Source organism: Rhodococcus yunnanensis NBRC 103083, assembly GCF_001895005.1.
Lineage (GTDB): Bacteria > Actinomycetota > Actinomycetes > Mycobacteriales > Mycobacteriaceae > Rhodococcoides > Rhodococcoides yunnanense.
The window spans coordinates 115,026-212,182 of sequence record NZ_BCXH01000009.1; the positions used below are offsets into that span (position 1 = coordinate 115,026).

General features: G+C 64.6%; 85 protein-coding genes and 1 pseudogene (1 of these 86 only partly in view). 34 read left to right on the forward strand and 52 right to left on the reverse strand.

Going from position 1 to position 97,157, the window contains the following annotated elements; translation table 11 throughout:
- On the forward strand, positions 1 to 67 hold the end of the coding sequence (locus tag RY1_RS16040) for a sulfite exporter TauE/SafE family protein (protein ID WP_072804912.1). 656 nt of this gene lie to the left of the window's left edge; the window shows 67 of its 723 coding nt (coding positions 657-723); the start codon falls outside the window, past its left edge; it ends in the stop codon at positions 65 to 67.
- A 41-nt stretch (positions 68 to 108) separates the two neighbouring features.
- Here the strand turns inward: RY1_RS16040 and RY1_RS16045 are convergent, their stop codons facing one another.
- Entirely contained in the window at positions 109 to 1,500 is a 1,392-nt protein-coding gene (locus RY1_RS16045) for an FGGY family carbohydrate kinase (protein WP_072804914.1), read from the reverse strand.
- A 120-nt stretch (positions 1,501 to 1,620) separates the two neighbouring features.
- Between RY1_RS16045 and RY1_RS16050 the strand changes: the two genes are divergently transcribed.
- From RY1_RS16050 to RY1_RS16060, 3 genes are all read left to right on the forward strand, one after another.
- Positions 1,621 to 2,286: a TetR family transcriptional regulator gene (locus RY1_RS16050; RefSeq protein WP_072804763.1), complete on the forward strand. Its 666-nt coding sequence runs from the start codon at positions 1,621 to 1,623 to the stop codon at positions 2,284 to 2,286.
- Positions 2,287 to 2,476: 190 nt separating this feature from the next.
- A complete protein-coding gene (locus tag RY1_RS16055) occupies positions 2,477 to 3,634 on the forward strand; it encodes an acyl-CoA dehydrogenase (protein WP_072804765.1) in 1,158 nt (385 codons plus the stop codon).
- A gap of 23 nt (positions 3,635 to 3,657) precedes the next feature.
- The gene (locus RY1_RS16060) at positions 3,658 to 4,503 is read left to right on the forward strand and encodes a 3-hydroxybutyryl-CoA dehydrogenase (protein ID WP_072804916.1); all 846 of its coding nucleotides are present in this window, start codon (positions 3,658 to 3,660) and stop codon (positions 4,501 to 4,503) included.
- A gap of 121 nt (positions 4,504 to 4,624) precedes the next feature.
- On the opposite strand, the gene fabG is transcribed toward RY1_RS16060, so the two are convergent.
- The 11 genes from fabG to RY1_RS16115 all read right to left on the reverse strand — a co-directional run bounded on the left by fabG (position 4,625) and on the right by RY1_RS16115 (position 17,276).
- On the reverse strand, positions 4,625 to 5,383 hold the full coding sequence (gene fabG / locus RY1_RS16065) for a 3-oxoacyl-ACP reductase FabG (RefSeq protein ID WP_072804918.1): 759 nt from the start codon (positions 5,381 to 5,383) through the stop codon (positions 4,625 to 4,627).
- Between the two features lie 67 nt (positions 5,384 to 5,450).
- On the reverse strand, positions 5,451 to 6,188 hold the full coding sequence (locus RY1_RS16070; RefSeq protein WP_072804920.1) for a lysophospholipid acyltransferase family protein: 738 nt from the start codon (positions 6,186 to 6,188) through the stop codon (positions 5,451 to 5,453).
- A 10-nt stretch (positions 6,189 to 6,198) separates the two neighbouring features.
- On the reverse strand, positions 6,199 to 7,590 hold the full coding sequence (locus RY1_RS16075) for a rhamnulokinase (protein ID WP_072804767.1): 1,392 nt from the start codon (positions 7,588 to 7,590) through the stop codon (positions 6,199 to 6,201).
- Positions 7,590 to 9,620: a bifunctional rhamnulose-1-phosphate aldolase/short-chain dehydrogenase gene (locus RY1_RS16080; RefSeq protein WP_072804769.1), complete on the reverse strand. Its 2,031-nt coding sequence runs from the start codon at positions 9,618 to 9,620 to the stop codon at positions 7,590 to 7,592. Before RY1_RS16080 ends, RY1_RS16075 begins: the two co-directional genes overlap by 1 nt.
- A gap of 18 nt (positions 9,621 to 9,638) precedes the next feature.
- Positions 9,639 to 11,054 (reverse strand): L-fucose/L-arabinose isomerase family protein, encoded by a 1,416-nt coding sequence (locus RY1_RS16085; protein WP_072804771.1) that lies wholly within the window; start codon positions 11,052 to 11,054, stop codon positions 9,639 to 9,641.
- On the reverse strand, positions 11,054 to 12,223 hold the full coding sequence (gene rhaI / locus RY1_RS16090) for an L-rhamnose isomerase (RefSeq protein WP_072804773.1): 1,170 nt from the start codon (positions 12,221 to 12,223) through the stop codon (positions 11,054 to 11,056). The genes RY1_RS16085 and rhaI overlap by 1 nt, the downstream gene beginning before the upstream one ends.
- On the reverse strand, positions 12,220 to 12,561 hold the full coding sequence (locus RY1_RS16095; protein ID WP_072804775.1) for an L-rhamnose mutarotase: 342 nt from the start codon (positions 12,559 to 12,561) through the stop codon (positions 12,220 to 12,222). Before RY1_RS16095 ends, rhaI begins: the two co-directional genes overlap by 4 nt.
- Before the next feature lies 1 nt (position 12,562).
- Positions 12,563 to 13,642 carry a rhamnose ABC transporter substrate-binding protein gene (gene rhaS / locus RY1_RS16100; RefSeq protein WP_072804922.1) on the reverse strand — a complete coding sequence of 360 codons (1,080 nt, stop codon included), beginning with the start codon at positions 13,640 to 13,642 and terminating at the stop codon, positions 12,563 to 12,565.
- A 28-nt stretch (positions 13,643 to 13,670) separates the two neighbouring features.
- Positions 13,671 to 14,696: an ABC transporter permease gene (locus RY1_RS16105; RefSeq protein ID WP_072804777.1), complete on the reverse strand. Its 1,026-nt coding sequence runs from the start codon at positions 14,694 to 14,696 to the stop codon at positions 13,671 to 13,673.
- Complete coding sequence (locus RY1_RS16110) at positions 14,686 to 15,741, reverse strand: ABC transporter permease (RefSeq protein WP_072804779.1); 1,056 nt, start codon at positions 15,739 to 15,741, stop codon at positions 14,686 to 14,688. Before RY1_RS16110 ends, RY1_RS16105 begins: the two co-directional genes overlap by 11 nt.
- On the reverse strand, positions 15,738 to 17,276 hold the full coding sequence (locus RY1_RS16115; protein ID WP_072804780.1) for a sugar ABC transporter ATP-binding protein: 1,539 nt from the start codon (positions 17,274 to 17,276) through the stop codon (positions 15,738 to 15,740). The genes RY1_RS16110 and RY1_RS16115 overlap by 4 nt, the downstream gene beginning before the upstream one ends.
- A 431-nt stretch (positions 17,277 to 17,707) precedes the next feature.
- On the opposite strand from RY1_RS16115, the gene RY1_RS16120 reads away from it, so the two are divergent.
- The 3 genes from RY1_RS16120 to RY1_RS16130 all read left to right on the forward strand — a co-directional run bounded on the left by RY1_RS16120 (position 17,708) and on the right by RY1_RS16130 (position 20,725).
- Positions 17,708 to 18,727, forward strand: a complete 1,020-nt coding sequence (locus RY1_RS16120; protein WP_072804782.1) for a LacI family DNA-binding transcriptional regulator — start codon at positions 17,708 to 17,710, stop codon at positions 18,725 to 18,727.
- Between the two features lie 84 nt (positions 18,728 to 18,811).
- Entirely contained in the window at positions 18,812 to 19,120 is a 309-nt protein-coding gene (locus RY1_RS16125) for a hypothetical protein (protein WP_072804923.1), read from the forward strand.
- Between the two features lie 171 nt (positions 19,121 to 19,291).
- Positions 19,292 to 20,725 carry an NAD(P)/FAD-dependent oxidoreductase gene (locus tag RY1_RS16130; RefSeq protein ID WP_072804784.1) on the forward strand — a complete coding sequence of 478 codons (1,434 nt, stop codon included), beginning with the start codon at positions 19,292 to 19,294 and terminating at the stop codon, positions 20,723 to 20,725.
- On the opposite strand, the gene RY1_RS16135 is transcribed toward RY1_RS16130, so the two are convergent.
- From RY1_RS16135 to RY1_RS16165, 7 genes are all read right to left on the reverse strand, one after another.
- Positions 20,670 to 21,374: a M50 family metallopeptidase gene (locus tag RY1_RS16135; RefSeq protein ID WP_072804785.1), complete on the reverse strand. Its 705-nt coding sequence runs from the start codon at positions 21,372 to 21,374 to the stop codon at positions 20,670 to 20,672. The genes RY1_RS16130 and RY1_RS16135 overlap by 56 nt on opposite strands.
- 78 nt (positions 21,375 to 21,452) lie before the next feature.
- On the reverse strand, positions 21,453 to 22,412 hold the full coding sequence (locus RY1_RS16140) for an acyl-ACP desaturase (RefSeq protein WP_072804787.1): 960 nt from the start codon (positions 22,410 to 22,412) through the stop codon (positions 21,453 to 21,455).
- A 120-nt stretch (positions 22,413 to 22,532) separates the two neighbouring features.
- The gene (locus RY1_RS16145; protein WP_072804789.1) at positions 22,533 to 23,426 is read right to left on the reverse strand and encodes an alpha/beta fold hydrolase; all 894 of its coding nucleotides are present in this window, start codon (positions 23,424 to 23,426) and stop codon (positions 22,533 to 22,535) included.
- Complete coding sequence (locus tag RY1_RS16150) at positions 23,423 to 24,232, reverse strand: family 1 encapsulin nanocompartment shell protein (RefSeq protein ID WP_072804791.1); 810 nt, start codon at positions 24,230 to 24,232, stop codon at positions 23,423 to 23,425. Before RY1_RS16150 ends, RY1_RS16145 begins: the two co-directional genes overlap by 4 nt.
- Entirely contained in the window at positions 24,229 to 25,290 is a 1,062-nt protein-coding gene (locus RY1_RS16155; protein ID WP_072804793.1) for a Dyp-type peroxidase, read from the reverse strand. Before RY1_RS16155 ends, RY1_RS16150 begins: the two co-directional genes overlap by 4 nt.
- On the reverse strand, positions 25,274 to 27,535 hold the full coding sequence (locus RY1_RS16160; protein WP_072804795.1) for a DUF2254 domain-containing protein: 2,262 nt from the start codon (positions 27,533 to 27,535) through the stop codon (positions 25,274 to 25,276). The genes RY1_RS16155 and RY1_RS16160 overlap by 17 nt, the downstream gene beginning before the upstream one ends.
- 58 nt (positions 27,536 to 27,593) lie before the next feature.
- Positions 27,594 to 28,046, reverse strand: a complete 453-nt coding sequence (locus RY1_RS16165) for a GtrA family protein (RefSeq protein ID WP_072804925.1) — start codon at positions 28,044 to 28,046, stop codon at positions 27,594 to 27,596.
- Between the two features lie 367 nt (positions 28,047 to 28,413).
- Between RY1_RS16165 and RY1_RS16170 the strand changes: the two genes are divergently transcribed.
- On the forward strand, positions 28,414 to 29,244 hold the full coding sequence (locus RY1_RS16170) for a mycofactocin-coupled SDR family oxidoreductase (RefSeq protein ID WP_072804797.1): 831 nt from the start codon (positions 28,414 to 28,416) through the stop codon (positions 29,242 to 29,244).
- Positions 29,245 to 29,506: 262 nt separating this feature from the next.
- On the forward strand, positions 29,507 to 29,776 hold the full coding sequence (locus RY1_RS16175; RefSeq protein ID WP_072804798.1) for a hypothetical protein: 270 nt from the start codon (positions 29,507 to 29,509) through the stop codon (positions 29,774 to 29,776).
- Positions 29,777 to 30,150: 374 nt separating this feature from the next.
- Here the strand turns inward: RY1_RS16175 and RY1_RS29415 are convergent, their stop codons facing one another.
- Together RY1_RS29415 and RY1_RS16195 are read right to left on the reverse strand one after the other, a co-directional pair.
- A complete protein-coding gene (locus RY1_RS29415; RefSeq protein ID WP_084727469.1) occupies positions 30,151 to 32,094 on the reverse strand; it encodes an HNH endonuclease signature motif containing protein in 1,944 nt (647 codons plus the stop codon).
- 435 nt (positions 32,095 to 32,529) lie between these two features.
- Positions 32,530 to 33,129, reverse strand: coding sequence for an MSMEG_1061 family FMN-dependent PPOX-type flavoprotein (locus RY1_RS16195; protein WP_072804801.1), 600 nt, complete (start codon positions 33,127 to 33,129; stop codon positions 32,530 to 32,532).
- Between the two features lie 90 nt (positions 33,130 to 33,219).
- Here RY1_RS16195 and RY1_RS16200 point away from each other — a divergent pair, with 90 nt between their 5' ends.
- Positions 33,220 to 34,179, forward strand: a complete 960-nt coding sequence (locus RY1_RS16200) for a pirin family protein (RefSeq protein ID WP_072804802.1) — start codon at positions 33,220 to 33,222, stop codon at positions 34,177 to 34,179.
- Between the two features lie 10 nt (positions 34,180 to 34,189).
- Here RY1_RS16200 and RY1_RS16205 read toward each other — a convergent pair whose 3' ends face one another.
- Entirely contained in the window at positions 34,190 to 35,596 is a 1,407-nt protein-coding gene (locus RY1_RS16205; protein ID WP_072804804.1) for a maltokinase N-terminal cap-like domain-containing protein, read from the reverse strand.
- Positions 35,597 to 35,781: 185 nt separating this feature from the next.
- Here RY1_RS16205 and RY1_RS16210 point away from each other — a divergent pair, with 185 nt between their 5' ends.
- From RY1_RS16210 to RY1_RS16220, 3 genes are all read left to right on the forward strand, one after another.
- Positions 35,782 to 36,543: a pirin family protein gene (locus RY1_RS16210; RefSeq protein ID WP_072804805.1), complete on the forward strand. Its 762-nt coding sequence runs from the start codon at positions 35,782 to 35,784 to the stop codon at positions 36,541 to 36,543.
- Between the two features lie 111 nt (positions 36,544 to 36,654).
- Positions 36,655 to 37,353 (forward strand): DUF4190 domain-containing protein, encoded by a 699-nt coding sequence (locus RY1_RS30640; protein WP_245819692.1) that lies wholly within the window; start codon positions 36,655 to 36,657, stop codon positions 37,351 to 37,353.
- Positions 37,354 to 37,426: 73 nt separating this feature from the next.
- A complete protein-coding gene (locus tag RY1_RS16220; RefSeq protein ID WP_072804807.1) occupies positions 37,427 to 38,434 on the forward strand; it encodes a peptidase associated/transthyretin-like domain-containing protein in 1,008 nt (335 codons plus the stop codon).
- Positions 38,435 to 38,441: 7 nt separating this feature from the next.
- On the opposite strand, the gene RY1_RS16225 is transcribed toward RY1_RS16220, so the two are convergent.
- The 3 genes from RY1_RS16225 to RY1_RS16235 form a co-directional block, all read right to left on the reverse strand.
- Positions 38,442 to 39,572: a GGDEF domain-containing protein gene (locus RY1_RS16225; protein ID WP_245819694.1), complete on the reverse strand. Its 1,131-nt coding sequence runs from the start codon at positions 39,570 to 39,572 to the stop codon at positions 38,442 to 38,444.
- 87 nt (positions 39,573 to 39,659) lie between these two features.
- Positions 39,660 to 41,249 (reverse strand): ABC transporter permease, encoded by a 1,590-nt coding sequence (locus RY1_RS16230; protein ID WP_072804811.1) that lies wholly within the window; start codon positions 41,247 to 41,249, stop codon positions 39,660 to 39,662.
- The gene (locus RY1_RS16235; protein WP_072804813.1) at positions 41,246 to 42,127 is read right to left on the reverse strand and encodes an ABC transporter ATP-binding protein; all 882 of its coding nucleotides are present in this window, start codon (positions 42,125 to 42,127) and stop codon (positions 41,246 to 41,248) included. The genes RY1_RS16230 and RY1_RS16235 overlap by 4 nt, the downstream gene beginning before the upstream one ends.
- A 48-nt stretch (positions 42,128 to 42,175) precedes the next feature.
- Between RY1_RS16235 and RY1_RS16240 the strand changes: the two genes are divergently transcribed.
- Together RY1_RS16240 and RY1_RS16245 are read left to right on the forward strand one after the other, a co-directional pair.
- Positions 42,176 to 44,155: a M13 family metallopeptidase gene (locus RY1_RS16240; RefSeq protein ID WP_072804814.1), complete on the forward strand. Its 1,980-nt coding sequence runs from the start codon at positions 42,176 to 42,178 to the stop codon at positions 44,153 to 44,155.
- A gap of 16 nt (positions 44,156 to 44,171) precedes the next feature.
- Positions 44,172 to 45,494 (forward strand): cytochrome P450, encoded by a 1,323-nt coding sequence (locus RY1_RS16245; protein WP_072804816.1) that lies wholly within the window; start codon positions 44,172 to 44,174, stop codon positions 45,492 to 45,494.
- Here RY1_RS16245 and RY1_RS16250 read toward each other — a convergent pair.
- From RY1_RS16250 to RY1_RS16280, 7 genes are all read right to left on the reverse strand, one after another.
- On the reverse strand, positions 45,475 to 46,548 hold the full coding sequence (locus tag RY1_RS16250) for an ABC transporter ATP-binding protein (RefSeq protein WP_072804818.1): 1,074 nt from the start codon (positions 46,546 to 46,548) through the stop codon (positions 45,475 to 45,477). The two genes, RY1_RS16245 and RY1_RS16250, sit on opposite strands and share 20 nt — an antisense overlap.
- Positions 46,548 to 47,867: an ABC transporter substrate-binding protein gene (locus tag RY1_RS16255; protein ID WP_072804820.1), complete on the reverse strand. Its 1,320-nt coding sequence runs from the start codon at positions 47,865 to 47,867 to the stop codon at positions 46,548 to 46,550. Before RY1_RS16255 ends, RY1_RS16250 begins: the two co-directional genes overlap by 1 nt.
- A 33-nt stretch (positions 47,868 to 47,900) precedes the next feature.
- The gene (locus tag RY1_RS16260) at positions 47,901 to 48,788 is read right to left on the reverse strand and encodes a carbohydrate ABC transporter permease (protein WP_072804822.1); all 888 of its coding nucleotides are present in this window, start codon (positions 48,786 to 48,788) and stop codon (positions 47,901 to 47,903) included.
- Positions 48,785 to 49,693, reverse strand: coding sequence for a carbohydrate ABC transporter permease (locus tag RY1_RS16265; RefSeq protein WP_072804824.1), 909 nt, complete (start codon positions 49,691 to 49,693; stop codon positions 48,785 to 48,787). Before RY1_RS16265 ends, RY1_RS16260 begins: the two co-directional genes overlap by 4 nt.
- A 112-nt stretch (positions 49,694 to 49,805) precedes the next feature.
- The gene (locus tag RY1_RS16270; RefSeq protein ID WP_072804929.1) at positions 49,806 to 50,717 is read right to left on the reverse strand and encodes a L,D-transpeptidase; all 912 of its coding nucleotides are present in this window, start codon (positions 50,715 to 50,717) and stop codon (positions 49,806 to 49,808) included.
- A 98-nt stretch (positions 50,718 to 50,815) separates the two neighbouring features.
- On the reverse strand, positions 50,816 to 51,424 hold the full coding sequence (locus tag RY1_RS16275) for an HdeD family acid-resistance protein (protein ID WP_072804825.1): 609 nt from the start codon (positions 51,422 to 51,424) through the stop codon (positions 50,816 to 50,818).
- 18 nt (positions 51,425 to 51,442) lie between these two features.
- Entirely contained in the window at positions 51,443 to 52,027 is a 585-nt protein-coding gene (locus RY1_RS16280; RefSeq protein ID WP_174565400.1) for a DUF6764 family protein, read from the reverse strand.
- Between the two features lie 224 nt (positions 52,028 to 52,251).
- Between RY1_RS16280 and RY1_RS16285 the strand changes: the two genes are divergently transcribed.
- The 5 genes from RY1_RS16285 (at position 52,252) to RY1_RS16305 (ending at position 56,627) form a co-directional block, all read left to right on the forward strand.
- A complete protein-coding gene (locus RY1_RS16285; RefSeq protein ID WP_072804826.1) occupies positions 52,252 to 52,956 on the forward strand; it encodes a glycosyltransferase family 2 protein in 705 nt (234 codons plus the stop codon).
- 68 nt (positions 52,957 to 53,024) lie between these two features.
- Positions 53,025 to 53,990, forward strand: coding sequence for an acyl-CoA dehydrogenase family protein (locus RY1_RS30645; RefSeq protein ID WP_072804828.1), 966 nt, complete (start codon positions 53,025 to 53,027; stop codon positions 53,988 to 53,990).
- A complete protein-coding gene (locus RY1_RS16295) occupies positions 53,984 to 54,739 on the forward strand; it encodes a PIG-L deacetylase family protein (protein ID WP_072804829.1) in 756 nt (251 codons plus the stop codon). Before RY1_RS30645 ends, RY1_RS16295 begins: the two co-directional genes overlap by 7 nt.
- Positions 54,736 to 55,356 carry a class I SAM-dependent methyltransferase gene (locus RY1_RS16300; RefSeq protein ID WP_072804831.1) on the forward strand — a complete coding sequence of 207 codons (621 nt, stop codon included), beginning with the start codon at positions 54,736 to 54,738 and terminating at the stop codon, positions 55,354 to 55,356. Before RY1_RS16295 ends, RY1_RS16300 begins: the two co-directional genes overlap by 4 nt.
- Positions 55,353 to 56,627, forward strand: coding sequence for an EAL domain-containing protein (locus tag RY1_RS16305; protein ID WP_072804833.1), 1,275 nt, complete (start codon positions 55,353 to 55,355; stop codon positions 56,625 to 56,627). Before RY1_RS16300 ends, RY1_RS16305 begins: the two co-directional genes overlap by 4 nt.
- A gap of 11 nt (positions 56,628 to 56,638) precedes the next feature.
- Here RY1_RS16305 and RY1_RS16310 read toward each other — a convergent pair whose 3' ends face one another.
- On the reverse strand, positions 56,639 to 57,379 hold the full coding sequence (locus tag RY1_RS16310) for a GAF and ANTAR domain-containing protein (protein WP_174565403.1): 741 nt from the start codon (positions 57,377 to 57,379) through the stop codon (positions 56,639 to 56,641).
- Positions 57,380 to 57,409: 30 nt separating this feature from the next.
- Positions 57,410 to 58,435, reverse strand: a complete 1,026-nt coding sequence (locus RY1_RS16315; RefSeq protein WP_072804835.1) for a zinc-binding metallopeptidase family protein — start codon at positions 58,433 to 58,435, stop codon at positions 57,410 to 57,412.
- Positions 58,436 to 58,808: 373 nt separating this feature from the next.
- Between RY1_RS16315 and nhaA the strand changes: the two genes are divergently transcribed.
- Positions 58,809 to 60,632, forward strand: coding sequence for a Na+/H+ antiporter NhaA (nhaA, locus tag RY1_RS16320; protein ID WP_371829482.1), 1,824 nt, complete (start codon positions 58,809 to 58,811; stop codon positions 60,630 to 60,632).
- Between the two features lie 47 nt (positions 60,633 to 60,679).
- On the opposite strand, the gene RY1_RS16325 is transcribed toward nhaA, so the two are convergent.
- Together RY1_RS16325 and RY1_RS16330 are read right to left on the reverse strand one after the other, a co-directional pair.
- Entirely contained in the window at positions 60,680 to 61,771 is a 1,092-nt protein-coding gene (locus tag RY1_RS16325; protein ID WP_072804838.1) for a DNA polymerase domain-containing protein, read from the reverse strand.
- 1 nt (position 61,772) lies between these two features.
- A complete protein-coding gene (locus RY1_RS16330; protein WP_072804934.1) occupies positions 61,773 to 62,831 on the reverse strand; it encodes an ATP-dependent DNA ligase in 1,059 nt (352 codons plus the stop codon).
- A 138-nt stretch (positions 62,832 to 62,969) separates the two neighbouring features.
- Here RY1_RS16330 and lppU point away from each other — a divergent pair, with 138 nt between their 5' ends.
- Genes lppU through ilvD form a run of 3 tightly spaced genes read left to right on the forward strand, consistent with a single transcriptional unit; the run spans position 62,970 to position 66,795 of the window.
- Complete coding sequence (gene lppU, locus RY1_RS16335; protein WP_072804840.1) at positions 62,970 to 63,584, forward strand: LppU family putative lipoprotein; 615 nt, start codon at positions 62,970 to 62,972, stop codon at positions 63,582 to 63,584.
- Positions 63,585 to 63,590: 6 nt separating this feature from the next.
- Complete coding sequence (locus tag RY1_RS16340; protein WP_072804841.1) at positions 63,591 to 65,039, forward strand: MFS transporter; 1,449 nt, start codon at positions 63,591 to 63,593, stop codon at positions 65,037 to 65,039.
- Between the two features lie 49 nt (positions 65,040 to 65,088).
- Positions 65,089 to 66,795: a dihydroxy-acid dehydratase gene (ilvD, locus tag RY1_RS16345; protein ID WP_072804843.1), complete on the forward strand. Its 1,707-nt coding sequence runs from the start codon at positions 65,089 to 65,091 to the stop codon at positions 66,793 to 66,795.
- Between the two features lie 133 nt (positions 66,796 to 66,928).
- Here ilvD and RY1_RS16350 read toward each other — a convergent pair whose 3' ends face one another.
- From RY1_RS16350 to RY1_RS16360, 3 genes are all read right to left on the reverse strand, one after another.
- The gene (locus RY1_RS16350; RefSeq protein WP_084727472.1) at positions 66,929 to 69,022 is read right to left on the reverse strand and encodes an MFS transporter; all 2,094 of its coding nucleotides are present in this window, start codon (positions 69,020 to 69,022) and stop codon (positions 66,929 to 66,931) included.
- Positions 69,023 to 69,269: 247 nt separating this feature from the next.
- Entirely contained in the window at positions 69,270 to 69,926 is a 657-nt protein-coding gene (locus RY1_RS16355; RefSeq protein WP_072804847.1) for a chymotrypsin family serine protease, read from the reverse strand.
- Between the two features lie 153 nt (positions 69,927 to 70,079).
- A complete protein-coding gene (locus RY1_RS16360) occupies positions 70,080 to 70,820 on the reverse strand; it encodes a DUF6319 family protein (protein ID WP_072804849.1) in 741 nt (246 codons plus the stop codon).
- Between the two features lie 175 nt (positions 70,821 to 70,995).
- On the opposite strand from RY1_RS16360, the gene RY1_RS16365 reads away from it, so the two are divergent.
- The 3 genes from RY1_RS16365 to RY1_RS16375 are packed head-to-tail and all read left to right on the forward strand — an operon-like array spanning position 70,996 to position 75,783.
- Complete coding sequence (locus RY1_RS16365) at positions 70,996 to 73,320, forward strand: glycerol-3-phosphate 1-O-acyltransferase (RefSeq protein WP_072804851.1); 2,325 nt, start codon at positions 70,996 to 70,998, stop codon at positions 73,318 to 73,320.
- Entirely contained in the window at positions 73,320 to 74,762 is a 1,443-nt protein-coding gene (locus RY1_RS16370; RefSeq protein WP_072804853.1) for an HAD-IB family hydrolase, read from the forward strand. Before RY1_RS16365 ends, RY1_RS16370 begins: the two co-directional genes overlap by 1 nt.
- Positions 74,755 to 75,783 carry an adenylate/guanylate cyclase domain-containing protein gene (locus tag RY1_RS16375; RefSeq protein WP_072804854.1) on the forward strand — a complete coding sequence of 343 codons (1,029 nt, stop codon included), beginning with the start codon at positions 74,755 to 74,757 and terminating at the stop codon, positions 75,781 to 75,783. The genes RY1_RS16370 and RY1_RS16375 overlap by 8 nt, the downstream gene beginning before the upstream one ends.
- On the opposite strand, the gene RY1_RS16380 is transcribed toward RY1_RS16375, so the two are convergent.
- The 8 genes from RY1_RS16380 to RY1_RS16415 are packed head-to-tail and all read right to left on the reverse strand — an operon-like array spanning position 75,777 to position 83,161.
- A complete protein-coding gene (locus RY1_RS16380; protein WP_072804856.1) occupies positions 75,777 to 76,841 on the reverse strand; it encodes an MSMEG_0565 family glycosyltransferase in 1,065 nt (354 codons plus the stop codon). The two genes, RY1_RS16375 and RY1_RS16380, sit on opposite strands and share 7 nt — an antisense overlap.
- Positions 76,838 to 77,689, reverse strand: a complete 852-nt coding sequence (locus RY1_RS16385; RefSeq protein ID WP_072804858.1) for a carbon-nitrogen hydrolase family protein — start codon at positions 77,687 to 77,689, stop codon at positions 76,838 to 76,840. Before RY1_RS16385 ends, RY1_RS16380 begins: the two co-directional genes overlap by 4 nt.
- A gap of 3 nt (positions 77,690 to 77,692) precedes the next feature.
- Positions 77,693 to 78,964: an MSMEG_0569 family flavin-dependent oxidoreductase gene (locus RY1_RS16390; protein WP_072804860.1), complete on the reverse strand. Its 1,272-nt coding sequence runs from the start codon at positions 78,962 to 78,964 to the stop codon at positions 77,693 to 77,695.
- Entirely contained in the window at positions 78,961 to 79,251 is a 291-nt protein-coding gene (locus tag RY1_RS16395; protein ID WP_072804861.1) for an MSMEG_0570 family nitrogen starvation response protein, read from the reverse strand. The genes RY1_RS16390 and RY1_RS16395 overlap by 4 nt, the downstream gene beginning before the upstream one ends.
- Positions 79,244 to 80,137, reverse strand: a complete 894-nt coding sequence (locus RY1_RS16400) for a carbon-nitrogen hydrolase family protein (protein WP_072804863.1) — start codon at positions 80,135 to 80,137, stop codon at positions 79,244 to 79,246. The genes RY1_RS16395 and RY1_RS16400 overlap by 8 nt, the downstream gene beginning before the upstream one ends.
- Positions 80,134 to 81,564 carry an MSMEG_0567/sll0787 family protein gene (locus RY1_RS16405; protein WP_072804935.1) on the reverse strand — a complete coding sequence of 477 codons (1,431 nt, stop codon included), beginning with the start codon at positions 81,562 to 81,564 and terminating at the stop codon, positions 80,134 to 80,136. The genes RY1_RS16400 and RY1_RS16405 overlap by 4 nt, the downstream gene beginning before the upstream one ends.
- 1 nt (position 81,565) lies before the next feature.
- On the reverse strand, positions 81,566 to 82,621 hold the full coding sequence (locus tag RY1_RS16410; protein WP_072804864.1) for an MSMEG_0568 family radical SAM protein: 1,056 nt from the start codon (positions 82,619 to 82,621) through the stop codon (positions 81,566 to 81,568).
- A 9-nt stretch (positions 82,622 to 82,630) separates the two neighbouring features.
- A complete protein-coding gene (locus RY1_RS16415; RefSeq protein ID WP_371829483.1) occupies positions 82,631 to 83,161 on the reverse strand; it encodes an MSMEG_0572/Sll0783 family nitrogen starvation response protein in 531 nt (176 codons plus the stop codon).
- Between the two features lie 251 nt (positions 83,162 to 83,412).
- Between RY1_RS16415 and RY1_RS16420 the strand changes: the two genes are divergently transcribed.
- Positions 83,413 to 83,793: a hypothetical protein gene (locus tag RY1_RS16420; protein ID WP_072804867.1), complete on the forward strand. Its 381-nt coding sequence runs from the start codon at positions 83,413 to 83,415 to the stop codon at positions 83,791 to 83,793.
- Positions 83,786 to 84,217 (forward strand): hypothetical protein, encoded by a 432-nt coding sequence (locus tag RY1_RS16425; protein WP_072804869.1) that lies wholly within the window; start codon positions 83,786 to 83,788, stop codon positions 84,215 to 84,217. Before RY1_RS16420 ends, RY1_RS16425 begins: the two co-directional genes overlap by 8 nt.
- 14 nt (positions 84,218 to 84,231) lie before the next feature.
- On the opposite strand, the gene RY1_RS16430 is transcribed toward RY1_RS16425, so the two are convergent.
- Entirely contained in the window at positions 84,232 to 84,663 is a 432-nt protein-coding gene (locus RY1_RS16430; protein ID WP_072804871.1) for a type II toxin-antitoxin system Rv0910 family toxin, read from the reverse strand.
- Positions 84,664 to 84,722: 59 nt separating this feature from the next.
- Between RY1_RS16430 and RY1_RS16435 the strand changes: the two genes are divergently transcribed.
- The 3 genes from RY1_RS16435 to RY1_RS16445 all read left to right on the forward strand — a co-directional run bounded on the left by RY1_RS16435 (position 84,723) and on the right by RY1_RS16445 (position 89,471).
- A complete protein-coding gene (locus RY1_RS16435; RefSeq protein WP_072804873.1) occupies positions 84,723 to 87,020 on the forward strand; it encodes an ATP-dependent DNA ligase in 2,298 nt (765 codons plus the stop codon).
- 125 nt (positions 87,021 to 87,145) lie between these two features.
- Positions 87,146 to 88,372, forward strand: coding sequence for a lipase family protein (locus RY1_RS16440; RefSeq protein WP_072804875.1), 1,227 nt, complete (start codon positions 87,146 to 87,148; stop codon positions 88,370 to 88,372).
- 106 nt (positions 88,373 to 88,478) lie between these two features.
- Positions 88,479 to 89,471: an iron-siderophore ABC transporter substrate-binding protein gene (locus RY1_RS16445; RefSeq protein ID WP_072804876.1), complete on the forward strand. Its 993-nt coding sequence runs from the start codon at positions 88,479 to 88,481 to the stop codon at positions 89,469 to 89,471.
- Here RY1_RS16445 and RY1_RS16450 read toward each other — a convergent pair.
- From RY1_RS16450 to RY1_RS16465, 4 genes are read right to left on the reverse strand one after another with little or no spacing between them, the layout of a single operon-like run.
- Positions 89,387 to 91,345, reverse strand: coding sequence for an ABC transporter ATP-binding protein (locus RY1_RS16450; protein WP_072804937.1), 1,959 nt, complete (start codon positions 91,343 to 91,345; stop codon positions 89,387 to 89,389). The genes RY1_RS16445 and RY1_RS16450 overlap by 85 nt on opposite strands.
- A gap of 34 nt (positions 91,346 to 91,379) precedes the next feature.
- Positions 91,380 to 93,701 (reverse strand): endopeptidase La, encoded by a 2,322-nt coding sequence (lon, locus tag RY1_RS16455; protein ID WP_072804878.1) that lies wholly within the window; start codon positions 93,699 to 93,701, stop codon positions 91,380 to 91,382.
- Between the two features lie 22 nt (positions 93,702 to 93,723).
- Entirely contained in the window at positions 93,724 to 94,527 is an 804-nt protein-coding gene (locus RY1_RS16460; protein WP_084727473.1) for a putative protein N(5)-glutamine methyltransferase, read from the reverse strand.
- Between the two features lie 8 nt (positions 94,528 to 94,535).
- The gene (locus tag RY1_RS16465) at positions 94,536 to 95,633 is read right to left on the reverse strand and encodes a TDT family transporter (RefSeq protein WP_072804881.1); all 1,098 of its coding nucleotides are present in this window, start codon (positions 95,631 to 95,633) and stop codon (positions 94,536 to 94,538) included.
- Positions 95,634 to 95,723: 90 nt separating this feature from the next.
- On the opposite strand from RY1_RS16465, the gene RY1_RS16470 reads away from it, so the two are divergent.
- Positions 95,724 to 96,563 carry a pentapeptide repeat-containing protein gene (locus RY1_RS16470; RefSeq protein WP_072804883.1) on the forward strand — a complete coding sequence of 280 codons (840 nt, stop codon included), beginning with the start codon at positions 95,724 to 95,726 and terminating at the stop codon, positions 96,561 to 96,563.
- Between the two features lie 149 nt (positions 96,564 to 96,712).
- Positions 96,713 to 97,157: pseudogene (locus RY1_RS16475) on the forward strand (hypothetical protein); the annotation flags it as partial.

Genomic DNA, 97,157 nt, shown 5'->3' on the forward strand with positions numbered 1-97,157 from the left:
GACCGCCATCACGGTGTCCACCATCGGCGCCGTCGTCCTGGTGGTGCAGCAGCTCGTCTCGCTCTAGATGCCCCTGCTCCGGATACCCCAGCTCTAGATACCCCTGCTCTAGATACCTTCCGTGAGATCACGCACCTCGGCGTACCGTTCGCGGATCGCCGGGGTGGAATCTGCCTCGTAGGTACGCATCGGCGCCGACGCCCACTGCGGTGGCTCGGCAGTCTGTGCCAATGCCCAGGCCGCCTGCCGAGCTGCCCCGTCGGCGACGTACTCCCCCGGCTCGGGAACGACGACGGGCACGCCGAGGATTGCCGGTGCCAGCTCCCTCAAGGCCGCCGACTTGGCGCCGCCGCCGATCAGCAGTACTCGCCGAGTCTCGATACCTGCCGCTCGGAGCGCGTCGATACCGTCGGCCAGCCCGCACAGAAGGCCTTCCACGGCCGCGCGGGCGAGATGCCCCGGCGTCGAATTACCCAGCCGCAGTCCATGGATCGCACCGGAGGCATCGGGTCTGTTCGGGGTGCGCTCACCTTCGAGATACGGCACGAGGACCAGCCCCTCGCTGGGAGTGGACAGCGCCAACCTCGACAGTTCGGCGTGGTCGACACCGAGCAACGACGCGGTGGCGTCGAGCACACGGGCGGCGTTGAGCGTGCACACGAGCGGCAGCTGTCGGCCGGTGGCGTCGGCGAATCCGGCGATGATGCCCGACGCGTCGGCTGCCGCGACGTCGGTGACCGCGGAGACCACACCCGACGTGCCGACCGAGACCACGACGTCGCCGACGCCTGCGGCGAGACCGAGCGCGGCAGCAGCGTTGTCCCCGGTCCCGGGCGCGATGATCGCACCCGACGCCGTCGTTCCGATGCGCTCGTACGGATCCGCGACGCGAGGAAGTCGCGGCGTGCGCCCTCGCATCCCCAGTTCGAGCAAGTCCTTGCGGTAGCTGTTCGTGCTCGCCGCGAAATAGCCGGTGCCGCTGGCGTCCCCGCGGTCGGTCGCCAGCGAACCGAGTTCTCTCGCGCCGCCGAGCTGCCAGCTGATCCAGTCATGCGGAAGGCACACTGCTGCAGTGCGATCCGCGTTGCCGGGTTCGTTGTCCGCCAGCCACCGAAGCTTGGTGACGGTGATCGACGCCAGGGGCACCACACCCACCGCATCCGCCCACGCGGCGCTCCCACCGAGGTCGTCGATCAGGTCGGTCGCTGCGCGCGCCGAGCGTGTGTCGTTCCACAGCAACGCCGGACGAATCACATCGCCCCGCTCGTCCAGGCAGATCATCCCGTGCTGTTGGGCACCGACGGACACTGCAGCGACGTCGTCGAGACCGCCGGCGTCGGCGATCGCGGTGTCGAGCGCCGATGTCCATGCCGCTGGATCGACCTCGGTGCCGTCCGGGTGCCCGGCCCGCCCACTACGCACCAGCTCACCCGAATCCGCATCGCGGACAAACACTTTGCACGATTGTGTGGACGAATCGATACCTGCAACGAGAGCCAAGAGCTTCATCCTTCCAGCGCAGCGGTTGCCTGCAGTCGACTGTACCGCCCGCCGCGGGCGCATTCTGTGTGCATCCGCGCCGGTGGAAATGACAGGTCGCACTCCGCTACCTTCGTGGACATGCGCGACACCGAGGACTCCGACGCCTTTCGCCTCGCCGTGGCGAAGGAGGCACTCGACCTGTTCTCGGTGAAGGGATACGACGCGACTTCGGTCGACGACATCGCCGACGCCGCGGGCATCTCGCGTCGTACATTCTTTCGGCAGTTCCGCGGCAAGGACGACGTCATCTTCGCCGACCACGAGATTCTGCTCGCCCAGGCCGCGGAGTTCCTCGCGGCCGAGCACCCGGATCCGTGGGTAGCGGTGTGCGACGCCGCGCAGCTCGTCTTCGACCGGTTCTCCGGCTGGAAGGAGTACGCGCGGCTTCGCTACCAGGTGGTACACGTGAATCCAGCCCTCCGCGACCGCGAAATCGTGACGGTCTTCCGGTACGAGCGCCTGTTCGTCGACTACCTCCGCGCGGCAATTCCGGAGCACTCCCACCTCGAGACCATCCAGTTCTGCGCAACGGTCACCGCAACGCACAACTACGTCCTACGACGCATGATCCGCGACGGCGTGAACACCGCACCGTCCGACTTGAAGGAAGCTCTGGCCAGGGTGCGCGCAGCGTTCGACCCGGCGTCCTCCTCGTCCTCCGACGAGGTCGTCGTCGCCGTCTTCCCACGCGGGGCGTCCCGACAAGCCATCGCCGACGCGTTGGGCGAGCATCTGTCGCCCTGATTCCCCCTGCTTGAATGAACCCTTCAAGCCATCAGATCGTATGAATGCACCATTCAAGCGATGACTGGCCGCGCCCGCTGGCACCCAGTGCCACCCTTCCTTGTCTCGATGGTGAGCTGCCTGTAACCTGGCAGGATGCGTGGCACTGAGTGCCGCACCATCTCGTCGACACTGTAGGAGAGTGGCACCCATGGCCGGAAACCCTGATTTCGATCTCTTTCGCTTACCCGAGGAGCACGACGAGCTGCGTGCAGCCATCCGCGGCCTCGCCGAGAAGGAAATCGCCCCGTACGCCAAGGAGGTCGACGAGGACTCGCGTTTCCCCCAGGAAGCACTGACCGCGCTCAACAACTCCGGGTTCAACGCCATCCACGTTCCCGAGGAGTACGACGGCCAGGGCGCCGATTCGGTCGCGACGTGCATCGTCATCGAGGAAGTCGCGCGTGTGTGCGGATCGTCCTCGCTGATCCCGGCCGTCAACAAGCTCGGCACGATGGGCCTGATCCTCAACGGCTCCGAGGAACTCAAGAAGCAGGTCCTTCCCTCGCTGGCGGGTGGCGCGATGGCGTCGTATGCACTGTCCGAGCGCGAAGCAGGGTCCGACGCCGCCAGCATGCGCACCCGCGCCGCTGCCGACGGTGACGACTGGATCCTCAACGGCTCCAAGTGTTGGATCACCAACGGCGGCAAGTCCGACTGGTACACCGTCATGGCCGTCACCGATTCCGACAAGGGCGCCAACGGCATCAGCTCGTTCATCGTGCACAAAGACGACGAGGGATTCGTCGTCGGGCCGAAGGAGAAGAAGCTCGGTATCAAGGGCTCCCCGACGGCCGAGCTGTACTTCGAGAACTGCAGGATTCCCGGCGATCGCATCATCGGCGAGCCCGGCACCGGCTTCAAGACCGCACTGCAGACGCTCGATCACACTCGCCCCACCATCGGCGCTCAGGCCGTCGGTCTCGCGCAGGGTGCACTCGACGCGGCAATCGAATACACCAAGGACCGCAAGCAATTCGGGCAGTCCATCTCGAGCTTCCAGGCTGTGCAGTTCATGCTCGCCGACATGGCGATGAAGGTCGAAGCCGCACGCCTGATGGTCTACACCTCGGCAGCGCGCGCCGAGCGCGGGGAGAAGAACCTCGGGTTCATCTCCGCGGCGGCGAAGTGCTTCGCATCCGACGTCGCGATGGAGGTCGCCACCGACGCCGTTCAGCTTTTCGGTGGCGCCGGCTACACCACCGACTTCCCCGTCGAGCGCATGATGCGCGACGCCAAGATCACGCAGATCTACGAGGGCACCAACCAGATTCAGCGCGTCGTCATGTCCCGGGCGCTGCTGAAATGAGCGGCGCTGTCGGATCGAACGCAATCGAACTCGTCGGTGTCATCGGCGGCGGTACGATGGGTGCCGGAATCGCCGAAGTAGCAGCACGCGCAGGCTCCTCCGTCATCGTGTTGGAAACCAGCCAGGCTGCTGCCGATGCTGCCGAAGCGCGGCTGGACAAATCGTTCGCCCGCGCGGTCAAGTCCGGGCGTATCGAAGCCGACGCGGCCGAAAAGGCACGCGCGGCAATCACTCTGACGCTCGACATCAACGACTTCGCCGATCGCGACCTCGTCGTCGAGGCTGCGCCGGAGATCGAATCGCTCAAGCTCGACCTGTTCGGCAAGCTCGATGCCATCGTCAAGCCCGAGGGCATTCTGGCAACCAACACGTCGTCGATTCCGGTCATCAAGATGGCCAACGCAACTGCGCGTCCCGGCAAGGTCGTCGGCGTGCACTTCTTCAACCCGGTGCCGGTACTGCCGCTGGTGGAGATCGTCGTCAGCCTCGTCACCGACGAGGACACCGTCGCCGCCGTGACGGAGTACGCCGGAAACACACTGGGCAAGAAGACCATTCGCTCGGGTGACCGCGCAGGCTTCATCGTCAACGCTCTTCTGATCCCGTACCTCGTCTCGGCGATCCGGATGTTCGAGTCCGGCTTCGCGAGCGCCGAGGACATCGACGAGGGCATGGTCAACGGCTGCGCCCACCCGATGGGGCCGCTGCGTCTGACCGACACCGTCGGGCTGGATGTGACATTGGCGGTGGCCGAGTCGCTGTACGCCGAGTTCGGCGAACCGCACTACGCACCGCCGCCGCTGCTGCGCCGCAAGGTCGAAGCCGGCCAACTCGGCCGCAAGACGGGTCAGGGTTTCTACACGTACTGACTGTGACGCACCGACCTTTGCTCACCGCTTGACTGTCACACGCTAACTATCTGTTCGTATGAATGGGCCATTCAAGCGGTGAGCGCGCACGGCCGGCGAAGCCGCACCAGGAGCGGATCAACTAGTCCTTCGGGCCACCGGCTGCATAGACGACCTGGCCCGAGATGAAGCTTGCACCCTCGCTGACGAAGAAGGAGGCGAGGTGTGCGATGTCGTCCGGGTTTCCGACGCGATTGACCGGAATCTGCGACGCGGCAGCGGCTTTGAAGTCCTCGAACGAGACGCCGACGCGTTCTGCTGTCGCCGCGGTCATCTCGGTCTCGATGAATCCGGGTGCGATGGCGTTGGCCGTGACGCCGAACTTGCCTAGCTCGATGGCGAGGGTCTTGGTGAATCCCTGCATGCCTGCCTTGGCTGCCGAGTAGTTCGCCTGCCCACGGTTGCCGAGTGCAGAGGTACTCGACAGGTTGACGATGCGTCCCCACTTGGCGTCGATCATGTGCTTCTGGATCGCCCGTGTCATCAGGAAGGATCCGCGCAGGTGAACTCCGAGCACGGAGTCCCAATCCTCCACGGTCATCTTGAACAGCAGGTTGTCGCGGGTGATGCCTGCGTTGTTGATCAGGACCGTCGGCGCACCGAACTCGGATGCGATCCGGTCGACGGCGCTCTGAACCGATGCTTCGTCGGCGACGTTCGCGCCGATGGCGACGGCCTGGCCACCTGCAGCCTGGATGGCGCCGACGGTGTCCGCACACGCGGCCTCGTCGAGGTCGACGACGGCAACCCCGAATCCGTCCTTGGCCAGGCGTTTGGCGACGGCGGCCCCGATTCCGCGGGCACTTCCGGTCACTACGGCAGTCTTGATCTGATCACTCACGTGCATCTCCTGAAGTTGCGATCGATGAGAACCTCTTCGAATGTTTCTACCAACACCGAGTGACCGCTCAGTAGGCGGCCACCGCCCCGTCGAGCGCCTTCTGCATTCCGGCGGCGACGACGCGTGAAATCTCGATGGGTTTCTCGGGTAGATCACCGATCGGATTCTCGATGTGGACACTCGCCGATTTCAGATTCTCCGAACCGGGGCCGTAGCTCAACCCGATGCAGATCAGGACCGGCTCGACACCCAACTTCCGTACACGAGCCGCGATGTGGCCGATTCCGCTGCCGACGTGCTGAACCCGAGTCGGATCCTCCAGATTGCACGTCCCCTCGGGGAACACCGCGAGGTCGTCGCCGCGGCGCATGCGCTCGGCACTCACGTCCATCATTCGGCTACCTGCCGCGCTGACCGCCCGCATCCCGTGGTTCTTGCCGCGGAAGACCGGGATGCCGCCCATCATGTCGATTCGCTTGCGCTGCTTGGGTTCCTGGAACAGCTCGTCCTTGGCCAGCACACGGGTGCGTCCGATGACAGGACGCAGCGGACTGGCCCACGCCGTCGCGGCGACGGTGTACGGATCTGTCTCGGTGAGGTGATTGATCGCGATGATCAGACGCGTGTCGTCGTAGACGAGCCTGCGCAGTTCCTCCCTCGCCCCCTCCGGGTAGCTCAGCCGAGGCTTGAAGCGCCGGGCAAGCGCGGCGTATGCAAGCCTCGCCACCTGCCGGTTCTGCTGGTGACGCAGATAGAAGTCGTAGACGGACTCGTCGTTCTCGAGAATTACCGCAGGTCGATCCATACCCACAACACTATCCGCCGACCGGGAGGTACCGCCTCAGCTCGAATGATTCCCGAACGACGCCGCGCAGCTCGGCCAGTCCGCCGTCGATCACCCCGGCGGCACGGGCCTGCACCAGAACGTTGCCCAACGCCGAACCCTCGACCGGTCCGGCGACCACCGGCAACCCGGTCGCATCGGCGGTCAGTTGGCACAGCAGCCGGTTCTGCGATCCACCGCCGACGATGTGGACGGTGTCGATCTCGATGCCTGCCAGCGCGCCTGCAGTCGCGACGGACCTGGCGTAGGCGGCCGCGAGACTGTCCATGATGGCGCGGATGGTCTCCGCAGGTGTCGACGGCACCGCGCACCCGACGCGCTCGCATTCCCGTGCGATGCGGGTCGGCATGTCGCCCGGCGGCAGGAACACCGGCAGATCGGGGTCGACGACGGCACCCAGTGCCGCCATACCGGCCGCCTCCTCCAGCAGGTCCCCCAGACGAAGTACGACGCCGTCCCGTTCCCACTGCCGCAGCGACTCCTGCACCAGCCACATGCCCATGACGTTGCGCAGCAGCCGGACGGTGCCGTCGACCCCGGCTTCGTTGGTGAAACCGCCGTCCCGAGCCTGCTCGGTGACGACCGGCTCGGTCGTCTCGACTCCCACGAGCGACCAGGTGCCGGAAACGATGTAGGCGAAGTTCGCCGACTCGGCGGGCACCGCGACGATCGCCGACGCGGTGTCGTGGGTCCCGACGGCCACGACGGTGGCGTCGGCCCCGACGATCTGGGCGACGCCGGGCGTCAACTCCCCGATTCGATCGCCTGGAGACAGGAGCGGCGGAAGCAGATCGGCCTTCAGCCCCAGTTGCCCGACGAGGTCGCTGTCCCATTCACGGGCGCGCGGATCGAGCATCCCCGACGTCGAGGCATTGGTCACCTCACCCGCGGCGACACCGGTCAGCCAGTACGCCAGCAGATCCGGCATCATCAACATCCGGTGCGCGGCCTGTATCCGATCGTCGGTCTCCTGCAGCAGTTGGTAGACGGTGTTGAACGGCAGGTGCGCAATTCCGTTGCGCAGGAACAGATCGGCGTGCTCGGTGTCGTTGCGCGCATCCCGGTAGTGGTACGGCACCCCGAGGAGCGAACCGTCGGCGGCGAGCAACCCGTAGTCCACAGCCCAGGTGTCGATTCCGATCGAGGTCAGCCTCTCGCCGTCCAGTCCGGCGACCACCGTGCGAATCCCGTCGAGAACGCCCTGGTACAGCTCGGTCACATTCCAGTGCAGCGAACGCCCCAGCCGGACCGGACGATTCTCGAAACGTGCGACCTCCTCGAGAACGACACTGCCCGCCGTGACCCTACCGAGCATCACCCGACCGCTCGACGCACCGAGGTCCACGGCGGCGAAGACGGCCATCAGCGTAGGAACGCCGCAGCGACACCCGCATCGACGGGGATGTGCAGACCCGTCGTGTGCGTGAGTTCGCCGCCCGTGAGCGCGAAGACTGCGTTGGCGACGTGCTCGGGCAGCACCTCACGCTTGAGAAGCGTTCGCTGAGCATAGTATTCGCCCAACTTCTCCTCTTCGACGCCGTAGACCGCTGCGCGCTTGGCTCCCCAGCCGCCGGCGAAGATGCCCGACCCCCGCACCACCCCGTCCGGATTGATGCCGTTGACGCGGACGCCGTACTCACCCAGCTCGGCGGCGAGCAGCCGAACCTGATGTGCCTGGTCGGCTTTCGTCGCCGAGTACGCAATGTTGTTGGGGCCGGCGAACACCGAGTTCTTCGACGAGATGTAGACGATGTCGCCGCCCATGCCCTGCGCGATCATGACGCGCGCTGCTTCACGTGAAACAAGGAACGAACCACGTGCCATGACGTCGTGCTGCAGGTCCCAATCCTTCACGGTCGTCTCCAGCAGCGGCTTCGAGATCGACAACCCGGCGTTGTTGACCACCAGGTCGACACCGCCGAATGCCAGCACTGCCGCGGCGAAACCGTCGACGATCTGCCCTTCGTCCGTCACATCGGCTGCGATGCCCACCGCCACATCGGAATTGCCGATCTCGGCGGCAGCGGCGGCAGCCTTCTCGGCGTCCAGATCGGCTACGACGACGCAGGCACCCTCGGCCGCCAGACGGGTCGCGATCGCCTTACCGATGCCCGACGCGGCCCCGGTGACCAGCGCGATGCGCGTCGCCAATGGCTTCGGCTTCGGCAACCGCGCGAGCTTGGCTTCTTCCAACGCCCAGTACTCGATGCGGAACTTCTCACGTTCGTCGATCGGGGCGTAGGTCGAGATCGCCTCGGCACCGCGCATGACGTTGATGGCGTTGATGTAGAACTCACCGGCGACCCGGGCGGTCTGCTTGTTCGCACCGAACGAGAACATGCCGACCCCGGGCACCAGGACGATGGCCGGATCCGCGCCGCGCATCGCCGGGCTGTCGGCCTCGGCGTGCTCGGCGTAGTAGCGGGCGTAATCGTCGCGGTACGCCGCGTGCAGTTCCTTCAGCCGCACCTCGATCTCGTCGATCGATGCGGTGGGTGGTAGATCGAGCACCATCGGACGAACCTTGGTGCGCAGGAAGTGATCGGGGCACGACGTGCCAAGGGCAGCGAGTCGCGGATGTTCCTCGGCAGCAACGAAATCGAGCACGGCGTCACTGTCGTCGAAATGCCCGACCTGCGGACGGTCGGTGGACGCGAGCCCGCGGATCAGCGGGAACAGTGCTGCGGCGCGGGCGCGTCGGGCAGCGGGATCCAGTGCTTCGAAACCGGCGACCACGCCGCCGAACGGATTCTCGCGCCCGTTGTCGGCGATGTACTGCTCGGCGGCCGCGATGATCTCGAGCGACCGCTGCTCGGACTCCTCGCTCGTCTCACCCCACGCCGTGATTCCGTGACCTCCGAGAATGCACCCGATGGCCTGTGGGTTCTGCGCTGCGATCGCCGCGATGTCGAGTCCGAGCTGGAATCCCGGGCGACGCCACGGCACCCACACGACACGGTCGCCGAAGCACTTTCGCGCCAGCTCCTCACCGTCCGCAGCGGTCGCGAACGCGATTCCCGAATCGGGGTGCAGGTGATCGACGTGGTTCGCCTCGACGAGTCCGTGCATCGCGGTGTCGATGGACGGCGCCGCACCACCCTTGCCGTGCAGGCAGTAGTCGAACGCCGCGACCATCTCGTCCTCGCGGTCGACGCCGGGATAGACGTTCTTCAGTGCCAGCACACGATCGAGCCGAAGGGCTGCGAGGCCGCTGGGCTTCAGCGTGCCGAGGTCGCCTCCGGAACCCTTGACCCACAACAGTTCCACATCCTCACCGGTGACCGGATCGGTCTCGGTTCCCTTCGCGGAAGTGTTGCCTCCTGCGTAGTTGGTGTTGCGCGGGTCGGAACCGAGTCGGTTGGACCGGGCGATCAGATCGTCGATGGTGCTCACGCGAAAATTCTCCTGTGGTCAGACGCTGGCGTACGCGATGCCGAGCAGCTCTGCTGCGGCCTTGATGTCCTTGGCGCGGTGTCCGGTACACAGCGCCCAGTGGTGTCCGGTGCCGGTGGCACTCCATTCGTCGGTCCACTCTCCCGGGTCGCGGCCGAAATCCACCCGCGAGGTGGTGTTGCCGATCTGCAACAGCGGTCCCGGTACGACGGTTCCCTCGGACGTGATGAAGACGAAGGACCCGTCGCGATTCTGGCCGACGGAGAACGTCGTCACCGGGCCGGACCGGACGTCGAACTCGACGCTGACGCCGTACCCACGTTTGCCGTGGTAGACGCCAAGCCCACGCAGCAACGGAGTGCCCGACGACACCTGCAGGTGCGCGGGTCCGTCGTGTCCCATCTCCACGACGCCGTCCCGGAAGTTCAATGCCTGCAGTTCGGTGAACGATCCCCCGGCGCCGAGTCGATCGGCGACGAGCATCGCCACCGCCGTTCGGACGTCGTACTCGCCTGCGAGCGGAACCCCACGAGCGGTGAGCAGCGATGCTCCGAGGATCATTCCAGCACCGAGCCTCTCGTGCAGCTCACCGCCCAGACCTCGGTGGTAGTAGGCCATGGCGTCGAGCCCGAAATCCTCGACCACCGCGTCGAGTCCCACCGACACCCGAGCTCCCCACGCCAGGTCGTTCTCGTCCACCGAGTCGTCGATCGTGAAGACGCTGCGGGCCAGCCCCAGACGTTCCTGGACCTGAGCATCCGACACGGCCTCGACCCGCACTCGGAGGTCGTCGAACTCGAGAACCTCGACGTGCGAGCCCAACTGCGCCGACAGCAGCGTCATGTCGGTCGAGATGTCCAGCATCCCGGGGTACAGGTGTCCCATCAACCCGAGCCTGGAATGCCGCAGGGCTGCGCGCGCCGACGCGGCACCCACCCACGCGTCGATCCGTGACCAGGCGTTCTCGTCGTGCAAGTAGCCGGACACGGAACGGAAGTCGATTCCGCTGCGACGGAAGACGTTGGCCACCTCGGGCAGCGGGCACTGACCGCAGTACGCGAGCCATTCCCCGGTCCCGGTGTTCGCGTGGTCCATCGCCTCGGTCGGCTGCAGGTCGATCAACAGGACCGGTGCGTCGACGCGTTGGGCGATGGGCAGAACCATCGACGAGGTCAGATACGTCGTCAGGAAGACCACGACGAGATCGCAGTCGGCGAGGCGCAGCCTCTCGGCGGCCGCAGCAGATTCGATCGCATCCGACACGAACCCTGCATCGACGACGATGCAGTCCTGCTTCTCGAAACGTTCGGTGACATACCGAGCCGACTCCTGCAACGTACTCAGGAGTCCGGGGAACTGCGGCCAGTACGCACCGAGCCCGCCCGATACCAACCCCAGCTTCGTCTTCGCCGCCTCCACCCGTTCGAGGCCCATCACGCTCCCCAGCTCGCTTGCTGTCCGCCGATGCGGTCGGCTTCGATCCGCGCCATGTAGCCCGACCGGGCGAACGCGGCCATCGGGTCACGGCCGAGACCCTTCGACTCACGCAGATCACCGAGCAACCCGCGGACGTCGGTGTTGTACCCGTCCATCAACACCGCGTGTGCGCCGAGGACGTCCCCTGCACGCTGAGCGTCCTCCAGCGCGACCGCGTCGACGAGAAGAGCCTTCGCCGTCGCTTCCTGAACGTTCATGATCGACCGAATCTGGCCCGGAATCTTCGGCTCGATGTTGTGGCACTGGTCGAGCATGAAGTTGATCCCCGAGTCCGGCAGATGCGCTCCCGCCGAGACGATCTCGAACATGATACGGAACAGCTGGAACGGATCGGCGGCACCGACGATCAGGTCGTCGTCGGCGTAGTTGCGCGAGTTGAAGTCGAACGCGCCGAGCTTCTTCTGACGAATCAACTGCGTCACGATGAACTCGATGTTGGTGCCGGGAGCATGATGGCCCGTATCGAGCACCACCTGTGCCTTGTCGCCGAGCGCCAGGCAGTGCAACAGCGAGGTTCCCCAGTCGGGGATGTCGGTGGTGTAGAAGTACGGCTCGAAGAACTTGTACTCGATCAGCAACCGGTGGTCGTCGTCGAGACCGGCGTAGATCTGCTGCAGCGACTCCGCGAGCCGATCCTGACGCGCACGGATCGAGTCCTGACCCGCGTAGTTGGTGCCGTCGGGGAGCCAGAGCTTGAGCATCTTCGACCCGGTGGCGCGCATGACGTCGATGCATTCGAGATGGTGTGCAACGGCTTTCGCGCGGATCCGCGGGTCGGCGTTGGTCAACGACCCCAGCTTGTAGTCGTCGTCCTGGAACACGTTCGAGTTGATCGCCCCGAGCGCGACGCCGTGGTCCGACGCGAATGCTGCGAGCTTACCGAAATCGTCGACGTAGTCCCACGGAATGTGCAACGACACCCGAGGCGCCGCGCCCGTCACCCGATTGACCTCGGCGGCGTCGGCGACCTTCTCGAACGGGGTTCGCGGGACACCTGGGGTACCGAAGACCTTGAACCGCGTACCGGAGTTGCCGTATGCCCAGCTCGGGACCTCGATCCCGAAGTCGGCGAGTGCCGAGATGTCCTGTGCTGCAGAGGTGGTCATGATTGATTACCTAACTGACTCTCGAGATGGAAGAGTTCGCGCAGTAGCACGAACCCCTCGTCCGGTGTTGTGTCTGCGAGGCCCGCGAAGAACGGGGACATCTCGGCTTGCCATCGAGCATTGACCTCGGTACTGCTCATCGCTCGTTGTGCCGCGTCCAGATCGGTGCTCTCGACATATCCCACGATCAGACCGTCGTCGCGGATGTGCAGCGAATAGTTGTTCCAGTCGCTGGCTTTCAGTGCCTCGAGCATCTCGGGCCACACCTCGGCGTGGCGCCGGGAGTACTCGGGAACCGACTCGGGTCGGAGCTGGAGCGTGAAGCAGTACCTGCTCATATCAGAAGTCGTACTGGTCGATGTTGGCCGCGTCGAACACCGTCGGCGGTCCGAGGACGAGCTCACCGTCGACACCGATGGTGTACTCGCCGAGCTCACCTGCGGTGAACTTCTCACCCTCGGCGCCGGTGATCTGACCCGACGCCAGTGCCGCTCCCGCATACGCGGCGAGGTAGCCGATGTCGGTGGGATCCCACAGCGCGAACTCCTTCACCGTGCCGTCCTTGACGTACTCACGCATCTGGTTGGGGGTGCCGAGACCGGTCAGGACGATCTTGTCCTTGTAGTTCGACGACGAGATGTACCGTGCCGCAGCAGAGATGCCGACGGTCGTCGGTGACACGATGGCCTTCAGATCCGGGTAGGTCTGCAGCAGGCCCTGCGTCTCCTGGAACGACTTCTGATCGTCGTCGTTGCCGTAGACGGTCGCCACGAGCTCGATGTTCGCGTACTCGGGGTTGGATACGAGCTGGCTCTTCAGCACCTCGATCCACGCGTTCTGGTTGGTGGCGTTGGGAGTTGCCGACAGGATGGCGATCTTGCCGCTGCCGCCGATCTGATCGCTCGTCATCTTCGCGAGCGACTCGCCGACGCCCTGCGTCGTCGCCTGGTTGATGAAGAGGTCGCGGCAGTCCTTCGACGCATCCGAATCGAACGTCACGACCTTGATTCCCGCGTCGCGTGCCTGATTCAGCGACGGGCACACCGCATTCGGATCGTTGGCTGCGATACCGATGACGTCTTGATTCTGCTGGATGAGGGTGTTGATGTACGACACCTGCGAGGACGCGCTTGCGTCGTTCGGGCCGACGAGCTTGTACTCGCCGCCGAACTCACCGACAGCGGTCTCGCCGCCTGCGACCTCGATGTCGGAGTACGGGTTGTTCAGCTGCTTGGGCAGGAACGCGACCTTCAGTCCGTCGGTGATGGGTGCGTCGGGGTTCGCGGTGCCGGTGACGCGGCTGCCGCTGTCGGAGGAGTCTGCGGCGGAGTCCTGCGTCGTACCACCGCAGGCAGCGAGGACGAGGGACAGAGCAGCGATGCCTGCCAGTGGCGCGACGCGCCGAGCGATCCTGGTCATGGAAGGACCTTTCATGGGGGGAGAGGGGTTACAGGGCTCGAACGGCTCTGCGACGACGGGAAGCCGTGCGAAGAGCGGTGAGAATGTTCGGAAGAAGTACTGCGACGATGAGCAGAACGCCGGTCACGACGGTGAGTGCCTCGTTGGAGATGTCTTCGAGGCGTAGCGCGTTCTGCAGTGCAGCAAGGAGAACGACGGCAGCGAGGACACCGACGAGCCTGCCCTTTCCGCCGAAGATGGATACTCCGCCGAGCAGAACTGCTGCGACGACGGACAGTTCGAGACCGGATCCGTTGTCGGCGCGTGCGCTCGAGTACCGCAGGCTCCACAGCACACCTGCGAGCGCCGCGACTGCGCCGCAGACGACGTAGAGCCAGAACTTGATTCGGTTGCCGTCGATGCCGGCGAACTTCGCGGCCGTGGAACTCGCGCCGGTGGCATAGATGTTGCGCCCCAGGGACGTCGATTGCAAGAGCACTCCGAAGATCACCGCGAGCACCACGAGCGGGATCGCGATGTTGGGAATGGAGGTTTCACCGACGGTACCCGTCACCCAGGAGGTGTACGCACGCGGAAAGTTGGACACTGCCTGGTCACCGAGCAGTACGAACGCCAGCCCGCGGAACAATGCGAGTGTGCCGATCGTGACTGCGAGAGAGGGCAATCCGAGCTTGGCTACGAGAAATCCGTTGAGCGCGCCGAGCAGTGCTCCGAGGAGCAGGCACGTCGGTACGATCATCTCGATGGTGAACCCGTTGTTCCACATCCACCCCATCGCTGCGCCGCTCAGACCGAGCGTGCTCGCCACCGACAGATCGATCTCACCGGTGACGATGATGAGGGTCATCGGCAGTGCGATCAAGAAGATCGGCGCGAGGTCGAGCACCAGGAACGTGAAGTTGGTACTGCTGCCGAAGTCCGAATTCATCACCGAGGCACCGACGAGTACGACGACGGTCAGCGCGATGATCGCAGCGTCCCAGGTTCCGAGAAATTCACGTACCCGGTTGCCGATACCGGCATCTGCGGGCGCGGCGGCGAGATCAGTCGACATGAGCACTCCTCTTTCGAAGCTGCTGTGCGGCACGAACTGCCGCGATGCGGTCCGCCGCGATGGCGATGAGAATGAGTGCGCCGACGATCGCCTGTTGCCAGAACTGGTCGATCTGCAACACCGGAAGGGCACTGTTGATGGTCGTCAGGAGCAGAGCGCCGAGCGCTGCACCCCAGATGGTTCCGACGCCGCCCACCACGGCGACACCGCCGACAACCGCTGCTGCGATCACATTGAGCTCGTAGCCGTTGCCCGCGGCGGCGTCGACGGTTCCGAAGCGCGCCGCGAACATCACGCCTGCCACTCCTGCCATCGCGCCCGAGAATGCGAAGGCACCGAGGGTTCGCTTGCCGACCGAGATGCCGGCGAGTTCGGCTGCCTGCGTGTTGGATCCGATGGCGTAGAGGTCGCGGCCACTGCGGTAGCGACCGAGGTAGACACCCGTGGCGACGATCGCGAGCACCGCGATCAGTACGAGAATCGGCACCCCGAGGATGCTGGCCGTGCCGAGATCGAGGAACGAGGCGGGCATCTCGTCGGCGGTGATCTGTTCACCGCCTGCCCAGAAGTACGCGACGCCGCGGAAGATGTACATCGTGCCGAGTGTGACGACGAGCGCAGGCACACCGCCGAAGCGGACGAGTACTGCGTTGACCAGTCCGCACACCGCTCCGACCGCGATGCCGGCGAGTATGCCGACGAAAATCGGAAGATCCGGCGAACCGTGCATCACCGATCCGGCCGCGAAGGCGGACAGCCCGAGAACCGAACCGACCGAGAGATCGATGTTCTTGGTGATCATGACGACCGTCTGCCCGACGACCAGTACCGCGACGATCGAGGCTGCGAGCAGCAGGTCCCTGATGCTCTGCGAGGACAGGAACGAGCTGTTCTTGGCCGTCGTGACCAGTACGAGAACGGCGAGCGCGGCGAGTATACCGAGCGAGCGCATCCGCAGAATCTTCTCGACGAGCGAACTGCCCTCTCGGCGAACCGGTTTCAACGGTTCTGCCGGCTTTGCGGGAACGCGCGTTGCCGCGGTCATGCGGCGGTCTCGGATCCTGCGGCGGCCTCGGATCCCATGGCGGCATACATGACCGTCTCCTCGGTGGCGTCGGCTCGGTCGATCTCGGCGACGATGCGACCTTCGCGCATCACGAGCACCCGGTCGGCCATGCCCAATACCTCGGGAAGTTCGGACGACACCATCACGATGGCGACTCCTTCGCTGGCAAGTCTGGAAATGATCTTGTGCACTTCGGATTTGGTCCCTACGTCGATTCCTCGGGTCGGCTCGTCCACGACGAGGACCGTCGGATCGGTGGCGAGCCACTTGGCGAGCACCACCTTCTGCTGGTTGCCGCCGGACAGTGTGCCGACCGGGTCGGTGATGCGGGAGAACTTGGTCTGCAGACGGGCGGTCCACTCGTAGGCCGAGCGACGCTCGCTGCCGCCGACCAGGAATCCGAAACGTGCAAGCGCTGCCGACCGGGTGAGCGTCGCGTTGCGTTCGATGGACATCTCCGGGATCAGGCCCTGCTGACGCCGATCCTCGGGGACGAGTGCAATGCCCGCGCGCATGGCCGCCTTCGGATTTCCGGGCTTCAACACCGTGCCGCGCACGCGCACTTCGCCCGCATCACGCGGGTCGACACCGAACACCGCCTGCATCACCTCCGAGCGGCCTGCGCCGACGAGCCCTGCCAACGCGACGATCTCGCCTGCGCGGACCTGGAAACTGACGTCGGTGAATACTCCCGCGCGGCTCAGGCCGTCGACCTCGAGAACGACGGCACCCGGCTCGACGTCGATCTTGGGGAACAGCGCCCCGAGTTCGCGTCCGACCATGCTCTTGACGAGGTCGTCGACCGTCAGCCCGGCGAGCTCGGAGGTGGAGATGTGTCTACCGTCGCGCATCACCGTGACCCGCTGGCACAGCGCGAAGATCTCCTCGAAGCGATGGGAGATGAACAGCACTGCTGCACCGTCGGCGCACAGGGATCGGGCGACCTTGAACAGCCGCTCGACCTCGTTGCCCGACAACGCGGCGGTCGGCTCGTCCATGACGATGACCGACGCCTCGGTCGAGAGTGCCTTCGCGATCTCGACGAGCTGCTGGTCCGCGATCGACAGTCCACTCGCGAGGCGATCCGGATCCATCGGAACGCCCAGTCGGGCGAACAACGTCTCGGCCGCCGCGTTCATCGCGCCGCGATCGATCATGCCGCAGCGCTTCCTCGGTTGCGCGCCGATGTAGATGTTCTCGGCGATCGACAGATCGGAAAAGAGCGTCGGCTCCTGGTAGATGACGGCGATGCCCTGCGCCTTGGCTTCCGCAGGCGATCCGAGTGACACCTCTGCGCCGCGCACCACGAGGGAGCCGGTGTCCGGTTTGTGTACGCCGGCCAGCATCTTGACGATCGTCGACTTGCCCGCGCCGTTCTCGCCGACGAGCGCGTGTGCCTCACCGGGGTACAGCGGGAAGGACACTCCGGCGACCGCCGCGACGACACCGAAGGATTTGGTGACGTTCCGGACCTCGAGCAAGGGGGTGGGCGTCGACGCACCGCTAACGCTCATGAATGGGACCTCCGGTCGAGAAGAACCGGATCGATTGAAACGGTTCATATTGCTTCTAGAAGCTAGGAGTGAGGCAGGCCACAAGTCAACCCCGTCGTGGCGGCGAACTCCCGGCGTTATTGAATCGTTACAACCGCGCACTCGGTATGCCCGGGGCGCCCTCCGGCCTGGCCAGCGAGTTCATGCTCGTCACCGTCCGGCATCCGGATTTTCCGTCTCACCGACCCTGCGCACCTCCGACGCAGATCTTGCACCACAGCCGATGAACCGATTCAATAACGGGAGATGGCATAATCCGCACGAGTTGATCTTCAGCAGTCGATCTGCGCAGGCACTGAGAACTGGGCATTGGGCATTGGGCGCTGAGAACTGGGCACTGAGAACTGGGCACTGAGAACTGGGCACTGAGAACCGGGAAGGGCAGAGGGCAAATGGCAGCGAGCATGCGTGAGGTCGCAGCTCTCGCAGGCGTCTCCATGGGCACGATCAGCAATGTCCTCAACCGGCCCGACATGGTCTCCGATGCCACGCGGGAACGCGTCGAGGCCGCCATCGCGCAACTGGGATTCGTCCGCAACGACGCGGCTCGGCAGCTCCGTGCCGGTCAGTCACGCATGCTCGCCGTCGTCGTACTCGACGCCCGCAACCCCTTCTTCCTCGATGTCGCCGCCGGGGCGGAATCCGTCGCCGACGCGCACGATCTGCTCATGGTGCTGGTCGGCAGCGGCGAATCGGAGGAACGCGAGAATCGTCAGCTCCGACTGTTGATGGAACAACGCGTCCAGGGCATCCTGCTCAGCCCCGTCGGCGAGAACATCCCGATGCTGGAGAAGCTGGACCGTCAGGGCACCCCCGTCGTACTGCTCGATCGCGGATCGCGTGCACCGGGTCGGTCGTCGGTTGCCGTCGACGACGTGCACGGCGGACGTCTCGCCGCCCGTCACCTCATGGATCTGGGCCACCGCAATCTCGTGTTCGTCGGCGGCCCCGAGAGCATCAGACAGGTACGCGATCGGCGCGCGGGCGCACTCGACGCGGTCGCGGAATCGGCCAGCACACGCATGTCGACCATCTGGTCTCCGTCGTTGACCATCGAAGCGGGCGCCAAGGCGGCCGGCCGGATCCTCGACATGTCCGACGAGCCACCGACCGGTGCCGTCTGCGCCAACGACCTGCTGGCCCTCGGTGTTCTGCAGGAATACATCCAACGCGGACTTCGGGTCCCCGACGACCTCGCCATCGTCGGCTACGACGACATCGACTACGCGGCAGGCGCGGCCGTTCCGCTCACCTCGATCGCCCAGCCCCGCGCCGAGCTGGGTCACGCCGCCGCCGAGCTGCTGTTCGAGCAGGTGAATGCTCCTGGAGGCACCGAGTTCAGGCAGATGACGTTCACCCCGTCCCTCGTCGTACGCGGTTCGACCGATCACGGGTGGCGCGGCGGAGTGTGAACTGCGCCACACTGGGTATTCGAGCGCGTGCCGGTGAACGCCGACACACCGACACACCGACATGACGACAAGGGGCTGGAAATCATGTCCGAGAAGAAGGCGCGTAGTTCACGATGGGTCAAGGATGCGGAGAATCGCACTGCCATCGTGCTGTTGATGGGCACGGTCGTCGCCGCGGGGCTGTTCCTCACCGCGCTCGGCGGCGGGTTCGAGGGCTGGGCAGTGATAGCGGGGGTCGCTGCCGTCGTACTTCTCGCGGGCGGCTTGCTCTCGCTCCGTGCGAGCGTGCGTGAGAAGGGCGCACCCGAGCCGGTTGTCTACCACCCGGATTCGCCCGACGTGGTTCTGGACGTGGACCGCGAGACCGGGAAGCGCTCGCCGCACAAGGACTGAAGCACGGCGACTGAAACACGGCGACTGAAGCACCGCGTACGGCCTGATGCCGGAGGCGTGTGAATGTCTTAACATTCGCACAAGAACTTGGTGTACTGTTCAATCAACATAGTGACACAGCACACACGACGGCCTCACAGCGGCTCGTCCCGAACGTGGAAGGACACACCCATGTCCCCATCCAACACACTCGCCGCGCGGGTTCACCGGCATCACGTCGTCATCATCGGCTCCGGGTTCGGTGGGCTGTTCGCAGCCAAGCAGCTGCGTAAGGCGAACGTCGACGTCACGCTGATCGCGAAGACCACACATCACCTCTTCCAGCCGCTGCTCTACCAGGTGGCCACGGGCATTCTGTCCGAGGGAGAGATCGCGCCTTCGACCCGGATGATCCTCAAGGACCAGCACAACGCGTCGGTCATCCTCGGTGAGGTCAATTCCATCGATCTCGAGAACAAGGTCGTCACCAGCCAGTTTCTCGAGCGGATCACCGAGACCGGATACGACAGCCTGATCGTCGCCGCCGGCGCCGGTCAGTCGTACTTCGGCAACGACCACTTCGCCGAGTACGCACCCGGCATGAAGACGATCGACGACGCGCTCGAGCTCCGCGGACGCATCATCGGCGCTTTCGACCAGGCCGAACTGTCCACGGACCCCGAAGAGATCGAGCGACTGCTCACCTTCGTCGTCGTCGGCGCAGGGCCCACGGGTGTCGAGATGGCAGGTCAGATCGCCGAACTCGCCACCAAGACCCTCGACGGCACCTACCGCCACATCGATTCACGCTCGGCCAAGATCATTCTGCTCGACGCCGCGCCGAAGGTCCTGCCGCCGTTCGCCGACTCCCTCGGCCAGGCTGCAGCCAAGCGTCTGACGAAGATGGGTGTCGACATCCAGCTCGGCGCGATGGTCACCGACCTCGACGCCAACGGTCTGACCGTCGAAGACCTGCCTTTGGACGGTCGAGAAGGCGGCACCGTCCGCCGGATCTCCGCGCGCACCAAAGTCTGGTCCGCGGGTGTCGCCGCGAGCCCACTGGGCAAGACCCTCGCCGCGCAGTCCGGCGCCGAGATCGACCGCGCGGGCCGCGTCCTGGTGAACCCCGACCTCACACTCCCCGGTCACCCCGAGGTGTTCGTCGTCGGCGACATGATGAGCCTGGGCAAGCTCCCCGGCGTCGCACAGGTCGCGATCCAGGGCGGACGCTATGCAGCCCGGGTCATCGAAGATGGTGTCGAAGCGGTGCGTGCAGGCAAAACCGTGCCCGAGCGCACGCCGTTCAAGTACTTCGACAAGGGATCGATGGCCACGGTGTCGCGGTTCTCCGCTGTCGCGCAGGTCGGTCCGATCAAGGTCACCGGATTCATCGCCTGGGTCATGTGGCTGCTCGTCCACCTGCTCTACATCGTCGGCTTCCGCAGCCGCCTGACCACGGTCATCTCGTGGTTGACGGCGTTCTTCTCCCGTGGCCGCGGCCAACTCGCGATCACCGAGCAGCAAGTCGATGCGCGTCGGGCGATGGTGTACTTCACCGCACCCGAGCCGGCTACTGCACCGGAACCAGAATCCGCCACGCGCCCACTGCAAGAGAGCCGACCGTAACGAGCAGGAACAGGCCAACCCAGACGATTCCCGGCAGGAACGTCAGGCGAGCCAACTGATCGGCGTCGGAGTCCCGCGCCCGTCCCGCACTGCGTGATCGCTGCAGTTCGAGGACGGGCCGCGGGCCCGCGATCAGCAGAAAGAACGTGATGAAGTACGCCGCGGCGACCTGCTGTTCCCCGGTTCCCCACCACGAGACCGTGAACAGCAATGCACCGACGACGACGAGCGACAGCAACCCGTAGAGGTTGCGAATCATCAGCAGCATCAGTGCGATCGAGACGATGCCTATCCACAACACCGCGGACGCGTGCTGCGTGCCGAGCACCAGCGCAGCGCCGAGCCCCAACAACGACGGTCCGACGTAACCGGCGAACGTCATGACGATGACGCCCAGCCCCGTCGGCTTGCCCTTCGATATCGCGACGCCCGAAGTATCCGAATGCAACCGGACACCCATCAGCTGCCGCCCGGTGATCAACGCGAAGAACAGATGCGCGCCCTCGTGTGCGATGGTCACGACGTTGCGCGCGATCCGCCACGTCTGCGGAATCAGCACGACGGCCAACGCCACCAACGCTGCAACTTGGACGATCCAGACGGGCGGATCAGGACTCACCGCAGAAATGCGGTCCCAGAATTCAGACACACCACAGTATGTCCGGCGAACCTGTGTCGGGCGTTCCTGCGTCCAGCGAACCTGCGTCCGGCGATCCAGGCAGGATAACTACGACGCCCGACGCTTCTCGGCCTTGGCCGCATCCCTGGCGAGCGAGCGGTCGCGCATTTCCTCGAACTTGGTGGCCTGCACTTCGAGGTCCTCGAGGAACGCGGCGAGCTCTTCGCGCTTGTTCTCACCTTCGCCGGTGAAATCCTCGCGCTCGAAGATCTTCCACTTCCGCAGCACCGGCCACACCACCTCTTCGAGGTGCTGACGCAGGTCGTAGATGCCGTGCTTGGCCATCAGAACACCGTTGCGACGGAAATTCGGCATGCCCGCGCCGGGCATTTCGAATTTCATGACGATGTCCGCCACTGCCTTCAACGTCTGATCCGGGGCGATGTCCATCGCCGCACCGCAGATGTTGCGGTAGAAGATCATGTGCAGGTTCTCGTCGGCGGCGATGCGCTGGAGCATGCGGTCCGCGATGGCGTCGTCGCAGACCTTGCCGGTGTTGCGATGCGATACACGCGTCGCGAGTTCCTGGAATGTCACGTACGACACCGAATGCAACAGACCGGTATGAGAACCCGCCGGTGACGCGAAACCGTTGGTCATGTGGATCATGCGTGCCCGCTCCAACGCCACGGGATCGACGCCTCGGGTGACGACGAGGTAGTCGCGCATCACGATGCCGTGACGGTTCTCCTCGGCGGTCCACCGGCCGACCCACGTGCCCCAGGCGCCGTCCTGCGAGAAGTTCTCCGCGATCTCGCGGTGATACGACGGCAGATTGTCCTCGGTGAGCAGGTTGGTGATCATCGCTGCCCGCGCGACCTCGGAGAGCTGACTCTGCTCCGGGTCGTAATCCGTACCACCCAACGCGGCGAAGTTGCGACCGGAATCCCACGGGACGTAGTCGTGTGGGTGCCACTCCTTCGCCATGGAGATATGGCGGTTCACGTTGTCTTCGGCGACCGGAACCAACTCACGCAGAAGATCCAGTTGCGAAAGTTCCCTGACCATGGACGTGCCTCCTCGAATCGACTACCTACGACAGCGTAGGTCTGTTCGACCGGTGCAACTCCTCGGCGACGGAAACTCTGTTAGAAGTAGCAAGTCATCGATGCTGCCTTTTGGGGGCCCTCACAGGTGAGCTGAGTCACCGACGTGAGCGACCGAATGATCCCAATCCGCAAGCAGCGTCAGCAGACCCGCCACGAGCGGCAGTGGCTGATCGAGCATCACATGGTGTCCGGCGAGTGGAATGTCGATGACCGGCGCACTCCGGCCGAACAACTCGTACATGTCCGACGCGACTTCGTCGGTCACCAAACCGCGCTCCGCCTGGAACAACGCCGCCCGACAGCGCACCGCCCGCAACAGATCCGGAGTCGGCCGAGCACTTCCGAAGACACGTGGATCGAACTTCCACGACCAGCCTCCCTCGTTCTCGAACAGTGACTCTCGCGCGACGCGGTCCATGATGTACGGCAGTGAATCCGCCTGATCCGGCACGGTGCGGAAACGAGACAGCGCGACCTCGAGTGTCGGATACACCTTCAGCGGGCCGAATGCTCTTCGGTCCCTGGCCTCGATCTCTTCCGGCGACAGCGACAGAAGCGGCGTGTCGATCGCAGCAACGCCCGAAACTCGCGCATCGTCCGTCGCCGACGCCATGCACACCCAGCCGCCCATGCTGTGACCGATCAGCACGGGCGGGCGCTCGAAGTTCGAATGTTCGACGACAGCAAGCACTTCCGTCGACCAGACGTCGAAGTTGTAGACCTCGCGCCGGCCCGAATCACCGTGACCACTGAGGTCGAGCGCAACCACCCGATGTCGACGAGCGAGGAACGGCGCAATGTGATCCCACCAACCCGAATGCGCCGCTCCACCGTGCACGAGCACCACACCCGGCCTGTCCGGCTCACCCCACGACTTCAGGTGCACGCTCGTCCCGAGCACCTCGATGCTCGACTCGACGGGCTTCGATGCAATCGCATCCGAATACCACTGAGGGACATCCATATCGGTCATACCGTCGACGCTGCGACCAGGGGCACGACGGCCTCACTGGTGTACGCGAGGAAGGTCAACGATTCCTGAAAGTACAGCTCCACGGTCGTCGCGTCGTGTGACAGGTAGCCGATGGACAGGTCCTGGCCGATATGCAGCTCGTAATCACCGCCGCGTGTGGTGAGCAGGAACGCCCCGTCGATCGCAGGGGCCCAGATGATCTCGCCGTCGAGCAGACGACGGAGGTGCTCACGGATCGGGTAGCCGTGGTCCGAGGTCTCGTTGATCGCAGTGAACGCATCGGCACTGAGCAACAACGAGTACGGACCGTTGACACCGGCCAGACGCAATGCAGTGATGGCCTGGCTCACAGTCTCCGGGTACTCGCGCGGATCGGCCGGTAGCTTCAGCTCCGGATTCGACGCTGCCTCACGCAGACCCGTGATCCCCGCTGCCGCATACCCTTCGAATATCGCGCGGTCCTCCGCGAACGCGATCTGCGTCGCCGCATCCTTGACCGGCTGCCAATCGGAATCGCGTGCGCCGCGCTCGACGTCGTCGACGGCCTGCCTGCTGATGGTGAACGGAACTCGCAACTCGACCACCGGCTGCGACTGACGCGCATGAGCGATCACGCCGTCGGCGATCGGCGAGATCGGCTTCTGATGCCCGGTTCCCACCGCAGCAAGCGTCAGCCCCGACGGTCCCTGCACATCGACAACCCGACGACCGGCCACGTTGCGCTTGAACGTTCGTGTCGCCTCTTCTTCGATCTCCGCCCAGGCCGCAGCCGAGATCGGCGCGAGCTCGCGATGCAGGTTACTCATAGGACAGGACTCCCTTGCGTCGATGATGGCTTCAGACTTCCGATTCCGAGTGACCCGTCGGACTCGACGACGGCGACCTCGGGAACACTCGCGACCGGCTTGTCCGGCGGATTCTCGAGAAAGTCGACGGTCGGCACGAAGAACAGTGTGCCCGTGACCGCGGTGGAAAAGTCCAGTATCCGGTCGTGATTTCCTTCCGGCTTACCGATGAACATGTTGCGCAACATCTCCTCGGTCACCGCAGGAGTGGACGAGTAGCCGATGAAGTACGTACCGAATTCCTTGGCGCCGACACGTCCGAACGGCATGTTGTTGCGCAGAATCTGCTGCTGCTCACCGTTTTCGTCCTCGATGACCGTCAGTGCGGTGTGCGAGTTCGACGGCTTGACGTCGTCGTCCATCTCGATATCGGTCAATTTGGTTCTGCCGATGACGTTTTCCTGCGATTCGGTCGCCAACGAGTTCCAGGAATCCATGTCGTGCAGATACTTCTGCACGATGACGTAACTACTGCCCTCGAACTCGGGATCGGAATCTCCCACCGACACTGCCACCGACGCCGCTGAGCCACTCGGGTTCTCGGTGCCGTCGACGAATCCCATGAGGTCACGCATCTCGAAGAACTTGAAACCCTGCACCTCGTCGACGACGACGACAGCACCTGCCAGCGCGTTCATCAGCTGCGTCGCCATTTCGAACACCAGATCCATCTGTTGCGCGCGCAGATGGAACAGCAGATCTCCCGGTGTCGCAGGCGCACTGTGCGCCGCACCGGTGAGTGGGACGAACGGATGCAGCTCGGCCGGCCGCGGGCCGTCGTACAGACGATCCCACGCATCGGAGCCGATACCGACGACGCACGTCAACTTGCCGTCGGGAATCCGGAATCCGACGGACCGCTGCAGCCCCTGGATATCGGCGAGAACCTCACGAACGGTGTCGTGCCCACCTTCCTCGATGGTGACCACCAAGAAGATCGCCGCCGAGGTCAGCGGAGAGAGCACAGGTTGCGGCGTCGTCACGGAGACAAGTTTTGCACAGCTACTTCTCCGCGTCATTGCCGGTTTCGGTGCCATCCGGTACCTGCTGCCTGGTACCGACGACGAGAGGCAGTACCCGGCCCGACGAACCTCGCTCCGATCCGAGGCCTTGGGGATCCGCGGCACTGGCCAATTCGATGTCCAGATCGCTCTTCCACTCGCGCGCAACCTGCGCGTCGAGAGCGCCTAGTCGCGCACGCAGCGGCGGGTGCTGATCCGCCGGACATGCTTCCAGCAAGGTGACGAACAACGACCGCAGGCGACGCTGCACCTGCGTCGAATTGGTGCTGAAGTGCCTGATCTCGTCGGTCGCGATCGTGACGTAATCCGCCCACGTTCGCCGGGCACCGCGAATCCGCCGCAGAGCCGATTCTGCAGGTTCGGACCGGACACGAGGGGCGATGGTCATCAACAGATCCTCGAGGTGATCGATGGCCTGCACGGCACGGCCAGGATCGTTGATGGCCGGGGACAAGGCCTTGAGCGCAATGTCGACGATGGCCTGCAGTGCCGCAGCAGGACTGACCATCGGGCTGTGGGTGTCACCGAAGACCAGGCACGCCATCAACTGATGCGGGCGAACCCTCAGCTGAGGGCCCTCGACCTGGAACAGCACCGAATCCTGTGCAACGAACTCCCCGATGGTCGGCAGTAGCTCGACCGTCACACCCCAACTGGTCACGAGGCGCTCGATTCGGGCAAGGTTCACCGCCAACAGAATCCGGCCGTCCGGGGACAGCTGCTTCAGGCGAACAGTCGTCGTGCCCGTCGGTTCGTCCGGCGGCAGTACCGACGCGGCCGCCGGCAGTGGTGCCGAAACCCCAGCGCCAGAATCCACCGCGCCAGAATCAACCGCGCCGGAGCTGTTGGGGTACATCCGCACTGTCGATGTATGTCCCTGGGCTGCGATCCACCGCAGCAGCCGAGCGGAATTGAGTATCACGCCGACGCGTGCGACCAATGCGATGAACAGGAATGCGCTGACGAACGCTAGCAGGATCGCGACCGACGTCGACAGAACCGGGGCCGTCCATTCTCCCGACAACGCGAGGTCGGATGCGATGATGACCGAGAAGACGAATGTGGACAGGAACATCCCGATCGACCATCGCATGATGCCTTCCTGCTGCAGCATCGGGACCACGCGGACCGAGATCTGGGATGCACCGAACTGCATGGCGAGGGTGATGGCGGTGAACACGAGACCGGTCAGCGTGATCATGCCGCCCGCGATGACGCTCAGTAGCGTCGCCGTCGCACCGATGTCGAGTTCCGACTCGATGGTGACTGCACCGTCGGTGTTGCCGAATTCGTCGTCGAGCGCGACGAAGACGAACGCGAGCACGATCGACAGCGACACCAGAATCATCGGCAGTCGCCACACCGGAGTCCGACGCAGTCGGCGACGCGTTCGAGACCACCGCACCGCGGCGAGCCACCGGTTGGGGAGTTTGTGCCCGGGAATCAGCGGAACCTGTTCGATGATCTCGGAGACCTCGATCGGTACACCGAACCTGCCGGACAGCGCTTCCTGGACCACGATCTTCGCGCGTACCACCGGCTCACGTAACCGCTTCTCCCGGTTGAACGCTCGGGTCTGCTTGTCGGGCTTGTCCGCGTACCGCCACCGCGCCCACGGCGACGACGGACGCCCGAGTCGGATGGCGCCGACGATCAGCAGCGGCACGAAGAACAACCCGACCAGCCCGGTCCACAGTTTTCCCTTGAGCAGCGTGATCGCAGCCAGCAACAACTGTGAGGCAAGACCGCCGAGGACGAGTGCGAGAGTCACCAACGAACGATCCTGCTGGTAAGCATCGAAATCGCCTGCGAATCCGATGGGGTGCACGCCGAGGAGATACAGCCCCGATATCGCGATCGCGACGAACACCGCATCGATCGACGAGCGGCCTTCCTCTGCCCAGTAGACGTCGCGCAGATGAAGAATCAATGCGAACTCGTCGAGCATCAGCGCACTACCGATACCGAACACGCTGGCCAGGATGCAGTTGGCCACGGGTGTGTCGTAGTTGGCGATCGCGACGAGGGCGAAACCGGAGATCAGCACCATGACCAGCCCGAACATCACATGATGAATGTGCATACCGCCGGGTGTGACGTTGCCGGGCCACCAGGACACCTCGGCCCGGATCATCCTCACACTGAATCGGATGAACAGAAACGCCAGTAGAAACGACACGAGCAGAAAGAACAGCGGCAGACGCCCGTTGTCGACGACGGTCTGAACGAACCATCTACCCATCACGGCCTCCTCGCTGAAAGAGCGAGGTCAGCCTATCGCCGAGGCGGCGGGAGGATCGTCAGAACACCCAACCACGTAGCGCGACGAACCGGAGAGCCCCCGTGGCTGCGCTCACTCCGATGACCGCGAGGATCTGCACGAAGGACGATGCCCCGGGAAACAGAACGTGCACTGCGGCGAGGGCAGCTGTGCCGAGCGCGAGGCCGACCAGTGCGAGTCCACCGGCCTCCCACTGCGCCTGGAGCCAGCCCACTCGATCCACTGCGTGGAAGGTGTGACGACGGTGAAGCTCGTTGGCCAAAACGGTGCTCGCCGCGATGCCTGCAATGTTGGCGGTGAAGGAGCCCGCTGCCGCCAGCGCGATGAACACACCCGCATAGAGGATGTTGCTGGATGCGCCGACGAAGACGAAACGTGCAAATTGAGCGGTGGCCGACTCACCGAGGAATCTGGCTTTGATCCTGGGACCACATGTATCGGTCCCTGACCGCGTCTCCACCGAGCTGCTCACGTTTGTCTCCAGTTGTTCACAGAGCGAGAGGGACCGCTCACGGATCAATACAACCGCAGATGTACGACAATCGATCCCCGACTATGACGTACGTCTCTTACGCAGAGTCGGACTTCTCGGCCTTCTCGCGTGAACGACGTCCCAAATCGAAGTTCAGTACATCTGGCTTGATCGACGCCAGGAAAAGCATCCCGACACCGAATACAACCAATACGATCGTCAGAACGACTACGACGATTCCAATGACTGCGCCGATACTTTCCATAACTGCTTACCTCCCGTGTCGCCCCTCACCGTACTGGGCGACCGGACAATCAGTCGACTCAACCCCGACCGCGAGGCGCCTTCGCGCTGTAACGTCCGGAATATGAGTGATAATACAAATCATTATAACCAGCGGTTCGCAGGCAAGGTCGCGTTCATCACCGGCGCGGCACGCGGGCAGGGCCGAGCCGAAGCGATCAGGCTCGCAGCCGAGGGCGCGGACATCATCGCCGTCGACATCTGCAAGGACTTCGAGTCGACGTCCTACGACGGCGCTACCTCCGATGATCTGAAGGAGACGGTCGCAGCGGTGGAAGCCCTCGATCGCCGCATCGTCGCCACCGAGGCCGACACTCGCGATTTCGACGGCCTCTCCGCAGCACTCGCCGACGGCGTCGCCCAGCTCGGCAGGCTCGACGTCGTGATAGCCAACGCAGGAATCTGCTCGGCGGCGATGTCCTGGGAGATCACTCCCGAGCAGTGGAAAGAAACACTCGACGTGAATCTGACCGGCACCTTCTTCACCGCGAAGGCCGCCGTCCCGATTCTGCTCGAGCAGGGCACCGGCGGATCCATCGTCTTCACCAGCTCGGTCGCCGGCCTGCGCGGGCTCCCCTTCCTCGGGCATTACGCGGCCAGCAAGCACGGCATCGTCGGCCTGTGCAAGACGATGGCCAACGAACTCGGCCAACACAACATCCGCGTCAACTCCGTCCACCCGCACGGCGTCGCCACCGGAATGCAACCGAACGACATGATGGCCCTCCTCGGCGAATACGGAGCGACCCTCGGCCCACTCTTCATGGGCGCACTTCCCGATCCGATCAGCGAGCCCGAGGACATCGCCGCAGCCGTCGCCTGGCTCGCCTCGGACGAGGCCCGTCACGTCACCGGAATCCAATTGCCGGTGGACCTCGGAACTCTCATCCGCTAACTGCTGCCGTGGGGTCCGGTGGCACATAGGGCTCGGGCAGTCGGTCCCTCGGTAGGTCGGTCCCTCGGTAGGTCGGGTCACCGGTAGGTCGGGTCACCGGTAGGTCGGGTCACCGGTAGGGGGATACCCCACGCCACGACCCCGAGGGACCAGCGTGGGAAATGGGGAGCTTTCCGGATGGTTACGCGGGTCGAATCAGGACACGATCGATACATACCGAATCGAACGCCTGAATCGACCCGCTACCGAGGAGACAACCGAGATGTCCCACAACACTTTTCGCGTAATCGCCACTGCCGCCATGGTCGGCGCCATCGGATTCAGCGGCGCCGCACTGGCATCCGCGGACACCATCGTCAAACCCGGCACCGAGAAGGGCGCCTACTGCACGGTGGTGGACGAGGACGGCGCCGTCAGCCACCTCCAGACTCCCGCTCAATGCCTGCAGGCCCAGGTTGCGACCAACATCGCAGAACGCAAAGCCGCCGCCGAGGAGGCCAGGAAAGAACGCGCCGCCGAGCGCAGAAACTAGGCTTGCTGCACCCGGGGAACCTGGAAGCTGAGGGCTTCTGCACCTTGGGGGCTGTCGCAAATGAGGCCCCTGGAAGCTACGGACTGCCATGTCCGAGGACCGTCGCAATTGACAGCTACCGCAGCTGAGACCCGCATGACCTGAGGGCTTCTGCGCCTGAGGGCTATCGCAACTGAGGGCTGTCGCGACTTAGCGCTATCGCACCTCAGGACCGTCGCAACTGAGCTCTGCCGCAACAGAGAACCGTAGTACCGCGGCCCATCCGACACCGTCTCGGCGGGCCCTCTGGGTGAGGGCATGACTGTAAGCGGCGCATGTGTTGCTCTGTGCCGCTTACAGTTCGGTGATCCTCGGTTCGATCCGCAGCTCTTGGGCTACGGCTCGGGTTCCCCGGGGCCCGGCTTCTGGGGTCCGGACCTCCCAGTGCCAGGACTCCCAGGTCCGGGCCTCCCAGGTTCGGGATCTTCGGGTTCTCGGTACAGGAATTCTTGTGGGTGGTGGTAGTGATTGACCATGCCGCGGCGAGTCGGGTCGACCGCTTCGGGTGGGTGCCACAATGTTCGCCCGGCTTGTGGATGATTCGGGCCTGCAGTGGTTGTCGCCCAATCGTTGGGGCCGTCGCCGACGAGGGGATGATGCCGGTCGCATCCGAATGTCAGCGAGTCGATATCGGTGTCGCCGCCTTTGTCCCACTCGGCGATGTGATGGACTTGGCTCCACGTCGCCGGGCGGGTGCAGGCGGGGAAGCTGCATCCGCGGTCGCGGGCGATCAGCACGATCCGTTGATCGGCCGAGGCGATCCGTTTGGACCGGCCCAGGTAGAGGGCTCGGCCGTCGTCGTCGAACACCGCCAGGAACTGGTGCGCATGCGAGGCCATCCGGATCGCATCCCGCATGCTCACCAACGATCCGGTTCCGGTGACCGCATGCCCGGACGCCGACTCCAGATCCGCGGCGGTCATGCTGATGACCGCGGTCACCGGCAGCCCCCGATGCCGGCCGAGGCTCCCCGACGCCAGCATCTGCCGCATCACCGCTTTCATCGCATCGTGATTGCGTTGCCCCTGCGTTCTGATATCACGCCCGGCGCGGCGCCTCTCGTCCTCGCTGGTCACCCGATCCCGAGCAGCAGCATCGGTCCCGGCATCGTCAGGCCCGGTATCTCCCGGCCCTGTGTTTTCCGGCCCTGTGTCTTCGGGCCCGGTATCTCCCGGCGCTGTGTTTTCCGGCCCTGTGTCTTCGGGCCCTGCGTCTTCGGGCCCTGCGTCTTCGGGCCCTGCGTCTTCGGACGCAGGGTCTTCCGGCGCAGTGTCCTCAGGCACAGTGTCCTCCGGGCCGAACAGTGTCGGATCGCTGCTATCGGAGCCGCCGGTCCCGCTCGGGCTACCGCCACCAGTCCCACCACTGCCACCGCCGCTGCGAGTCCCACCACTGCCACCGCCGCTGCCAGTCCCACCACCGCCGCCACCGCCACCGCCACCAGTCCCACCGCCGCCACCGCCACTGCTGCCGGGTTCGTCGGCGACAGGTTTCGGCTCATCCGGGTTGCACTGCCCGGGCCGGGCGAGCTTGGCCAGCAACGCCTCCAGGTAGGCACGGAATTCCGCGTCGATGACGAAGCCACCTTTGCTCAACCCGTCCTTGCCTTGCTGCCCGAGATGGAAGTAGCACTTCCGCGACAGATCCGTGTCATCGTCGAGTTCACCGTCGGGATCGAGCAACGCATGCAGCCGCGCGGCCGCGACCCGAAGCTGCTCGGGCGAAAGTTCTTTCGCGAGAGTGCCCAGCAGCGTCTCCGACTGCACCTTCGAATCGTGATCGATCGCCTCGGGCAACTCCTTGAAGAACTCCTCGACCACGCTCACATGCGCGGCATCGATCTCACCGGCACGATGCGCCTGCGCGGTGGTGGGAAACACCGGCTCCAACCGCTCCCCTGTCATCGCACGCCGCGCCGACATCTTCGCCGCGATCTTGATGCGTTTACCGGCAACACCGGGATCGATCCGCAGCAGGCACGCCAAACGAGACGGATTCGCTCGCTCCGGCAGCACCGCCAACCCGTCGCCCTCGATCAACTCCGTCAACCACGTATGCGAGGTCCCGTACATCGCCCGCGAGAGCGTCTCCATCCGCACCAACACCGCACGCCGATCCGCATCGGTCAACGCCCACGTCTCGACATCCGCGACCGCAGCCCACGCCGCCTCCATCGACTCGACCGCATCACACAGGGAAGGATCCGAAATGGGCAGCACGCCACGCGAACCCACCCCCATATCGTCGACCAGATCGGCGACACTCTCCCCCGAAAGCATGCCCCAATCCTATCCCACAAACCTCCATCTGTCGAACATCAGTTCGAATATAATTTTCAACCAAGAGGTTCACCGCATCGACGAACAGCTCGGTGCAGCGCCTCCGAGTGCACGATCTCGCTCGAACTGAAACGGCGTCCACGCCGAGTACACCTGCGGGAATACCGATTTCGACGCGATCCGGGCTGACCGATCACCGGGTGCGGCGCCGACATCGACATCGACATCGACATCGACATCATGGCACTGAAATTTCGCACTCCACGCACGGTCGTCGAGATCTCCATCGCAGTTGCAGGGCAGCAGGATTCGAGCCGAACACTGTCGATCCGCCGACACCTGCCATCTACATCGCGTCACCTAGGCGGCGCCAGTACCCATCACCACGACGACACCCATCACCACCACAACACCCATCACCACGACGACCGAGCGTCAGACGGAGACGACCTGCCGACTTGCCTTCAACTCGATGGTCATTTCGCGCGAGGTGGGCACCGATTCCTGATCGACCCATTGATCGCTGTCCCACAGTCCTGATCGCTGAAAAGCCTTGGGGCAGTGCGCGAAGATTTCGTCGATCTCGACGACGAGAGCGAGTTTCGGTCGCGCCTCGGCACCTTCGAGCAGATCCAGGACCTCCGGCGACACCGTCAGCGATGCCCGTCCGTTGACCCGTACGGTGTGCGACGCGCCCGGTACGACGAACAGCAGGCCGACGTGCGGGTTGCCGAGGACGTTGCGGAAATTGTCGACCCGCCGATTGCCCGGCCGATCCGCGATGGCGATGGTCCGGTCGTCGAGATGCAGGACGGCGCCTCGGGCGTCCCCGCGGGGACTGACGTCGCACGTTCCATCTGCACCCGACGTCGCGAGCAGCATGAATCGTGCTTCGTCGAGAAAGGCACGGACCGCGGGAGTGACGACGTTGCCGACCTTGGTGACCACCAGCTCCGACGGCTCTCCGACCAGATCCTCCAACTGCGACACCGAGGAGAGGACATGGGCAAGAGCGGCATCACGGAGCGTCGACATGCAGTCCACCCTAGTGCGGGAATACCGACGGACGGATTCTGTTACACATGGCATAGTTGAAGCGTCAACTAAGAACCGAAGGAGTCCACGATGCCCGCCGTGACTGTCGACAACATCCTTTCCCTTCCCCGAATCCCGTTGCCCGACGCGTCGGCGACCCCTCGGCCGGTCAAGACCGTCACCACGGCACCGACCGGCTACGAGGGCGAAGGATTCCCGGTTCGCCGTGCTTTCGCAGGCATCGACCTGCCTGCTCTCGACCCGTTCATCCACATGGATCAGATGGGCGAGGTGAATTACGCGCCGGGCGAGCCCAAAGGCACTCCGTGGCATCCGCACCGCGGGTTCGAGACCGTCACGTACATGATCGACGGGATCATGGAACACCAGGATTCGCACGGTGGCGGCGGCATCATCAGTGGCGGCGACACACAGTGGATGACGGCCGGAGCCGGAATCCTGCACATCGAGGCTCCGCCGGAGCATCTCGTGCAGTCGGGCGGACTGTTCCACGGTGTGCAACTGTGGGTCAACCTGCCACGCGACAACAAGTTGGCATCGCCGCGCTACCAGGACATCACCGGGAACAAGGTGGCGTTGCTGTCGAGCGACGACGGCGGGGCGCTCGTGCGCGTCATCGCAGGCGAGGTCGCCGGCCATCACGGCCCTGGCTCGACCTACACCCCGATCGCACTCGCGCACGCCACCGTCGCACCGGGAGCATCGGTGTCACTGCCGTGGAACCGGGACTTCAATGCCCTCGTGTACGTCCTCGCCGGTGCGGGAACGGTCGGCGCCGACCGCCGTCCGATCCACATGGGGCAGACGGCTCTGTTCGGCCGCGGCGACACCATCGAGTTCACGGCGTCGGATGCACCCGATTCACGCAGTGAGTCGTTGGAGGTCTTCGTGCTCGGCGGCAAGCCGATTCGTGAGCCCGTCGCCATGGCGGGGCCGTTCGTCATGAACACCAAATCCGAGGTGCTCCAGGCGTTCGAGGACTACCAGGCCGGCCGGTTCGGTGTGGCTGCGCCGCCCGTGCACGAGTAGCGGCCGGCTCTCACTCCGCGCTCACGGGCGCCAGCCGCCCCACGGCGCGCATCGGCAGATCCAGCCACGTCGGCCGGTTGCGCGCCTCGTACACCGCCTCGTAGACGGCCTTGTCCAGCTCGTATGCGCTGAGCAGGGCCGCTTCGTTGCGCGGATCCGTCCCGGACACCTCGGCGTATCCCTGACAGAAGGCCGCCGAGTTCCGCGCCGCCCACCCCGATGCGCGGGCATAGGTCTCCTCGGTGACATCCGGGTCGCCGAGCAGAAGGTGATGCGCCGCGTAATCGAACGACCGCAGCATTCCAGCGATGTCGCGTAGCGGACTGTCCATCTGCCGACGTTCTTCGAGCGGCTTGGCCGGCTCTCCTTCGAAGTCGATCAACAACCACGTCGACGGCGTCCGCAGAACCTGCCCCAGATGCAGATCGCCGTGGATGCGCTGGACCGTCGTCGTACCGGCGCTCTCCGCCCGGGCGATCAGCTCCCGCGCGGCAGGTAGATGGTCTGTCAGCGCCGGGACCACCGCTGCGGCACTCTCGACACGTTCGACGATCTCGTCGACGGCCTCCGACGCCGCAGCACGCTCTGCAGTGCCCAGTTGCCCCGCCAGATCTGCGTGCACGTGCGCGACCGCGGCACCGAGCTCGCGTGCCTCGTCGGCGAAGTCCGAATCCATGTCCTCGGGCGGGCGATCGGATGCCAACAGGTCGCGCACACTCGCCAACGCCGTGGTCCATCCCTCGGCGGAGTTCGCCGCGAAGTCCTGTGCCATGCCGAGCATCGAGAGTCGGCCGCCACTGCCGGTCTCCATCCACGCTCGCAGCGGAGCGACGTACGTACACCCCGTCTCCGCGAGGGCACGGTGAAGCTCGATGTCCGGATTGACGCCGACGGCGACCTGCCGAAACAGCTTGAGCAGCAGCGCTTCACCCAGAATCACCGACGTGTTCGACTGCTCGGCACCCAGCACTCGCCCGGCCATACCCGCGTCGACACCTGCCCCGGGGACAGTGCGGAAGTCGATCGAACCGATCGACCCTGCCGAGGCCAACGCGTCCGAATACATCGCGATGATCTCGGGATCACGCAAACCGTCGTAGACGAAGAGACTGCCGGGAAGCGGTACCTGCCACGGCAGCAGCTCCTCGACCGGTTCGGCGCGGACCCCGAGGGGCACCTGATACTGCTGGACGAGGCCACCGGCAAGTTCGACGTCGACGAGCAGGTGCACGGCATCGACTCCGTGGCGCGACCCGAGATGCACCCGACTCGCAGCACTCACTCCGAGTACAGCAGAACCCTTCGCCGCGAACCACCTCTGCTGCGGAAGCCAGGAAACCAGCGCCACCTCCAGCAGTGCCGTTTCAGGGAGTGCCGTTTCACGAGATTCGGCATTGACGTCCGCACTGTCGGTCATATCGAGTTCTCTCGCCTCCGCATGTCGCCGCGTCCGATTGACTGTATCCACCCAGCAACTCTTCTCGCTCGGTGAGCACACGTCCGTCTACCCGAAACTGTTCGTCTCACACCTCGTGGTCATTCGTCGCGCGAAAGTTATACGACCCTCTGCGTCCCGCACGGGCGCCTCGTTAGAGTGGAGCCATGCCCCCTCCCATTCCTCACGTATATATCCACCGGGCGGGCGATCGTCTGAAAACCCGTGTGGCGTGGCTCGACTCGAAGCATTCGTTCTCCTTCGGCCAGCACTACGATCCGGACAACACCCACCACGGCCTGCTGCTCGTCAACAACGACGACATCGTCGCTCCTGGGCAGGGTTTCGACTCGCATCCACATCGCGACATGGAAATAGTGACGTGGGTCATGAAGGGGTCACTGGTCCATCAGGATTCGATCGGACACTCCGGCGTCATCTATCCCGGTCTTGCGCAGCGTATGAGCGCAGGCCGAGGAATCATGCATTCGGAGAAGAACGATTCGTGGCGCATGACGGGCGAAACACACCACGAGCCGGTCCGATTCGTCCAGATGTGGGTCATGCCGGACACTCCCGGAATCGACCCGGGGTACGAGCAACTCGAGATCGACGACGAATTGCTGCGCGGCGGACTGGTTCCCGTCGCGTCGGGCATGAAAAAACATGCAGGGCAGTCCGCGATCTCCATCTCTCAGAAGTCGGCGGCCCTGCACGCGGCACGATTGCAACCCGGTCGCCCGATAACCGTTCCGGAAGCGCCCTACGTGCATGTTTTCGTGGCCGAAGGGACCGTGCAGATGGAAGGCGTCGGCGAACTCTACGAGGGCGACGCCGTCAGACTCAGTTACTCTGGTGGACAACGCATCCAGTCCTCCGAGCCCGCCGAGGTACTGATCTGGGAGATGCACGCGCGGCTGGGGCAATGACCAGCCGCGTTCCACCGCGACATCGATCATGATTCGCGATCGAGCACTACGACGTCCCCCGCTGGCCTAAGCTTCGAGCACTGGTCACCGCACGCATCGGAGGGGTCCGCCGTGTCAGACAAGCCGCCGTCAGAACAGCCGCCGGAACAGCCGTCGGATCAGCCACGCCAGAACCAACCGCCCCAGAACCCACCGCCCCAGAACCCACCGCCAGGGAACCAACCGCCCCAGGATCCGCAGGGCGGTTATCCCCCTGGTCAGACTCCTCCGGGTCAGTATCCCCCGGCTGGTCAGTACGCACAGCCCGGTGGATACCCGCCCCCCGGTCAGTACCAGAGTCCCGGTCAGTACCAAAGTCCCGGTCAATACCAAGCTCCTGGTCAGTACCAGGCCCAGAACGCCACGCCTCCGAACACCGCGCCCCAGAACACCGCGCCCCAGAACACCGCCGGGATCATTGCGCTGGTTCTGGCTATTCTGGCGTTCCTGACGAGTTGGACGATCGTCGGCGGGATCATTCTCGGGCTGCTGGCGGTGGTGTTGGGTTTCGTCGGTAGGTCGAAGTACAAGAAGGGTGCGGCCACCAACGGGACGGTCGCGCTCGTCGCGATCATTCTGGGGTTCATCGCGGCGATACTGTCGATCGTGCTGGTCGTCATCGGGATCGGGATCTTCGCCAATTCGGGTGGCAAGGATTTCACCGACTGCATCAGCAAGGCGGGCACCAACCAGCGTGAACAGCAGCGATGCGGTGAGGAATTCAAGCGTGACATCGAGGACCGGTACTCGATCACGATCGACCCGACGTGAACCGGTCCGACTCCCAGCTCGTTCACAGGTTTGTCCCAGCTTCACCGGAGGGAGCTGCAGCAGCATCGTCGGTATGAACAAAGATGTCGAACGCAGCCGCTCGCGAGTCAGCCGTAGGCGGGCGATGGCCCTGGGCGGCGGCGTGAGCCTCGCCGGGCTGGTCGCCGCCTGCACCGGCAATTCGAACTCCACCTCCAGCACCGCCGCAACAAGCACAGCCGCATCGAGTACAGCCACATCGAGTACAGCCACGGGCTCCGGCGACGCGTTCACCGCACTGTTGAACGAAGCCCCTCAATGCTTGATGACGACGGAGGAGACCCAGGGCCCGTACTGGTTCGACGTCGATTCCATCCGTAGCGACATCCGTGAAGACCGCCCGGGCACCACGTTCGAGCTCGCTCTACGCGTACAGGACCTGAACAACTGTGCTGCCGACGGCACCGCCAACGTGATCGGCAACGCCGTCGTCGAGATCTGGCACTGCGATGCAGGCGGGGTCTACTCCGGCTTCGAATCCGGCTCGACGGCCGCGGACATCGGCGGCGGCGGCGCTCCCGGCGGCATGGGCACACCTCCCGAAGGCGGCATGGGCATGCCTCCCGAAGGCGGGATGGGCACGCCTCCCGAAGGCGGTCCCGGTGGACAGGGCGGGATGGACGGAATGGGCGGGATGGACGGGATGGGCGCGTCGGGTGAGACGTCGGACGGTTCGTACAGCTCCGGTGACTCCGAATCGGCCACCACGGACGATGGAACCTACCTGCGCGGCGCGCAGACGACCGACGCCAACGGAATCGCCAAGTTCACCACTGTCTTCCCCGGCTGGTACGTCGGCCGCACCACACACATCCACCTCAAGGTGCACATCGACAAGAAGACGGTGCTCACCTCGCAGCTCTTCTTCGACGACGCCGTCAAGGCCGAGATCTATGCGACGTCCCCGTATTCGGATCACGCGGGCTGGGAGTCGAACACCCAGAACTCGAACGACAGCATCTACGACGACACCGGCCTCGTCAGCGTGCGCACGAGCACCGACGGATACATCGGGGCCGTCAACCTCGGCGTCTCGGTCTAGCCCAGAACTACTGCACCGCGGCGACGACCACCTGGTTGCCGCCGCGGTGTTTTGCCTCGTACATGGCCACGTCCGCCCGGCGGATCAGATGCGTCACCGTCGTCACGCTGTCGTTCCGGACAACACTGTCGTTCCGGATGGCACTGTCGTCCCGGATGGCACTCTCCCCCTTCGTGACACGTGCGCCGCTCGTGCCGGGGGCGGAGGCGACGCCGATGCTGACGGTGAGTGGGGAGTCGTCGTGCGAGGCGTACAGGCGTTTGCGAAGCCATTCGGCCACCGAGGCCGCCTGCTCGGCGGGCATTCGTGCCACGACGGCGAACTCCTCACCTCCCGTGCGTGCAACGAGGACGTCGTCGATCCGCAACCGGTGAGCGATCAGCCGAAGAGCGCGGTCGCCGCCCTCGTGCCCGAATCGATCGTTGATCTGTTTGAATCGATCGACGTCGATGACCATGACGCTCACCGGTGAATCGTCCACCAGGAACCGCGGCAACTCGTCGTCGAGGCCGCGCCTGTTGTGCAATCCCGTCAACGGATCGAACATCGCTCCATGTGCGTCGATACGCAGATTGAGCAACACCGACTGCAAGAACACCGGTGTCGAGAACATCACCGGCAGAAACACCACGAGCTGGGACCATGTGAGTCCGTGATCTTCCGACGGCGAATGGAGGATGAGTGCGAGCAGGGTCGTGACGGTCACCGCCGACCAGGCGAGATGCGCGACGAGCACTCTCGGACCATGGAAGACCTGCACGTAGACGCCGGTCGTCGCGAGCAGTACGCATCCGGGGAACGACACTTCGATCGACCCGTAGGACAGCAGCGCCAACGTCGTTCCGATGTCGGCGTACACCACGAACAGCAGGCTTTGCCGCTCGCTCGGCCACGGCCCTCTCAGCCAGAGCGCTCCGACCAGGAACGCCGACGTGGCGCCGACGAAGATTACGAGCGTACTCAGTTGCGATCTCGGCGGCACGAACGTCAGGTAGGCGGTGACCGCGGCCAGCCCGTAACAGAAGCAGCTGATTCCGACGCCGACACGGTAGGCCGACAGGGCGCCGTGGGATTCGAAGTAGCGAACCATCCAGCTGTACCCGGCGGGCTGGTGCCACCATCTGCGCAGAAACGTCACATCGTGCGCCTTCCACGCCATCCAACTTCGACTTCGGCCCGTTCGACGAGCAGACCGTGTGGTCGCTTTGACCGACTCTACCGCCCGTCACCCACGTAGGTCCCGCTGACGGAACATCGATGTTCCCGCTGTGAGTGCAACCAGTGCCACCGCGGTGAGCCACACCAGCGATGTCACCGAAACCTGTCCGCCTGGCAGGTGCGGCAGATGCGTGAACGGGGACAGATCGAGAACGGGCTGCGGGAGTCCGATCACCGTGCCGACCTGCCCGAGCAGTACGCACGCGGCAAGTACCGCCCACGCAGCGCTCGTCCAGCGGGGAATCGCCCCGAACAACAGGACGGTCACCCCGGCAAGCACCCACACCGCGGGTAGCTGACTCAGTGCGCCGCCGAGTACGCCCGGCAGCACCGAACCGAGATCTCCGACGCCGAGGCCGTAGGTAATTCCCGTCGCGAAGCCCACTACCAGCATCGCGACAGCCGAGCCCACGAGCGCGTACAGCAGGTGCGTCGAGAGCCAGCGAATCCGTCCGACGCTTCCGGCGAGTATCGACTCGGCGCGCAAGCTCTCCTCCTCGGTGTGCGCACGAAGAACCGCGGAGATCGCATACGCGGCAGCGCCGATTCCGAGAATGCCGATCACCGTCGCGACGAAGGACGCGGTGATCGACGACGTGCCACCGAATCTCGCGAGAGCGTCGGTGATCGCCTGACTCTCGCCCAACTGCCCGCTGACACCGTCCGCCGCACTTCCCAGCACCAGCCCGAACAACCCGAGCCCGACGGTCCACGCGATCAGCGGCCCGCGTTGCTGCCGCCACGCCAGTGAAAACACACCGCTGAGCGAGAACACACCACCGGGCGAGGCGCCTGCGGGGCCCAGCCTGTCGGCCACGAGGCCGCCGCCGAGGTCGCGTGCACCTGCAAGGGCGAAGGACACCGCGATCGTCGACGCGGCCGCGACGAGAAGCGGCGCCGCAACCCACCATCGCTCGCCGGCGAAGGGCCGGATCTGTGCCGCCCACCCGATCGGCGAGAACCAGGACAGTGTCCCCGAACCTGCATCGCCGACCGCTCGCAGTGCGAACGCCGCCGCGAGAACCGACAGCGAGTAACCACGCGCGAGGCGGGCGCTCGACCCGATCTGCGCGGCGACGGCGGCAACGCCGGCGAACACGGCCCCGGACATGCCGATCGCCAGCCCGAAGGCGACACTGCCCGCGACTGCGAAGCCTGTGGCCACCAAGGACACCGCAGCGATCACCCCGGTTGCGGACACTGCGCCGACCGCGACGAGCAGGGCCGCCGCGAGTCCCGCATGACGTCCGACGGCCGTCGACCCCATCAGTTCGGTCCGACCTGCGTCCTCCTCGGCGCGGCTGTGCCGAATGACGGTCAGAATTGCCGCAAGCGGGGTCAACGTCAGCAGCAGTCCTGCGCGCCACGTCACGAGGGCACCGAGATCACTTCCGAAGATCGGGCCCACCATCGCCAACTCGGCAGGCGCGCGCAGTGTCGCCTCGTAGAAGACCTGCCGATCTGCCGCCGTCGGATACAGGCCCTCGAAACTGACCGCGTACAGCAGAGGCACCAGCCCGACGACCAGAATCCACAACGGCGCAACGATGCGATCCCTGCGGATGCAGAGCCGCACGAGACCCCAAATTCCGGTCATGACCCGGTTCCGTAGTACCGAAGGAACAGGTCTTCGAGAGTCGGCGGTGAACTGGTCAGATTGGTGATTCCGGCGTCGGCGAGCACGTGCATCAGCGTCGGCAGATCGCCAGCTTCGACGCGGCAGCCGACCGTGTTGCCGTCGACCGACACGTTCGTCACTCCCGGCAGCGAGGTGAGGTCGGCGGGGACTCGCTGCACCTCGGCCGTGACGGTCGTGTGCGTCAGGTGCCGCATGTCGGTGAGCGAGCCGCTGTCCACGGTTCTGCCGTCACGGATGATCGTGACGCGCTCGCACAGTTTCTCGACCTCGGACAGGATGTGCGACGACAGCAGCACCGTCGCACCCCGGGCCGACGCCTCGGCGACACAGTCGTCGAACACCTTCTCCATCAGCGGATCCAACCCGGATGTCGGCTCGTCGAGAAGGAGCAATTCTGCGTTCGACGAGAATGCCGCGACGAGAGCAACCTTCTGCCGATTCCCCTTCGAGTAGGTTCGCGCCTTCTTCCGCGGATCGAGCGCGAACTTCCCGATCAGCTCGGCGCGCCTGGACGCGTCGATACTGCCGCGCATGCGGCCGAGGAGATCGATGACCTCACCCCCGGTGAGCGACGGCCAGAGTGTGACGTCGCCCGGCACGTAGGCGAGGCGACGATGCAGTGCGACCGCGTCGGTCCACGGGTCGCCGCCGAGAAGTTCGACACGGCCGGAACTCGCCTTGACCAGACCGAGCAACACCCTGATCGTGGTGGACTTGCCTGCCCCGTTCGGTCCGAGAAATCCGTGAACCTCACCCTGCTCGACGTGCAGTTCGAGGCCATCGAGTGCACGGACGTCGCCGAAATTCTTCTGCAGTGCGCTGACGTGTACGACCATGGCGGGCTCCTGAGTCGAGAAGACCAGTTCCTGGAAGAAAGTGTAAAGATGGAAACCATGACAGCAGTGAGTTCAGGACAGGTGAATTCGGGAATCGACCTCAGTTTCACGGACGAGAGCACACGAGCGCAGGACGATCTGTTCGTCCACGTCAACGGCAAGTGGCTCGAGAACTACGCAATCCCGGCGGATCGGGCGGTGGACGGCGCGTTCCGCACTCTCTACGACAGGGCCGAAGAAGATGTCCGAACGATCATCCAGGAATCGGCAGCCTCCAATCCACCTGTCGGTACCGACGCCCAGAAGATCGGTGACCTGTACTCGAGTTTCCTCGACGCCGATGCCGTCGAAGAGGCCGGGCTGACACCCATCGCGAGCGAACTCGCGGCAGTCGCGGACGCAGGCGACCTCGTCACCCTCGCCGGGGTGCTCGGGCAGTTGCAGCGCACCGGTATCGGCGGCGCGATCGGCCACTACGTCGACACCGACGCCAAGAATTCCTCCCGCTACCTGGTCCACATATCCCAATCGGGTATCGGGCTGCCGGACGAGTCGTACTACCGCGAGGACAACTACGCCGAGATCCGGGCGAGCTACCTCGAACACATCGCGAAGATGTTCGCCCTCGCCGGGCTGTCCTACGACGCGCAGCGAGTGTTCGATCTGGAGAAGAAGCTCGCCGCTGGGCACTGGGACGTCGTCGCGCGTCGTGACGCCGAGAAGAGCTACAACCTGGTCGATTTCGACACCCTGGTGCAGAACGAACCCGGGTTCAATTGGACAGCGTGGATTTCCGGCCTCGGTGGTTCGACCGAGCAGTTCGCCGAGATCGTCGTTCGCCAACCTCCGTTCCTGTCGACGTTCACCGCACTGTGGGTGTCCGAGGACATCGAGGACTGGAAGGCGTGGCTCGCGTGGCGCATCGTGCACGGCCGTGCGCCGTACCTGACCGCCGCGCTCGTCGACGAGAACTTCGCGTTCTACGGAAAGACGCTCAGTGGCACCGAGGAGAACCGCGAGCGCTGGAAGCGCGGAGTCTCGCTGGTGCAGGATCTGCTCGGCGAGGCCGTCGGCAAGCTCTACGTCGAACGCCACTTCCCGGCCGACGCCAAGGCACGGATGCAGGAACTCGTCGCCAATCTTCAAGAGGCATACCGTCGTAACATCTCCGAGCTGGAGTGGATGAGCCCGGACACCCGGACGAAGGCGCTCGAGAAGCTCGACAAGTTCACCCCCAAGATCGGCTACCCGGACCGCTGGCGCGAGTACGACGCCGTCGACATCGACGCGGGCGACCTCGTCGGAAACTACCGCCGCGGATACGTCGCGGAGTACCAGCGCGATCTCGACAAGCTCGGTGGCCCGGTCGACCGCGACGAGTGGTTCATGACGCCGCAGACCGTCAACGCCTACTACAACCCGGGAATGAACGAGATCGTCTTTCCCGCAGCCATTCTGCAGCCCCCGTTCTTCGACTCGGGCGCCGACGACGCCGCCAACTACGGCGGAATCGGAGCCGTCATCGGCCACGAGATCGGCCATGGCTTCGACGATCAGGGCGCCAAGTACGACGGCGACGGCAACATGATCGATTGGTGGACCGATTCGGATCGCACCGAATTCGGCAAACGCACCACGGCGCTCATCGAGCAGTACGACCAGTTCGAGCCGAAAGCTCTACCGGGGCACAAGGTCAACGGAAAGTTCACGATCGGCGAGAACATCGGCGATCTCGGTGGCCTGTCCATTGCCGTCGCCGCGTACACGATCGCGTTGGAAGGCAAGGACGCGCCGGTCCTCGACGGGCTGACCGGTCTGCAGCGGGTGTTCTTCGGCTGGTCACAGGTATGGCGAACCAAGGCACGTGACGAGGAAGCGATCCGCAGGCTTGCGGTCGATCCGCACTCGCCGCCGGAGTTCCGCTGCAACGGAGTGGTACGCAATCTGGACAGTTTTCACGAAGCGTTCGATGTGAAGCCCGGTGATGCGCTGTACTTGGATCCGCAGGAGCGCGTCAAGATCTGGTAGCCGGGGGGGTGTCGGTGTGAAAGCTCGAATTCGGTGGCTGGCCGCGCACGGAGTGGTGCGTTTCGGTGCGTCCCGGGCGGCACGGCGCGGCGACCCGCAGGGATTGCTGGTCGCCGATCCGGTGACGCGCGCCGACCCTCGCGCCGTATTCGAGCGCATCCGCGCCTCGGGGCCGCTGGTGAAAACGTCGATCTCCACCATCACCGTCGACCATCGGGTAGTGCACGAGCTGCTGCGGTCGGACGACCTACGGGTCACCCAGCTGGGGGCGAACCTGCCAAGGCCGCTGCGCTACATCGAGAACAAGACTCGGTCCACGGCGCTGCATCCGCTCAAGCCGCCGTCGCTGCTGTCGGTGGAGCCGCCCGAGCACACCCGCTACCGCAAGCTCGTGTCCTCGGTCTTCACCCCACGTGCGGTGGGAAAGATGCGCGAGATGGTGCAGGAGAAGGCGGACAGTCTGCTCGACGAGCTTCTCGCGCAGACTCGGGCCGGCGGCACGACCGTCGACATCGTGGACAGGTACTGCGCGCAGCTGCCCGTCGCCGTCATCAGCAGCATTCTCGGTGTCCCCGACGGCGACCGGCAGCGTGTTCTCGAGTTCGGTGAGATGGCTGCACCGAGTCTGGACATCGGACTGTCGTGGAAGCAGTTCAACCGCGTCGAGAACGGACTGCGCGGGTTCGACGCATGGCTCGCCGGCCACCTCGCGGAACTGCGCCGAAATCCCGGTGACGACCTGATGAGCCAACTCATCCAGGCGGAAGACGGCGGCGTCGGGCTCAACGACGCCGAACTCCGCGCCACGGCGGGTCTGGTGCTGGCGGCAGGATTCGAGACGACCGTCAACCTGCTCGGCAGCGGGATTCGGCTGCTGCTCGATCACCCCGATCAACTCGCGATTCTGCAGCAGGACACATCGCTGTGGCCGACGGCGGTCGACGAGATGCTGCGTCTCGAATCGCCGGTTCAGCTCACCGCGCGGCTGGCCAAGCACGACGTGACGATCGAGGGCGTGCCACTGAAAGCAGGAGAACTGGTCGTACTGGTACTTGCCGGCGCCAACCGCGACCCCGCGGTGTTCGATGACCCGTATCGCTTCGATGTCAGGCGCGCGAACGCGGGCAAGCATCTGTCGTTCTCCGGCGGACGCCACTACTGCCTCGGCGCCTCCCTCGCCAAGGCCGAAGCGGAAGTGGGTCTGAAGACCCTGTTCGACCGATTCCCTCACCTGCAGTCCGCAGGCGAGGGAATCCGCCGCGACACCCGAGTCCTGCACGGCTGGGCGTCACTTCCGGTGGATCTGGGCGAACCTGCCGCTACAGGCGCTCACCCGTAGAAGCCGAGAAGAAGAACACCTCGTCGAGCTTCGGGACGAGGTGGACAGTCTCGGCCAACCCGATCGCGAGCTTGCGGTCGACCCGCACTGCAAGCCGGCCGTTCCGAATGGTCCAGTCCGATCCCAGCGGAGGCGCCCCGTACAGGAACGACTCGGCCCCGAGCTCCTCGATGAGTTCGACTGCGACGGAAACCGATCCGACGCCGTTCCCGACGAGATCCCAACTCTCGGAGCGGACTCCGACGGTCACGCGAGCTTCCTGCGTCGGAGCGGGGATGCGAACGCCGCCGACCACTGCCGCGCCGTCCACGACCGGGGCGTCGACGAGATTCATTCCGGGAGAACCGATGAAGCCTGCGACGAACGTGTTGACCGGGTTGTCGTACAGCTCCCGCGGCGATGCGATCTGCTGCAACTTCCCGTCCTTCAGCACCGCGACACGATCACCCATCGTCATCGCTTCGACCTGGTCGTGCGTCACGTACACCGTCGTCGTACCGAGACGCTTCTGCAATCCGGCGATCTGCGCGCGGGTACTGACGCGCAACTTCGCATCCAGGTTGGACAACGGCTCGTCCATGCAGAACACCTTGGGCTGACGGACGATCGCTCGCCCCATCGCCACCCGCTGGCGTTGCCCACCGGACAGTTTGCCCGGCTTCCGGTCGAGCAGCGGCTCCAACTCGAGCATCCTGGCGGCTTCGAGAACGCGAACTGCCGTGTCCGCCTTGTTCATTCCCGCATTACGCAGCGCGAATCCCATGTTGTCCCCGACGGTCATGTTCGGGTACAGCGCATAGTTCTGGAACACCATCGCAACGTCCCTCTCGCGCGGCGCGAGCGAGGTGACGTCGACGCCATCGATGTCGATGTGTCCGCTCTCCACCGATTCGAGACCGGCGAGCATCCGCAGGCTCGTCGACTTGCCGCATCCCGACGGTCCGACGAGAACGATGAATTCACCGTCGGTGATATCGAGTTCGAGGGTGTCGACGGCCAACGACTCGGCGCCCGGGTACCGGTGCGAGACCCCCGCGTAGTGGACGGCCGCCATTATGCCGGGAGCTTCGGGGTGATCTGGCGGTCGATGATCTGCTGCAGCTGATCCTGCACACTCGCGAACGTCGTTGCGACGTCGGCGTTCTGCAGCGCGATCTGCTCGAGCCCGGTGCCGATGATCTTGTCTCCGCCGGGAACGAACACACGCGCGTTGTCCTGCGAACGTGTCTTCGACAGCTGGTCGACGGCCGTCTTGGCGTTGGGGTTGGCTTCGAGGAACGCGATCTCGCTCGGGTCCTGCTGTGCGGACTTGCGCACCGGCATGTAGCCCGTGTTCTGCGAGAAGTACGCCGTGTTGGCACCGTTGGTGAAGAAGTCGATGAACTTGAGCGCGTTGACCTTACGCTCGTCGGAGATCTTGGCCGGGATGGCCAGGCCTGCACCGCCCGTCGGGCAGCCCGGCTGTCCGTCGGTCGAGGGCAGGAACGCGGTGCCGAACTCGAACGCGGCGTTCTTGGTGATACCGGACAGGTCACCCGTCGAGGCGATGGTCGAGGCGATGATGCCTGCGCCGAAATCGTTGGCGATGTCGTTGGACACTGCCGCGTACTTCTTGGTGTGGATCATGTCGGAGAGGAATTGACCTGCAGCAATGGTCTTGTCGTTGGTGAACTTCAGATCGAAGCCGTCGGAGTAGGACCCGCCGAAGGTCCAGATCGGGCCCTCGAACGTCCAGCCGAGGTAGTCCACCGCGTTGCCCCAACCGTGTGCGAGCTTGCCGTCACCGACGACGGCCTGAATGCGCGGGCCCCACTCGTCGAATTCCTGCCAGGTGGCGGGTCCGCGATCGGGAAGCCCGGCCTGCGCCCAGACTGCCTTGTTGTAGTAGAACAGCGGCGTCGACCGCGCATACGGAAGAGCCCAGTGGTTGCCGTTCCAGTTGTAGTCGGCGAGAAGCGAATCGACGTAGTCGCTCGAATCGACACCTGCGGCCGAGAAGTGCTTGTCGAGCGGCTCGATAGCACCGGTGAGCGCGTAGTTGAACCACCACACATCCGACAGCACGACGACGTCGGGCACGTCGTTGCCCGAGAGCGAGGCGTTGAACTTCTGCGAGACCTCCTCGTAGTTCTTGCCGCCGTCGATCAGGTTGACCGTCAGGCCCGGGTTCTCGGCCTGGAAACGAGCGATGAGTTCCTTCTCGTATTCCTGCGACTTGCCGGGGTGGCTGGACCAGAAGTTGATCGTGCTCGCGTCGCCCGTTGCCTCGGTTCCGGACGAGCTCGTTCCCGGACTGCTGCACGCTGCGAGGGCAGCGCCCGCCGCGAGAGTGCCGGTGAGCGTCAGGAATCCGCGACGATTGATGTTAGCCATGAGTGTTCAGTTTCTCCTGAGGGTGAGAGCGAATCAGCCTTTGACCGCACCGGAGGTGAGGCCTTTGATCATGTGGCGTTGCAGGGCAAGGAAAACGATGAGAATCGGGAGGATGGTCAGGATCGTCGCGGCCATCACTGCTCCCCAGTTGGTGTAACCCTCGCTGTTCTGGAGCAGGGTCAGCCCGACCGGAAGCGGTGCGACCGAGGAGTCGTCGGACATCAGGAACGGCCAGAGGTATTCGTTCCACTCGTTCACGATGGTGATGATCGCGAAGGCGACCATCGTCGGCCCCGACAGCGGCAGAACCACCCGGAACAGCAGACGTATCGGCCCCGCGCCGTCCATACGCGCCGCCTCGATGATCTCGGCGGGTAGCGACAGGAAATGGTTGCGCATCAGGAACGTCCCGAATGCGACCCCGGCGAGCGGAAGGATGATGCCCTGGAACGAGTTTCGCCATCCCAGATCCGAGATCAGCGAGTAGTTCGAGATGACCGTGATCTGGTTGGGGACCATCAGCGCCGCGATGATGACGAGAAACACGATGTTCTTGCCGGGAAAGCGCAGGAACACCAGCCCGTACGCGCTGAGCACCCCGAGTACGAACTTGATCGACGACGTCGCGGCCGTGATGATCAGCGAGTTGCGCAGGTAGGTGAAGAACGGAACCTCCGTCGTCGCCTCACGGTAGTTCTCGGGGTGGAACGAGCTCGGCCACCAGGTGACGGGCTGAACGTAGATGTCGCCGCGTTCCTTGAAGGACGTGATCAGAATCCAGAACAGCGGAAGTCCGATCATGAGCAGTACCAACACCATCGCCACATAACCGAATACCGTCGACAGACTGCGCTGGCGCTGCGGATCTCTCGGGACCGGTTGCGAGCGCTTGTCGACGTCCGGCTTCAGAGTCAATGTCATCGCTGATCATCCCGATCCATGATTCGTACCTGCACGAGCGTGATGATCAGCAGGACGACGAACATGATCGTCGCCACCGTCGCGCCGTAACCGGCCCGGAAGTTGCGGAAGGTCTCCTCGTACACCTGGAAGACCATCGTGGTCGTCCCGTTGCCGAGCGGTCCGCCGCGCGTCATCACGTTGATGATGTCGAAGACCTGCAACGAGTTGAGCAGTACCGTGATCGACAGGAAGAAGGTGGTCGGACGCAGCTGCGGCAGAAGCACTTTGCGGAACGTCGTCCACTTGCTCGCGCGGTCGATCTCCGCGGCTTCCATCAACTCCTTGCGTACGCCCTGCAGGGCGGCGAGGTAGATGACGAAGGTGTAGCCGAGGTTCTTCCACAGGTAGGTCACCGTGACCATGAACAACGCCCAGCCCGGGTCCTGGTAGAAATCGGGCGAGGACACGCCGATGCGCTGCAGAAGATCCTGTATCAGCCCGAAGTTCGGGTCGAAGACGAACTGGAAGGCGATGCCGATGGCGGCGCCCGAGATCACGAACGGTGCGAACACGGCGGATCGAACGAAGTTGCGTCCGCGCAGTTTTCGGTCGAGAAGCATCGCCAGGATCAGACCGAGGACGAGGCTTCCGACGACCGCCGCGATGGTGAAGATCACGGTGTTGGAGACGATCACCCACGTGTCGTCGCGCGAGAACCACTCGCGGTAGTTCGCGAGTCCGACGAAAGTCGATGTGGGAGAGGAGAGATTCCAATCGTAGAACGAGAACTGGAAGTTCTCCACGAGCGGCCGGTAGGTGAACACGGCCAGCAGCACGAGATTGGGACCGAGAAGAATCAGGAACAGTGCGTAGTCACTCCACGGCCTGCCGAAGAATGTTCTCCGGCCTGCCGTGGGCAGCACTCGTTCCGTTGTTGTACTCACTGCGGGGACTGTGCTCACCTACCGCGAACGGTAGGTGAACTACGCCCGAACCCCGGAATGCGTTGAAGCTAAAACCTCGGATGCGAACCGCTCAACGGTTCCAATCACCCAATCCGTCGGCGCCGCTCAGTGTTCCGCCCGCAGTGTTGACGACGACGACCGGGTCACCCTTCTGGGAATTCTCGAAGAACCACTGGCCGTCCTCGGTGCTGACGTTGAGGCAGCCGTGGCTGGTGTCCTCGGAGCCCTGCGCCCACTCCGACCACGGTGCGGCGTGCACGAAGATTCCGCTGTAGGAGATACGCGTCGCGTACTCGACGTACGTGCGGTAACCGTCCTCCGAATCGACAGGGACACCGTATGTGGAGGAGTCCATGTACATGTCGCGGAACTTCTCGCCCACGATGTACGTGCCGTTCGGGGTCTCGTGACCGGGCTTGCCCATCGACGTCGGCATCGTCTTCACGACCTCACCGTTGCGGGTGATGGTGATCTGATGCGTGGCGTCGTCGGCGGTGGTGATGAGCGAGTCGCCGGTGGAGAAGTCGGCGCGCGCACCGCCTGCTTCGACCGTCACCGACGTGTGCGCCGGGTAGAACTCGTTCGGCAGCCACCGGACCTGAGTGTCGTTGATCCAGTAGAAGTGACCGTCGACGGACGGCGACGTCGTCACAGCAATCGCGCGCTCCGCTGCCGCGCGATCACCGATTGCCTCGTTGAACCTGATGGCGACAGGCTGTGCGACACCGACTACCTCGCCGCCGCTGGGACTGATGGAGGGATCGGAGAAGTTCGCCGGCGCCCGTCGCTGCACCTGCGGTTCCGGGGCAGGCGCAGGAAGAGTCGGCTCGGCGGATCCGGAGAAGCCGGGAACCTCGGGTCCACCCGGCCAGAGCGGAGCAGCCTGCGCGGGCGCGACGAGCGAGGCCGCACCGAAGGCCGCCACTGCAACCAGCGACACACGAGCCACGAGACGTCGCGGCGAACGAAGAGCGAGTGACATGACTTTTCTCAGATCCGTTCTTTCCGGGACCGACACACCGAACTGCTCGGTGCACATCCGAAACCAACAGCTATTAACACATACTGCGCGGCTGATTGCTAATCGGAATGGGCGTTTCCGATGATGCCCGCTTTCTTTGCCGCGGACCGGACCTGGAATGCAGATGCGACGAAAAGAACACCGAAGACAATCGCGAACACGCCGACGAGCCACACGATGCTGAGGATGCTGCTGACCGGGAAGAACACCAGTACCAGGCCGAACAGCAGCTCGATGACTCCGGCCACGAGAAGCAGTACCCAATGCGCAGCACCGTCGAGTTTACGAAGGCGGAAAGATCCGAAGATTTCCAGAATTCCGCCCACGATCGCCCAAATTCCTATGACGAAAACGGCAGCGAGTGCAGTAATTTCGGGCCAAACGAACGCGACGATTCCGGCGCCGAGCGAAACGATTCCGCCGAGCAACCACCACACCCAGCCCGACTGCACCGTCCGCGCTCTGATCGATCGGACGATCGCCGAAATTCCGTCGACGATCGCGTACGCACCGAACACGACAACGAGCGCCCACACCGTGACCTCGGGCCATACGAGTGCAATTATCCCGAAGACGATCGCAAAGATTCCTCGAAGCAGAACCGCCCACCACAGGTCCTTGCCGATCCGGAGAAGCGCTTCCTCGTTGCTGGAGAATTGTGTCGACATGTGAAACACCGCTTTCTGTTAGGGAAGGGCAGGAATAGGCAGGGCTGGCACAGGAAGAACAGGGAGAACAGGGAGCTGTACGACGACGGTGGTGGATCGGACACCGTCGGACAGGCAGAGCTGGCCTGTCGTGACGTTGACGGCCAGGCCGGGGCCTGCGTCGCAGCGGACACCTTCCTCGGCGGTGCCGACGAAGGTCTGACCACGTTCCAGTGACACGGCCAGAGCGATTGCCCCTGCATCGGGGGAGACGATGGATACCGAATCGGTGCCGGTGGACAGGGCGCCGACGCGTCCGGACGACGTCTCCGCGGCGGCGACGCCGCCGTCGCTCGCAAGGCCGAACGCGCCGCCCTCGTTGTCGGCCCGCGCGAATGCGACGCTGTCGATGGCACGGGCGTACGCGGTGGACGTCGCGTCGTTCCTGACGCCACACGCCGAGCGGCCCTCCACCGTCACCGCCTCGGAACCGGGCGCTGCCGAGCAGGACAGGTCGGCCGCGGATGCGGCTGCCGGTGCGAGCAGCGCGGCGACCGCCACAAGCGCGAGTGCTCCGCCCACGAGTGCGGTTTTTCGTCCGTATTCGTCCCCACCGATCCCCACCACGAATGACCTTCCGCTTTCGACTGCCGACCCCGGTGTTTGGATTCTGCCACTACGGGGCATCAAACACGGGGTCTATCCGGCCCCGAAGAAAATCCGTCGAGTCACCGGCGGCACATCATTGCCGATTCGAGCGTGTAATCGCCGACTCTCCGGTCTCGTGCTCGCGCAGACCCGGTGTCGGTTCTTCGCAGGAAGTCGGCCACGCAGACTGGACATCGACATTGATCGATACTTCGACGGACATACGACGCGTTGTGGTCGTGGTGCCGGTGCACAACGAGGAAGACCTGCTCAGAGGCTGTCTCGACGCTCTGGACGTCTCTCGGAATCACGTCGGACCGCTCGACGTACGCACGATCGTGGTGCTCGACGCCTGTAGTGACGCCTCCGAGTCCATTGCCGTTCGATGGGCGTCGAGCAGTGAGGGTCGCTCCGTCGTCACCGTCGACAGGCAAAATGTCGGGGCCGCCCGCGCGGCGGGTTTTCTCGCCACCGTTGCCGTCCCAGGGACGTGGTTCGCCACCACCGACGCCGACAGCGTCACCCGGCCCGATTGGTTGTCGTCACAAATAGCGCACGCTCGGCGCGGCGCGGCCGCGGTCGCGGGAACAGTGCGAGTCGACCTCGATTCGGCCCCGGCCGGCATCGCTGCCGCCTATCGTTCGGGATACCGAAATCAGCCAGGACACCGCCACGTGCACGGTGCGAATCTCGGCATCCACGCCGACGCTTACTGGAGTGTCGGAGGCTTCGCCTCGTTGACCACGGGCGAGGACGTCGACCTCGTCCGCAAGCTGGAGAAGGCCGGTGCGCCGATCGTGTACGCATGCGACTCTCCGGTCTCGACGTCGAACCGGATGCACGGACGCGCTCCCGACGGTTTCGCCGGCCATCTGCGCTCCCTCGGCACTGTAGTTCCCGGATGAACGGTGGTTCCCGGATGAACGGCGGTACCCGAATGGACAGGGGTACTCGGACGGACGGGGGTACTCGGATGGACAGGGGCGCCGACAGCCCGGTCGTGCGGCGGCTACGACAGTGGGCCCGCGACGAGGCGTCCGATCTTCCACTGCCCGGCTCGGGTTACACCGACACCCGCTGGCAGATGCTCGCGAGTCTGAGCCGCGAGGACACGATTCTCGGACGGCTCGCCGAAGCGCACGCCGACGCTCTGGCCGTTCTCGCCGAACTCGGTGGTCCGACGCCCCGCCGTGGCCAGATCTGGGGTGTGTGGGCTGCCGAACCGCCGACGCCGGTCCTCGAGGCGGCCCAGACGTCGAACGGCTGGACTCTCACCGGCGTCAAGCCGTGGTGTTCGGGTGCGAACGTGTGCACCGACGCGTTGGTCACGGCACGCGTCGGAGACCGCTCACGAATGTTCGCCGTCGACGTGACACAGGATCTGTGCGCCCCGATCCCGCACACGTGGCACGCGGTCGGCATGGCCGAGAGCGATTCCGGCCACGTGCGTTTCGAGGGCGCCAGGGCCCACCCGGTCGGCGAACCAGGTGCCTACATCGATCGTCCCGGCTTCTGGCACGGTGCCATCGGAGTGGCGTCGTGCTGGTTCGGGAGCGCATGCGCCGTCGCCGATACCTTGCACGCCGCGGCGCGATCCGGTGCCGATCCGCACGCCCACGCACATCTCGGTGCCGTCGCAGCGGCGTTGGGTGCAGCGTCGAGTGCGTTGACGACGGCTGCAGCCGAGATCGATTCGGATCCAACCGATTCCGACGGTCGCGGCCGAACACGCGCGCGGATCGTCCGAGCGATCGTCGAGAGCGCGGCCACCGAGTGCCTCGACCGTGTCGGACGCGCCCTCGGTGCGGCGCCGTTGTGCGCGGACCACCAGCACGCACGTCGTGTCGCCGATCTGACGGTATACCTGCGACAGAGCCACGCCGAGAAGGACCTCGCAGCCCTCGGCGAGGACATAGCCGAGGAGAAGAATCCGTGGTAGACGACACAACCCCCACATTCGACGCGTCCGAGCTGGGGACTCCTGAATCCACCTGGGCTGCATGGGATCACACCTACACCCCACTCGACCTGTCACGCTGTCGTGAATTGATCGTGGTGGCACCGCATCCCGACGACGAGGTTCTCGGCGTAGGCGGCCTGATGTCCGCCGCGGTCGCCGCAGGCATCGAGGTGACACTCGTCGCCGTGACCGACGGCGGCGGATCGCACGCGGGATCGCCGACCATCTCGGCCGAGCAGTTGATCGCCGAGCGTCCCGAGGAGTCGCGTCGGGCACTGGCGGTGTTGGGCGTGGAGACGGAACCGGTTCGGCTCGGATTCGACGACGGCGACGTCGAATCCCGAGAGGCCGATCTCGCGCATGCGCTGACGCAGCTGTTGACGGGCGGACCGGGAACGTGGTGCCTGACCACCTGGCGCGGCGACGGCCACCCGGACCACGAGGCCACCGCGAGAGCGTGCCTGACCGCTGCTGCACGTACCGGCATCGCCGTGCTCGAGTATCCGGTGTGGATGTGGCACTGGGCGCATCCGAATCATCCGGACGTGCCCTGGGGTCGCGCGTTCGGAATCGATCTCGACGCCGATGTGCTCGCGGCGAAGCGAGCCGCGGTGCGTGAGTTCGCAACGCAGATCGCGCCACTGTCGGATCATCCCGCCGACCGCGCGGTATTGCCGCCGCACGTGGTGGACCGCCTGCTCCGGCCGGTCGAGGTGGTGTTCGCGTGAGCTTGCACTCCGAGTACTTCGACGGCGTCTATGCCGAGGGCGACGACCCGTTCGGCTTGAGTACCAGCTGGTACGAGGACAGAAAGTACTCGATCACGATGGCGTCGCTACCGCAGCGGCGATATCGACGCGCACTCGAACCGGGCTGCTCGATCGGGGTGCTGACCCAGCGGTTGGCCGAGCGCTGCGACTCGCTCGTCTCCACCGACGTCGTCGATCCGCCCCTTCGGTTGGCCCGTACCCGCGTCGAGTCCGAGGACGTGCGGTTCGTGAAATGGTCGCTCACCGAGAACTGGAATGTGGTCGATCCGGACGCTGCGGCGTTCGACCTGGTGGTGCTCAGCGAGGTCGGCTATTACCTCGACGAGCGAGATCTGCGAAGATCGATGGATACCGCGGCGGCGCACCTCGAGCCAGGGGGGACGCTGCTGGCGGTGCACTGGCGACATCCGGTGGCGGACTATCCGCTGACCGGCGACCAGGTGCACGGGGTGATCGCCGATACCGACGGGCTCTCGCGGCTCGGCGGTTACGTGGACGAGGATTTGATCCTGGAGGTGTTCACCGCGTCGAACGAGAGACCACAATCGATTGCGCAGAGCGAGGGACTGGCATGAACGGGGACACATCCACGCGGGGATACGACAGGGGTGGATACGACAGGGGTGGTCTCGAGTCACTGCTCGGGCCCAACAGTCTGCGCACCGATTTCGCGCCGATCGTGGATCTTCTGACATCCGAGACCATCGGCTACGAGGCCATCGTCCGTGGACCCGAGGCCACCGCGTTCGCCGAACCGGCCGCACTGGCCTCCGCTGCGCGCGCGATGGACATGACGGTCGACCTCGATCTGTTTCGGTGGGAGGGCGCAGTCAGTGCGGTGGAGAAATCCGATGCACTGCAGGGCGTGCCCCTGTTCATCGCCATCGAACCGGATTCGCTACCCCACCTTCCCGATCGTGGAACCCTCGGCGCAGGTACCGCGGTGTTGCAACTCGACGAGACCTCGCTGATTCGTCGCCCCGCGCAGTTGTTGCGCGCGGTCGCCGATGTTCGACGCCTCGGCTGGGCCATCGCCGTGGACCACGTCGGCGTGCGGCCGGAGTCGTTGGCGCTGCTCCCACTCCTCGAACCCGACGTCGTCAAGCTCGACCGTTCCCTGATCACTCGGACTCCGAGCCGGTTCACTGCCCGTGTGGTCAATGCCGTTGCCGCATACACCGAGCGGACCGGAGCGATCGTCATGGCCGAGGGTATCGACACCGAGGAGGCCGTCGGTGTGGCACGTGCGCTCGGCGCGAGCGTCGGGCAGGGCAGGTATCTCACCGAAATACATCGGCCGTCGCCCGACGCGTCGAAGCGGTTGTCGACGTTGAACTTTCGCACCTCACCCGAGCGCGGAACGCTCCCACGCTCGTCGCCGTTCCAGTTGGCGTCGGCGGGACGTGACGCCAAGCCGTCGACCAAGCGTCTTCTGGTCGAGGTCAGCAAGGGCCTGGAGTCCATCGCAGGCGAAAGCTTGCAGACCGCAGTCATTCTCGGGTCGTTCGAGAAGCGTGAACACTTCACGGTGCCGACCGCCAGGCGATGGGAAGTGATGGCGTCGCGGGCAGCCCTGGTCGGCGCACTCGCCGTCGGTATCGATTCCGAGCCCGCTCCGCGGGTGCGCGGGGCCGATCTTGCGGCCGACGATCCGGTGCGTGAAGAATGGGTCGTCGTCGTACTGTCACCGCACTTCTCGGCTGTGCTGGCCGCGAAAGATCTCGGTGACACCGGCCCCGATGCGGCGCGCCGATTCTCTTACGTCCTGAGCCACGATCCACAACTGACGGTCGACTGTGCGCGCAGCCTGCTGCTGCGGCTACCGGTCGAACGGACCGGGATGTAGCGAGCGCGCCGTCACCCCGGCAGATCTTTCTCGGCGTCCGCGACGACCTGGTTCGCGAGGTCCGCGAGTTTGGTGTTCGTGTCCTGAGACAGCCTGGACAACAGGGCAAATGCTGCTTGCGAGCTCAACTTGTACCGTTCCATGAGCATGCCCTTGGCCTGCCCGATGACGTCTCGACTCGTGAGAGCCGCGCGAATCTGCTGCTCCTCACGAGCGCTGGAGAACGCGATCGCCGCATGGGCCGCGAACAACGCCCCGATCGACTCGGCGTCGGCGTCGAACGCGAGTTTGCGCGACGAATGCAGATTGAGCGCGCCGAAATTGAAGCCTTCGACGTAGAGCTGGAAGCAGATCATGCTCTGCACACCGAGCCCGGCTGCTGCGACCGCAAATCGCGGCCACCGGTCGTCGATGTCCATGTCGTCGATACGGATGGTTCGCTGTTCGATCGCCGACTCCAGGCACGGGCCCTCACCGAGATGCTCTTGAACGGCGTCGCACTTGGCCGCGATGTCCCCCGACAGTGCAGCACTGTGTACGAACCTGCCCTGCAACACGGTGGTGATGCTGGCGTACTCGGCGGAGGGAACGTTGAGCACGGACGAGTCGGTGATCGCCTGCAACATGCGATCGGGGTCGCCGTGGTCGCGTCGCAGATCACGAGCCACTGCAGCCATCCTGCTGCCGAGGGCGAGCTCCGAACTCGACGGCGACACATCGCGCCCGAGCACCTGCTCACTCATGACAATCACCTCCATCGCAAGCCGTAAGGGTACCTCTGATCAGAGACCGCTCGGAGCGATCAGCCGATGTACGAACCTCATCTTGTCCATGACGGTCGGCGGAAGCACGAACGGATAGAGGTCCTGGTGACCCATCGAACGGTTGATCTGGTTGAGCGCCCAGGACAGCGGCAGCCACCACTCGATGATCTGATCGAAACCGACGTCACCGGGCAGGGGGCTGTCGAGGGTGGACCCGGCGGGCGCCATCCCGAACGCTGCAGCGGTGTCGAGCGTATCGCGAATGTGCAGGTAGTGAGCGAAGGTCTCGGCCCAGTCCTCGGCCGGATGCATCGTCGCGTACGACGACACGTAGTCGTCCTCCCAGTTCTCGGGTGCACCCTCGTTGTAATGCCGGTCGAGCGCGGCCTGGTAGTCGGTGTCCGGGTCGCCGAACAACTCCTCGAAGCCAGGGCGGCTCTCACCGGTGCCAACCAGCACCATCTGGTAGTAATGCCCGATCTCGTGGCGGAAGTGCCCCACCAGCGTGCGGTACGGCTCGGCCATGGACACGCGAAGCTGCTCGCGGTGCACGTCGTCGCCTTCCGCGAGGTCCAGGGTGATCAGGCCGTCGGCGTGCCCGGTCAGAACCTGCGTGTTGGCGCTCGAGAGCAGGTCGAAGGCAAGTCCGGTCGCCGGATCCTCGTCGCGGCCGACGATGGCCAGCCCGAGTTCGGTGAGTTCGAGGATGACGCGGCGCTTGTTGGTCTCGGCATCCGCGTACGCGGCCATCGCGTCGAGATCGTCGTCGGCCGGGCGAGTGCGGGTGAGCCGGCACGAGACGCAGAGTTCGACGTCGTCGGTGGAGTCGACGAGCCAGTTGCACTTGGCCGTGTTGAGGTTGGCGCACGTGCGCCAGATCGTGCCGTCGACCTCGGCCTCGGCGACGCCGTTGTCGGCTTTGTCCGGTAGCACCAACAGCGCTCGCGACGGAAGATGGAAGCCCAGTGCGCTGTGGCAGTGCAGGCACAGCGAATTCTCGAAGGACAACTTCTGTCCGCATTTGCGGCAGATCAAATCACGCATGGACGCTCAGACTTTCGTTTTTTCCGACGACCGACGCGCCGACATGTGAACAGGTCTACCGACCGACCAATATTGTCCGTTGTATATGACGGGACAGCACACCATACGATACCGCGCGGATAACAGCACGACGACGATTGCATAACGCCGCAAATGTCGGGGATGGAAGTATTCTGCGGTGTCGCGCGTTGGCCTGAGTGCGCAGTCGACACATGCTGCAGTCGACACAAAGCTACGAGAATCGATCGAGGGGACCTTTTTCACCGATGAGCACGAACCCGTCCACCACCACCCTCGGAGCCCTCGCCTCATGGCCGAGATGACGCCGACGCTGTCCCCGGTCCGCCGATTCGCCCAACGTCTGACTGCGTCGATGGGTCATGCGGCAAGTGCGACCCCCGGCCCACACGGGGCCAAGAACAGCGAAACACTGGCGGCCGGGTTTCTGCTCGGCGCCACCGTTCTTGCCCTCGTCTGGGCCAACTCGCCTTTCGGCGGCACCTACGACACCTTCTGGCACACCGAGATCTCGATCTCGATCGGCAACCACGGCATCGCCCTCGACCTGGCGCACTGGGTCAACGACGGCCTCATGGCCCTGTTCTTCTTCGTCGTCGGCCTCGAGGTCAAGCGCGAGTTCGCGATGGGCGAGCTGACCGATCGATCACGAGCCAGCATTCCCATCGTCGCCGCGCTCGCAGGCCTGGCGTTACCTGCGCTGCTGTTTCTGCTGCTCAACCCCTCGGGTGAGGCCGCAACCGCGTGGGGCGTCGTCATCTCCACGGACACCGCGTTCCTGCTCGGTGCGCTCGCCGTCATCGGGCCGAAGAAGGCGGCACGGCTGCGCATCTTCCTGCTGACCCTGGCCGTCGCCGACGATGTCGGTGCGCTCGCGATCATCGCGTTCTTCTACACCGACACGCTCGAGATCGTGCCTCTGATACTCGCCTTCGTCGGGTTGGCCGCAATCGCGCTCCTCCGCAGAATGGAGGTCTGGCGCGGAATCGGATATCTCGTCGTCTCCATCGCCACGTGGGTCGCGTTCTACGAGTCGGGTGTGCACCCGACACTTGCAGGCGTCATGATCGCGTTGATCCTGCCGGTGTATCCGCCGCGTCGAAAAGAAGTCGAGCGGGCGGCCGATCTCACTCGTGCCTTCAGCCAATCTCCCAATCCGGACTACGCCCGCGCCGCGAGACTCGGCCTGGATCAAGCGGTCTCGGTCAACGAACGGCTCATGCGCCTCTACCAGCCGTACACGGCCTTCATCATCGTGCCGATATTCGCGCTCGCCAACGCCGGCGTCGTCCTCAGCGGCGACACGCTACGAGCCGCGGCGACCTCACCGCTCACGTGGGGAATCGTCGTCGGCCTCGTCCTCGGGAAGCTGATCGGAATCACCGGCGCAGCAGCGATATTCGCCAAGATCAAACCTGACGCTCTCGCCCCCGGATTGACGTTGTCGCACATAGCCGGTGGCGCCGCGCTGTCGGGAATCGGGTTCACCATCTCGCTGTTCATCGTCGATCTCGCACTCGACGACCCATTGCTCGCCGACGAGGCGCGGGTGGGCGTGCTCGCGGCATCGGTCATCGCCGCGACGCTCGGCTGGATCCTGTTCCGGATCGACCGGCGGGTGCATCCACCCCGAACGGACATCTCGCACAAAATACTTCGGCCCGTCGACCCGAAGCGGGATCACATCCGCGGCCCCGTCGACGCACCACTGACGTTGGTCGAGTACGGCGACTTCGAATGCCCGTTCTGCAGCAAGGCAACCGGCAGCATCCGCGAAGTGCGCGCACATTTCGGCGACAACGTGCGCTACGTATTCCGGCACCTACCGCTCGACGACTACCACCCCCATGCCCGCTACGCCGCGCACGCCAGCGAAGCCGCTGCGGCGCAGGGAAAGTTCTGGGAGTTGGCCGATGTGTTGTTCGACCACAGCGACGCTCTGCAACCGGACGACATCGCCGAGTACGCCGCCGCGCTCGGACTCGACATCGACCGCTTCGAGGAGGATCTGCGGACCGGCGACTACGTCGTACGCGTCGAGGACGACGAACTCGACGCAAGGTCGAGTGACGTCGAGGGCACCCCGACGTTCTACCTCGGCCGAGGAGACAAGAACCTGACCCGCCACACCGGCCCGTACGACGCGGCCTCGCTCATTCGGGAACTCGAGGCCTACTGAGATACTCGAGGCCTGCTGAGATACTCGCTCATTCTGGTACTCGTGGCCTACTGCGCCTGCTCGATCTTGTTGCCGTGCTCGTCCCAGTGTTCGGCTACTTTCTTCGACGGCTGAACGCGGGGCGGCTCGCCGGGCATCTTGGGGTAGTCGGGCGGGAAGTTGAGCTCCCCGCCCGGCAACGTCTCCCATAGGTTCAACAGTGGTTCGAGCGAGTACGCCTGGGAGTCCATGTCGTCCCATGCGTCGCCGTCGGCGAGGAAGTCCGGGACGGTGGTGATGTTGTAGTCGCGGGGATCGGTGACGTCGGCCAGCTGCGCCCACGTCATCGGCGTGCTGACGGGAGCTCCTGGCCGGGCCCGCAAACTCCACGCGCTGGCGATGGTGCGATCCCTGTTGTTCTGGTTGTAGTCGAGGAAGATGCGTTCTCCGCGTTCTTCTTTCCACCATTTTGTGGTCACGCCGTCGTCGCGACGTTCCAGCTCGCGTCCGAGCCCGATGGCCGCATGCCGCACCTGCTCGAAGGTGTAGTCGGGCGCGATTCGCACGTAGATGTGAATTCCACGATTGCCGCTCGTCTTGGGATAACCCCGCAGACCCAACTCCTCGAGCAGCTCACGGGTGACCTCGGCGACCCGCTTGGCGTCGGCGAACGTGGTACCCGGCTGCGGATCGAGATCGAGTCGAAGCTCGTCGGGATGGTCGACGTCGGGGCGACGCACGGGCCACGGATGGAACGTCACTGTGCCCATCTGCGCGGCCCACACTGCCGCCGCGGGCTCGCTCGGACACAGTTCTTCGGCGGTGCGACGCGACGGGAACGCGATCTCGACGGTCTCGATCCACTCGGGAGCGCCCTTGGGAAGCCGCTTCTGATAGAAACCGTCGCCCTCTTTGTCCTGGGGGCCGAACGCGAGCCGCATGCCGTCGCGGTACCCGTCCGGCCAGCGTTCCATGGCTGTCGGACGCTCGCCGATCGCGCGAAGCAGAGGCTCGCCGACGGCGGCGAAGTACTCGCAGACAGCCAGTTTGGTGATGGCGGGTGTTCGATCGGTGGCCTCGTAGATGACGCGGTCGGGGCTCGAGACCCGCACCTCACGCCCAGCCGCGTCCACGAATGCGGGAGGAGTCTTTGCAGCCATGTCAGTTTCCCCCTGCAATCACATCTGCGACGTCGTAGTTCACCGGGACTTCGAGTTGCTCGTACGTGCACGAGAGCGGGTCACGGTCGGGACGCCACCGCAGGAATCGGGCTGCGTGCCGCAGTCGCTCGCCTTCCATCTGGTCGTAGGCGACCTCGACGACGCGTTCGATGCGCAGCGGCACCCAGCTGCGATCCTTGTTCGACGTCCATCGGTTCGGCTCACCGGACTTGGGATCCTCCCCGGTGCGCAGCGGCTGCAGTTCCTCGAGCAGTTCCACTCGTCGCTTGTCCGTGAACGCCGAAGCTCCACCGATCATTCGCAGCTGATCGCCGTCGTAGAGCCCGAGGAGCAGGGATCCGATTCCGTTGCCGGACTTGTGCACTCGGTAACCGATCAGCGCGCAGTCCGCGGTGCGCGCATGCTTGATCTTGATCATCTCACGCTTGTTCGGCAGGTAGATGCCGTCGAGTTTCTTCGCGACGACACCGTCGAGGCCTGCACCCTCGAAACGCTCGAACCAGTCCTGCGCCGTCGCGGCGTCGTCGGTGGCGCTGGTGACCTGACAGCGACGTCCGCCCGCGGGACCTCCGTCGCCCATGACGTCCAGGAGCTTGGCACGTCGAACGTGGAACGGCTCGGGAGTCAGATCCGCCGAGCCGAGGGCCAGCAGATCGAATCCGACGAACATCGACGGCGTCTTCTCCGCCAGCATCCGCACACGGCTGTCCGCTGGATGGATTCTCTCCGACAGCGCATCCCAGTCGAGGCGCGTGCGGCCGTCGATCTCGCGCGGCACGACGATTTCGCCGTCCACCACGACGCGATCCGGCAACTCTTCTCGCACGTTCTCGACCAACTCGGGGAAGTATCGCGCCAGGTCCTTGCCGCCGCGGGATCCGAGAATCACCTCGTCGCCGTCGCGAAAGACGATCGCACGAAAGCCGTCCCACTTGGGCTCGTACGACCACGACGCCGGTCCGTCCTCGGGCTGACTCGGCACCACTTTCGCTGCCTTCGCGAGCATCGGCTGCAGGGGCCATTCGACAGGTAGGTCCACGGGGTCAATAGTGCCCCATCGGTACGACAGCTTCACCGAAACGAGACTCCGAGAAGATCGATGCTGCTCTCGGGCGGTTCGTCGGATATTTTAGCCTTCGACCTGTACCTGTAGGAACTCAGAGCTAGGACACCATCGATGACTCTCTTCGGCCGAGCGATCCGGGGTGCCGCTGTCGCTGCGTCCGCATGCGCGCTCGTGTTTCTGGCAGGCTGCGGTTCCGACGTCACACCCCGCGCGATACCGGCGGCCGACGCCGGGCCTGCGCCGACGTCCTCGGTGTCGACTTCCTCGGCCAAGCCGAGCACACCCCCTGGGCAACAGGGCGAGGACACCGGTGGTGACGTCGACATCGACGTCGAGATCGGTGAGTGCGTTCAGCTCGGCGGAACCATGACCGAGGCGGAGATCGACAACGCGACGTGCGGCAGTCCCGAGTCGAACTACAAGGTGATCGCGAAGGTCCCCACCGGTGACGAGTGCTCCACCGACGCCGACCAGTACTACTACGAGACCTACGGCGGGGTCGAGCAGGGCGCGCTGTGCCTCGACGTCGACTGGGTCGTCGACGGATGCATGGACCTGTCGGGTGACGACCCGCTTCGCATCGACTGCAACTCGCCTGGATCGAGCACCGTCCGCGTGGTGGAGGTGTTGCCGGGAACCACCGATGTCGAGGAGTGCGCGGATCCCGCGTCGAGCGGTTACGCCTACGACCAGCGGAACTTCATCGTGTGCGTCGAAGAGCTGTAGCGGAACATGATCGGCGACGGTTCGGTCCCGCTGAAGTCCGCACGGGGGCGCTGGATCGTCGCTGCCACCGTGCTCGGATCCTCCCTTGCGATGCTCGACGCCACCGTCGTCAACGTCGCGCTACCGGACATCGCCCGTGATCTCGGATCCGGTGTCGCCGGGCTGCAGTGGACCCTCAGCGGCTACACGCTGACCCTCGCGTCGCTGATCCTGCTCGGCGGGGCACTCGGTGACCGTCTCGGCCGCCGGAAGGTGTTCGTGTGGGGCACCGTCTGGTTCGCGCTCGCGTCGGTACTGTGCGGGTTGGCACCGAACATCGAGGTCCTCGTCGCTGCTCGACTGCTCCAGGGAGTCGGCGCCGCGCTGCTGACGCCGGGCAGTCTCGCGTTGATCTCGGCGTCGATCCACGAGGACGACCGAGGAGCCGCCATCGGCATGTGGTCGGGCCTCGGCGGAGTCGCCTCCGCGATCGGTCCGCTGCTCGGTGGGTGGCTCGTCGAGGTGGCCGGGTGGCGGTCGGTGTTCCTGCTCAACATCCCCCTCGCCGTCGCAGTGGTGTGGGTGGCGATGAAACACGTTCCGGAGAGCCGCGATCCGCACGCCGCAGGCAAGCTCGACCTGCCGGGAGCCGCGGTCGTGGCCGTGGCGCTCGGACTGCTCACCTACGGATTCATCGGGTCGTCGTGGATCGTCGTCGTCCTCGGAGTCGCGGCCGTCGGGGCGTTCTTCGTCGTCGAGCACCGATCTCGCACTCCGCTCGTGCCGCCGTCGTTGTTCGCTTCCCGCGTCTTTCTCGCCGCCAATCTCGTGACGCTCGCGGTGTACGCCGCGCTCGGCGGTGTCTTCTTCCTGCTGATCCTGCAGCTGCAGTTGGCGCTGAACTACTCTCCGATCGCCGCAGGAGTCGCGACCCTGCCGATCACCGTGCTGATGCTGCTGCTGTCGGCCCGCACCGGCAGGCTCGCGCAGCGCATCGGTCCGCGAATCCCCATGACGATCGGCCCGCTGATCGCCGCGACCGGACTGGTGCTCATGCTGCGCATCCAACCGGGCGCCACGTACCTCGCGCACGTACTGCCTGCCGTCGTCGTGTTCGGTCTCGGACTCTCGATCCTGGTCGCCCCGCTCACCGGGGCCGTGCTCGGTGCCGTCTCGACCGACCGCGCAGGCATCGCGTCGGGTGTCAACAACGCCGTCGCGCGCACCAGCCAGTTGCTCGCCGTCGCAGCGCTACCCGGACTCGCCGGAATCTCGGGAGTCGACTACGACGACCCTGCCGTCTTCTCCAGCGGATTCCACACCGCAATGATCATCTGCGCAGCGCTGTTGGTGGTCGGTGCGCTGATCGCCGCCCTGATGATCCGAGGCGAGCGTAGGTCCGAGCCGGACTCCATCGACTGCAGGCCGCACTGCGATCTGTCCTCTCCTGCAGTGAGCCCTCACGAGCAGGTTTAGGCTTGACCGTGGATACAGCCCGAATATCCACGTAGAGGTCAGGAGTGCCATGTCGACCGAGAACGATTCACCGGACATCAAGCCGAGGAGCCGCGATGTCACCGACGGCTTGGAGAAAACCGCCGCCCGAGGCATGTTGCGTGCAGTCGGCATGGGGGACGGCGACTGGGGCAAGTCCCAGATCGGTGTCGCATCGTCGTGGAACGAGATCACCCCGTGCAACCTCTCCCTCGAACGCCTCGCGAAGGCCGTCAAGGTAGGCGTCCACGCCGCAGGCGGGTATCCCCTCGAGTTCGGCACGATCTCCGTTTCCGACGGCATCTCGATGGGCCACGAGGGCATGCACTTCTCCCTCGTCTCGCGTGAGGTCATCGCCGACAGCGTCGAAACCGTCATCAGTGCTGAGCGTCTCGACGGATCGGTCCTCCTCGCCGGATGCGACAAGTCTCTGCCCGGCATGCTCATGGCTGCGGCTCGACTCGACCTGTCGAGCGTGTTTCTGTACGCAGGCTCCACCCTGCCCGGATTCGCGACGCTGTCCGACGGCAGCGAGCACCAGGTCACCATCATCGACGCATTCGAAGCCGTCGGTGCGTGCTCACGCGGACTGATGTCGCGCGCCGACGTCGACACGATCGAACGCGCCATCTGTCCCGGCGAAGGCGCCTGCGGCGGAATGTACACCGCCAACACGATGGCCAGTGCCGCCGAAGCCATGGGAATGTCGTTGCCGGGCAGCGCATCTCCGCCCGCACCCGACCGTCGCCGCGACCAGTTCGCACACGCGAGCGGTGAGGCGGTCGTCGAACTGCTGCGACGCGGAATCACCGCACGCGACATCCTCACCAAGGAAGCTTTCGAGAACGCGATCGCCGTCGTCATGGCGTTCGGTGGGTCGACCAACGCGGTGCTGCACCTGCTGGCCATCGCACACGAAGCCGAAGTGGAACTGACGCTCGACGACTTCACCCGCGTCGGCGCGAAGGTCCCCCACCTCGCCGACGTCAAACCGTTCGGCAAGCACGTCATGACCGACGTCGACGCCATCGGCGGGGTCCCGGTCGTCATGAAGGCGCTTCTCGACGCGGGCCTCATGCACGGCGACTGCTTGACCGTCACCGGAAAGACCGTCGCCGAGAACCTCGCCCACATCGCACCGCCCGACCCCGACGGAAAGGTGCTGCGCGCGATGAGCGAACCGATCCACCCGACCGGCGGCATCACGATCCTGAAGGGTTCGCTCGCACCGGGCGGCGCCGTCGTCAAGTCCGCGGGATTCGATTCCGATGTCTTCGTCGGTACCGCACGCGTATTCGAACGTGAACGCGCTGCGATGGATGCACTGGAGGACGGCACGATCGCCGCGGGCGACGTCGTCGTCATCCGCTACGAAGGCCCCAAGGGCGGACCCGGCATGCGCGAGATGCTCGCCATCACCGGCGCGATCAAGGGCGCAGGGCTCGGCAAGGACGTCCTGCTCCTGACCGACGGCCGATTCTCCGGCGGCACCACCGGCCTGTGCGTCGGGCATGTGGCGCCGGAAGCCGTCGACGGTGGCCCTGTCGCCTTCGTCCGCGACGGTGATCAGATCCGCCTCGACGTCGGCAAAGGCACACTCGACCTCCTCGTCGACGACGCGGAACTCGAATCACGCAAACAGGGTTGGGCGCCCCTGCCTCCCCGTTACACCCGCGGTGTGCTCGCCAAGTACGCCAAGCTCGTCGGTTCGGCGTCGGACGGTGCTGTGCTCGTCTAGATCAGCGCGCTCTACCCTCGCCCGCCGCCCCGCCCCCGGCATCGCTTGAATGGTCCATTCATACGCTCAGATAGCTTGAATGGTCCATTCAAGCAGGGGGTGGGGCGGGCGGCGGGCGCTACAGCGGCGAAAACTACAGCGGCATGGCCCAGATCGAGCTGGACCGCTCCTGGAACTCACTGCATCTGCGGTGCGCGGAATCGCCGTAGTGGTAGAAGTTCTGGAGGGTCGGGCCTGCGGGCTTCAGGGGTCGACCAGCAGCGGGTCGACCAGCAGCGGGTCGATGGACTGCGGACAGACGGACGGGCAGTTCGGCGAGATCGAGTGCGGCGTCGAGTTCTTCCTCCGCGAGCCTGCGGCGGTTGCGGGCGATGTCGGCGAGCGCCAACTGGTGAATGGTGATGCGCCCGCCGACGTCGAACGCCGCTTCGTTCTTCTCGGCTGCTTCGAGCTCGATCACCTTCGCTGCCAGCTGATAGATGCTCGGCCGTGAGAGCTCCTCGTCGACAATCGCTTCCGAGGCTCGGGCCACGGGTGGCTTCTGCGCCGACGGCTGCTCCAACAGTCGTTCCAATGCATCCACCTCACGCTTGGCCACCTCCTGCGCAGCCACCTCTTGCGCAGCCTCTTCCTGCACGGCTACAGGTTCACGCTTCGGCGGTGACGGAAGCAGAACAGCCACGACGACGGCTCCGATTCCGAACATCACGGTGGCGATCAACGATGTGTGTTCGACGGCGGCGGCGTAGGCGGCGATGGCGTTCGCCTGGAGACTGTCCGCGTACCCCGTCAGAAATGCGTTGTCGCGCAGTATGTCCGCGACGATCACCGCCCCTGCGACCGAGTCGCCCGACGCTTCGATAGCCTGCGCTGCCTGGGCTGTCGGCTCTCCGCTCGGCGTTTTCCCGGGGAAGCCGGCGAGGAAGTCGACGATTCCGCCGCGGTACGTCGTCGCCAGTACCGATCCCAGGATCGCAATTCCGAGCGATCCTCCGAGCTCGAGGGCAGTGTCGTTGAGACCGCCTGCAACGCCGAGCTTGTCGTCGGGAAACTCGGCCATGATCGCGTCGGTGCACGGCGACACACTCAGTCCGATGGCGAGCCCAAGCAGCACCAGCACTGGCAGGAAGTTCACATATGTTGCGGTGGTGTCGATTCCGATCATCGAGACCACCGCCAGGGTCCCCAGAACCATCCCGGACGTGACGGTGTACTTCATGCCGTACCGAGGCGTCAGCCACTGCGTCATGCCCGAGCCCACGAACACCGCGATGGCCAACGGCAGCAGGTGTACCCCGGTGGAGACCGGTCCGAAGTCGAGTACGAACTGAAAGTACTGCGCCACATAGTAAATGGCGCCGAAGGTGACGAGGAAGAACAGAAGCACTGCCAGTACGGCGCCACTGAGAACTCGCGACCGAAACGCACGGATATCGAGAAGTGGAGTGGGGTGGCGAAACTCCCAGGCGACGAACGCCACTCCGCCCAACAACCCGACGGCCGCGAAATACGTCGGCCCCACGCTCCACCCGAAGTGTGTGCCTTCGATGATCGAGTAGACGATCGCCGAGACGGTCAGCACGGAGAGCACACCGCCGAGCCAGTCGATTCGCCCGGGATCGAGTGCGCGCGAAGGAGGAACGACGACGACGGCGGCAGCGATCGCGACGAGCGTGATCGGCACGTTCAGCAGAAAGCTCGATCCCCACCAATAGTGTTCGAGCAGCAAGCCCGCCAGGAGCGGACCCAGCGCGATGGCAAGCCCCGACGTCGCCGCCCAGATCGTCACAGCGGTAGCACGTTCGCGTTTCGGGAACGTGGCGACCAGGAGAGACAGCGTCGCGGGCATGACTATCGCTGCGGCAACTCCCATCACGATACGAGCCAGGATGACCCCGATCGCCGCTTCCGTGAGCGCTCCCGCAATCGATCCGGCAGTGAAGACCAACAGTCCGATCAGCAGTGCCCCACGCCGACTGTAGCGGTCGCCGATCACTCCGAACAGCAGCATCAGTGCCGCGTACGGCACGGTGTAACCGTCGATGACCCACTGCAGGTCGCTGCTGGTCAGCTGCAGATCGAGTGTCATCGACGGCGCCGCGACGAGCAGCGACGTGTTGGCCATGACGACCACGAGCAGGCTCAGGCACAGCACCGACAACGCCGCCCAACGCTTGGTGTACGGCCGCTCCATGTCTCGAACAGGCGTCATCGCCAGCAATGTCATGTGTGTTTCCCCCCCTGTGCACCACGCGACACACCGTGCGCAGTGCTGTGCAGCCTAGGAAGAATGCGATAGAGTCCGCAATTCTTTGTGGCGGCCGTTACATTCGGAGGCTGGACACGTGAAGACGTCGGACATGAAAGCGTCGGACATGAAAGCGTCGGACATGAAAGTGCCACCGTGTCAATTCATCTGACACGGTGGCACAGTCTCCGCGCGGGCGCGGAGGAAGATCTATTTCAGTCGGCGATCACGCGATGGGAACGAACCCGGCTCCCACTGCATTTCCTGCATCGATGTGGCGCAGGATGGCGTCGATGTTGGTACCTACCTCGGGACCGAAGCATGCGAAGCCGAGGTATGCGTTGACCATTCCGACAAGCGTGGTGCCGACGACGACCGGGCTGCCCGAGTCACCTTCGACGACACACAGCTGGGACCAGGTCTCCTGGGACTGCAGGATGTCGCCGTATGCGATGCCACAGGTGTTGCCCGTGGTGCGGCCTTCCTTGCAGACGATGTTCGGGAACGCGGTGGGCGGCCCGACCTGCGTGATGGTCAGGTTTCCGACGTGATTGACGGGGATGACCTTGGCGCGATCGAACTCGATTACTGCGTAATCGTATTCAGGATTGGAGAAGGCAATGTGGCCGACGACTCCCGCATCCGTGTTGTATTCGGGGATGATCGTGGCGCCCGCGCCTCCGCAGTGACCTGCAGTGATACCGACGAGGCGACCCGAAGCATCGTTGCCGATCGTCGTCAGCGTGCACTCCGCGGCGCTGTCGACGATGATCCCGGAGCCTCCCCCCAGAACCGCCGGAGCGGCAGCGGATGCGGTCCCGACGCCGAAGCTCGCAGCAACTGCTGCTGCTGCGACGGCGACGAGCATGAACTTCTTCAACATGTATTCCCTCTCCAGCGGTGTCCGCAGAACCCTAGCAATAAGTACCGCCGATGGACGAGTGCCTTCGCCAACGTTCTTGTCACGACCGAGCCTGCGTTCCTGTCACGACCGAGCCACTGTTCCCGTCGCGACCGGGTGGCCGAGTCCGGACCGTTACCTGCCGTCGCCCTCGAGCGCAGCCAGCATCGATTGGGCTTCCTGAAGCTGACGGCTCAGTTCCGCGACCCGCTGCTCGGCTTCCTCGCGCGCATGAGAGATGACAGCGTCGACAGCCGCAAGGGCCGAGTCGTCGCCCAGCTCGCGCACTGCTCGCGAGACCGATTCGGGGGTGACGGGCTGGGCTTTGCCCGGCCTCCTGGCGCCGTGAGTGACGGTGACGGACCAGTCGTTGTCGGCGCCGGCGTGGATGGTGACGCTGACGCTGTCCGGGCCCTTCTTGCCCTTGCGTGCCGCAACCGGGGCCGCAGGCTTCGGAGCAACAGGCTTCGGAGCGACAGGCTTGGCAACGACAGCCTTGGGAACCGCGGCAGCTTTGGACGCCACAGCCTTGGGAACCACAGCCGGCTCGGTCCATTCGGCCACGACCGGTTTCGGGGCCGGAGCCTTGGCGGGCGTGGCTGCAGGCTTCGGCGCGCCACCCGGTGGGTTTCGGGTGATCCGGAGTTCCTCGGCCTCGAAGGGCAGCTCGTCGTTGACGCCCTTGGGGCTGATCGTGACGGTGTTGCCGGAGATGGAGACGACCTTGGCCGACGTGCCTTCGGGAAGGCCGAGACTCGGCGTCGCCTCGATCAGGTAGACCGTGGCGCGCTTGCCCTCCGCGAGTGCGGACGCGAGTGTCTCCAGATTCTGGGGTGTGAGGGATTCGTTCGCGGCCGAACGTCTACGCGGTGGCATCGGTGGCAGACCTCTCTCGAAAGTGTTTGCGAATACTGTCGCACATCCAGGGACCGGTTCGCACGGTGGTGTGGCGGCCGCCTAGCGATGCACGAACTCCGCTCGTGTGGGCCGCGTCACGCGTAGCCTGACGTCGTACCTGTTTCGCGAGGTACGGAACGGGAGGGGTCCTTCGATGTATCACGTCGATGCGAGTATGGAGAAGAAGTCGAACAGCCAGCAGATCTATCTCCTGGACGCGACGTCGACCCTGGAAGTCCAAGCTCTGAACCAGTGGATCGATACGACGACTCCCGACGGCGAGGCTCGGCCCCCGTCCGTCGTTCTGTTCGGTGAGAGTTCCCATGATCTCGCCCGGGCAGTCCGCACCATCGCCGACGATCCGCTGCTGGTTCCGCTGCGCGTCGCGCTGTCCGAGAAGAAAGGTGCCGGAGTGCTTCGCCGCGCACTCGCTCCGCGTGGCAGGTCGAAGCCGACCCGAGTCTGGCAGCGTTGGGTCCAGGGCGACGACCCCGATCATTCGTCGGTGTTCGTCGGCGAGCCCGCAACGTTGGGTGATCTGGAGACCCGGTTCGACCGAACCGGCGGGATGTCGCTGTCGGCGTTCATCCGCAGGCAGGCCAGTCTCGCGTTGGACAGGGCAGAACGCGACGTCATCGGTTCGGAGTACAAGATCCCTCGCTTCGTCGTCGAGGACATGACCGAGCAGAAGAAATTCCACGACGGCATTGCCGAGCTCGCGAAGCAGGTCGGCGAGGACGTGCCTTCGGTGGACCGACGAGTGCACGAAATTCTGCACGAGATGGTGGCCACGGAGACACGTCGTGCGGTGGAGATGTGGGGAACTCTCGGCGCCTACTTCTCGCGCGCGTACCGCGTCGACGTCGACCGCACCCAGATGCAGAAGGTCCGTGAGCTCAACAAGAACTATCCGCTGGTGTTCCTGCCGAACCACCGCTCGTACCTCGACCCGCTCGTGTTGCGTCCGGCATTGCTGGCCGAGGGTCTTCCGCTCAACCACGTGATGGGTGGAATCAACGTCGGCTTCTGGCCGCTCGGTCCCATCGCCAAGCGCAGCGGTGTCGTGCTGATCCAACGTAAGTTCTCCGACGAGATCTACAAATGGACGTTGCGGCAGTACATGAGCTTCCTGATGGGCAAGCGCTTCAACCTGGAGTGGTACATCGAGGGCGGCCGCAGCCGTACCGGCAAATTACGGCCGCCGCGGTTCGGCTTGCTGACCTATCTGGTCGACGCCTTGGAGACGAGCGACGCAGAGGACGTCTATCTGGTGCCGACGTCGATCACGTACGACCGACTGCACGAGGTCGGGGCCATGGCCGCCGAGTCGCACGGAGCCAAGAAGCAGGCCGAGGGCATCCGGATGGCCATCGGCTACATCCGGGCGCAGGGAAAGCTGCGCGGCAACGTGTATCTGACGTTCGGCGAACCCATCTCGGTACAGTCGATCCTCGACGACAATCCCGACAAACGCATCGCCGTGCAGAAGATCGCGCTGACCGTCTCGCACGCGATCAACGACACCACCCCGGTCACCCCTGCCGCCCTCGTCACGATGGCATTGCTCGGCATCGAGGACCGAGCGCTGAACGTGCACGAGATGTGGGCCATCATCTCCCCGCTCGCTCGCTACATCACCAAACGCGGACTGCCCATGGCAGGAGGCGTCGACATCAGTGAGGTCGACGTCGTACGGTCGGCTGTGGTCGCGCAGGTCAATGCCGGAGTCGTCAAGCGATTCGACGACGGCCCCGAGCCGGTGTTCTACCTTGCCCAGGACAAACATCTGGTGGCAGCGTTCTTCCGCAACAACGCAATTCACTACTTCGTGATGCGCGCCATCGGAGAGCTCGTGGTGCTCCCGGATCGAGACCAGAGCGAGGCGTCGACACCCGAGTCGATGTGGAAGGCGGCACTGGAACTACGCGACCTTCTCAAGTTCGAGTTCTTCTTCGGCGACAAGAAGGATTTCGGCGAGCGCCTCGAAGCCGAAGTGGCACTCATCGATCCGGATTGGCGGACCAACCTCGACGATCCGAGCTACGCCGCGAAACAGCTCGAGAGCCAGGATCTGCACCTCGCTCATCGCGTGCTTCAACCGATATTGGAGGCGTACCAGGTGGTCGCCGATCAGCTGATGTTGCAGCCGGGTGACGCCGCGTTCGACAAGCAGTCCTTCGTCGCGCAGTGTCTCGGCGCAGCCCAGGCACGCCGGCTACGCCAACAACTCGACCACAGCGAGGCGATCTCTGGCGAGTTGTTCGACACGGCACTGCAATTGGCCGACAATCGGAATCTCGTCGAATCCGGGGCCGAAAATCTCCCGCAACGCAGACGGGACTTCGCACAGGAGATCAACGAGTGGGCTCGCAAAGCGCGGGTGATTCGCGACATGGCGCATCGCATGCTCGACGAGGTCGACCCGCTCACCGTTCCCGGTACCGTACGTACCACCGACGAACAGGAGGGCAAGGCTTGATGAACGGCGGCCCGAAGATCGACCTGTCCCATCAGCTCGGCGTGATCGCCGCCGCACCGACCGGCCCGGATATCGCCGCATTCTTCGACCTGGACGGCACCCTCATCAACGGCTTCTCCGCGAAAGCCGTTTTCCTGGAGCGGCTCAAGACGCTCGATGTCACGGTGCACGAGTTGTGGGAGATCTCGAGCGCAGTCGTCGAGATGCGGATGCGCAACTCACCCGTCGACAACCTGATGGGCAAAGCCGTCAGAGGGCTCGAAGGGCGTCGCGAGGAAGACCTGATGGAGCAGGCGTACACACTCTTTCGCAACGAGATCGCGCCGATGATCTACCCCGAGGCTCGGCTACTCGTCGAGGCGCACCGACACGCCGGGCACCGACTGGTGATGGCGACGTCGGCAACTCCGTACCAGGCCATTCCGGTGCAGGAGGACCTCATGTTCGACGAGCTGCTCTGTACCACGCCCGTCGTCACCGACGGTGTGCTCACCGGGGAGTTGGTCGGCGACTCCCTGTGGGGTCCGCGCAAGGCCGCGGCCGTTGCCGAGTACGCCGAAACGGAAGGACTCGACCTCGACGGCTGCTTCGTCTACTCCAACGGCGGCGAGGACGTCCCGATGCTGAAGGAGGTCGGCAATCCTGTCGCGCTCAACCCCGACTCCGAATTGACCCGGCACGCAACCACAGCGGGATGGCCGATCCTGCGGCTCGAGAACCCCAAGCGCGGCTCCGATCTCACGTCCGCGGTACGCAGCACCGCGGCACTGGGATCGGTACTCGCCAGCGCGAGCATCGGTCTCGGTCTCGGCATCCTCACCCGAAGCCGGCGCACCGGCGCCAACATCACCTCGACCATCGCCCCGGACATCGCGCTGACCATCGCCGGGATCAAGCTCGACGTCACCGGAACCGAGAATGCCTGGTCGGCCAGGCCTGCGGTATTCATGTTCAACCATCAGAGCACTGCGGACTCGATCATCGTCACGTCCATTCTTCGGCGTGACATCACGGCCGTGGCCAAGCGCGAACTCGAGCGCGACCCACGGTTCGCGTTGCTGGGCAAGATCTTCGACGTCGCCTACATCGACCGGGGAGATCCTGCACAGGCGCGCGAGGCGATGCGCCCCGCGATCGAGAAGCTGCATTCGGGTATCTCGGTGGCCATCGCTCCCGAGGGGACCCGCATGCCGACCTCGCGCCTCGGTCGCTTCAAGAAGGGCGGGTTCCATCTCGCGATGCAGGCAGGCGTCCCGATCGTTCCGATCGTCATTCACAATGCAGGCGACGTCATGTGGAAGAAGGACCTCACCGCGCATTCCGGAACCGTCAGAGTGACCGTCGGGGCGCCGATCTCCACCGACGGCTGGGTGCCCGAGAAGATCGACAGCTACATCGACGACGTCCGATCATTTTTCGACAGAACGCTGGGATATGCCTGAGAATCAGATCAATTCGGTCGTACACAGAGAGATCGAGACGAATCTCCTGGGAGGTACACCGAAGTACACCAGAGCCGACATCGTGGCGAAATCCGGGATAGAACTCGAACGCGTCGTGCAGTTGTGGATCGCGATGGGTTTTCCGGTGCACACCGACCCCGACGCTGTGGTCTACACCGACGCCGACCTCGACGCACTGCGCACTATCACCGGGCTGACCGAGCAGAAGGTCATCCGATCCGAGATGGAGGTCGCCATCGCGCGCACTCTCGGCCAGTCGATGTCGAGACTCGCCGAGTGGCAGGTCGGCGTGGTCAACAGCTACATCCACGATCGCATCCCGGAAGGAGCGGATGCGACAGCACTGGATTCCGGTGATCTGGACGCTATTCGCCGTGATGCCCGCGAGATCGCGGCCCGGACGGTGCCGACCCTCGAAGCGCTGCAGTCCTACACGTGGCGGCGGCATCTGGCGGCTGCCGCGGGACGGGCGATCGCGGATCCCACCGAGGAGACCACCTCTCGCACACTGGCAGTGGGATTCGCGGACATGGTCGGTTACACCAGTTTGACTCGTCGGCTCGGCATCGATGAACTGACCACCCTCCTCGAGGAGTTCGAGTCGATGGCCACCAACATCATCGCCCGTGGGCGTGGATCGGTCATCAAGAACGTGGGCGACGAGGTGATGTTCAGCGCGCAGACCCCCGAGGACGCCGCGCACATCGCACTCGACCTGCAGGAGGCCTTCGAGGCGCAGGAGGACATGCCGGATCTACGCGTCGGGCTGGCGTGGGGTCCGGTGCTCGCGCGGTACGGCGACCTGTACGGGTCGGTGGTCAATATTGCTGCACGGCTGACCAGTTCGGCTCATCCCGGCACGATCCTGGTCGACACCACGATGAGCGAGGCGTTGGAGCGGGACGCGGAGTTCTACCTCAAGTCGCTCCGGTCGCTGCGCGTGCGTGGGTTCCACAAACTCAAGCCGCACGCACTGCGCCGCAATACACGAGATCAGTAGTAGGACCGATAGAACTCGAGGTGGCGCCGTGCGGCGTCGTCCCACGTGAGCGAACGGGCAAGAGCGCGACCGCCGTCGGCATCGTGCCCGACGTCGATGGCGTGCGCGAGTTCTTCGGCCATCTCGGCCGGTTCCGACGCATAGGTGACGGCGTCTCCGAACACCTCGCGCAACACCGGAAGATCCCGGGCGACGACGGGAGTGCCCGCGGCGAGGGCCTCCATCGCTGCCAGCCCGAAGCCCTCCTTCGTCGAGAAGAACGGGAGAACCGAGGCCTGCGCCACCAGGTGCGGAAGGTCGTCGTTGTCCACGGTCCCGAGGACGATCGGCTCGATTCCGAGTTCTGTTGCACGTGAGTCGAATTCGCGACGGTACTCGCGGTAGTCGAACAGGGTCTCACCACCGGCGAACACGAGGGCCAGATCGCGCCGGTTCAGCAGTGCGAACGATTCGAGCAGATCGATCGATCCCTTCCGCGGCTCGATGCCACCGACCGCAAGAACGTACTGCCCCAGCGTGTCCCGCCACGTACTCTCTCCCGACGCGGCCGCAGCGTCGAACGGGGCGGAGTCCACACCGTTCGCGATGACCGTCGGCTCCAGCCCCCATCCGCGCCGGACTTCCTCGGCGACGGCGGCCGATACGCAGATCCGAGCGTACGGGTCGGTGACGGCCTTCTCGTGACACGCGGCCAGCGCGGGCGTGGTGAACGTGTCGAGGTGGTGGATGGTCCGAATACAAGCGCCGACCGCGTTGGCGGAGATACAGTCCTGCGCATGCACGACGTCGTAGTCTGCCGGCGAAAAGGCCTCACCCAGAACCTGAATGGACCTCAGTATCCGGTCTCCGACGCTTTCGTCGTCGCGTGCCTCGAACGGGACCATCGAGATCCTCACGGCCGGATCGACGCGGCGAAAGAACGCACTGTCGCCGCCGCGCCCCAGAGACCACACCGTCACCTCGGCCCCGGCACGCGTCAACGCCTCCGCCAGATGCAGTGTGTGCACCACACCGCCGCGGGGTTTCGACGAGTACGTCAGGAGCGCAATCCTCGTCATCGAATCTCTTTCCCGTCCAGCAGATTGGGGTAACTTTCGACCCGACGCTCGTCGAGGTGATGCAGCACCCTTCTGGCCCTGTCCACCTCCGCGTCGACATCGATGTCGCACACCGCGAGACCACCTTTGGACCACGTCTTCGCCAGTACGTCGCCGCCGGGTCCGACGATCTTCGCCTGCCCGAGGAATCGGAGCGATCCCATGACTCCGGTTTGATTGGACGAGACCAGCACGACCTGATTCTCCGCAGCACGGGCCATGTCGTACAGGTCGAACAATCGTGATTGGCGATCGTTCGGCAGTGAGGATGCGCGATCGGTGACACTCGCAGGCCACGCCGACAACGCCGCAATGATGCGTGCGCCGTCCAACGCGAGTGTCCGCGCCGATTCGGGGAAGGTCTTGTCGTAGTCGATCAGCATTCCCATCCGCCCGACCGGCGTCTCGAAGGCGTCGAAACGGTCTCCGGCGGCGTAGGCGAGCGATTCGCCGATCGGCTGATGCACCTTGCGGTGACTACCGAGCACGCCGTCGCCGGTGACGCACGCTGCAGCGTTGTAGCGCAACCCGTTCGACAGCTCGGTGTACCCGATGCACACCGTCATGTCACCGGCGGCCGCCATGATGGCTGCCAGTTCGGGGCCGTCGATATCGAGCGTCGGAGGCAGTTCGGACACGTCGGGATTACGCAAGCTGTCGATGTACCCACCGAGAGAAGCGTCGGGCAGCACGAGTAGGTCGATGCCGTCGCGCGCGGCGGTCTCGATGATGGTGGTGATCTTCGCGACCGCACGTTGCACATCACGACCGAAATGTGCTGCCAAAGAGCCTATTCGAATGGGCGCCACCGATCAGACCATAGTCCTTTCCGGCTGTACGCTCTTCGAATTCGACGCGCTGATCTCCAGCCCGATCTGGTCGACCAGGAACTCGGCGTCCCGCGCGACCGATGCGAACCTACCCGAACCCCACGTGTGCTGCCACGGAAGCCCGAGGAAGTACAGACCGGAGATCGCCGTGACTCCTCGGTTGTGTGTCGGATGCCCCTCGCCGTCGAAGGCGCCGACCTTGAGCCAACGATAGTCGGTCCTGAAGCCGACGGACCAGACCACGGCCTTGATGGCGGCCTGCGTGAGATCGAGCTCGGTGGTCTCGGTCTCCGGTCGCCACACCGGAACGTAGCGGGCTTCGGCCGGCGCCGATATCCCCTCCCGTTCGATGTAGGCATCGATGTTGTCCTTGATGGATTCGGCCACCGCGTCGGCAGCATCGAGGGATGCCTCCAGCGTCGGTGCGAACTGCAGAATCTCGTCGTCCACGCCGGTGAGCCTGCCGTAGAGCCGCATGCCTTCGGCGGCGAACGCACGTAGGTCGATGTCTCGACCACCGTCGCGGCCGGTCACGTAGTGGTTCGTGTTCTCGCGCTTACCGATGCCGCCGGGCTGATCACCGATGGAGACGTCGTAGACACCCATGTCGTGCAGCCACGCGACACAGTCGCGGCCGCGATAGAACCGCGCGACTCGTGGCGCGGTGCCCGCCACCAGATGAACGCCGCGCCCTTCGAGATGCAGGTCCTCGGCGATCTGAGCCCCGGACTGGCCTGTCCCGACGACGAGTACGTCTCCGTCGGGGAATTGGTGCGAGCCACGGTAGTCCGACGAGTGAATCTGCAGTATGTCCTTCGGAAGCTTCTCCGCGAACCGAGGAATCGTCGGAATGTGATAACCACCGACGGCGACGACGATCCGATCGGCATGCATCGGACCTGCCGTGGTCTCCAGATCGAAGCCCCCACCCAGCCCCTGCAGCGAACTGGTCACCGAAACATGTTCACGCACCGGAGCATCGAAGCTCTCCGCGTACCGACGGACGAAGTCGTACACCTCGTCGCGCTTCATGAAGCCATCGGGATCGTCACCGTCGTAGGAGTATCCGGGTAGTGCGCACTGCCAGTTCGGTGTGACGAGGGTGAAATTGTCCCAGCGGGAGTCCTTCCACTCGTGTGCGACGGTGTCGGCCTCCAGCACGACGTGTTCGATGCCGCGCTGAGTGAGGTGCCAGCTGATCGACAGGCCTGCCTGCCCACCACCGATGACGATCACGGAATGGTTCTCGGTCATAACAATTCAGCTCCCGACATGCTCAACACCCGCACAGCACCGGTCCGATAAGCGGCGCTGACGTCGTGGATCTCTTCCATCTGTTGTGCGGCCGAGGTGCACCGCATACCGAACTTCGCCAGCACGCGGTCACTGGCCACCGTCAAGGCTTCCGACGTCCGCTTCACGAACTCCGCGATCTCGTACTCGGCACCGGGCTCGAGATAGTCGTGCATCACCAACGAGGGTGAGTAGCAGGGCTGCTCGCGACCGTCGGGCCACTGCACCACGAACGTCATCTCAGGCATTGACCGCTTCTTTCGTGATGGACCGGTACACCGAAGGCCGGCGGTCGCGCAGGTTGTACATCCCGCCGCCGCGCGCTGCTCCGATCAGACCGTCGATGTCCACCGTCGCCGTCGCCAATCCCGGTTCGACGCCGGTTCCTGCGAGAATTTCGCCGCCGGGGCCGACGATCTTGGCGCTGCACACGAATCGGAGTGATCCGAACGTGCCTGCCTGATTGGCTGCTACCCAGATCACCTGGTTCTCGAGCGCACGAGCTCGGTCGTAGATGTCGAAGCGTTGTTTCCAGCGATCGTCCTCCATGTTCGCCGTCGTCGCAGTTCGGGAGGTAGGCCATGCCGAGATCGAGGTGATGATCTCTGCGCCGTCGAGCGCGAGTTCCCTTGCAGCTTCGGGGAATCCCTTGTCGTAGCAGATCTGCATGCCCATCCGGCCGACCGGTGTGTCGAAGGCCTCGAAAGTGTCTCCGGCGTCGTAGCAGAGGTTCTCCCCGAGCGGTTGGTGCACCTTCCGGTACGACCCGAGTATCCCGTCGCCGTGCAACGTCACGGCCGCGTTGTACCGCGTGTCGCCGTCCTTCTCGCAGAATCCGAGCGTGATGACGGTGTCCCCTGCCATGTCGATGACACGCTTCAGTTCGGGTCCGTCGAGTTCCAGTGCAGGTGGCAGACTTTCGAGGCGACGCTGCCTCGACTCCTCGGTTTCGTCGCCGCCGCCGAGACTCGGCAGGTAGCCACCGAGGCAGGCTTCGGGCAGGACGAGCAACTCGCTGCCGCGATTGCGTGATTCCTCCAGCAAGGCCGCGATGGTGTTGTAACCCTGTTCCATGTCGCGGCCGAACTCGGCTGCGGCCACGGAGATGGTGACGGTGTTCGTAGGGGTGTTCATGCTTCTCCCAATCCGGTCACGGTCGAGGAGACCGCGCGCGTGGTGATTCCGTCGGGCCATCGCAGTGCGACGCCCGGAATGTCGGTGAGCTCTCCGCATACTGCGGATACTGCTGGTCCCGACGGTGCGCATTGCGCCTCGGGACGGTCCGCGGTGATCATCGCGAACCCGGGAAAACACGTGATCCATTCACCCATGGATGCGGCGTCGGGTGTGGGTATCGACGCGACGTCCAGCACGGCACCGGTGCCGCAGGCTTCGGCGAGCATGCCCGTCGTACCGGCGAGGCCTGCCATCGACACGTCCTTCGCTGCCCGCGGAGCCGTCCGCGCGACGAACGAGGCCATCGCACTGAGCTCCGCAGAGTTTCGCCGCGACGACGAATCCCATTGCTGACCTTGATATCCGCGCCTCCACTCGCCTTCGAGATCGGCGGTCAGAGTGAGAACGTCGCCCGCGGACGCCCCGCCTGCTCGTACCGGGTTCGACGTTCTACCGAGAGCGGTGACCGACAGCGACGACGGCACTCCCACCTGGGTGTGACCGCCGAGCACCGGCACCTGCCATGCCTGTGACGCATCGGCCAGTCCCCGGATGATGCGAGTCAACCTCGACTGCGTGGGCGCACCGACGGAGTCGAGCACACCGACGGCGTGGGCTCCCATGGCCGACAGATCGTTCAGGTTGACCAGTGCTGCGCACCACCCGGCCCATTCCGGGTCACGGTCGACCATCGACGGGATGATCGCGTCGCATGCCGCGATGATGTCGCTTCCCGGAACGGGCACACCGTCGTCGCCTCGAAAACCACTGGCGCCGAGGCCGAGTGGATGCGCTCTCAACGGCGCCAGCACCCCTGCCAGCATCGCTTTCGTCGAGTGGACCAGCCGCTCGATCCGGTCGATCGGCCAGTACATCGCCACGTGCGAGGCGCCGTGAATCTCGATGTCCGCGCGTCGAATCCACCCGAGAGTGGTGAACAGCCTCTCGTTCTGCTTCTGCACCGTCGCATCGAACCGTAGGACGCCCTGGTTCTCGGCGTAGGCGCATGCCGCTCGGACCAGCGCAGGCCCGACTCCCGACGTCCTCGCGGCAGCGGAAACGACCAATCTGCTTCCCGCCCACCAGCCGAGATCGATGGTGGTGCACGGCGCGAGGCGTACCCCGCCGAGTACCGTCCCATCGGATGCTCGTGCAATCAGTACCACCGCGCGTGGATCGTCGTCGACGTCGTCGTGATCGGTACCGGCGAACAGCCCCTGTTCGGCGACGAAGATGTCCCGCCGCATGGCCCGGTAGGATTCCAACTCGACCGCGCCGCTGCACGGTTGGATGAGAAATGCCGACGGTGACGCTACTGTTCCCGACAAGCCCGCCGGATCCGGGAGCGAAGCCCGTGCAGTGACCTGTGTGCCGCGGGCGTGCATCTCAGCCACCCGCGTTCTGCAGGACGCTGCACGCACCGCACGCGGCACACCCGGCCTTCTGATCGGAACCCAGCATCGACGCCGCCTGCAATTCCTTGGCCACTCTGCGGGTGACGTCCTCGAGCACATCACGATTGGGCGCGGTTGCATGATCGACGTCGACGGCCAGTGTTCCGCCGATCGGCCGGAACGGAACCACGAAGGGGTAGACGCCCATCTCGATCAGTTCGGCTGCCCCCGCGACCAGTTCGTCGGGATCCTCGCCGAGTCCGACCAGAATGTATGTCGAGACCTGGTTGCGGCCGAACACCCTGACCGCCTCCGTCCACGCTGCGCGGTACTCGTCCATCGTCACCGACGCCTTGCCCGGCATCCACTGTCGCCGGACGTCGTCGTCGAGCGATTCGACGTGGATGCCGATGGACTCGGCGCCTGCCTCGAACAGGTCGGTGATGGTCGCCAGATCGCCGGGCGGTTCGCATTGAACCTGAATCGGAAGTCCGGGAACCACGGCTTTGATCGCCTTGACGCAGCGCGCGATGTGCCGTGCGCCTCTGTCTTTGGCCGCCGACGTTCCGGTGGTGATGACCATCTGGGTGATGCCGTCGAGCCGGACCGCAGCTTCGGCTACCTCCGCCAATTGCGCCGGCGTCTTGACGGCGATGGTGTCACCGGCCTCCAACGATGCTTCGATGGAACAGAAACGGCACCGTTGGTCGACGTCGTACCTGATGCACGTCTGCACCACCGTGGTCGCGAGCACGCTGGATCCGTGCAGCTTCGCGATCTTCTCGTACGAGATCCCGTCGGCGGTCTCGAGGTCGTAGAACCTCGGCCGCTCGACGGGTTCGACGTCGAGGCCGGTGTCCTCGCCGTCGAACAGAACTCGCCCACCCTCCAGAACGAAGGGGCTCATGGGGTTTCGGGGGATGGCGGCGCCGAGACCATCGATTCGGACATGCCCGTCGTCGCTGGGCCCGGCGCCGGCCGTTCTGTTGACCGGTGGCGTTCCTCGAACTCCGAGCAACGCCAGGTCCACACGCGTACTGATGGACATTGCCTGCTCCTAGACCATGTAGGTCGAGTTGATGATGGCGCCCTTGCGTGCGTAGTGGATCAGAGCGTCCTGGACATCGAGGGGGTGAGCCGGGATGACACCCTCGATCAGATCCTCCTCGCGGCCGCCGTGCAGAGCGAGGCCGAATCGGCAACAGAACACGGTGCCGCCCTCGGCGATGAACGTCGCCAGGGAGTCGTTGATGTTCTGCTCACCCGGGAATCCCGAATCGCCCGTCGTCGGGAATCCGCGTGTGGCAAGGCAATTGATCGCACCCGGTCCGTAGAAGTACATTGCCGACTCGAATCCCTTGCGCAGTGCGCGGGTGGCCTGCAGCACGGCGACGAAGCTGACCGAGGACTCGTGCGCGATGCCGTGAACGAGTGTGAAGTAACTTTCGCCGTTCTCGGCCTTGTAGTCCGGGAAGATCTTGGTGGAGCCGTAGATGTTGCTGCCCTTGGGGAGTGACGGGTGCGGGATCTCTCCGAGGGACTTCGCGATGTTCTCGGCGATGGCTTGATCTGCGGCGGACTTGTCGATATCAGACACGTGGAATTGCTCCTGTTGGTCGGCGTGAGATGCAGGAGACGGACTGTCGTTGGCCGTCTGAAGGCTTGATCAGGCTTTCGAAGAGATGCTCTTCGGCCATGAGACAAGTACAGGCGACATTGATTTCCGATTGGTCACGCTCGGAATAACGCACTGTTTCGAAGCCCTCACAGCTTCTTGCCGGTTCAGCCCCGATACCCTGGGACGAGCCCGCACCACTTCCGCACAGGTAAGAGGATTCGATGATCGGCGCCGTCACCGGCCTGCTGTACGCGATGTCACTCGTCGTCGGCGTATGGGTTCTTCTGAAACTCGTCCTGAACAAGCCGGTATTGCTGAAGAACGCGTCGGACCGCGCACTGTTCTGGACCATCTCGGCCACCGAAGCGGTGGTTCTGTTGCAGGCAGTCATCGGCTTCGTGCTGATGTTCACCAGCGATCGGGAGATTCACCGACTCACGTTCGGCGCCTACCTGGTGGGCCTTCTGCTCCTGCTGCCGATCGGTACGTGGTGGTCGCTGGGCGATCGTTCCCGAGGTGGCACAGCCGTACTGCTCGTCGCCGTCGTCACCCTCGCAGCCATGGTGCTGCGCCTGAGCAGAATATGGGCCGGATATGCCTGACAACTCCCCACACGACAGCCTTCAGCAGGCCACTCGCACCGGCTTCGGGCGGTTCCTCATCGCCGTCTACGCCGTGTTCGCGGTCGCTGCGACGTCACGTTCGGTGGTTCAGCTCACGACCCGGTTCGACGTCGCGCCGATTGCATACATCCTGTCCGCGCTCGCTGCGGTGGTCTACATCGTCGCGACGGTGGGTCTGGCGCGCGCCACCGAGACCTCGCGCCGTGTCGTGACGGTCTCGTGCGTCATCGAGCTCGTCGGCGTACTCGCGATCGGTGCGCTGAGCTACATCCAGCCGGGCGATTTTCCCGACGCGACCGTGTGGTCCCACTTCGGCCAGGGCTACGTCTTCATCCCGGTGATACTCCCGATCGCCGGCCTGTGGTGGCTACGCCGAACAGCGCCGGCGTCTCGGACCGACTAGCGGTTCGAGGCGATCTAACGCAGGGCAGCGAGGTTCGCCACCGATTGCTTCACGTCGCGGTTCAACGCCTTTGCGACGACATTTCCCACCGGGCCGAACAGCACTCCGCCGCCGAAGTACGCGTCGAGAGTCAGTTGCGAGCCCCCTCCGCGCGCCTCGCGGACGTGAATGGTCAGTGAGATCTCGATACCGCCTCGTCCTCGGCCCGACATCTCGATGAGCTCGGGTTCCTTGTATTCGGTGAACGTCCAGGCGATGGTGTTCTTGAAGCCTTTGACCTTCACCAGCGACTCCACTTCGGTGCCTTTCGCGAGCACTGCCGGCGGCGGACTGCACCAGCCTGCGTGGATGGTCATCCATTCGTCGAAACGATCGAGTGCCGACGCCTTGTCCCACGCGCCCTGGGGATTCTCGGGCATATTCACCGAGACACTGATCGTTGCCATGCCTTCGAGCTTGGCACAGGTTTCACGCGCGCACTCTGCGCGGCAACTAGCCTGAGCCCATGGCGTCGCTCGAGATCGCAGGCCGGAAAGTCTCGGTGACCAACCTCGACAAGGTTCTGTTCCCCGACACCGGCACGACGAAAAGCCAGGTGATCGAGTACTACACCTCCATCGCGCCTGCGATGCTGCCGCACATGGCCGGCCGCGCTGTGACGCGCAAGAGGTGGCCCAACGGAGTGGATCAGTCGTCGTTCTTCGAGAAGAATCTCGCATCCTCGGCACCCGAATGGCTCGATCGACGTGACATGCAGCATTCGGATCGCGTCGTCACCTATCCGCTGTTCTCCTCACCGGCCGATCTCGCGTGGCTCGGTCAGCAGGCTGCGATAGAAGCGCACGTGCCGCAGTGGAGGTTCGACGGCGACGTGGCCGGCCCGGCGACGAGGATGGTGTTCGACCTCGACCCGGGCGACGACGTCGACCTGGCTCGGTGCGCGGAGGTCGCCTGCGAGATCCGCGACCTGATCGCCGAGATCGGATTCACCGCCTTCCCCGTGACGAGCGGGAGCAAGGGGATCCACCTGTACGTCCCGCTCGGCAAGCCGTTGACCCCGTCGGGTGCGTCCACGGTGGCCAAACGCGTGGCCACGCTCTTGGAGGAGCGCTCGCCCGACCGAGTGACCGCGACGATGGCCAAGGCCAAGCGCACGGGCCGGGTGTTCGTGGACTGGTCTCAGAACAACGGCAAGAAGACGACGGTCGCGCCGTACTCGCTGCGGGGCCGGTCGCAGCCGACCGTCGCGGCGCCTCGGTCATGGGACGAGCTGGAATCCTCCGGTCTGACGCAGCTCGGTTACGAGGAGGTGCTGCAGCGGTTCCATGACGACGGTGACCTTCTGGCGGACCTCGACCTCCCACTCGAAGAAGTACGACCCGACAAGCTCGGCAAATATCGCAGCATGCGCAGCGCGTCGAAGACGCCGGAGCCGATTCCAACCCGCTCCGAGCAGGACGGCAGTACCCCGAGCGCTTCGAAAGAAGGGGACGCCACCTTCGTCATCCAGGAACACCATGCACGACGGCTGCACTACGACTTCAGGCTCGAACACGACGGCGTGCTCGTCTCGTGGGCGGTGCCGAAGAACATTCCCGACAACCCCGGTCAGAATCGTCTGGCCGTGCACACCGAGGATCATCCGCTCGAGTACGCGAACTTCTCCGGCAGCATTCCCAAGGGCGAGTACGGCGGCGGTGAAGTGTCCATCTGGGACAGCGGAACCTACGAGCTCGAGAAGTGGCGCGACGACGAGGTGATCGTGACGTTGTCGGGCGCGAAGGCGAAAGGCCGATTCGCTCTCATCAGAACCAAGGGCGACCAATGGCTGATGCATCGAATGACGGAGCAGTCCCCGCATACCGAGAGCGCTCTCCCGAAATCCGTCGCACCGATGCTCGCCACGGCAGGCGACGTCGAGGACCTTCCCGACGGCGAATGGTCGTTCGAGGGAAAATGGGACGGCTTTCGTGTGATCGCTCGGTGTGCGCACGGTGAGATGAAACTGGAATCGCGAAGCGGGAACGATCTCACCGAGAGATTCCACGGGTTCTCCGCCCTCGCCGAGGACTTGAAAGACCACGTCGCAATACTCGACGGAGAAGCGGTCGTATTCGATTCCCATGGAATTTCCAGTTTCGAACTTCTGCAGAACAGTTCCGGCCACGACGTCGAATTCATCGCATTCGACCTTCTCCACCTCGACGGGACTTCCCTCGTCCAGAAGAAGTATTCCGACCGTCGCCGACTTCTCGAACTCCTGACCACCGGTCTCGATTCCGTGATCGTGCCGGATCTACTCACGGGCTCGGCGCAGGAGGCACTCGCCGAGAGCGTCGAACGGGGCTGGGAAGGAGTGGTGGCGAAACGGAACGATTCGATCTATCAACCCGGCAAGCGAGCACGGACGTGGATCAAGTCCAAGAATTGGCGTACGCAAGAAGTGGTCGTGGGTGGGTGGAGACGCGGGCGCGGGCGCCGCAGCGGAGGTTTCGGATCTTTGCTGGTGGGAGTGCCCGAGGCGGGCGGGCTCCGTTATGTCGGCCGCGTCGGCACTGGTTTCGGTGACCATGCTCTCGATCGGTTGAGTGCGGTCATGGACGGCATGGAGACGGACGAGTCACCGTTCACGCAGACGCTGCCTGCGGCCGACCGCAAGGACGCGGTCTGGGTCACTCCGACGCTCGTCGGCGAGGTCAGATTCTACGAATGGACCGACTCGATGCACCTGCGTCATCCCAGTTGGCGTGGAATTCGCGAGGACAAACGTCCGGAAGATGTCGTGATCGAGAACAATTCATAGCCTCGTGCGTCGTGCGTTCTTTGGTTGCCATAAAATCTCGGGCTGCGTACTCTTCGAACATCGTTTCCGGGGGAACGTAACGGGCGGCGACAGTAATTGTTCTTTTTCGGGAGGGGTTTGACGTCATGCGCGGATCAAAGCTGGTCGGGGCAGCCAGAATCACCGCAGCAGTAGTGTGTTCATCGATAGTCGGATGGGCACTCGTAGCAGCAACACCGGCAGCAGCGAGTCCGCTGGAACCAACACCGATCTCGGACGCGTTCTACGGTCCGACGCCTGGTCTGGAGGCGTTGAAGCCCGGCGACATCATCTCGAGCAGGCCGATGCCACCGCCTGCAGGGTTCTTCGACGTCGACGTCTGGCAGTTGCGCTTCCGCTCGACCAACTCGGCGGGCAATCCCATCGCGGCGGTCAACACCGTCATCGCCCCGAAGAACAAGGCGCCCAACGGGCCGCTACTGTCGTACCAACACATCATCAACGCACTCGGTTTGGAATGTGCTCCGTCACAAGCATTGTGGACCACCGACCCCAATCTGGTCATCCGCGAAGCCCCTGCACTCAATGCCGCGCTGGCTCGTGGGTGGACGGTAGCGATCGCCGATCACCTCGGCCCGAACAGCGCGTACGGCGCCGCCAAGATGGGCGGCCAGATCGTGCTCGACAGCATTCGCGCCACTCAACGCTTCGATCCGCTGCAGGTTCAGCAGTCGCCGGTCGCCCTTGCCGGGTACTCGGGCGGCGGCATGGCGACGGCGTGGGCCGCGGCGCTGCAGAACGACTATGCACCGGAGCTGAACATCGTCGGCAGTGCCGCAGGCGGAGCGCCGATGAACCTCGAGCGCATGGCACGCGATCTCGGTTTTGCACCTCATCCGGTCTTCGGATTGGCGTTCGCGGCGGCTCTCGGCCTCGAACGTGAGTACCCGACTCGAATCCCGATCAGTGACCAGCTCAATCCGCTGGGCCAGCAGATGGCGCTGCAGCTGCAGAACGCCTGCACCAACGACATCATCGCGGTCGGTGCAGGCAAGAGCGCAACGTTGGTCGCCAACTCGCTCAACCTCATCGACAGCCCCGAGATGGTGGCTGCGGTGAACGAGAACAGCGTCGAGCTGTACCCCGGCGTCCCCAAGGCGCCGTATTTCGAGTGGCACAGCCCGACGGATGCATTGATCCCCGTCTCGGCGATCACGAACACGATCGGCCGGTACTGCGCCGCGGGCGTGAAGGTCACCGAGGTTCTGGTGCCCAGCAACGACCATCTGACCGCCGCTGTGCTCGGGCTACCGCAGGCACTGGAGTGGATCGACGCCCGCTTGAGAGGCGTGCCCGCTCCCAGTAACTGCTGAGCTCGCACACCCGAAAACCGGCCAAACCGGACCTTGAAGGTTTGATTACTTCAAGGTCCGGTTAGCCTTACCTCGCATTCAGTCCCACACGCGAGGAGTTCCACAAGTGCGCACCAGTTACCTTCGATTCGCCGCAGGCGCCGCCGCGGTCGCGCTCGTCGCCGGGTGTTCTTCCGACGACACTTCGTCGTCGAGCAAGGCCGAAGGGTCCGGGAACTTTCCCGTCACCATCAGCCATCACTTCGGCGAGACCGCCATCGACAGCGAGCCGTCGCGCGTGGTCACCATCGGTTTCAACGAGCAGGACTTCACGCTCGCGCTCGGTGTCAAGCCTGTCGCGACTCGCGGCAATCTGAGCTACGACTACCGCCAACGCCCGTGGGCGCAGGAAGCCCTCGGCGGCACCGAGATCCCCGAGGTCGGATCCACCGAGCTGAACGTCGAGCAGATCGCGGCGGCGGAGCCGGATCTGATTCTCGGGCCGTACTCCTTCATCGAGCAGGGCCAGTACGACCAACTGTCCGATCTGGCTCCGACGATCGCCGACATCGGCGGTTACGACGACGTGCCTGCGGCGACGTGGCAGCAGGAGTTCGAGGTCATCGGCAAGGCTCTCGGCAAGGAGCAGGAAACCGCGGATCGGACCGCCGAACTGGAGCAGAAGTTCCAGACGGCACAGGACGAGAACCCCCAGTTCGCAGGCAAGTCGTTGGCCTTGACGTTCGTCATGGACGACGGCAGCTACATGATCCTCGGATCCGACGACATTCGAGCACTCTTCTTCACCGATCTCGGATTCGAGATCCCCGAAGCAACGGAGATCATCAGCCCCGAGAAGCTCGACCAACTCGACACCGACGTCCTCGTCATCGCAGGACAGTCTCGCGAGCAGTTGAACACCAACCCGCTGTTCGCCCAGCTCGGCGTCGTTGCACAGGACCGGACCGCCTACATCGGTTCCTTCAGCGAGGACCTACCGTCCGCGCTCGGTTACTCGAGCCCACTGTCGCTCGACTACGCGATCGACGGGTTCACCCCGATGCTCGCCGCGGCCGCCGACAACGATCCCGCGACGGTGGTACCCGCACCTGCAGCCTGAGCTGCCGATTCCGGCGTCACACTGAACTGAGTTCGATGGAGCTCCTCGTAGCGGCCACCCGCGGCGAGGAGCTCCTCGTGCGTTCCCCGCTCGACGATCGTTCCCGCCTCGACGACGAGGATGACGTCCGCGGCACGGACCGTCGACAGGCGGTGTGCGATGACCACGGAAGTCTTGCCCTTCAGCGCCTCTCCGAGCGCCGCCTGAACCGCGGCCTCGGATGTCGAGTCCAGCGACGCCGTGGCCTCGTCGAGAATGACCACCCTGGGCTGAGCGATCAGTAGCCGTGCGATCGTCAGCCGCTGCCTCTCGCCGCCGGACAACCGATAACCACGCTCTCCGACGACGGTCTCCAAGCCGTCGGGCAGCGACGTCACCAGATCGCGCAGCCGAGCCCGGCTCAGCGCTTCCCACACTTCGTCGTCGGTGGCGTCGGGCCTGGGGAGCACGATGTTGGCGCGGACGGTGTCGTGGAACAGGTGACCGTCCTGGGTCACCATGCCGACCGCGCCGCGGATCGATTCCGCCGTCAATCCGCGCACGTCCTTCTCGCCCAGGCGCACCGCACCGGAATCCACGTCGTACAGCCGTGCGATCAACTGCGCGATCGTCGACTTCCCGGCGCCGGAGGTGCCCACGAGTGCAACCATCTGTCCGGGTTCGGCCCGAAACGACACTCCGTGAAGCACATCCACTCCGCCGCGTGAATCGAGAGTCGCGACCTCTTCGAGCGACGCCAACGACACCTTGTCCGCAGACGGATACGCGAAGTGGACGTCGCTCAGTTCCACCGCCACCGGACCATCGGGCACCGAGACCGCGTCGGGGGCGTCCTCGATGAGCGGCACCAGATCGAGCACCTCGAACACTCGCTCGAAACTGACGATGGCACTCATGATTTCGACGCGCGCACTTGCCAGCTGCGTCAGCGGCGAATACAGCCGCGTGAGCAACAGAGACAATGCGACGACGGAACCAGGGTCGAGCTGACCTCGCAGAGCGTAGAAGCCGCCCAATCCGTAGACGACGGCAAGCGCGAGCGCCGAGACCAACGTGAGCGCGGTGACGAACACGGTCTGCACCATCGCACTGCGGACGCCGATATCTCGGACCCGTGCTGCACGCACCGCGAACTCGGCGGATTCGACGGCAGGCTGACCGAAGAGTTTGACGAGCGTTGCGCCCGGAGCCGAGAACCGTTCGGTCATCTGGGTACTCATCGCCGAATTGTGGCCCGCTGCCTCACGCTGCAGCCGAGCGAGTCTCGTCCCCATCCGCCGCGCCGGCAGCACGAAGACGGGCAGCAGGATGAGTGCCAGAAGTGTTATCTGCCAAGATATTCCGATCATGACCACCAGCGTCAGAACAAGGGTGACCAGGTTGCTGACCACCCCCGAGAGGGTGTCGCTGAACGCGCGCTGTGCGCCGATGACGTCGTTGTTGAGACGACTGACGAGAGCGCCCGTCCGTGTCCGCGTGAAGAACGCGATCGGCATCCGCTGCACGTGATCGAACACCGCGGTGCGCAGGTCGAGGATGAGCGCTTCACCGATGTTCGACGACAACCACCGATTGAGCAGTCCGAACGCTGCGTCGACGACAGCAATCACGGCGATCAACAGCGACAGGCGCAGCACGACGTCGAACGAGTCGCCGTCGACGATGGCGTTCACGACCCGGCCCGCGAGGACCGGAGTCGCGACCGCCAACACCGCCAGCACGACGCTGAACACCACGAACACCAGCAGCTTCCCACGATGCGGACGGGCGAAATCCACTATCCGGCGGGCGGTCACCGCGGAGAACCTAGTCTGCTGGGCGGACGTGTTCATCGTTCGGTACATCTGATTCCAGGCCACGACTTCCATGCTCATGACCGACACCGTAGAACCTCGACATAGCTCGAGGTCAAGCCGCCGAGCTCGCTGCGACCTCTCGGTCTTCCAGAGCAAGTGCCAGGATGTCCGCGACGTCGGTCATCGGACGCACGTCGAGGGCCTCGAGCACCTCGGCTGGTACGTCGTCGAGATCCGGTTCGTTGCGGGCGGGAATGAAGACCGTCTTCAACCCCGCACGTTGCGCGGCGAGCAGCTTCTGCTTGACGCCACCGATCGGCAGGACCCGACCGTTCAACGTGACCTCGCCCGTCATCCCGACGTCGGATCGGACGGGGCGCCCGGTGGCCATCGACACCAGGGCGGTCACCATCGTGACACCCGCCGATGGTCCGTCCTTCGGAACGGCGCCTGCCGGGACGTGCACGTGGATGCTGCGGTCGAGTGCCTCCGGTTCGACGCCGAATTGCTCTGCATGCGAACGGACGTACGACAGAGCGATCTGCGCCGACTCCTTCATGACGTCGCCGAGCTGCCCGGTCAGCGCCAACCCCGGCTTGCCCTCGGTCGATGCCGCCTCGATGAACAGCACATCGCCGCCGAGACCCGTCACTGCCAGACCCGTTGCCACACCGGGAACTTCGGTGCGTTCGTGTGCATCCGGGGTGAACCTCGGCCGTCCCAGATAGTCCACGAGAGCGGGTTCGTCGATGCGGAGCTCGGTCGCTCCACCGGCAAGTTTGGTCGCAGCCTTGCGCAGCGCCTTGGCGAGAAGGCGTTCCATCTGGCGAACACCCGGCTCCCGGGTGTAGTCGGCCGCGATCCTGCGCAGAGCGTCGTCGGTGATCTCTACCTCCTCGGACGTCACTGCAGCCCTGTCCAATTGGCGGGGGAGAAGGTAGTCACGAGCGATCGCGACCTTGTCGTCCTCGGTGTATCCGTCGATGGTGACGAGTTCCATGCGGTCCAACAATGCTGCTGGAATCTGCTCGATCACGTTGGCGGTAGCGAGGAACACGACGTCGGACAGATCGAGATCGAGGTCGAGATAGTGATCACGGAACGTGTGATTCTGCGCAGGGTCGAGCACTTCGAGGAGCGCCGCGCTCGGGTCACCGCGATAGTCCGATCCGACCTTGTCGATCTCGTCGAGCAGCACAACGGGATTCATCGATCCCGCTTCGCCGATGGCGCGAACGATACGGCCGGGAAGGGCCCCGACGTAGGTACGCCGGTGACCGCGAATCTCGGCCTCGTCACGGACGCCGCCGAGGGCGACACGAACGAACTTCCGGCCGAGGGCGCGCGCAATCGACTCACCGAGAGAGGTCTTGCCCACGCCGGGAGGTCCGGCGAGAACCATGACCGCACCCGAACCGCGTCCGCCGACGAGCGTCATACCCCGATCTGCGCGACGCGCGCGCACTGCGAGGTATTCCACGATGCGATCCTTCACATCGCCGAGCCCGTGATGATCCGCGTCGAGAACGGCTCTGGCAGCGTCGATGTCGGTCTGGTCGGTTGTCGTCGTGTTCCACGGAAGGTCGAGAACGGTGTCGAGCCATGTTCTGATCCAGCCCGATTCGGGACTTTGATCACTCGCACGCTCGAGCTTGCCGACCTCGCGTAGCGCAGCCTCGCGGACATTGCCGGGCAGAGCAGCTGCCTCGACGCGGCCGCGGTAGTCATCGGCGCCATCGGGCTCGTCCTCACCGAGTTCCTTGCGGATGGCGGCGAGTTGCTGGCGCAGCAGAAACTCCTTCTGCGTCTTCTCCATGCCTTCACGGACGTCGCCGGAGATCTTGTCGCCCAACTCGATTTCGGCGAGATGCGTTTTCGTCCACTCGATCAGGAGGGTCAGTCGCTCGGCGACATCCGGCGTCTCGAGCAGTTGACGCTTCTGCACGTCGGACAGGTACGACGCGTAGCCCGCGGTGTCCGCGATCGCGCCCGGGTCGGAGAGCTTGTTGACCGAGTCGATCACCTGCCAGGCATCACGCCGCTGCAACATCGCGACGACGAGCTGCTTGTACTCGCCGGCGAGGGTCTTCAGAGTCTCGGTGGCGGGCACATCGTCGACAAGGTCGGCCTCGACCCACAGCGCCGCGCCTGGGCCGCTGACGCCGTGCCCGATGTGTGCGCGTCGTTCCGCTTTGATGACGGCGGCGGGCTCGCCCGTTGCCAGGCGTCCCATCTGGACTATGGAAGCGACGACGCCGTACGCCGCGTAGCGATCTTCGAGGCGAGGCGCCACGAGAAGAGTGCCGTCGTTCGAGGAATTCGCAGCGTCCACGGCGGCGCGCGAGGCCTCGTCCAATTCGATGGGCACGACCATGCCGGGCAGTACGACGGGATCGGTCAGAAAGAGCACTGGTAAACGAATGGGTTCGGTCATCGGAAATCCTCCAAGAGTTGAGCTATCCCGACTCAACTCGTTTTCCGCTATCGCTGTTCCCCGTGGTCGGCGTGTTCTCCGTGGGCAGAACTACACCGACTACGACCGTTGCGTCGAGCTCGTCCGACGAGACGATCCGGGTGGCGAAACCGGCCTGCTCGATGATCCGGGACGTGCGATCGGCCTGTCCGACGCTCGTCTCGATCAGTAGATGGCCGCCGTCGCGGAGCCACAGCGGTGCGCCGACGGCAACTCGTCGTTGCACGTGCAGTCCGTCGGCGCCTCCGTCGAGGGCAGACCTGGGTTCGTGATCGCGGGCCTCCGACGGCATCGACCCGATCTCGTCGGTCGGAACGTACGGGGCGTTCGCGACGATGACGTCGACGCGGCCACGGAGTTCTTCCGGCAGTGGCTCGTACAGATCGCCGAGGTGCACATGCGAGGGCTCGATGTTCCTGCGGGCGCAGCGCACCGCATCGGCATCGATGTCCGCTGCATGCAGATTCAGGCCGTCGATCGAACGAGCAAGGGCAGCACCGACTGCCCCCGAACCACAACAGATGTCGACCACCGTTTCCGGGTGCAGAGCCAACGCCTCGTCCACGAGCAGTTCGGTGCGCCGACGCGGTACGAAGACACCGGGTTCGACGACGATCCGAAGTCCGTAGAACTCGGCCCAGCCGAGGATCTGTTCCAACGGAACACCGGTGACGCGTCGGGCAACCATCTCGCGTAGCTGCTCGCCGCTGAACGCTTCACTCAGGAGTTCCGCCTCGGCCTCGGCGTAGACGCAGCCGGCGGTGCGGAGGATGCGGGTGATGTCGATGAACGACTCTAACTCATCGGCTGCAACTCACCGAGGGTGCCGCGCACCGTTTTCGCCGCGACGATCGACCATGCCGTGAGCAGCAGCAAGAACAGGCCGACGGCCACCACGTGCAGTGCATCCGCAGCGGCGCCGATACCGACAGCGGTACCGAGTGCGGCCGAGGCAGTCACGCAGGTGCCGATCGGAAAGGTGAAACTCCACCACGTCAACGAGAACTGCAGGCCACTGCGTGCGGCGCGGATGGTCAGCGACGCCGCGGCGGTGAACATCACGACACCGAACAGGCCTGCGCATACGCCGTAGGCGATACCGACATCATGCAACCAGGCCACGCGCGCATCAGCGGCAAGCACATTCGCTGCGGTGATGGACTGCCCTACCAGTCCCAGCGTGATCCACACCGTCGGAACAGCCTGCAGCGGTGGGGTTCCACCGCCTGCGAGGTGACGGCAGATGCGCGTCATGACGACCGATCCGAGTATCACGCCGAGTGCGAACAACCCGTAACAGGCGATCAGGAACGCGGTGCGGAATATGCCGGCGGACATGTATTCGAGCAGAATCGCGCCTGCGGTTGCGGACACGACCGGCGGGACGACGGGCATGAGCATCGCCGGTATCGGTTTCTCCGAGAGCTTGGGACTGCGTAGGAGGGTGCCGAATCGAAGAGCGGTGCCGAATTGGAGAGCGGTGCCGAGCCCGAGGATCGTTCCCACTGCCCAGAGGGTTCCGTCGATCCAGAGGGCAGCGGTGACGCCGATGATCTCTGTGCCGACGAGCAGTGTTCCGGAGCCGACAGTGAGAAGGGCCATCGGAATCGCGCCGTAGAACAACGACATGACCGGGTGTGCGGCGTACCCGCGGGCGGTCTCGGTGTGCAGGGCCCGGTGCGCACCGAAAGCGATGGTGAGCGCGACGAGTGCGACTACCGCGACACCCCAGACGACCGCGGCGAAGGTGTGCAGGAGCGGTGTTCGAAGCTGTGGTGCAAGCGTGGCAGCAGCGTTGGCGACGATGCCGGTACCCATGACGGAGGCGAACCAATTGGGTGTGATGTGTTCGAGAAGTGGTGCGATACGCGGCGCCAGTACTGCTGTGGTCATGGCCTTCACGGTCGTCGTCGCGCCTCACTCGCGGTAGAGGTCTCACAGTTGTGCGGGCACAAACATCTCTTGTAAGTGCTGGTCGGAGAAATGCGTTTGCCCCTCGGGCATGACGGCGGGAAGAGTCGACGGGTGAGGAATCTGCTAGCCGACTGCTCCAACTGTTTCGGTCTGTGTTGCGTCGCACTGCCGTTCTCGAAATCCTCGGACTTCGCGACGACGAAGGACGCGGGCGATCCGTGCCGCAATCTCCGCGGCGATTTCTCCTGCGGCATTCACGCCGATCTGCGCAGTAGCGGTTTCCGCGGCTGCACCGTCTACGACTGCTTCGGCGCGGGGCAGAAGGTCTCTCAGGACACGTTCGGCGGCCGGAGTTGGCGTGAGGATCGTGCGTCTGCACGCCTGATGTTCGACGTCTTCCCCATCATGCGCCAGCTCCACGAACTGCTCTGGTACTTGACCGAGGCCGTCGCGCTCGATGCAACGGCGCCGATCCGAACACGATTGCAGCAGAGCCTTGCCATCACCGAGTCGATGACCGAAGGCTCACCCGCCGACGTGTCCGCGGTGGACGTGGAAGCACACCGCTCCGCCGTCAATGCGCTTCTGCTCGAGGCGAGCGATCTGGTGCGTGCGGGGGTCGGCGGCAAGAAGAAGAATCACCGAGGCGCCGATCTGATCGGCAAGAAGATGACGGGCGCAAACCTGTTGGGCGCGAGCCTTCGTGGTGCATACCTGATTGCGAGCGACCTTCGGAACGCCGATCTTCGGTTCGCGGACATGATCGGCGCCGACCTGCGTGACGCCGATCTGCGCGGCGCGGACCTCCGAAACAGCCTGTACCTCACCCAGTTCCAGATCAACGCCGCACGAGGCGATGCGACGACCCGCTTGCCCGACGCACTGACGAGGCCGTCGCACTGGGGATAGCGTGCCAAGCGCTGGGCTGGGCTTGTTCGTCGGACATAGCACCACGATCCACCCGCGACTCAGGGATTGTTACCGATTGAATCGTATAAGGCTCGGAGACAACGACTTAACTGTTGTGTTCGAATATGTGTTCGAGTACACTGGATGGCATGAGAAAGCCGGGGGGCTACGCCACAGACAGTACTCACGAAGGTGCAGGGGATCACGAGGGCGCAGGGGATCATGAAGACACCGAAAATCACGGCGACCTCGACTCCTTCCGGCAGATCCGACGCGACGCAGACGCTGCCGCCGCCGAACTGATCGCCTCACTGACCGACCGCCGCCGCAACGAGAACATCACCGCCGCAGCAGCCATCCACCGCCTCCACGACCTCCTCGACCTACGCCTGTCCACCGAAGCAGACATCCACCAACACAGCATCACACACCGAACACCCACCGGCAGAACACAATACGGCGTCGCCGAACCCGACATCTACGCCGCCCGCCTCGCCGTCGAATGCGAAGCCTCCGTCGCCCTCTCACTCTCCCGCACCGTCACCAGCGACATGATCACCACCAGCGAACAACTCCACCACCGACTACCCGCAA

Coding starts and splice junctions, on each gene's coding strand:
- RY1_RS16420 (WP_072804867.1), top strand. CDS start 83,413: ATGATCGGCGCCGTCACCGGCCTGCTGTACGCGATGTCACTCGTCGTC.
- RY1_RS16050 (WP_072804763.1), top strand. CDS start 1,621: ATGCGCGACACCGAGGACTCCGACGCCTTTCGCCTCGCCGTGGCGAAG.
- RY1_RS16145 (WP_072804789.1), bottom strand. CDS start 23,426: ATGACCGATATGGATGTCCCTCAGTGGTATTCGGATGCGATTGCATCG.
- RY1_RS16405 (WP_072804935.1), bottom strand. CDS start 81,564: ATGCACGCCCGCGGCACACAGGTCACTGCACGGGCTTCGCTCCCGGAT.
- RY1_RS16260 (WP_072804822.1), bottom strand. CDS start 48,788: ATGACATTGACTCTGAAGCCGGACGTCGACAAGCGCTCGCAACCGGTC.
- RY1_RS16160 (WP_072804795.1), bottom strand. CDS start 27,535: ATGGGTAGATGGTTCGTTCAGACCGTCGTCGACAACGGGCGTCTGCCG.
- RY1_RS16170 (WP_072804797.1), top strand. CDS start 28,414: ATGAGTGATAATACAAATCATTATAACCAGCGGTTCGCAGGCAAGGTC.
- RY1_RS16140 (WP_072804787.1), bottom strand. CDS start 22,412: ATGGTCAGGGAACTTTCGCAACTGGATCTTCTGCGTGAGTTGGTTCCG.
- RY1_RS16465 (WP_072804881.1), bottom strand. CDS start 95,633: ATGACCACAGCAGTACTGGCGCCGCGTATCGCACCACTTCTCGAACAC.
- RY1_RS16410 (WP_072804864.1), bottom strand. CDS start 82,621: ATGTCCATCAGTACGCGTGTGGACCTGGCGTTGCTCGGAGTTCGAGGA.
- RY1_RS16325 (WP_072804838.1), bottom strand. CDS start 61,771: ATGGCTGCAAAGACTCCTCCCGCATTCGTGGACGCGGCTGGGCGTGAG.
- RY1_RS16095 (WP_072804775.1), bottom strand. CDS start 12,561: ATGAGCAGGTACTGCTTCACGCTCCAGCTCCGACCCGAGTCGGTTCCC.
- RY1_RS16375 (WP_072804854.1), top strand. CDS start 74,755: ATGCCTGAGAATCAGATCAATTCGGTCGTACACAGAGAGATCGAGACG.
- RY1_RS16435 (WP_072804873.1), top strand. CDS start 84,723: ATGGCGTCGCTCGAGATCGCAGGCCGGAAAGTCTCGGTGACCAACCTC.
- RY1_RS16105 (WP_072804777.1), bottom strand. CDS start 14,696: ATGTCGACTGATCTCGCCGCCGCGCCCGCAGATGCCGGTATCGGCAAC.
- RY1_RS16055 (WP_072804765.1), top strand. CDS start 2,477: ATGGCCGGAAACCCTGATTTCGATCTCTTTCGCTTACCCGAGGAGCAC.
- RY1_RS16085 (WP_072804771.1), bottom strand. CDS start 11,054: ATGGGCCTCGAACGGGTGGAGGCGGCGAAGACGAAGCTGGGGTTGGTA.
- rhaS (WP_072804922.1), bottom strand. CDS start 13,642: ATGACCAGGATCGCTCGGCGCGTCGCGCCACTGGCAGGCATCGCTGCT.
- nhaA (WP_371829482.1), top strand. CDS start 58,809: ATGGGTCATGCGGCAAGTGCGACCCCCGGCCCACACGGGGCCAAGAAC.
- lppU (WP_072804840.1), top strand. CDS start 62,970: ATGACTCTCTTCGGCCGAGCGATCCGGGGTGCCGCTGTCGCTGCGTCC.
- RY1_RS16340 (WP_072804841.1), top strand. CDS start 63,591: ATGATCGGCGACGGTTCGGTCCCGCTGAAGTCCGCACGGGGGCGCTGG.
- RY1_RS16350 (WP_084727472.1), bottom strand. CDS start 69,022: ATGACATTGCTGGCGATGACGCCTGTTCGAGACATGGAGCGGCCGTAC.
- RY1_RS16255 (WP_072804820.1), bottom strand. CDS start 47,867: ATGGCTAACATCAATCGTCGCGGATTCCTGACGCTCACCGGCACTCTC.
- RY1_RS16070 (WP_072804920.1), bottom strand. CDS start 6,188: ATGGATCGACCTGCGGTAATTCTCGAGAACGACGAGTCCGTCTACGAC.
- RY1_RS16370 (WP_072804853.1), top strand. CDS start 73,320: ATGAACGGCGGCCCGAAGATCGACCTGTCCCATCAGCTCGGCGTGATC.
- RY1_RS16355 (WP_072804847.1), bottom strand. CDS start 69,926: ATGTTGAAGAAGTTCATGCTCGTCGCCGTCGCAGCAGCAGCAGTTGCT.
- RY1_RS16365 (WP_072804851.1), top strand. CDS start 70,996: ATGTATCACGTCGATGCGAGTATGGAGAAGAAGTCGAACAGCCAGCAG.
- RY1_RS16115 (WP_072804780.1), bottom strand. CDS start 17,276: ATGAGCGTTAGCGGTGCGTCGACGCCCACCCCCTTGCTCGAGGTCCGG.
- RY1_RS16205 (WP_072804804.1), bottom strand. CDS start 35,596: ATGACCGACAGTGCGGACGTCAATGCCGAATCTCGTGAAACGGCACTC.
- RY1_RS30645 (WP_072804828.1), top strand. CDS start 53,025: ATGGACAGGGGCGCCGACAGCCCGGTCGTGCGGCGGCTACGACAGTGG.
- RY1_RS16450 (WP_072804937.1), bottom strand. CDS start 91,345: ATGAGCATGGAAGTCGTGGCCTGGAATCAGATGTACCGAACGATGAAC.
- RY1_RS16390 (WP_072804860.1), bottom strand. CDS start 78,964: ATGACCGAGAACCATTCCGTGATCGTCATCGGTGGTGGGCAGGCAGGC.
- RY1_RS16440 (WP_072804875.1), top strand. CDS start 87,146: ATGCGCGGATCAAAGCTGGTCGGGGCAGCCAGAATCACCGCAGCAGTA.
- RY1_RS16155 (WP_072804793.1), bottom strand. CDS start 25,290: ATGACGCGGAGAAGTAGCTGTGCAAAACTTGTCTCCGTGACGACGCCG.
- RY1_RS16360 (WP_072804849.1), bottom strand. CDS start 70,820: ATGCCACCGCGTAGACGTTCGGCCGCGAACGAATCCCTCACACCCCAG.
- RY1_RS16305 (WP_072804833.1), top strand. CDS start 55,353: ATGAACGGGGACACATCCACGCGGGGATACGACAGGGGTGGATACGAC.
- RY1_RS16120 (WP_072804782.1), top strand. CDS start 17,708: ATGGCAGCGAGCATGCGTGAGGTCGCAGCTCTCGCAGGCGTCTCCATG.
- RY1_RS16275 (WP_072804825.1), bottom strand. CDS start 51,424: ATGTCGACACAATTCTCCAGCAACGAGGAAGCGCTTCTCCGGATCGGC.
- RY1_RS29415 (WP_084727469.1), bottom strand. CDS start 32,094: ATGCTTTCGGGGGAGAGTGTCGCCGATCTGGTCGACGATATGGGGGTG.
- RY1_RS16395 (WP_072804861.1), bottom strand. CDS start 79,251: ATGCCTGAGATGACGTTCGTGGTGCAGTGGCCCGACGGTCGCGAGCAG.
- RY1_RS16230 (WP_072804811.1), bottom strand. CDS start 41,249: ATGACCGGAATTTGGGGTCTCGTGCGGCTCTGCATCCGCAGGGATCGC.
- RY1_RS16220 (WP_072804807.1), top strand. CDS start 37,427: ATGAACAAAGATGTCGAACGCAGCCGCTCGCGAGTCAGCCGTAGGCGG.
- RY1_RS16130 (WP_072804784.1), top strand. CDS start 19,292: ATGTCCCCATCCAACACACTCGCCGCGCGGGTTCACCGGCATCACGTC.
- RY1_RS16315 (WP_072804835.1), bottom strand. CDS start 58,435: ATGCGTGATTTGATCTGCCGCAAATGCGGACAGAAGTTGTCCTTCGAG.
- rhaI (WP_072804773.1), bottom strand. CDS start 12,223: ATGACCACCTCTGCAGCACAGGACATCTCGGCACTCGCCGACTTCGGG.
- RY1_RS16240 (WP_072804814.1), top strand. CDS start 42,176: ATGGAAACCATGACAGCAGTGAGTTCAGGACAGGTGAATTCGGGAATC.
- RY1_RS16150 (WP_072804791.1), bottom strand. CDS start 24,232: ATGAGTAACCTGCATCGCGAGCTCGCGCCGATCTCGGCTGCGGCCTGG.
- RY1_RS16400 (WP_072804863.1), bottom strand. CDS start 80,137: ATGAACACCCCTACGAACACCGTCACCATCTCCGTGGCCGCAGCCGAG.
- RY1_RS16125 (WP_072804923.1), top strand. CDS start 18,812: ATGTCCGAGAAGAAGGCGCGTAGTTCACGATGGGTCAAGGATGCGGAG.
- RY1_RS16075 (WP_072804767.1), bottom strand. CDS start 7,590: ATGGCCGTCTTCGCCGCCGTGGACCTCGGTGCGTCGAGCGGTCGGGTG.
- lon (WP_072804878.1), bottom strand. CDS start 93,701: ATGACCGAACCCATTCGTTTACCAGTGCTCTTTCTGACCGATCCCGTC.
- RY1_RS16200 (WP_072804802.1), top strand. CDS start 33,220: ATGCCCGCCGTGACTGTCGACAACATCCTTTCCCTTCCCCGAATCCCG.
- RY1_RS16210 (WP_072804805.1), top strand. CDS start 35,782: ATGCCCCCTCCCATTCCTCACGTATATATCCACCGGGCGGGCGATCGT.
- RY1_RS16430 (WP_072804871.1), bottom strand. CDS start 84,663: ATGGCAACGATCAGTGTCTCGGTGAATATGCCCGAGAATCCCCAGGGC.
- RY1_RS16470 (WP_072804883.1), top strand. CDS start 95,724: ATGCGTTTGCCCCTCGGGCATGACGGCGGGAAGAGTCGACGGGTGAGG.
- RY1_RS16195 (WP_072804801.1), bottom strand. CDS start 33,129: ATGTCGACGCTCCGTGATGCCGCTCTTGCCCATGTCCTCTCCTCGGTG.
- RY1_RS16380 (WP_072804856.1), bottom strand. CDS start 76,841: ATGACGAGGATTGCGCTCCTGACGTACTCGTCGAAACCCCGCGGCGGT.
- RY1_RS16425 (WP_072804869.1), top strand. CDS start 83,786: ATGCCTGACAACTCCCCACACGACAGCCTTCAGCAGGCCACTCGCACC.
- RY1_RS16175 (WP_072804798.1), top strand. CDS start 29,507: ATGTCCCACAACACTTTTCGCGTAATCGCCACTGCCGCCATGGTCGGC.
- RY1_RS16250 (WP_072804818.1), bottom strand. CDS start 46,548: ATGGCGGCCGTCCACTACGCGGGGGTCTCGCACCGGTACCCGGGCGCC.
- RY1_RS16270 (WP_072804929.1), bottom strand. CDS start 50,717: ATGTCACTCGCTCTTCGTTCGCCGCGACGTCTCGTGGCTCGTGTGTCG.
- RY1_RS16110 (WP_072804779.1), bottom strand. CDS start 15,741: ATGACCGCGGCAACGCGCGTTCCCGCAAAGCCGGCAGAACCGTTGAAA.
- ilvD (WP_072804843.1), top strand. CDS start 65,089: ATGTCGACCGAGAACGATTCACCGGACATCAAGCCGAGGAGCCGCGAT.
- RY1_RS16235 (WP_072804813.1), bottom strand. CDS start 42,127: ATGGTCGTACACGTCAGCGCACTGCAGAAGAATTTCGGCGACGTCCGT.